Origin of the sequence: Sphingomonas hankookensis (genome assembly GCF_001619955.1) — a bacterium.
Taxonomy (GTDB): domain Bacteria; phylum Pseudomonadota; class Alphaproteobacteria; order Sphingomonadales; family Sphingomonadaceae; genus Sphingomonas; species Sphingomonas hankookensis_A.
Genome location: NZ_LQQO01000005.1, coordinates 1 through 115,343, shown reverse-complemented (window position 1 = coordinate 115,343; position 115,343 = coordinate 1). Strand labels below are relative to the sequence as shown.

Sequence of the window (115,343 nt, the reverse complement as noted above, 5' to 3'; positions counted from 1 at the left end):
GTGAATGGTTTCGAAGTTTCTGACGGCAATCGCCGCGACCACGCTGGCCGCTGCTCCGGTCGCCGCCAATGCCGCGCAGAACGCGTCGGCCCTGTCGGTCGCCAAGTCGGTCCGCGCGTCGGCTCCGGCCAAGGGTGGCCAGAAGCTCGCCGGCGGCGGCATCGTGTTCGCGCTGCTGGCAGCCGCGATCGTGGCCGGTGGCGTGATCATCGCCGTCGACGACAACGATTCGGACAGCAACTAAGTCCGATTGCGGGGCGGGGGCCGGTGTCGGTCCCCGCTTCCGTTTCAGGCCGACTCTTCGGTCTGTGCACGATCGCGGCGTTCCGCCCAGCGCGCGATACCGTCGTTGCCGAACACGCCGGAAAGCATGATCCACCATGCCGGGTTGCTGTCGAACCGCAGCTCGCCGGACCAACGCCACCATGTCATGATGGCCAGCGGATCAGTGCGGTAACCACGAATATCTGCCGCAGCCGCTGGGCGCCGGGATGGCGGGATGAGGCCGTTGCCGATCCCGATCAGTCCCGCTAGCGCCCGCATCACCGAGCGGCCCCGATCCGCTTCGAAAGCGGTTCAGCCCTTCCGCTGCTTCCACGCATTCCAAAGCATCATGCCGATCAGCGTGCCGCCGGCGACGGTGCCGCCGACCGCTACCGCGGTGACTACAGGCGACAGCGTGTTGTCGGCGCGGTGGAGATGGGGGCGGTGCTTCTTCAGCTTCTTGAGCAGCGGGGTGCGCGCCGACAGCGCCTCGAACATCTCGCCCGGCCCTTCCGGGTCGAGGATCTTGTTGTCGGCGAGCCATTCGGTCACCGCCCCCAGATCGGGAATTTCGTAGGGGCGTAGCGAGCGGCCTTCCCCACGCAGTTCCTCGATCGTCGCAATCAGCGAGTTGGTGCGCTCCAGCGTAGCCTCGATCGTCTCGCAATCCACCCCAAAATGCTCGGCGAGCAGCGAATCGCGGATGCCGGCGATGGTGCGGCGTTCGTCGGCATTGGCGTGGCGAGTGGCGTCGACCGTCACGTCGCATTCGGTGTCGAGCCTGAGCGAGCGGTTGTTGAAGTTGGACGATCCGACCCGCAGCAGCTGGTCGTCGATCACCGTCACCTTGGCATGGACATAGATCGGCGTGCCGCCGGCGGTGAAGGGATGGTAGAGCCGCAGCCGGTCGTGGCGGTCGCGTTCCTTCAAAGCCTGGAACAGGCGCGCGCGGGCCGAATCCATCGCGACGGGTTCCAGCCAGCCCTCGGCCGTGGTCGGGTTGACGATCACGATCTCCGGGCCGTCCGGCTCGTCGAGGCGTCTCGCGATCGCTTCCGCCACCTTGCGCGAGGCGAAATACTGGCTCTCGGCATAGAAGAAGCGTTCGGCACGCGCGATCAGGTCGAGGTACAGCGTCTCGATCTCGTGCACCGGTTCCTGGTCGGTCATCTCGGGCACGGTGCGGGCGATGGCGACGTCGATCTCGGTAAAGTCGGCGTCGAGCCCGGTCGGCCAGCAGCCGCCGACGCCGGTCGGCGCGGGCAGGGCGTCGCCGCCCGAGATTTCCCAGCGCTGCCGGCACATGTCGCCCAGCGCTGCCGCGACCGGCCCCTCCAGCGCGGTGGTGACGTCGTGCCAAGGCTGGTAGGGCGTGCCGTCCGGTTCGATCCGGCGGGGATCGTCGTCACGATGCTCGCGCGTGTCCCAGCGGTCGACGGTCATGTCGATCCCGCCGCAAAAGGCGACGTCGTCGTCGATCACCACGACCTTCTGGTGATGCGAACCGGCGACCGGGTGATGGGTGTCGAGCCGCATGTGCACCTGCGGGTCGGCGATCCATTTCGCGATGCGCACGAGGGTGCGGCCATGGAACAGCGTCTTGATCGCGCCGGTGTCCCAGCGCAGGATATGGACCTGCAGCCCCGGTGTCCGGCGGACCAGCCAGCTGATAAATTCGCCAACCTTTTCAGGGCCTTCGCTGGCAGGGTCGGTCTTGAAGCGGATGCGGGCGTCGAAGTCCCAGCCGATCAGCAGGATCTGCCTTTTCGCCTTCAGCATCGCGTCGCGGGCATGGGTGAAATAATTGTCGGCATCGACCAGCACGGTCGCGCGCGTGGCACGCTCGATCCGCCAGCAGTTGCGACCCGGTTCGAGTGGTGGGGTGTGACGGACCATGGGGACAGCCATGGCACCCTATCGTTGCAGTTCCAAGCGATTGCGGTCGGTCGGTTGGGTTTCGGCGGTCCAAAGTTCACTAAGTTCACACTCGTGCGCTGTTTGCGGCGTGGCGCGCGGGGTGGCGTTTGGGCGGGCGGGGGCGCGGACGATGGGAAAGAGCGGGGACGATGCTGGCAGGTTGGGTGCGTGTAGGAAAGGGGGGACATCGTCCCCGCGACGGGGACCGATAGACGTTGATGGTTCGGTCGGAGGTGCTGCTGCTGCGCGTGTGGATACCTGCCTTGGCGAGACCGTTGCGAACGTCTGCTTCACCGTATCCCCGCGAAGGCAGGGATCCAGGGTCGCATCCGCAAAGCTTTGTTTTGCTTGGCTCTGGACCCCCGCCTGCGCGGGGGTACGGCGAGTATGTGACTGAGCCCGAGACTTTCGGAGAGGCCTCGCCTTCGCGGGAATGACGACGGGGTGTTGTCGTGCCTCGCCATTGGCATCGGGCACCCAGATTACGTTCGGCGTGACGGTGGCAGGGTCAGAGGATGTCGTGGACGCGCTCGGGTGGGCGGGCGAGGACGACGCCCTTCGCCGTTTCGACGATCGGGCGTTCGATCAGGATCGGGTGCTCTGCCATCGCATCGAGGATCGTCGCATCGTCGGCGGTTTTGAGCGGTTTGGCTTCGGTCTCGCCGGTGCGCAGGGCTTCGCGCGGGGTCAGGTCGGCGCGGGTCAGCAGGGCGGCCAGTTCGTCGCGGGTCGGTGGGGTTTTCAGATATTCGACGATGGTTACGTCGGCGCCGGCTTGCGTGAGGAGCGCGAGGGCGGCGCGGGACTTCGAGCAGCGCGGGTTGTGGTAGATCGTGGCTTGCATGGTTCCTCCCCGGCACGGGGAGGAGGACCGCCGGCGCAGCCGGGTGTGGAGGGGGTTGGCCAGTTCCACCACGGTTGCGTCTGCGGAGGCCCCCCTCCACCATGCTACGCATGGTCCCCCTCCCCGCGAGCGGGGAGGATCTTGGGTGTTTGTTCGGGCCTGGTGCCCTCCCCGCGAGCGGGGAGAAGCTTCAGGTCAGTCGTTTTTCGCCAGCCATTCTTCCAGCCACTTGATCGTGTAGTCGCCCTGCTGGAACTGCGGGTCGTCGAGCAGCGCCTGGTGGAGCGGGATGGTGGTCTTCATCCCCTCGATCACGAACTCTTCCAAGGCGCGGCGCAGGCGCATCAGGCAGCGTTCGCGGCTGGTGCCGTAGACGATCAGCTTGGCGATCATGCTGTCGTAATAGGGCGGCACCTTATAGCCGGCGTAGAGCCCGCTATCGACGCGGACGTGCATGCCGCCGGGCGCATGGAAATGCTTCACCGTGCCGGGCGACGGCGCGAAGGTGCGCGGGTCCTCGGCATTGATGCGGCATTCGATGGCGTGGCCGGTGAAGCGGATCTGCTCCTGCTCGCATGACAGGCCATGGCCCTCGGCGACGCGGATCTGTTCGCGGACCAGGTCGATGCCGGTGATCATCTCCGTGACGGGATGTTCGACCTGCAAACGGGTGTTCATTTCGATGAAATAGAACTCGCCATCTTCCCACAGGAATTCGATCGTGCCCGCACCGCGATAGCCCATATCGGCCATCGCCTTGGCACAGATGCCGCCGATCCGTTCGCGATCGGCCTGGCTGAGCACGGGGGAGGGGGCTTCCTCCAGCACCTTCTGGTGGCGGCGCTGGAGCGAGCAGTCGCGCTCGCCCAGATGGACCGCCTTGCCATTGCCGTCGCCGAAGACCTGGATCTCGATGTGGCGCGGGTTGCCAAGATATTTTTCGAGATACACCGTGGCGTCGCCGAACGCGGCCTTTGCCTCGCTGCCGGCCTGCTGCATCAGCGTTTCGAGTTCGTCCTCGGAATGGCACACCTTCATGCCACGGCCGCCGCCGCCCGACGCTGCCTTGATGATGACCGGATAGCCGGCCTTGGCCGCGATCGCCTTCGCCTCGGCGATGTCGCTGATCGCGCCGTCGCTGCCGGGGACGAGCGGCAGGCCGAGCGCGCCGGCGGTGCGCTTCGCCTCGATCTTGTCGCCCATCGTGCGGATATGTTCGGGCTTCGGCCCGACGAAGATCAGGTTGTGCAGCTCGACGATCTCGGCGAACTTGGCGTTTTCCGACAGGAAGCCATAGCCCGGATGGATCGCGTCGGCGCCGCTGATCTCCGCCGCCGAAATGATATTGGGGATGTTGAGATAGCTGTCGGTCGCCGAGGGCGGGCCGATGCAGATCGCTTCGTCGGCAAGGCGGACGTGCATCGCGTCGGCGTCCGCAGTCGAATGGACCGCGACCGTCTTGATCCCCATTTCATGGCACGCGCGGTGGATGCGGAGCGCAATCTCACCCCGGTTGGCGATCAGCAGTTTCTTGATTTCGGGCATGTTATTCCACGACCACCAGCGGCTGGTCGAATTCGACCGGCTGGCCGTTCGACACCAGGATCTGCGTCACGGTGCCGGCGGCCGGGGCGACGATCGGGTTCATGACCTTCATCGCCTCGACGATCACCAGCGTGTCGCCGGCGGCGACCTTCTGCCCGACCGACACGAACGGCTTCGCTTCCGGGTTGGCGGCGAGATAGACGGTGCCGACCATCGGCGAGGTGACCGGGGGCACGCTGCTGACCGGCGCGACGGCGGCGCCGGCCTCGATCGTGGTGGTCGCTGCGCTGGCCAGCTGCGGTGCGGGCGCGGGGGCGTAGGCCGGGGCGGGGGCATAGCTTGCCGCCGCCTGTACCGGGGCGGGCTTGCGCACCACGCGGACCTTGCGCGCGCCGTCCTCCACCTCGACCTCGGTCAGGTCGGTTTCGTCCAGCACCTGCGCCAGCGCGCGGACGAGGTCGATGTCGACGCGCATCGCGTGGCTGGTGAACGGCGTTCCTTCGCCCTGATTGTCGTCTGCCATGGTAACCCCCAATGGTGTATTCTTAAAAAACCGCGCCCTTGTCAGATGCGGGCGGCCGCTTCAAGCGCGACCAGATAGGAAAGCGCGCCGAACCCCGCCACCGTGCCGCGCGCGGCGCGCCCGACATAGCTGACATGGCGAAACTCCTCGCGCTTGTGCGGATTGGACAGATGGACCTCGATCACCGGGGTCTTCACCGCCTTGATCGCGTCGTGGAGCGCGATCGACGTATGGGTATAGGCGCCGGCGTTGAGCAGGACGGCCTTCGCGCCTTCCGCCTGCGCCTCGTGCAGCCAGTCGACCAGATGGCCTTCATGGTTCGATTGGCGCAGGTCGATCTGAAGCCCCAGCTCGCGGGCGCGATCCTCCAGCATGCCGGCAATGTCGTCGAGCGTGTCCGACCCGTAGATTTCCGGCTCGCGCAGGCCGAGCAGGTTCAGGTTCGGGCCGTTGAGGACGAAGACGGTGGCGGTCAAGCGGGCAGGCTTTCGGTTGCGGGCGCGTGTGCGCGGTCCCTATATGCAGCGCACCATAGCCGGACCGGGCACCCCAAGTCGAGACGAGCAAGTCGAGACAGGGGGGCGCCCCGACAGGAGACGACATGCACAGCGACGGCACCATCACCATCACGGTCAACGGCGATCACATGCGGATTCGCGACGGGCTGACCATTGCCGAGCTGGCGGCACAGATCGGGCTGGTGCCGGAAAAGGTCGCGGTCGAACGCAATCTGGAGGTCGTGCCGCGCTCGACGCTGGCCGACGTCCGGGTCGAGGATGGCGACGAGCTGGAGATCGTGCATTTCGTCGGTGGCGGCGACCATCAAACGGTCGGGCAGGCGGCCGATACGTGGAGCGTGGCGGGCAAGACCTTTACCTCGCGGCTGATCGTCGGGACCGGCAAGTACAGGGATTTCGAACAGAATGCCGCGGCGGTGGCGGCATCGGGCGCGGAGATCGTGACCGTGGCGGTGCGCCGGGTGAATGTCAGCGATCCCAAGGCGCCGATGCTGACCGACTATATCGATCCGAAGAAGGTCACCTATCTGCCCAATACCGCCGGCTGTTTCGATGCCGACAGCGCGATCCGCACGCTGCGGCTGGCGCGCGAGGCTGGCGGCTGGGACCTCGTCAAGCTGGAGGTGCTGGGCGAGGCGCGGACGCTGTATCCCGACATGGTGGAAACGCTGCGGGCGACCGAGGTGCTGGCCAACGAAGGCTTCAAACCGATGGTGTACTGTGTCGACGATCCGATCGCGGCCAGGCGGCTGGAGGATGCCGGCGCGGTCGCGATCATGCCGCTGGGCGCACCGATCGGATCCGGCCTCGGCATCCAGAACCTCGTCACGATCCGGCTGATCGTCGAAGGCGCGAAGGTGCCGGTGCTGGTCGATGCCGGCGTCGGCCAGGCGAGCGATGCGGCGGTGGCGATGGAGTTGGGCTGCGACGGGGTGCTGATGAACACCGCGATTGCCGAGGCGAAGGACCCGGTGCTGATGGCGCGGGCGATGAAGTCGGCGGTCGAGGCGGGGCGGATGGGCTATCTGGCCGGGCGCATGCAGCGGCGGCGCTATGCCGACCCGTCGAGCCCGCTCGCCGGACTGATATGAATCAGATTCAATGGAACCCGCAGGTCGGGCTGCGCTTTGTATAATCGCAATCCAGCGAGGGCAACCTCGCCAACCTACAGGAGCCTTTCATGGGTGAATTCACCGACAAGCTCGCCGCCGCTGGCAACAAGGTCGCCGGCAACGTGAAGGAAGCCGTTGGCAAGGCGACCGACAACGAGCGCCTGGAAGCCGAAGGCCAGGCCCAGCAGGCCAAGGGCACCGGCCAGGACGTGAAGGGCAGCGTCAAGGGCGCGCTCGGCGACAAGATCTGAGCTGATCGGACACCGCGTACCGCCGGGTAGTTGGCGGATGGTGTCGAAGGGGCCGTTCCGGGAAACCGGGGCGACCCCTTTTTTGGTCAGAAGCGGTAGCCGAGGCCTGCGACGACATGATGGCGCTCGACGCCGTTTTCGAGAACGGTCTGGCCGATCGTCTCGCGGTCGGCGGCATAGTTGGCGTAGCGATATTCGAGCTTGCCATAGGCGCGGCTGGTCAGGCCGAATTCGCCGCCCGCGCCCAGGTGGAAGCCGTCCAGCCGGCGTCTGGCGCGGTAGCTGAACGCAGGGTCGGTCAGGTCGCGGACGTCGCGGCGGACTTCGCCGTTGCTGTAGCCGCTCTTGAGATAGACCAGCGAATTGGGGCCGGTGATGAAGCCGATGCGCGCGCCGACATCGATCTCGCGTCCGGTCGACAGGCAGTCACGCGCGACCACGGTCGCACCGAACGACAGGTCGTCGCACGTCTCCAGCGTCGATTTCGACAGGCCGGCATAGACGCCGAGCACCGAGGCGCGCGACAGCACCATGTCATAGCCGACTTCGCCGCCATAGGTGATGCCGCTGTCGCCGGCGCTGGTTTCGCTGCGCTCGGTGCCGTCGCGCACCTCGGTCACGACATCGACCCGGTCCCAGCCGACGCGCAGTTCGATGCGGGGGCCGAGCGGCGTGTCGACGATGTCCTGCGCGGCGGCGGGTGCGGCGATGGCGACGGCAAGCGTGGCGGCGGTGATGGTCGCGACGGTCTTCACGGAAATCCCCCGGAGATTGAATGTCTTGGCCGAGGGATAGGGTCGAATCGATACGATAGGCTTAACGCGCGCGCATCGCGGCGATGGTGGTGCCGTGGGTGATGACGTTCATGTCGGTGCGCAGGTGGAGCAGCCGCACGCCGTCCCGCGCCAATGCCCGGTCGAGCGCGGGGGCGAATTGCTCGGTCGTCTCGACCGTTTCGGCCCAGGCGCCATAGGCGCGGGCGAGCGCGGCGAAATCGGGGTTGGTGAGCGCGGTGCCGCTGACCCGTGCGGGATATTCACGCTCCTGATGCATGCGGATCGTGCCGTAACCGCCATTGTCGACCAGCAGGACCAGCAGGTTCGCCTGCGTCCGGATCGCGGTTGCCAATTCCTGTCCGTTCATCAGGAAATCGCCGTCGCCCGCAATTGCCACCGCCAGCTTGTCCGGGCAGCGCAAGGCGGCGGCAACGGCGGCGGGCGTGCCGTAGCCCATCGCGCCGCAGGTCGGGGCCAGCTGCGTGCCCGACCAGCCATAATGCCAGTAGCGATGCCACCAGCCGGAGAAATTGCCCGCGCCGTTGCAGATGATCGTGTCGTGCCCCGAAAGCCGCTCGCGCATCGCCGCGACGCACGGACCGAGGTCGAGGGTGACGTCGCGCGGTACGGGGGTGGACCATGCCAGCCATTCGCCATGCGCCTCGGCCATTGCCGGGCGAGGCTCGACGGGCGGTTCGGCGCGGGCGAGCATGGCGGCGAAGGCGTGAGGATCGGCAGCGATGGCGAGGTCGGCGCGGTACACCCGGTCGAGTTCGGCCGGGTCGGGATGGACGTGGATCAGCGTCTGCCCGGGATGGTCGGGGGTGACGAGGGTGTAGCCGTCGGTCGTCGCCTCCCCCAGCCGCGCGCCGATCACGAGCAGCAGGTCGGCGGCCTTGATCCGCTGGACCAGTTTGGGCGAGGGGCCGTAGCCGAGATTGCCGGCCCATGCCGCGCTGTCATTGGCGATGGCGTCCTGTCGCCGGAACGCGCCCGCGACGGGGATGCCCTAGCGCTCGGCGAAGGCACTGAACGCCGCGCCGGTCGCTTTGTCCCAGCCCGCGCCGCCGACGATCGCCACCGGCCGCTCGGCCCCGGCGATGCGATCGAGCAGGTCGGTGAAGTCGGCGGGATCGAGGGTGGTTGCCAAGGGGACGAGCGGCGGCCGGTCGGCGACTTCCGCGCGTTCGCACAGCATGTCCTCGGGCAGCGCGATCACGACCGGGCCCGGCCGCCCGGAGGTGGCGGTGCGCCATGCGCGGGCGACATATTCGGGAATGCGCGCCGGATCGTCGATGCGCAGCACCAGCTTGGCGAGCGGGGCGAACATGGCGAGGAAGTCGACTTCCTGAAAGCCTTCGCGGTCGCGCATCCCGCGGTCTACATCGCCGATGAACAGCAGCATCGGCACCGAATCCTGCCGCGCGACATGCACCCCGATCGACGCATTGGTCGCACCGGGGCCGCGCGTGACGAAGGCGACGCCCGGCCGGCCGGTCAGCACGCCATCGGCGCACGCCATGAAGCCGACCCCGCCCTCCTGCCGGCAGGTCACCAGATCGATCGTCGGCGTGTCGTGCAGCGCGTCTAGCACGGCGAGGAAACTTTCGCCCGGCACGTGGAAGATGCGGTCGCAGCCTTGCAGGGCAAGGGCGTCGACAAGGATACGGCCACCGGTGCGCGACTCTGTCATTTTTGCAGGCTAACGCGGGGTCGGGCCGGGCGCCAGTACCGGGTCTTTGTGGACTGGTTCCCGACGTTGGCCGGCTGGGGGTGACGGGTGGGGCAAGGGTGTCGCGCATCATCGGCGGGGTCGCGGACGATGTCGCCAAGTTGAAAGCTGGTTCAGGTTCTTGACCCGCCCCGGCGGCCATGCGTAATCCGCCTGAACGGAAGTTGGGAGAGTGGCGATGAAGAAGCTGTACCCGAATGCGGAGGCTGCGCTCGACGGGCTGCTGCACGACGGCATGACGCTGTGCGCCGGTGGGTTCGGCCTGTGCGGCATTCCCGAACGGCTGATCGATGCGATCGAGGCATCGGGGGTCAAGGATCTTACCATCGCCAGCAACAATGCCGGGATCGACGGGCAGGGGCTGGGCAAGCTGCTGCGCAGCCGGCAGGTGAAGAAGATGATTTCCAGCTATGTCGGCGAGAACAAGGAGTTCGAGCGGCAATATCTGAGCGGCGAGCTGGAGGTGGAATTCTGCCCGCAGGGGACTCTGGCAGAACGCTGCCGTGCGGGCGGGGCGGGGATTCCCGGCTTCTATACCAGGACCGGCGTCGGCACGCTGATCGCCGAGGGCAAGGAAGTGAAGCAGTTCGACGGGGAGGATTATATCCTCGAACGCGGCATCCGTGCCGACCTGTCGATCATCAAGGGGTGGAAGGCCGACGAGGCCGGCAACCTGATCTTCCGCAAGACCGCGCGCAACTTCAACCAGCCGATGGCGACCGCCGCCAACATCTGCGTCGCCGAGGTCGAGGAAGTGGTGCCGGTGGGGTCGCTCGACCCCGATGCGATCCACCTGCCGGGGATTTACGTGAAGCGGATGATCGTCGGTGCGCCCTATGACAAGCAGATCGAGTTCCGCACGGTGCGGGAGCGGGTTTGATGGTGGCTCGCAGAAGTCGTATTCCCGCGCAGGCGGGAATCCAGGGTTATGATACGCCGACGTCTGCGCCTGTGGCTCTGGATCCCCGCCTGCGCGGGGATACGGTCGGGGCGGTGGTCAAGGCCCTGACCCTCGCCACCGCCGCCTTCGCCCTGTCGGGCTGCGTCGTCGCGGTCGGCAACCAGTCGCCCGCCCCGGTTGCGCCGGCCACCGTGGCGGGCGTGCCGGCGGGGATGCAGTATCTCTACGGATCGGGCGAGGCCGTTGCCGCCAGCCGGCAGACCTATTCGGCGCTGGTCCGCTATGTGCAGCAATATCAGCGCGACCGCACGACGCTACGCCGCATGCCGCTACAGGCGGTGCTGGCGCCCGGCGCGACGCTGGCCCAGCCGACGCAGCTGACCTGTACCGGCAAAGCGGCCGTCGTGTTCGATGTCGATGAAACCGTGCTGCTCAACACCGGCTATGAATATTCCGACGCGCGCGGTGGGCTGAGCTATGACGCCAGCCGCTGGGAACGGTGGGAGCGGTCGGACGGGCGCGCGACGCGGGCCGTGCCGGGCGCGGTCGAGGGGCTGGCGGCGCTGCGCGCGGCGGGTGTGACCGTGGTGTTCAATTCGAACCGCAACGCCGCGACCGCATCCTATACCGAAGCGGTGCTGAACCGCGCCGGCCTCGGCCCCGCCAGGCATGGCGAGACATTGTTCCTGAAGGGCGATGCGCCGGGCGGGTCGGGCAAGGATGCCCGCCGGGCGCTGATCGCGGCGAAATATTGCGTCGTCGCGCTGGTCGGCGATCAGCTGGGCGACTTTACCGACCTGTTCAATGCGGGCCTCAAGCCCGCCGAGCGGCGCGCGGCAGCGGATTCGCCGGCGATCGCGCCGCTATGGGGCAATGGCTGGTTCCTGTTGCCCAACCCGGTCTATGGCACCGCGCTGGCCGGTGATTTCGACGACGTCTTCCCCAATGATCTGCGCTGGAGCGATCCCGGCGCGCCCAAGGAGTAATCGCATGGCCTGGACCCGCGACGAAATGGCGGCACGCGCCGCGCGCGAGCTGAAGGACGGTTTCTACGTCAACCTCGGCATCGGCATCCCGACGCTGGTGGCGAACCATATCCCGGACGGGGTCGAGGTGACGCTGCAGTCGGAAAACGGGATGCTGGGCATCGGCCCGTTCCCCTATGCCGGCGAAGAGGATGCCGACCTGATCAATGCCGGCAAGCAGACGATCAGCGAATTGCCGCAGTCGGTCTATTTCAGCAGCGCCGACAGCTTCGCCATGATCCGCGGCGGGCATATCGACCTGACCGTGCTCGGCGCGATGGAGGTGTCGGAAAAGGGCGACATCGCCAACTGGATGATCCCGGGCAAGATGGTGAAGGGCATGGGCGGCGCCATGGACCTGGTCGCCGGGGTCAAGAAGATCATCGTCGTTATGGAGCATACCTCCAAGAACGGCGACCCGAAGTTCATCCCGGAATGCACCCTGCCGCTGACCGGGCTGGGGGTGGTCGACATGATCATCACCGATCTCGCGGTGTTCGCCCGCGACGATCATGCCAGCCCGTTCCGGCTGATCGAAACTGCTCCGGGCGTGAGCGCGGAGGAAGTGCGGTCGAAGACGACGGCGGCGTACGAGGGATAAGGTCTAAGAATTGGTTCACGCGAAGGCGCGGAGGCGCGGAGAGAGAAGAAGGTAGTTTTCGCGAAGAGGCGCAGAGGACGCAGAGGGGCTGTGGGCGCGGCGGTTGCAGCCTGTCCGGCGCAGCCTCTCTTCCTGTTGCGACGAAAGCTGAAGGCCGCTGGTGCGGCGGGGCTTCACCGCGAACGCCACCCCTCTGCGTCCTCTGCGCCTCTGCGCGAACCAATTCTTCTACTTCTTCCTCCGCGTCTCCGCGCCTTCGCGTAAAAACAACCTTCTTTCACTGTCGCGAAGCCGTCTCCGGCATCTTCCACCAAAGCAACCCCAGCCCGACCGCCGCGATCCCCGCCAGCAGCAGGAACGCCGCGTCGTATCCGCCGCGCACGATCATCACGCCCGCCAGCGTGGTGCTGAGCGCGCCGCCCAGCCCCTGCACCGTCGCCACCGCGCCCTGCGCCGCGTTGAACCGGCCGGTGCCGCGCATGATCGCCGCGACGACCACCGGCAACAGCGCGCCGAAGATGCCCGCGCCGATCCCGTCGAGAAGCTGCACGCCCAGCAGCCAGGCCGGCGCATCGGCCACGCTATAGAGCACGCCGCGCGCCACCAGCACGCCCATGCCGACCAGCAGGATCGGGCGGTGGCCCCAGCGATCGGCGTTGCGCCCAACGACGATCGCGACCGGGACCATCACCAACTGCGCCCCGACGATGCAGGCGGCGACCAGCGACGTCGCCTGTCCCGCGCCGACCTCGCGCCCCAGCAACTGCCCGACGGCGGGCAGCATCGCGGCATTGGCGAGGTGGAACAGGAACGCCGCCCCGGCAAAGATCGCCAGCGCCGGATTGCCGGTCAGCGTGGCGAGCAGCGAGGGCGTGGGCGCGCAGGATTCGTCCGGCTTCCCCTCGCACCCGCGCGCGACGTCATGGTCGATCGCATCGCCATCGACCCACAGGATCGCGGCAATGCTGCACGCCGCCAGAATACCCATCAGGTAGAAGACGACCACGGGGCCGAACTTCCACGCGAGCAGCCCGGCCAACGCGGCGGCGACGGCGTTGCCGGCATGGTTGAACGCTTCGTTGCGCCCGACGCGGCGGGTGAATGCCTTCGGTCCGACGATCCCGAGCGAAATCGCGGCGATGCCCGGCGCGAACACCGCCCCCGCCACTGCCGCGACCGACTGGGTAGCGGCGACCGCAAAGAAGCCGGAAACGATCGGCAGCGAAATCGACGCCAGCGTCACCAGCAGCGCGGCGACGACCAGCAGCGCGCGCTTCGCCTTCACGCGGTCGACCAGCGCGCCCGCCGGGGTCGTCGCCAGCAGCCCGGCGATCCCGGCGATGGTCATCACCATCCCCGCCGTCGCCTCGTCCCAGCCATGGGTCGGCCCTCGGACCGACACGAGATAGATGGCGAGATACGGTCCCAACCCGTCGCGAACGTCGGCCAGAAACGCGTTCATCGCATCGAGGGCGCGGGCGTTGCGGCCATGGGCGGGATCGGGATGGGGCGGCATGGGGCGATCCCGTAAAGGAGGATCGCGCAGGAACGTCGATTGCCTGCGAAGGGTCCGCGGATCGAATACGAAATTTGCCAAGGCTGGTAATAAAATGTCGCCAGACCTTTCGTTCGCGGCTGTTTTCGGTTAACGCGCGGCCATGAGTAGCCGTCCGCAAACCCTGTACGAGAAAATCTGGAACGACCATGTCGTCGAGCGTCGCGCCGACGGCACCTGCCTGATCTATATCGACCGGCATCTCGTCCACGAAGTCACCAGCCCGCAGGCGTTCGCCGGGCTGCGCGCCAATGGCCGCACCGTGCGCCGGCCCGATCTGACGCTGGCGGTGCCTGACCACAACCTGCCGACAACGCCGCGGGTCGATGCGGCGGGCAACCGCCTGCCCACCGTCGATCCGGCCAGCGCCAGCCAGCTCGCCGCGCTGGAAAAGAACGCGCCCGATTTCGGCATCCGCTATATCGACGCGACGGCGGCGGAGCAGGGCATCGTCCATGTCGTCGGGCCGGAACAGGGTTTCACCCTGCCTGGCACGACCCTGGTGTGCGGGGACAGCCATACCAGCGCGCACGGCGCGCTGGGCGCGCTGGCGTTCGGCATCGGCACCAGCGAGGTCGAGCATGTGCTGGCGACCCAAACGCTGTTGCTGCAGCAATCGAAGACGATGGAAATCCGCGTCGACGGGACGCTCGGCTATGGCGTGTCGGCCAAGGACGTCGTGCTGGCGATCATCGGCAAGACCGGGGCGGCAGGCGGCACCGGCTATGTCGTCGAATATACCGGCGACGTCATTCGCAGCCTGTCGATCGAAGGGCGGCTGACCGTCAGCAACATGTCGATCGAGGGGGGCGCGCGTTCCGGCCTGATCGCACCGGACGAGACGACCTTCGCGTACCTCAAGGGCCGGCCGATGGCACCGAAGGGCGACGCGTGGACCCAAGCCGTCGAATACTGGCGGACGCTGCCGAGCGATGCGGGGGCGGTGTATGACAAGGTGGTACAGCTGCACGCCAGCGACATCGCCCCGTCGCTGACCTGGGGCACCAGCCCCGAGGATGTCGTGCCGATCACCGGCGTGGTGCCGTCGCCCGACAGCTTCGCCGATCCGAGCAAGCGCGTCGCGGCGCAGAAATCGCTCGACTATATGGGCCTGACGCCCGGCACGCGGATGCAGGACGTGCCGGTCAGCTACATCTTCATCGGCAGCTGCACCAACAGCCGGATCGAGGATCTGCGTGCGGCGGCCAGCGTCGTGAAGGGGCGCCATGTCGCGGGCGGGATCAAGCAGGCGCTGGTCGTGCCTGGATCGGGGCTGGTCAAGCGCCAGGCCGAGGCCGAGGGGCTGGACCGCATCTTTACCGAAGCCGGCTTCGAATGGCGCGAGCCGGGCTGTTCGATGTGCCTGGCGATGAACCCGGACAAGGTGCCGCCGGGCGAACGCTGTGCTTCCACCAGCAATCGCAATTTCGTAGGACGGCAGGGACCGGGCGCGCGGACGCACCTCGTCTCCCCGGCGATGGCGGCGGCGGCGGCGGTGACGGGGCGGCTGGCCGATGTACGCGATTTGGTGACGGAGTAAGGCGGATGAAGCGGGTTCTGATCGCGTTGATTGCGGGCGCGGTGCTGAGCGGCATGGCGGCCGCCTATGCCTCGGTCCGTCCGGCCAAGGCGGCGGCCCCGTCGCGGACGGACGCGCGGCAGTGATCGCACGCCTCGCGGCACTGGCCGCACTGGTGCTGACGATGGCGCAGGCACCGGCACCCAAGCCTGCCGCCGACGTCGAGCTGTGGCGGCTCGATTGCGGCGGTGTGCAGGTCAACGACCTCAACGCCTTTTCCGACACGCTGGCCTATAGCGGACAAAGCAAGCGGCTGGTCGCCAGCTGCTATCTCATCCGCCACGGCAGCGACTATATGCTGTGGGACACCGGCCTGCCCGAGGCGGTGATCGGCCAGCCGGTGAGCAACACCGACGCGATGTCGCCGATCCTGACGACGACGATCAAGCGGCAGCTGGCGCAGATCGGCGTGAAGCCCGAACAGATCGGCCGCGTCGGCATCAGCCATTATCATTTCGACCACACCGGACAGGCGGCGGGCTTTCCGGGCGCGACCTTGCTGATCGGCAAGGGCGATGCCGATGCGCTGAGTGCCGGCAAGCCCGGCACCAGTGCCGAACCGCTCAAACCCTGGTTCGGTGGCGGCGCGAAGATCGAGGCGATCGATGCCGACAAGGACGTGTTCGGCGACGGCAGCGTCACCCTGCTGAACCTGCCGGGCCATACGCCGGGGCATCACGCGCTGCTGGTCGTATTGAAGGGGAAGGGGCCGGTGCTGCTGTCCGGCGACCTTGCCCATTTCCGGGAAAATTACGACACGAACGGGGTGCCGCCGTTCAACACCGATCGCGCGGCTACGCTCGCCTCGCTCGACCGGTTCAAGAAGCTGGCGGGCAATGTGAAGGCGACCGTGATCCTGCAACATGAACCGGGCGATGTCGCCAAGCTGCCGGCCTTCCCGGCATCGGCGCGCTGATGGAACCGATCACCAAGGTCGAAGGGCGCGCCTATCCGTGGGGCGCCAAGAATATCGACACCGACATCATCATCCCGGCGCACTGGCTGAAGACCACCACCCGCGAAGGGCTGGGCAAGGGCGCGTTCGAAAGCGTGCGGGCGGAACCGGACAATATCTTCGACGATCCGCGCTATGCCGGCGCGCCGGTGCTGATCGCGGGCGAGAATTTCGGCTGCGGGTCGAGCCGCGAACATGCCGCCTGGGCGCTTACCGACATGGGGGTCAGGGCGGTGATCGCGCCGAGCTTTTCCGACATCTTCTCCGGCAACGCGATCAAGAACGGGATCGTCACCGTTGTCCTGCCACAGGACGCGATCGATCGCCTGGTCGAGGTCGCGAAGACCGACATGGTTGCCGTCGATCTGGAGACGATGACTGTCACCACCCCGTATCAGGATCGTTTTCCCTTCGAGCTCGACCCCTTTCGTCGCCAATGCCTGATGGAAGGGCTGGACGAGATCGGCATGACGCTGGCACAAGATACCGCGATTTCGAAATATGAGTCCGGCGTGGCCAGTGCCCGACCGTGGCTCCACCAGGAGAGCGGACATGCGGGCGTTGCTGTCGAAGGAAACGGGCGGACCTGACACGCTGACCATCGGCGACCTGCCGGACCCGGTCGCGGGCCGGGGTCAGGTCGTCATTGCGGTCAGGGCATGTGCGGTAAACTATCCCGACCTCCTGATTATCGAAGATAAATACCAGTTCCGCCCCGAACGCCCGTTCGCGCCGGGTGGCGAAGTGGCGGGCGTGATCGACAGCATCGGCGACGGCGTCACCGGCTGGGCGGTCGGCGACCGGGTCGTGGCGGTCACCGGCCATGGCGGCATGGTCGAGAAGCTGGCGGTGCCTGCCGCCGCGCTCCACCGCCTGCCACCAAACCGCAGTTTCGAAGATGGCGCGGCGCTGCTGCTGACCTATGCCACGTCGATCCATGCGCTGCTCGATCGCGGCCGACTGGGCGAGGGGCAGACGCTGCTGGTGCTGGGCGCGGCAGGCGGCGTCGGCCTTGCCTCGATCGAACTGGGCAAGGCGTTCGGCGCGCGGGTCGTCGCGGCGGTATCCTCGGAAGAAAAGGCGGCGGCTGCAAAGGACGCGGGCGCGGACGAGACGGTCGTCTACCCCCACGCCCCGCTCGACAAGGACGCATCGCGGGCGCTGGCCGAGGCGTTCAAGGCGGCGGTGGGGCCCAAGGGCGCGGACGTGGTGTTCGACCCGGTCGGTGGCGACTATGCCGAACCCGCGCTGCGCAGCGTCGGGTGGGAGGGGCGCTATCTGGTCGTCGGCTTCCCGGCGGGCATCCCGAAGCTGCCGCTCAACCTGACGCTGCTGAAAAGCTGCGACGTGTGCGGCGTGTTCTGGGGCGCGTTCGCGATGCGCGATCCGGCGGCGAATGCCGCGCACGTCGCGACCTTGTTCCGCCTGTGGGACGAGGGCCGGATCGCGCCGCGCGTGACGGGCACGTTCCCGCTGGAGCGTGGTGGCGAGGCAATTGCCGCGCTGGCCGCGCGCAAGGTCATCGGGAAGCTGGTGGTGGTGATCTAACCGTATCCCCGCGCAGGCGGGGATCCAGGGTTAGCGGGCGCCAGCGCCGGTTCTACCTGGCTCTGGACCCCCGCCTGCGCGGGGGTACACCGACTGTCGAGGTCCGCTCCGCCCGACACCTGTGCCGTTGCGCGTAACCCCGTCGCATCCTATCTCGCGAAGGAGGGATGAGTAGGGGAATGCGATGACGACGTTCGACGACCGGGAACGTGCCTTTGAAGCCAAATTCGCCCGCGATGGCGAAATGGCGTTTCGGGTGACGGCACGGCGCAACAAGCTGCTGGGCCAATGGGCGGCCGAGCGGATGGAGCTGACCCCGGCCGAGACCGATGCCTATGCGACCTCGGTCGTGCAGGCCGATTTCGAGGAAGTCGGCGACGACGACGTGATCCGCAAGCTGCTGTCCGACCTCGCCGCCGCGGGTGTCGATACCGACGAAGCGCAGATTCGCCAGGCGCTGGCCGATTGCGATGTCGAGGCGCGTCGCCAGCTGCTCGGAAGCATCTGACATGCCGATGGAAGCACAGGCGATCGAGGCATTGATCGTCGCCGCGATCCCCGATGCCGTGGTCGAGATCACCGATCTGGCGGGCGACGGCGACCATTATGCCGCGCGGGTCGTGTCGGGAAGTTTCCGGGGTAAGCCGCGCATCGCGCAGCAGCGCGCGGTCTATGCCGCGCTCGGCGGGCGGATGGGGGGCGAACTCCATGCGCTGCAACTGACCACTGCCGTTCCCCAGGATTGAATCGCCGACACGGCGCCAAAAGGAAATGACAATGACCGACGATACCCATGCCCGCATCGACGCGGTGGTGAAGAACAACCCGGTGGTGCTGTTCATGAAGGGCAGCCCGCTATTCCCGCAGTGCGGCTTTTCCAGCCGCGCGGTTGCAATCCTTAACCACCTGAACACCCAGTTCGAAAGCGTCGACGTGCTGCAGGACCAGGGCATCCGCCAGGGCATCAAGGCCTATTCGGACTGGCCGACCATTCCGCAACTCTATGTCAACGGCGAATTCGTCGGCGGGTCTGACATCATGATGGAAATGTACGAGAGCGGCGAGCTGGCCGAGCTGCTGGGCGGCAAGGCGGCGTAAAAGCCGCCTCTCCCGGAACCCTCCGTCACCCCGGGCTCGATCCGGGGTCCCGCTTCTTCTTCCTGACGGCACCCCAAACCGTCGCCCCAGCGAAGGCTGGGGCATCGAGCGGCTCCTGCCCCGTGCTGCAACGGGGAGATCCCGGCCTTCGCTGGGGTGACGTTCACGGCGAGGCTCAGCAAGCGGGACCTCGGGTCAAGCCCGGGGTGACGTTTGAGGCGGAAGGGTTCACGACCTAACCCGCCACCCCACGCCCCCTCCCCACATCGGGGAGCATTTGCTACGGCAACCCCATGGCCGAACCGACCACCCCCCGCATCACCCGTCGCCGCCTGCTGATCGGGGGCGGGGCCGGGGTCGGGTTGATTGTCGCCTGGGGGCTGTGGCCGCGGCGCTATGGCGTCAATCTCGCGGCGGCGGAGGGGGAGAGCATCTTCGGCCCATATCTCAAGATCGGCGCCGATGGGCAGGTCACCGTCGCCGTGCCACAGGCGGAGCATGGGCAGGGCGTCTATACCGCCCTGCCGCAGATCGTCGCCGACGAACTGGGCGCGGACTGGCGCACCGTCGCGGTGGAGGCGGCGCCGATCAACCCGCTCTACGCCAATCCGCTGGCCGCTGGCATCCTGTTTGGTGACGCGCTGGCGCTGCTGCCCGCCGCTACCCGCGCGGCCCATGCCGAACGCACCGCGTTGATGCTGACCGCCGGGTCGACCTCGATCCGCCGGTTCGAAGCGCCGCTCAGGGAAGCCGGCGCGGCGGCACGCGTGTTGCTGTGCAAGGCGGCGGCGCGGGCATGGGGTGGCGACTGGCGCAGTTGCGGGACGGCGGACGGCTTCGTGGTGATGGGCGAACGCCGCGAACGCTTCGGCGTGCTGGCGGCAGCGGCGGCGGGCGAAAGCCTGCCCGGCGGCGAACTGCCCTACCGCGTCGGCGACGAAAAGCGGCTGGTCGGCACGGCGCAGCCGCGACTGGACGCCCCGGCCAAGGTCGATGGCAGCGCGACCTTCGCCGCCGATGTGCGCAAACCCGGCATGGTCTTCGCCTCGATCCGGCAGGGGCCGATCGGCGACACGCGGCTGCTGAGCATCGACAAGCCGGCGGCGGATGCCGTGCCGGGTGTCGTCAGCGTGGTGGAAACCGACCGCTGGGTCGCCGCTGCGGCCACGACCTGGTGGGCGGCGAACCGCGCGGTCGATGCGATGGCGCCGCGTTTCGAAACGCACGGGCTGGTCGACAATGCGTCGATCGCCACCGCACTCGACACCGCCTTGTCGGGGGAGGGGGCGCGGGTGCACGAGGCGGGCGACATCGACGCCGCGTTCACCGGCGGGCGGACGCAGACCGCGACGTACCGCGTTGCCGCCGCGCTGCACGGCGCGATCGAGCCGACCAGCGCCACCGCCGACTGGAGCGACGGCACGCTGACCCTGTGGATGCCGACCCAGGCGCCGACGCTGGCGCGTGCCGCCGCCGCCCGCGCGATCGGCATCGCTGAGGATCGGGTCGTGCTGCACCCGACCATCGCCGGCGGATCGTTCGGCGCGAACCTCGACCATCGCGTCGCCGAACAGGCGGCGGTGCTGGCGCGCAAGCTGGAAAAGCCGGTGCAGCTGACCTGGTCGCGCGGCGAGGATTGCCTCGCCGATCGCTACCGCGCGCCCGCCGCCGCGCGGATGACCGCGCGGTTGGGACGGGGCGGCACGATCCTGGGCTGGCGGGCACAGGTCGCGGCGCCGCGCACCGGCCGCGACCTGGCGCGGCTGCTGCTCGGCGGCGATGTCGCGGCGTCGCTGGCGATGGCATTGCCCGGCGACCGCGGCGATGCGCTGGCGACCGATGGCGCGGTGCCGCCCTATGGCATCCCCAACCTTGCGGTCGACCACCACCCCGCCGACCTGGGATTGCCCGCCGGATGGTGGCGGTCGGGCGCGCATAGCTACACCGCGTTCTTCACCGAATGTTTCCTCGACGAACTGGCCGGGTTCGCGGGGATGGAGGCGCATTCGTTTCGCATCGCGATGCTGGGCGGCGACGTGGCGCTGGCCCGCTGCCTGTCGACCGTCGCCACGATGGGCGGCTGGCAGGGCGGGGTGCCGGGCAGCGCGCAGGGCATCGCCTGCCACCGGATGCGGGGATCGGCCATCGCCTGCATGGCGGAGGCGCATATCGGCGACAACCAGCGGGTGAAGGTCGACCGGCTGGTCGTCGCGGTCGATTGCGGGCGGGTCATCAATCCTGACCTTGTGCGCCAACAGATCGAGGGCGGGCTGTTGTTCGGCATGGCGATGGCGACCGGCGCTTCGACCGGCTTTGCGGCCAATCTGCCCGATGTGCGCGGGTTCGGCGGCATGAACCTGCCGCGGCTTGCCGACAGTCCGGAGATCATGATCGAGATCGTCGACTCCGACGCCGATCCGGGCGGGGTCAGCGAACTGGCGGTGCCGGTGGTCGCCCCCGCCATAGCCAACGCGCTCCACGCCGCTACGGGTCGGCGCTATCGGTCGCTGCCGTTGCTGGGGTGAGGGCGGCGTAACGAAGAAGGATTAGATTTCGTGCAGAGACGCGGAGGCGCAGAGAGGTTGCGTTTGCAGTGCCGTCTCGTGATCGGAAGACTATGGTGGCCGCTATGCCATGGTGCTGCATGCGCTTACGCGCGAAACGATGCCGCCGGCGCATCCCCTCTGCGCCTCCGCGTCTCTGCGCGAACCACTTCTTCTTTTGAAATTGGGCGCGTAGCCCGCCCCAAAATACAGCTTGCCCCGAACCCCGGCGTCGCGCGTTAAACCGGCGCATGGAACGCCCCTCGAATCACCCCGCCATCCCGAAGCGCCGCATCGGCGTGCTGCTGATGAACCTCGGCACGCCCGACGATCCGTCGCCGCGCTCGGTCAAGCGTTACCTGGCGGAGTTCCTGTCCGACCGGCGCGTCGTGGAAATCCCGCCGATCGCGTGGCAGCCGATCCTGCGCGGCATCATCCTGAACACCCGCCCGAAGAAATCGGCCCATGCCTATCAGCAGGTATGGAGCGAGCACGGCTCCCCGCTCGCGGCGATCACCCGCGCGCAGTCGGAAGCGATGCAGGGGGCGTTCGGCGACGGCGTCGTGATCGACTGGGCGATGCGCTACGGCAATCCGTCGATCGCCAGCCGGATCGAGCATCTGCGCGAACGGGGCTGCGACCGCATCCTGCTCGCCCCGCTCTACCCGCAATATTGCGCAGCAACGACCGCGACGGCGAACGACAAGGCGTTCGCGCATCTGGCGAAACTGCGCTGGCAGCCGGCGATCCGCACCCTGCCGCCCTATTATGACGACCCGCTCTATATTAACGCGCTGGCGACGACGCTGCGCGAGGATCTCGCGAAGCTGACCTTCGAACCCGATGCGATCGTCGCAAGTTTCCATGGCATGCCCAGGCGTACCCTTGAAATCGGCGATCCCTATCACTGCCATTGCCAGAAGACCGCGCGGCTGGTGTCGGAGGCGCTGGGCCGTCCGCTGACCGTCGCGTTCCAGTCGCGATTCGGCCCGGCCAAATGGCTGGGCCCGGCGACCGACGAGACGCTGGTCGAACTGGCCAAGGCCGGCAAGCGCCGCGTCGCGATCTTCGCGCCGGGCTTTTCGGCCGACTGTCTGGAGACGCTCGAGGAACTGGCGATCCGCGGCAAGGAAAGCTTCGAGGAAGCCGGCGGGACCGATTTCGCCTATCTTCCGTGCCTGAATGCCGAGCCGACCGGTAATAAAATGTTGCGCAACATTATCGCGCGCGAACTTGCGGGTTGGATCGACCCGGCCTAGCAGGGGGTCAAACTTTCGTAGGAGAGAATGCATGGCACGGGTAGCGATCGTCACCGGCGGCACGCGCGGGATCGGTGAGGCGATCAGCCTTGCGCTCAAGGACATGGGCGTCACCGTCGCCGCCAACTATGCCGGCAACGACGAAAAGGCGAAGGCGTTCACCGACCGCACCGGCATTGCTGCCTTCAAGTGGGACGTGGGCGATTTCGAAGCGACCCAGGCCGGCGTGAAGGCGGTCGAGGAAGCGATCGGCCCGGTCGACATCGTCGTCAACAATGCCGGCATCACCCGCGACGGCACGCTGCTGAAGATGACGTACGACATGTGGGACGATGTCATCCGCACGAACCTGGGCGGCTGCTTCAATCTTGCCAAGGCGACCTTCCCCGGCATGCGCGACCGCAAATGGGGCCGCATCGTCAACATCGGCTCGATCAACGGGCAGGCGGGCCAGTACGGCCAGGTGAACTACGCCGCCGCCAAGTCGGGCATCCACGGCTTCACCAAGGCGCTGGCACAGGAAGGCGCGCGCTTCGGGGTCACGGTGAACGCGATCGCGCCGGGCTATATCGATACCGACATGGTCGCGGCGGTCCCGGCCGACGTGCTCGAAAAGATCGTGGCGAAGATCCCGGTCGGTCGCCTGGGTCAGGCGAGCGAGATCGCGCGCGGCGTCGCGTTCCTGTGTTCGGAAGAGGGCGGCTTCGTCACCGGCTCGACGCTCAGCATCAACGGCGGCCAGCACATGTACTGACCGGGCGGCGCGGGGCGGCCATCGCCGTCCCGCTCTCCCCTTCAGCCGCGAAACACCACCGTCCGCGCGCCGTGCGGAAACACCCGGTCGTTCAGGTGCAGCCGCACCGCTTCGGCCAGTACGCGCCGTTCGATATCGCGGCCCTTGCGGATCAGGTCGTCGGGCGTGTCGGCATGGCTGATCGGCTCGACATCCTGATGGATGATCGGTCCCTCGTCCAAATCCGCCGTGACGTAATGCGCCGTCGCGCCGATCATCTTCACGCCCCGCGCATGCGCCTGATGATAGGGTTTCGCGCCCTTGAAACCGGGCAGGAAGCTGTGATGGATGTTGATGCAGCGCCCCGACAGGAACGCCGCCAGATCGTCCGACAGGATCTGCATATAGCGCGCGAGGACGACCAGTTCCGCGCCGCTATCCTCGACCAGCCGCTTGACCTGCGCCTCCTGCGCCGCCTTCGTCTCTCGCGTGACGGGCAGGTGGTGGAACGGAATGTCGCCGATCAGCGACCCGTGCAGCAATTCGCGCGGATGGTTGGACGCGACCGCGACGACCTCCATCGGCAATTCGCCCAGCCGCGCGCGATAGAGCAGATCGACGAGGCAATGGTCCCATTTGGACACCATCAGCAGCACCCGCTTGGGTGTCGCCTGATCGCGCAGCGACCACTCCATGCCCGACGCCTGCGCTATCGCCGCGAACTCGGTACGTAACTGGTCGATCGGCACGTCGGCGGTGAACGCGACCCGCATGAAGAACTGGCTGGAGAGCGCATCGTCGAACTGCTGCGCATCGACGATATTCGCGCCGCGCTCGGCGAGGAACCCGGCCACCTTCGCCACCAGCCCCGGCCGGTCCGGGCATTGCAGCCGAAGCGTGTAGATGCTGGTCAAGAAGCGTCCCCCCGTGTCGACCGGTGCTTGCGGTCGGTTGCGCCGCTGTGGCTGCATCGCGGTGGCGGGTAAAGATAGCGTTTGTATCGGGTGGGGTGGCGGGGTGTTGCCCTGCCTCGGTCCACGCGGGAAGGTGACGCCTCGGCCCCATGCCGTTCGGTTCGAGCAGCTTCGAGCTTGTCGAGAAGCGTCGGTCGAGAACCCGGTGCTTGGGGCAGCCCCTTCTCGACTTCGGTTCTCGACAGGCTCGAACCTGCGCTCGAAGCAAACGGATTGGGATGAGGGCAGCGTCAGGACGGCTGGCTCCATGGCCAGCCGGTTGTATATCGCGCGCGCCCGAACTCTGAGGATACGATGGAACCGTTCGTCCTGAGTAGCCGCTGAGCTTGTCGAAGCGGCGTATCGAAGGACCGCTGTGCGCAGATGCTTAGATACGGGTCTTCGACTTCGCTCAGCCCCTACTCAGCACGAACGGTCCTACTCAATGCTGCCCCCCTAGAACTTCACATCCGCCTGCACCGTAAACGCCCGGCCGCGCGGATCGGCGACGCGCGGTTCCCATGCGCCGCCCGACCCGGTGTTCGAATCATAGGTGATCGCAAATGGCGGATCGACGTCGAACAGGTTCTTCACCCCCAGCGTCAGGCGCGTCGCCTTGTTGCCGAGATTCAGGAAGCTGACCGCGAGGTTATAGGTCACATAGGGCTTCACATATTCGTTGAATCCCGGCCGCGTGACCGTGCCCGCCGCGATGCCCGGCAGCGCCTGGTTCTTGTATCCGTCGCGATACAGCTGGGTCAGCGCGATCGTCACCGCATCGTTGGTATAGCTGACGAACGCGTTGTGCTTCCACTTGAGGCTCAGGTCGCCGGCAAAGCTGAACACACCGATCAGGCTGGGACCATAGGGCGAATTCTCGGTCAGCTTTTCGCGCCGGCGCAGCATGTAGGTGCCGTCGATCCCGGCGAGGAAGCTGCCGCCCAGCCCGTCGACGCCGCCGCGCGCAGTCAGCTCGAGGCCCTGGGTGCGGCGCGCACCGGCATTGATCCAGCGCCGGTCGATCACGACCAGCTCGCCCGCCGGGTTGCGGAGGAAGCGATCGGCGAACAGTCCGGCATTGTCGATCAGCTCGCGTTCGGTCAGCAGCTGGATCGTGTCGTCGACATTGATCGCCCAGAAATCGACCGAGGCGCTGAACTTGGGCGCCGGCTGGATGACCACGCCCGCGCTGAACATCTTGGCGCTTTCCGGCCCCAGGTTCGGATTGCCGCCGGTATAGATGTTGGGCTGCACCGCCTGGCAGGCCGGGTTGGTCGTGTTGGGGATGCCGCCGGGGCAGCGCACCGGATCGGCGAGGTCGCGGCCCGAATAGGGCGAATCGGTCAGGCCGTTGAAGATCTGGTTGAAGGTCGGCACGCGGAACCCGGTGCTGAACGATCCGCGGAACATCAGCGGTTCCCACGGACGCCACTTCGCCGACACCTTGGGATTGGTGCTGGTGCCGAAATCGCCATAATCGTCGATGCGTGCCGCCGCGTTCAGTTCGAACCCGCGGAACAGCGGCAGCAGCAATTCGGCATAGGCGGCCTTCACCTGCCGGTTGCGCCGGCGCAGCGCGTTCACATTGTCGAATGCCGCGAGGAAGATGACCGGCGCGGCGGCGGCCGCCGCTTCCGATCCGTTGAAGCTGTAGGTTTCGCTGCGGAAATCGATGCCGGCGGCCAGCTGCGCCTTGCCGCCGGGCAGGCGGAACAGCGGGCCGGCGATCGAATAGTCGATCTGCTTCACCTCATAGCGCCCGCCGTACAGCGTCGCCCCTTCGGCCGACACGGCGGCAAGCCCCGCCAGCGCGGCGTCGCTCTGGTTGATCGAGAAGGGGTTGAGGATGCCGCTGTTGAGCAGCCCGGCAAGGCCCGGCCCGCTCGCCCCCGGCGCGGTCGGCGCCAGCGGGTCATAGGCGCCGCTGTTCAAAGTGCCGCGATAATAATAGCCGCTGCCCAGCGTCGAGCTGGCCTCGCTCTTGGCGTACGACCCGCCCGCGCGATAATCCCATCCGGCCCACAGCGGCCCTTCGGCGGCCAGCGTGACGCGAATCGTCTTGGTATCGGTTTCGTACTCGCGCGGGCCGCAGGCGATGCAGCGCCAGCGGAAGGCGATCGGCTTGCCGTAATTGGCGGCGACCGCCGGGAAGGTGCCGCGGATCGCATTATAGACCGCGTTATAGGTCGGCGCGGTCAGGCCGTTGAGCGGATACGCGACCTGGAAATTGGTCGTGTTGCTCGACACCTGCGCGTTGGAGAACAGCTTGGCCGAATTGGCGTTGGACCCGGTGACCTCGACCGAGAGCTGGTGATCCTCCGCCACGCGCGCGACGGCGCGGGCGAGGTAGGTCAGCGTCTTGATCGGCTGCTGGATCACCGCCGCGCGGCCCGTATCCCACGCGCAGGCATAGCGCGCCGACACGTTGTTCCACAGCGCGTCGTCATACGCCATGCCGCCGTCCATCGACTCGCATCCCGCCCCGCCGGGCAGGTCGAGGATGTTGATGCCGCCGGTCGCCGCCGTGGTGGTGCCGGGGATGACGAGGCCGTTCAGCAACTGCGCGGTTGCAGTCCCGCCCAGCAGCGTGCCGCCCGCCAGCGTGCTGCCTTGCAGGGTGGAGCGATTGAGCGGAAAGGCGGTGGCGATCGGCGTGCCGCGCGTGTCGACCGACAGGCCGCGCTCTGGCTGGTTGCCGTTCACGAAGTCGCGATTGGCGCCGAACAGGATGTTGTTCCAGCGATAGGCGACCGCGCCCATCACGTTGAACCCCTGATCGTCCAGATCGCCATAGCCGGCGATCGCCGACACGCGGTAGATCGCGCCATCGCCCTGTTCGGTGATGTCGCTCGCCCCCATCGCGCCGACGCCCTGGTAATCGGTGCGGGTGATGAAGTTGATGACGCCGCCGATCGCGTCGGTGCCATAGATTGCCGAGGCGCCGTCCTTCAGCACCTCGACCCGCTCGATCGCGGCGAACGGAATCTGGTTCACGTCGACCGCTGCGCCGGACAAGCCGTGCGCCGCGACGCGGCGGCTGTTGAGCAGGACGAGGGTCGCCGCCGACCCCTGACCGCGCAGGTTCGCCGCCGACAGCCCGTTGGTGCCGCGCTGCGCGCCTGTCGTCACATCGGCGTTGGAGGCGAGGTTGTCGGCGCCGGTGCCGTTGCTGGTCAGCAGGCCGATCAGCTGTTCCGGGCTGGCGATCGCGTTGCGTTCGATTTCGGCATTGCTGATGATCTGCAGCGGCAGCGAACTGTTATTGGGGTCGCGCTTGATCCGCGAACCGGTGACCAGGATTTCGCCGTCGTCCGCCTTCGACGCTTCCGAAGTTTGCACCGCGACACCGGTCGGCGTGGCCGCCTCCTGCGTCGTGACCCCCTCGCTGACCGTCTGTGCGCCAGCGCTTCCGGTCGCCATCATCGCGGCGAACAGCGATCCGCCCACCAGCATCATTGCCTTGCCAGCCCGCATAGTCTTGCCCCCAAGCCTGCGCCGCCATTCCCCGTGAGCGGCTGTCAGCAATAGTAAGCAACAAAAGCGTGGCGGTGCGGAAGGGGGCGTTCAGCGAGTTTTCATGGAACCGTAGCGTTACGGTAACACTCACCCAAATTTGATGGGAACGCCATAACGCCCGGCTATAGCGCGGCCGCCGCCGCCAGCAGCGCGGCGTCCATCGTCGGCGTGGCGGAGGTGCCGTCGGGATTGTCGTTGGCATAGAGCGCGAAGGTCAGCGTCTGCCCGCTCGCGGCCGTCATCGTGCCGGCCAGTGCCGACACGCCGCTCAGCGTGCCGGTCTTGGCGTGGATCTTCCCGGCGAGCGGCGTGTCGCGGAACCGGCGCGACAGCGTGCCGTCGACTCCGCCGACCGGCAGCGTCTCGATCCACCGCGCGCCCCAGGGTTGCGCCTGCGCCCAGGTCAGCAGCGTCACCATCGCGCGCGGGGTGACCCGGTTATAGGTCGACATGCCCGACCCGTCCGACAGGTCCCATGCGGACCGCGGTACGCCGGCCGATGCCATCATCGCCTCGACCCGCTTCAACCCGTCGCCGATCGACCCGCCGCCGCCGACGCGTCCGATCCGGCGCAGCAGCAGTTCGGCGTGCAGGTTCTGGCTGGCCTTGTTGGTGACCGTCACATCCTCGATCAGCGGTCCGGGCTGCAGGCGTGCCAACATCGGCGGCAAAGTGGCACCTTCGACGACCCCGCCATCCTCCTCCGCCCGGTGCGGCCGGTGGCGGACCGCCACGCTCCCGGTCACCCGGACACCCCGCTCGCGCAACAACTTCGCGAACATCCACGCCGCATGATGCGCCGCGTCCTCCACCCCGGTCCTGACCGTCACCCCCGGCCCCGGCGCGACCGTCCCCGACAGCCGCAACACGTCGCTCCCCGGCATCCGCTCGAACGCCACCGCATTGGTCGTGCCCACCCGTATCCGGTTGTCAATACGGTAATAATCCGACCCGCCGACTACCGCGCGGTCGCCCTTAGCGGTAACGGTCAGGACCAGTTCGTTGTCGTCCAGCGTCAGCGCGGAGGTGGCGGTGCCATAGCGCCCGGCCATGTTGTTCCACCCCATGCCGGGCGACCAGCGCTGGTCGGGAAAGCGGCTGTCGTCGCCGATCACATCGCCCACCACCCGGGTCTTCGCCGCCACCGCATCGGCCAGCGTCGCCAGGCAGTCGACCTGGCAATCCGCCGCGCTCGACAGCCGCGCATCGCCCGCCCCCACCAGCACGACGTCGCGTCCCTCCATCCGCACCCCCGCGCCGCCATCGTCGGCGGCGTCGAGCGGCAGGGTGGCAAAGCTCGCCAGCGTCGTGAAAATCTTGGTATTCGAAGCAGGTACGAAGCGCCGGTCCGGCTCGATCGCTACCTGTTCGACGCCCGCGGCATCGCGCACCACCATGCCGAAACGGGTGCCGGCCGGTGCCTTGGCCAGCGCCGCGCGCACCGCCGTCTCCACCGCCGGATCGGGCGCCGCCGCCGCCAGCATGGCGCCCGCCGCTCCGATGATGATCGCTTGTATCGTCTGCATGAGCGGCATCCTACGCCGCCCCCCGGTCCGCGCAACCGTTGGACGCGCGCGGTATAGCCGGTACACATGGAGCCATGCTCGTCCGTCTCCTGCTCGCGCTGCTGCCCCTGCTGCTGATCGCTGCCGACCGGCCGGCGGCCGGCGCGGAGGCGGTGCTGATCCGGGGTGCGCGGGTGTTTGACGGCACCGGAGCGCCGGCGGTGGCGGGGGATGTGCTGATCGTCGGCGACCGGATCGCTGCGGTCGGACCCCGGCTGAAGCGACCGCGCAGGGCGCGGGTGGTCGATGCGCGCGGGCTGACGCTGCTGCCCGGGCTGCACGACCTGCACACCCATTTGCGCGCGTCGGGCTATGGCAGTCCCGACGATCTGGGCAAGGCGTGGGGCTCGCATCTGGCGAACGGGATCACCAGCGCCAACGATTTTTCGCTGTCGGGTGAGATGCTTGCGCCGATCCGCGCCATTGCCGCTGACGGGACCATTCCCACGCCGCGGCTGAACCTCGCCATCCGGTTGGGTGTGCCGGGCGGGCATGGCACCGAATATGGCTGGGGCAGCTTCTTCACGCTGACCGCGACGACCCCGCGCGCGGCGCATGTCGCGATGAAGACCGCGCTGGCGTACCGGCCCGACGTCATCAAGGTGTTCGCCGATGGCTGGCGCTACGGCCGCTCGCCCGATCTGGCGAGCATGAACGTGCCGACACTGGCGGCGATCGTCGCGGATGCCCATGCGGCGGGGCTGCCGGTCATTACCCATACGGTGACGCTGGCGGGGGCGAAGGTCGCCGCCGCCGCCGGGGTCGATGCGCTGGGGCATGGCATCGGCGACGCGCCGGTCGATGCCGAGCTGATCGCGCTGATGAAGGCGAAGAACGTCGCCTATGTGCCGACCCTGGTGGTGTACGAACCGCAGCAGAACCGGACGTTCGTACCGCTGGAGTGGCGGCACCTCGCCGCGCCGGAACGGGCGGCGGAGGCGGCGCGGATGGCCCGCCCGGTCGAGGCGATCCCCGAACTGGAATCGAAGCGCTGGGCGATCATGGAGGCCAATGTCCGCGCGCTGCACGCGGCGGGTATCCGCATCGGCGTCGGCACCGATGCGGGGATCGGCGGGGTCTATCACGGGTCGAGCGCGGTGCGGGAGACGCGACTGCTGGCCGGACTAGGGCTGACGCCGGCCGAGGCGCTGGTCGCGGCGACCGGCGGGGCGGCGGACATCTTGCGCCAGCGCGACCATGGCCGGATCGCGGTCGGTCAGCGGGCCGACCTGATACTGGTTGGCGGGCGGCCGGACGTGTCGATCGACGACCTGCACGACGTCCGCAGGGTGTTCGTCGCCGGGCGAGAGATGCTCCTGACCGAAGTACGGCAGCGGATCGATTCGTCCGAGGCGACGCCGATGCCGGTGCACGCGATGGCCGGGTCGATCGATACCGGCGCGCGGGGCGACGGGCGGACCGATCTCGACACGCTGCCGGTCGAAAGCACCGAGCCGGGGACCGATCACAGCCGGCTCGACATCGTGCGTCCCGACCGTCCGCACGATCCGCACCTGTTCGCGGTGGCGCGGCTGGGCGCGGCGGACCGGCCGTTCGCCGCGTTGGTGCTGCCGTTGACGAAGGGGGCGATCGACGTTGCCGACGCACGCGGCTTTACCGGTATCGCGTTCGAGGCGCGCGGGGCCGGCCGCTACGGTGTCGCCTTCGACGTCTATGGCGCGCGCGGAGCGGGGCGGGCGTTCTTCGAAGCGAGCGGCGAGCGGCGGGAAATCCGGCTGCCGTTCAGCGCCTTTGCCAGTGGCGACGCGCCGCTCGACGTCACCCGGCTGCGCAGCGTCGCCTTTCGCCTGACCGGGGAGCCGGACGGGCGGGCGTGGTTGGAACTGGCGAAGGTCCGCTTCTACCGCTGAACGCTACGGGGCACGGTCAGCGCAAAGGCCAGCACCACCGCGAAGGACAGGCACGGCACCAGCATCGCGGTTTGGATCGAGACGATGCCATGGCTCAGCCAGCCCATCAGCGGTGGGAACACCGCCCCTCCGATCACCGCCATCACGATCAGCGGCGCGCCGAGCGGCGCGCGAGGTCCCAGGTCGCGGACGCCGAGCGAGAAGATGGTCGGGAACATGATCGACATGAAGAAGCTGCTGAGCGCCAGCGCATAGATGGCGGTCATGCCATGGGCGAGGGCCGCGACCAGCATCAGCGCGACATTGACGATGGCGAAGGCGGCCAGCAGCCGCGTGGCGGCGATGCGGTGCATCAGGATCGTGCCGATCAGCCGTCCGGCGAGGAACAGCGCGAGGCTGATCGACAGTAGATAGGCCGCCTGTCGTTCGGGCGTGGCCGGGCTGATCGTCTTCACCACGTCGATGAAGAAGCTCCACACCCCGACCTGCGCTCCGACATAGAAGAATTGCGCGACGACTGCCCAGCGCAGGGCGCGGACGCCCCATACCGACCGCAGCCCCTGCCAGGTGTTGCCGCCGGTCTCGCGCGGCACGTCGGGCAGGCGGACGATGGCGACGGCGAGCGCGATCAGTACGACGATGCCGGCGAGCACGAGATAGGGCAGCTGCACCATCTGCGCCTCGGCCGCGCGATAGGCGGCAAGGGCGGCGGGAGACATGGCGTCGAGGGTCGCGCTGTCATGCTCGACGCCCGAGAAGATGAAGCGGGCGCCGATGACCGGGGCGATCGCGCCGCCGAGGCCGTTGAACGCCTGCGCGAGGTTCAGCCGCTGTTCGGCACGCGCCGGATCGCCGAACGCGACGATATAGGGGTTGGCGGCGGTTTCGAGGAACGCCGCGCCCGAGGCGATGACGAACAGCGCGCCCAGGAACGCGGCATATTCGCGGACCTCCGCCGCCGGATAGAAAAGCAACGCGCCGACCGCGTAGAAGCCGAGCCCCGCGAGGATGCCCGCGCGATAGCCGAAGCGGCGCAGCACCAGCCCGGCGGGCAGCGCCATCACGAAATAGCCGATATAGAAGGCGAACTGGACGAGGCCCGCCTGCGCGCGATTGAGGTCCAATGCCTTCTGGAATTGGCGGATCAGCAGGTCGTTGAAATTATTGGCGACCGCCCAGAGGAAGAACAGGCTGACCACCACCGCGAAGCCGGCGGCATAGCCCGGCATCACGAAGCGCCGCCCGGTCCCGGTCCCGGTCCCGGTGTCGGCGGCGGCGGGCGGGGCGGCGGGGGGCATCATGGATGGTCGCTCAGGGCGAAGATCGGCGTCATCGGCGTCCAGCGGCTGCCGTCCGGCGCGGCTGGCAGCGCGCGTTGGAACCGGCCCATCCGCGCCTCCCATGCCGCGACCTCTGGATCGGCGGCGTCGGCATTCGCCTTGGCCGCGGGATCGAAATCGGGGGCGATGGTCATCGTCATTACGAGGCGCGTACCGGTGCGGAAAATCTCCATCTCCTGAACCCCCGAAGCGCGGATCGCGGCCAGCACGGGCGCGGGCACGTTGCCGGGCTGGTGCCAGCGTTCATACTCCGCGATTGCCGCCGCATCGTCGACCAGGTCGAGGGTCAGGACGCGGATCATGCGTTCGACCAGCCGCCGTCGATCACATGGACCGCGCCGGTGGTGTAGGACGATGCGTCGGAGGCGAGGTACAGCGCCAACTCGGCAATCTCCTCGGCACGGCCGAGCCGCCCCATCGGCTGGCGCGCGGTAAACGCGGCGCGGGCGGCCTCCGCATCGCCGGTCGCGGCCATGCGTTCTTCGAGCGAGGGCGACTGGACCGTGCCGGGGCAGATCGCGTTGCAGCGGATACCAGACCCCACGAAATCGAGCGCGACCGATTTGGTGAGGCCGATTACCGCCGCCTTCGACGCGGTATAGACGAAGCGGTTCGGCACCGCGATCACATGGCTGGCGACCGAGGACATGTTGACGATCGATCCGCCACCGTTCGCGATCATGGCCGGCAGCAGCGCGCGGATCAGGCGATATTGCGAGCGGACGTTCAGGTCGAAGCTGAAGTCCCAATCGACTTCCTCGGTCGTCAGGATCGTGCCGGCATGGACGAAGCCCGCGCAGTTGAACAGGACGTCGACCGCGCCGACCTGCTCGGCAAAGTCCTTGATCGCCTGGCCGTCCATCAGGTCGACGGCATGCGCCTCGCAGCCCTCCAGCGTCGCCAGCGCGTCGGCGTTGATGTCCAGTGCGAGGACGCGGGCGCCTTCGCGGACGAACAGTTCGGCGGCAGCGCGGCCGATGCCCTGCGCCGCGGCGGTGACGATGGCGGTCTTGCCAGACAGGCGGGTCATGCGGTCTCCGTAGGGATGGGGGCGTCGGCGCGGATCAGGCCGGCGTCGATCAGGTCGGTCCATAGCGCGGCCGGCAGCGGCATTGTCGCCAGCGTCGTCGCCTGCGCCACCTCGTCCGCGTCCGCCATGCCGGGGATCACCGCCGTCACGACCGGATGCGCCATCGGGAATTGCAGCGCGGCGGCGGCCATCGGGACCGCATGGCGCGCACAGATCGCGGCGATGGCGTCGACCCGGCGGGTGACGTCGGCGGGCGGCGCCTCGTAATTGTAGCGCGCATCCGGCCCGGCGCCCGAGGCGAGGATACCCGAATTATAGGGGCCGCCGACGATCACCTGCACGCCCTTGGCCGCACAGCGCGGCAGCAGCGTGTCGAGCGCGGCCTGTTCGAGCAGCGTGTAGCGTCCGGCGAGCAGGATGACGTCCAGTTCGATCCGGTCGAGCAGCTCCTCGCACACCGCGATCTCGTTCACCCCGATGCCGATCGCGCCGACTACGCCGGAATCGCGCAGGCTGCGCATCGCCGGATAGCCGCCGTCGAGGAAGGTCGCCATCTGCGCCGCCGCGTCGGCGCCATGGGTCAGCGCGCCCAGATCATGCGCCAGCAACAGGTCGATCCGGTCGCGGCGCAGCCGGTCGCGGCTGGCGTCGAACGAGGCGAGCACGCCGGCGCGCGAATAGTCGAACGCGCTTTCGACCGGTTCGGGGGAGACGAACCCCTGTCGCTCGGCGGACAGGTCGCGGTCGGGGGCCGGGCGCAGCACCCGGCCGACCTTGGTCGAAACGAATGCCTGCCCATCGGGGTCGAGCGCGGCCAGCGCATTGCCCAGCCGCCGTTCGGACAGGCCGAAGCCGTAATGCGGCGCGGTGTCGAAGCACCGAATGCCCCGATCCCATGCGGCGTCGATCGTGGCACGGGCGGCGTCATCACCGACCGGCCGATACAGGTTCCCGATCGCGGCCCCGCCAAAACCCAGCTTGGCGGGGACCAGCCCGTGCATCATCGCCTATCCTCTCTCCGCATATACTCGCGAAGAAATTTCACCTGTCAAAACGATTTGGATCAGTAGACGACGACCGAGCGGATGCTTTCCCCGGCATGCATCAGGTCGAAGCCCTTGTTGATTTCCTCTAACGACAGGACATGGGTGATCATCGGGTCGATCTCGATCTTGCCGTTCATGTACCAGTCGACGATCTTCGGCACGTCGGTGCGGCCCTTCGCCCCGCCGAACGCGGTGCCGCGCCAGTTGCGCCCCGTGACCAGCTGGAACGGGCGGGTGGCGATCTCCTTGCCCGCTTCGGCCACGCCGATGATGATGCTGGTGCCCCAGCCACGATGGCACGCCTCCAACGCCTGGCGCATGACGTCGGTATTGCCGGTGCAATCGAACGTATAGTCCGCCCCACCATCGGTCAGCGCGACGAGGTGCTGGACGAGGTCGCCGGATACGTCCTTCGGGTTCACGAAATGGGTCATGCCGAAGCGACGGCCCCATTCCTCGCGGTCGGGGTTGATGTCGACGCCGACGATCATGTTCGCGCCGGCCATCTTCGCGCCCTGCAGCACGTTCAGCCCGATACCGCCCAGGCCGAAGACGATGATATTGTCGCCCGGTGCGACCTTGGCGGTGTTGACCACCGCGCCGACGCCGGTGGTGACGCCGCAGCCGACATAGCAGCTGGTCTGGAACGGCGCGTCCTCGCGGATCTTCGCGACCGCGATCTCGGGCAGGACGGTGAAGTTCGAGAAGGTCGAGCAGCCCATATAATGGTAGATCGGCTGCCCCTTGTAGCTGAAGCGGGTCGTGCCGTCGGGCATCAGCCCCTTGCCCTGCGTCGCGCGGATTGCGGTGCACAGGTTGGTCTTGCCCGACAGGCACGACTTACACTGGCGGCATTCGGGGGTGTAGAGTGGAATGACGTGGTCGCCGACCGAGACACTGGTCACGCCGGCGCCGACTTCGCGAACGATGCCCGCGCCCTCATGGCCCAGCACGCTGGGGAAGATGCCTTCCGAATCCAGCCCGTCGAGCGTGTAGGCGTCGGTATGGCAAATGCCGGTCGCCATGATCTCGATCAGTACCTCGCCGGGCTTCGGGCCTTCGAGGTCGAGCTCGACGATTTCGAGGGGGCGCTTCGCTTCGAAAGCGACGGCGGCGCGGGTCTTCATGGGGCGTCTCCTTATCGCGTGCGGCGTAGCGGGCGGGGATGGGTATCGGCAAGGGGCCGCCGGGGCTATCGTTCGCACGATCGGGCGGAAGGGAGGACAGATGCGCAGGATTTTCACGATCGCCATGCTGGTGCTGGGCGGATGTGCGACGGGGGACGGCGGGGTGCCGATGACCGCGATCTATTCGCCGCCGGTCCGGCCGGGCGGTACGGGGCAGATGATGTTCCTGCCGACGGGCAAGCCGCTGGCGCTGCCGATCGAGGCGTTGCCGCACGCATCGGCATTCGTCGGTGGCAAGGGCGTGTTCGGCGGCGAACCCGTGCTGGCCGATGCCGCAACGTGCCGGGCGCGGCTGACCGCCATCGCGACGCGGGCGGCGCGGCGTTATCCGGCGGCGAGCGGGATCACGATGATGCGGGAGGATGAACTGACGATCCTTGGCCCCTGGACGCAGCCGATGCGGGTGTTGCGGTTCCGTTGCGAGGGTGAGCGGATGGTGCGCGAGGACGGCATGGTCGTGCCGCATGCCCAGATGCCGTCGCCGCCACCGGTCGCCATCCGGCGATGAAGCACGGCTGGGTTCTGCTGGCGGCGGCGCTCTCGGGGTGTGCCGGCGGCGACTATCGGCCGGTCAGCGATGCGGCGGTCAAGATCGGCGCGCCGTACCGGGTGCGGGGGACGACCTATGTCCCGGCGGTCGATCCGAGCTACGACATGCTGGGGCTGGCCAGCTGGTATGGCAGCGAGTCGGGCAGGCGGACGGCCAATGGCGAGCGGTTCCGGCCGGGCGGGGTGAGCGCGGCGCACACCACGCTGCCGCTGCCGAGCTATGTCGAGGTGACCGCGCTCGACACCGGGCGGCGGATATTGGTGCGAGTCAACGATCGCGGGCCGTTTGCCGGGCGGCGGCGAATCCTCGACCTGTCGAAGGGTGCCGCCGAGGCGCTGGGCGCGCGCGGGCAGGGTGTAGTCCCGGTTCGCGTGCGGGTGGTGTCGCCCAGCGAGCGCGACCGGGCACGGCTGCGCCGGGGCAAGGCGGCGCGCGAATTGCCGCCGGTGGACGAGGCGACGCGGGCCAATTTGCGGGCGCAGCTGCGGGCGAGCGGGCTGTAGCGGCGGTCCAAAGTTCACTAAGTTCACACTAGTGACGTAGTTGCGTGGCGTTCGGTTCGGGGGCGGGGTCTGCTGACCGGCAGGCCGCGGCGTGGGTCAAAGTTCACTAAGTTCACACTCGCCGCGTTTTCGTCGCGTGTTCGCATCAGGCGCGCCGGAGCGACAGGCGGGCGATGCTCCAGGTCGGGACGCGCACCGCGAACATCGTCGTCACCCCGGGCTCGATCCGGGGTCCCGCTGATCCCGCTGCCGTTGGAGAGAAGCGGGACCCCGGGTCGAGCCCAGGGTGACGGGAGGTAGTGCCGAATTGCCGACCGTATCGGCTTCGGTTGTATGGCGGCGATGTCAAAGAGCGTCGGGTAGACGAGCCCGGTGCGATCGTGTCGTGCCGGCGCGTTGTAGGAAAGTGGTTATTGGGCCTGCATGCCGGCCAGCCTTTTGTCCTGTTCGGCCTGTACCGGGACGCCGAGCGCGGTGCGCAGACGCAGAAAGGGCGGCCTCTTGCGGGGCCGCCCTTTTTTTCTGCCAGCGCCATGGGCGAAGCCGGCTTCGAGGTCGACCATGCCCCCGGCATGGTCTGCGGAATGCGGGGCATTCCGCACCTCGAAACCCGTCGGTCGGGGCCTCGGCCCCGCCGGCCGGTCGCGCTGAGGTGGTGCCTTGGTCCAGCTTTGCTGGACCTTGGCTCAGCGCGACGTCAGCGCGAGTAGAATTCCACCACCAGGTTCGGTTCCATCTTCACCGGATAGGGCACTTCGTCCAGCGTCGGAACGCGGGTGAAGGTGACCTTGGTGCCGTCGGTGCCGATGTACTCGGGCACGTCACGCTCGGCGAGGGTCTGCGCTTCGAGGACCAGCGCCATTTCCTGCGCCTTGGTGCCCAGCGAGATTTCGTCGCCGACATAGCAGCGGCGCGACGCGATGTTGCACTTCACGCCGTTGACGCGGACGTGGCCGTGGCTGACCAGCTGGCGCGCGGCGAACACGGTCGGCGCGAACTTCGCACGGTACACGATCATGTCGAGGCGCTGTTCGAGCAGGCCGATCAGGTTCTGACCGGTGTCGCCCTTCATGCGCGACGCTTCTTCATAGGTGCGCTTGAACTGCTTTTCGGTGACGTCGCCGTAATAGCCCTTCAGCTTCTGCTTCGCGCGCAGCTGGATGCCGAAGTCCGACATCTTGCCCTTGCGACGCTGACCGTGCTGGCCGGGGCCATATTCACGCTTGTTCACCGGGCTCTTGGGACGACCCCAGATATTCTCGCCAAGGCGGCGATCGAGCTTGTACTTGGCGCTGGAGCGCTTCGACATGGGTATTTCCAATGCAATCTGGTATGACGTTTGACCGTCCGGGGACGATCGCGGCTCCCGGTCTTCGCCTCCGACCTGGGTCGGGGCCACCGCTTCACCGGGAATGCGGGGCCGAATTGCGAAGCGGCGCGGTTAGCCGGGTGCGTGCAAGGAGTCAAGCTGGACAGGGCGGGCGTGGCACGCCACAGCATTCGGCCATGACGATCCTTCCCGGCCCCCAGTGCACCACCATGACCGAAGTCCGCGCCGGCGTGGACGCCCTCGACCGCGAACTGGTCGCGCTGCTGGCCCGGCGCTTTGCCTATATGGACGCGGCGGCGCGGATCAAGCCGGGGCGCGAGGCGGTGCGGGACGAGGGGCGCAAGGCTGAGGTCATTGCGAACGCGCGGGCGGCGGCGGTCGCGATGGGCGTGCCGGAGGATGTCGTGGCGGAGCTGTGGGAGCGGCTGGTCGAGGGGTCGATCGCGTATGAGTTGGCGCGGTTCGACGCTATGCGGGGGTAGGTCCTTTCCCATTCCCTACTCCGTTTGCTTCGAGCGCAGGTTCGAGCCTGTCGAGAACCGTAGTCGAGAAGGGGGTGCCCCAAGCGGCGCGTTCTCGACGGACGCTTCTCGACAAGCTCGAACCTGCTCGAACCGAACGGATTTCGAGTATTATCGCCGCCGTTTCGCCCCATCCAGCGCCGACAGCACCCCGCGCATCGTCCGCACTTCCTGCGACGTCCAGCCGGCCTTCGTCAGCAGCGTCCTGAGCGTCCGGCGCGAGGTCGCCGCGCGTTCGGGGGGATAGAAGAAGCGCGCGGCTTCCAGCATGTCGTCGAGCTGGCCGATCATGCCCTCCAACTCCTGGTGCGGGGCGGGGGCGCCCAGGTCGACGGTCGGCGGGCTGGCCAGCCCTTCGCCCTTCGACCATTCGTACGCGACGAGGATCACCGCCTGGGCGAGGTTGAGCGAGCCGAATTCGGGGTTGATCGGTACGGTCAGGATGGTGCGGGCCAGCGCGACGTCGTCGGTTTCGAGGCCGGAGCGTTCGGGGCCGAACAGGATCGCCGAGCGGCCCGGTTCGGCGCGGATCGCCTGCGCGGCGGCTTCTGGGGTGACGACCGGCTTGGTGATGCCGCGCTTGCGGACGGTGGTGGCGTAGACATGCGCGCAGTCGGCGACCGCTTCGGCGACGGTGTCGTAGACGGTGGCGTCACGCAGCACCTGGTCGGCGCCGCTGGCGGCGGGGCCGGCTTCGGGATTGGGCCAGCCGTCGCGCGGGGCGACGAGGCGCATTTCGACGAGGCCGAAGTTCAGCATGGCGCGCGCGGCCTTGCCGATATTCTGGCCGAGTTGCGGGCGGACGAGGACGATGACGGGTGGCTTCCCGACATCTTCGGCTTTCTCGCCGTTTGTCCTGAGTAGGGGCTGAGCCTGTCGAAGACCCGTATCGAAGGACTTGCGGGCAAGCGCGCTGACGGTAGCCCAATCGGCACCTATCAGCGCTTTTTTCTTCGCACGCGACCATCCCTTCAGGCGGGTTTCGGCGGCGACTGCTTCCTCGCGCGTGGGGAAGCTCTCGCTCCAGACCAGTTCGACGGGCAGCCGGCTGGCAGTAAAACCCGGAATTTCGCCGGACTGATGCTGTGCGATCCGCCGTTCCAGATCGTCCGTATGCCCGACATAATATTTTCCGTCGGCGCAATGGAGCATGTACGTGGCGAAACTCATGGCGGTCCTTCGATACGCGTCTTCGACTTCGCTCAGCCGCTACTCAGGACGAACGGTGGCGGGAAGGCTGATGTCCTACTGCCCGAACCGGATGGGGGGAAGGGGGTGCCCCAAGCGACCTACCCCTCTTCTCGACAGGCTCGAAGCTGCTCGAACTGAACGGAGTGGGCAGGGGCAGGGGCAGGGGCAGGGGCAGGGCAGGGGGGTTACCCCTTTGCCGCATCCCCGACCGTGCCCGCAAATTCCTCGAAATCCTTCGCCTCGCGGAAGTCCTTGTAGACGCTGGCGAAGCGGATGTACGCGACGGGATCGAGACCCTGCAGCCCTTCCATCACCAGTTCGCCAATCCGGCCCGAGGGGACTTCGCTGTCGCCGGTGGTCTCCAGTTGCCGCTGTATGCCTGACACCAGCCGTTCGACCTGTGCCGGGGTGATCGGCCGCTTGCGACAGGCGGTGGCGACCGAGCGGAGCAGCTTGTCGCGGTCGAAGGCCTGGCGGCGGTCGCCGGACTTCACGACGGTCAGGTCGCGCAGCTGGATGCGTTCGAAGGTGGTGAAGCGCGCGCCGCAGCCCGAACATTGTCGGCGGCGGCGGATGGCGGCGCCGTCGTCGCTGGGGCGGCTGTCTTTTACCTGACTGTCTTCATGGGCGCAGAAGGGACAGCGCATCGATCTTCCTGGAAAAACCGCCCGCGCCACCATTTGGCGGCGCGGGCGGGGTGCCGCGTCAGTAGCGCGGCTTCTTGTTCGCCTTGTAATAAGCATAGCCGGCGCCGGCGGCGGCGCCGATCAGCGGACCGACAAAGGGAACCGGAATCGCGATCACTGCGCCCAGAGCACCCCATTTCGCCATGCTCTTGCCGACCGACTTGTCCTGCATCTTTCGAACTCCTTACAGACCCGGATAGATCGGGAACCGCTCGCACAGCGCCCGAACCCGTGCCTTAACGTCCGCCTCGACGGCAGGGTCCCCGGCCTCGCCCTTGTTGCGCAGGCCGTCGAGCACGTCGGCGACCATGTGGCCGATCTCGGCGAATTCGGCCTTGCCGAAGCCGCGGGTGGTGCCGGCGGGCGACCCGACGCGGATGCCGCTGGTCTTGACCGGGGGGAGGGGATCGAACGGGATGCCGTTCTTGTTGCAAGTGATCGCCGCACGCTCCAGCGCTTCGTCGGCATCCTTGCCGGTGACGCCAAGCGGGGTGAGGTCGATCAGCGCGAGGTGGGTGTCGGTGCCGCCCGCGACGATGTTCGCACCGCGATCCTTGAGGGTGGCGGCCAGCACCTGCGCATTTTCGACGACGGCGCGGATATAGTCCTTGAACTCAGGCCGCAGCGCTTCGCCGAACGCGACCGCCTTGGCCGCGATCACGTGCATCAGCGGGCCACCCTGCAGCCCCGGGAACACCGCCGAGTTGATCTTCTTGGCGATGGCTTCGTCGTTGGTCAGCACCATGCCGCCGCGCGGGCCGCGCAGCGTCTTGTGCGTGGTGGTGGTGACAACATCGGCATGGCCGAACGGGGTCGGGTGCAGGCCCGCAGCGACGATGCCGGCGAAATGCGCCATGTCGACCATGAACTTGGCGCCGACTTCATCGGCGATCGCGCGGAACTTGGCGAAGTCGATATGGCGCGGATAGGCCGAACCGCCGGCGATGATGAGCGTCGGACGGTGTTCGCGGGCGAGCGCCGCGACCTGATCGTAATCGATCAGGTGCGTCTCGCGGTCGACGCCGTACTGGACCGCGTTGAACCACTTGCCCGACATCGCCGCCTTGGCACCATGCGTCAGGTGACCGCCGGCGTCGAGGCTCATGCCCATGATCGTGTCGCCGGGCTTGGTCAGCGCCAGCATCACCGCGCCGTTCGCCTGCGCACCCGAATGCGGTTGGACGTTGACGAAGCCGCAGCCGAACAGCTGCTTGGCGCGGTCGATCGCCAGCTGCTCGACCTCGTCCGAGGGGTGGCAGCCCTGATAGTAACGCTTGCCGGGATAGCCCTCGGCGTACTTGTTGGTGAAGACCGAGCCTTGCGCCTCAAGCACCGCCTTCGACACGATGTTTTCCGACGCGATCAGCTCGATCTGGTAGCGCTCGCGCTCCAGTTCGTGGGTGACGCCGGCGAACACGGCGGGGTCGGCATCGGCGAGGCTGGTTTCGAAGAAACCGTCGGGGCGGAACTGGTCGGTCATGGGGCGCGGCTCCCGCTGAGAAAGAGGTCGCGCGCGCTTTAGGGTCCAAACGTCATCAGAACAAGGTCGTGACGGAGCGGATTTTGCTGCCAGGCAAGGAGCAAGGAGCGGAGCGATGCTCCAGCATCGTGACCGACGCGCGACGCCGCTTGGCAGCAAAATCCGCCCGCCGCTCCGCGGTCGATCAAGGAAGGTCATCCACCGCGTCGCTTGCTTGCGCGTAGCGTCGGCTACGCGACTACGCTGCGCTTCTTGTAGATGACCTTCCTTGATCGATCACGATCCTTGTTCTGATGACGTTTGGACCCTTTGTCCGGGTGTCATCGAATTGCCACCCGGGGAATCGGGTTTCGGCGGTGTTCCGCGCTTCCCTATCCGTCGTCACCCCGGACTTGATCCGGGGTCCCGCTTTTTACTGCCGTCGAGAAGAAGCGGGACCCCGGGTCAAGCCCGGGGTGACGGTAAGAGGCGGTCGTCGACGCCCGATCAGGCCGGCGGATTGCCGAGCTTGTCGACGCGGCGCTGGTGGCGGTCGCCGCCGAACGGGGTGGCGAGGAAGGCGGTGAGGCAGGCCTTCGCCATCTCGGCGCCGATCAGCCGGGCGCCCATCGCGATGACGTTCGCATCGTTATGTTCGCGCGCCAGCGACGCCGACAGCGGTTCGGACACGAGCGCGCAGCGGCAGCCGGCCACGCGATTGACCGCGATCGAGATGCCGATACCCGATCCACACAAGGCGACGCCGAAATCGGCCTCGCCGCCGCTAACCGCTTGAGCGAGCTTGTAGCCATAGTCGGGATAATCGACGCTGGTCGTGTCGTGCGGCCCCAGATCGGCGACTTCGTGCCCCTGGTCGTGCAACCAAGTGGCGAGTTCTGCCTTGAGCGTCAGGGCGGCGTGGTCGGATGCGAGTGCGATGCGGGCCATGGCGCCGCTTCTAGCGGTCGGGATACGGCAGCGCTAGGCTGTGTCCAACGACAGGCAGGAAAGGATGAAGGGATGCGTGGAACGATCATCGTAGCGGCTTTGGCGTTGAGCGCGTGCGGCGCCGACGAGCGACGCAGCGAAGGGGCCGCGACCCAGGCCGAGATCGAGAACAGCGCCGCGACGCCGCTGCCCGCCCCGGTGCCGCCGCGCGCACCCAGCCCGACCCCGACCCCGACGCCGACCGCCACCGCCACCGCGACGCTGGGCGCCAACCATTATCTCGGCCGCTGGATCGGGGTGGAGGGTATGTACCTGAACGTCACCGAACCGGCGCAGGGCGAGGTCAAGCTGGAGATGCAGTACGACCTCGACAACAAGGGCACCTATACCGGCACGATCACGCCCGAAGGCATCCGGTTCCAGCGCGGCGGCGAAACGCTGCTGCTGCGGCCGAGCGACGGCGATGCCACCGGCCTTAAATGGCTGGCGGGCAAGAAGGACTGCCTGACCGTCAAGCCGAGCGAAGGCTATTGCCGTGACTGATCCCATGGCCGCATCGACCCCGATCCGGGCGCGGCCGCCGGTGGCGGCGCTGGCGCTGGGCTATGCCGGGTTGCTGCCGCCGGCCATCGGCATCGCCTGGCGGTTGCTCGACCCGGCCAAGGGCGGCGCGGCCAATGCGCTGGGGCTGTTCTACGCCGCGCTGATCCTGAGCTTCCTGGGCGGCATGTGGTGGGGCGCGGCGGCGGCGCGGCTGAGCGGGGCGGCGCTGACGCTGTGGCTGGCGATCGCGGTGGTGCCGTCGCTGGTCGCGCTGGCGGCGGGCGCGGTGCTGTTCACCTCGGTCCTGTCGGGCGCGGCGATCGTCGCCGCCGGGCTGCTCGGATCGCTGCTGGTCGATATGGCGCTGGTGCGCGCAGGCCATGTTCCGCCGTGGTGGATGCGGCTGCGCGTGCCGTTGTCGGTCGGTCTGGCGGCGCTGACGCTATGCGCGGGGCTGCTGGCTCAGTCATGAGTCGCGCGCATTAACGAACTTGCCGTATTTTGCGTGTAGTTCGCTGATTTAAGAGGCAAATAACCCCCGATATCGGTGTGTTCATGCGGATAGAATTCGATCAGGCACGCAATGCGCTGGCCTTTTTGCAATATCATCGACTTGAACCGAGCGCGGTCAATTATCAGACCGCGCTCGTTCATCTGTCCAGATCGTACCATCCGTTGTACGAAGAGGTCGTTGCCGCGGTCGATGACGCGCAACTGACCGATGCGAAGTTCGCCGAATTGGCGAAGGTCCATGCGTCCGGTATCGCCGATTGGGCGAGGAATGGCGGCGTGGCGGCGCCCGATCCGTCGGTCGCGGAGCGGTTGAGCACGACCGAGCAGGGCCTGGCCGCGCTGCGCGAACAGGTGGCGGCCCTGACGGCGCGGATCGAGGCGGGCGGCGTCGGCGTGGTCGATGCCGAGCATGACGAATTGACCAAGGCGCTGAACCAGACCGGCGCGCGGCGCGTGCTGGACCAGGTCGCGACGGGCGACCAGCGTTATGTCCTGCTGATGTTCGGGATCGACCGGCTGGTCGGGATCAACCGCGAATATGGCAATTCGGTCGGCGACAACATCCTGAACGCCTTTGCCAGCAAATTGGCCAATACCTTTCCCGAACATGAGGCGATCCGCTGGGCCGGTAACGAGTTCATCGTCGCCATTCCGGGGCAGACGATGACCGCGGTGCGCGCGCGGGCGGAGGAGGCGCTGCAATTGCTGGAGCGGCGCAAGTTCAAGCTGCGCGAGTCGGGCGAGGCGATCGGCACCGTCACCGCATCGGCGGCGATGGTGTCCGATCAGGGCAACGACATCGAATGGGTGATCGAGGAGGCCCGCGCGAAGCTGCAGGGGGCGATGCTGTCGGGGGGTAACCGGGTCGCGGTGTAGGGACGAATCCTCCCCGGTACGGGGAGGGGAACCGTCGCCGGAGGCGATGGTGGAGGGAGATGGCCCCGCAACGCAACCGCTACGTATGCCGACCGCCCCCGCCACCAGCTTCGCTGGCCCCCTCCCCGTGCCGGGGAGGATTGTTACGCGGCTTTCTTCAGTTCGAGGCGGCCCCAGATTTCGACCAGCGCGGCGGTGAGTTCACGCATCATCGCCTCGTCATGCGCCGGGCCGGGGGTGAAGCGCAACCGTTCGGTGCCGCGCGGGACGGTCGGGTAATTGATCGGCTGCACGTACACGCCATATTCGCGGAGCAATATGTCGCTGATCCGCTTGGCCTTGACCGGATCGCCGACCATCAGCGGCACGATATGGGTGGTGGTGTCCATCACCGGCAGCCCGGCTTCGGCGAACAGCACCTTCAGCATCGCGGCGGCGGCCTGTTGCCCGTCGCGCTCGGCGGGCGATGCCTTCAGGTGGCGGACGCTGGCCAAGGCGCCTGCGACCAGCACCGGCGACAGCGAGGTCGTGAAGATGAAGCCCGGCGCATAGGAGCGGATGACGTCGATGACGGTGCGGTCGGCGGCGATATAGCCGCCCATCACGCCGAACGCCTTGCCCAGCGTCCCTTCGATGATCGTCAGGCGCGATGCAGCTTCGTCGCGTTCGGAAATGCCGCCGCCGCGCGCCCCGTACATGCCGACGGCATGGACCTCGTCGAGATAGGTCAGCGCGTTGTATTTGTCGGCAAGGTCGCAGATCGCGTGGATCGGCGCGACGTCACCGTCCATCGAATAGACGCTTTCGAACGCGATCAGCTTGGGCACCGCCGGGTCTTCGGCGGCGAGCAGTTCCTCGAGATGCGCCAGGTCGTTGTGGCGGAACACCCGCTTTTCGCAGCCCGAATGGCGGATGCCGGCGATCATCGACGCGTGGTTCAGTTCGTCGGAAAAGACGATGCAGCCGGGCAGGATGCGCGCCAGCGTCGACAGCGTCGCTTCGTTCGAGACATAGCCCGACGTGAACAGCAGTGCCGCTTCCTTGTCGTGCAGGTCGGCCAGTTCGCCTTCGAGATCGATGTGATAGTGGGTGTTGCCGCCGATATTGCGGGTGCCGCCCGACCCTGCGCCGACATCGTGCAGCGCTTCCTCCATCGCGGCGATGACAGCGGGATGCTGGCCCATCGCCAGATAGTCGTTCGAGCACCATACGGTGATCGGCTTCGGCCCGTTATGCCCGGCGAAGCAGCGCGCATTGGGGAATTGCCCCTTGTTGCGCAGGATGTCGATGAAGACGCGGTAGCGCCCTTCCTCGTGCAGGCGGTCGATCGCCTGTGCGAAGACACGGTTGTAATCGACCGAGCGGGCCGGAACTGCGTCGATGCTCATGGGGCGGGGGTGTACCTGTTGGGGCGGCCCGTTTCCAGCGGATAAAAGCGGTTATGGTGATCGGCGGGGTTGGACATATTGTCCAAGGGGGGCGGTTTTTCTCCTTCGTCATCCCAGCGAAGGCTGGGATCTCCCGGCGACGAAGCGCGCGCCTCGCCGCAGAAGGCCCCAGCCTTCGCTGGGGCGACGGACCAGAACAGGTCTACAGCGCCTCGACCGAAGCGAAGCCCTGCGACTCCAGCCCCGCCGCGATGGTGCGTTCGCGCTCGCCAAGCCTGGTGAAGACGAGCCGGCCGGGAACCGGAGTCGCGGGGAACGCCTGTCCCTGCGTCAGCGCGACGATGCGCCGGGCGATGCCGGGGCCGCCATCGACGAACGCGATATGCGGCGCGACGGCCAGCATCGCGTCGGCCAGCAGGGGGAAATGGGTGCAGGCGTTGACGATGACGTCGATCCGGTCGCCGCCCGGTTGATCGAACAGCCCGGCCAGTTCGCGCGCGATGGCGTCGCGCGGGGGCGGGGTGCCGGCCAGCGCGCCCTCCGCCAGTTCGACCAGCGCCGCCGATCCGTGGCGCAGCACGGTGCAATCGGCGGCGAAGCGGGTGGCGAGGTCGTCGACATAGGGCTGGCGCACCGTGGCCTGCGTGCCCAGCACGCCGATCACTCGGGTGCCGCTCAACCCCGCCGCGACCTTGATCGCGGGCACGGTGCCGACGACCGGCACGTCGAGCGCGGCGCGCACCACCGGCAGCGCGATGGTCGAGGCGGTGTTGCAGGCGATGACGACGAGGCGCGGGCGATAGCGCTCGACCAGCCGGCCGAGCAGCGCGGGCACCCGCGCGGCGATTTCGCCCTCGGTCCGGGTGCCATAGGGGAAGCCCGCCGAGTCGGCGGCATAGACGATCGGCGCGGTCGGCAGCAGGGCACGGGTGGGCGCCACGACCGACAGGCCGCCGACGCCCGAATCGAAGAACAGGATCGGTTGCGCCGTTTCGGTCATGGATGGTCCCGTAGCCGCCGCTCGCCGCGTTGCAAGCCGCCGCCGAACCCCTTACCCTGCATGGCACAGACGGCAAGTTACACGGGGGCGATCCTGCCGAGCGAAATTCTCTGGTTCCCGCCGGTGGCGGCGTTGCTGATCGGCTATCTGCTCGGATCGATCCCGTGGGGCATTTTGCTCACGCGGATCGCCGGGGCGGGCGATCTGCGCTCCATCGGGTCGGGCAATATCGGCGCGACCAACGTGCTGCGTACCGGGCGCAAGGGGCTGGCGGCGGCGACGCTGCTGCTCGACCTGTTGAAGGGCGCGGCGGCGGTGTGGATCGTCGCGGCGTGGTTTCCGGGTGAGGAACTGGTCGCGGGTGCGGCGGCGTTCGTCGGCCATTGCTATCCGCTGTGGCTGCGGTTCCGGGGTGGCAAGGGCGTGGCGACGATGATGGGCGTCGTGGTGGCGCTCAGCCCGATGGCGGGGCTGGTCTATGCGGTCGTGTGGCTGGGGTTGCTGGCGACGATCCGCATTTCGTCGGTCGCGGGCATGGCGGCGGCGGTCGCCGCGCCGGTCGCGGCGGCGGCGCTCGGCCGGTTCGACCTGGTGGTGCTGTTCCTCGGCCTCGCGCTGATCGTGCTGTGGAAGCATCGCGAGAATATCGAGCGGCTGGTGGCGGGGACGGAGCCGAGGATCGGCCGCAAGCGTGGGTGAAGGGTCGGTAGGCGAGCGACCCGGCGCCGCCGACCAGAACGCCGCCCGGTTCGCGGCGCTGCGGCTGATCCGGTCGGCCAATATCGGCCCGGTCACGTTTCGCGCGCTGATCGAACGCTATGGCGATGCGGTGGCGGCGATCGAGGCGTTGCCGATGCTGGCGGCGCGGGGCGGTGGTCGGGCGCCGGCGCTCGCGGACGAGAGCGTCGTGCGGCGCGAGATCGCGACCGTTCGCGCCCTGGGTGGGCGATACCTGCTGCTCGGCGACCCGGACTATCCCGCGCTGCTGGCGGAGATCGATAGCGCGCCGCCCGCGCTGATCGTCCGGGGCGAGCTGTCGCTGCTGGCGCGGCCGGCGGTGGCGATGGTCGGGGCGCGCAACGCGTCGGCGGCGGCGTGCCGCTTCGCGCGCGGGCTGGCCGAGGAACTGGGCGCGGCGGGTTATGTCGTCGTGTCGGGACTGGCGCGCGGGATCGACACGGCGGTGCATCAGGGGGCGATCGGCCATGCCACGATCGGGGTGATCGCGAGCGGCATCGACGTGGTGTTCCCGCCGGAGAATGCCGCGTTGCAGGAGGACGTCGCCACGCGCGGGCTGCTGGTCGCCGAACAGCCGCCGGGGACGCAGCCGCTGGCCCGCCATTTCCCGTCGCGCAACCGGATCATCGCCGGCCTGTCGCTGGGGACGGTAGTGGTGGAGGCGGCACCCCGGTCCGGGTCGCTGATCACCGCCCGGCTGGCGGGGGAGGCGGGGCGCGAGGTGATGGCGGTGCCCGGATCGCCGCTCGACCCGCGGGCGCAGGGGTGCAACGCGCTGATCCGCGAGGGCGCGACCCTGGTCCAGAATGCGGCGGACGTGGCGGAGATGCTGCGGCCGATCGACGCGCGGGCGGTGCGCTCGCCGGGATCGGGCTATCGGCCCGAGCCGGTGGCGGCGGACGCGAGCGAGGCGGAGCGTGCGCGGATCGCCGGGCTGCTGGGACCGGTGCCAGTGGCGGTCGACGAACTGGTGCGGCAGTCGGGCTGTCCGACGATGGTGGTGCAGACGGTGCTGCTCGAACTGGAGCTGGCCGGGCGGCTGGAGCGGCACGCCGGGGGGCGGGTCGGCTTGGCGTAGCGTTTGATCGTTTGTTTGGGGCCCCGCCCTCATGCTGGCCGGAACGGTTGGAGAATAGCATGACGGTTGATTTGGCACGAGCGGAGGGTCGCAGGGCTCGGGCGTTCTGGCAGCGCGAGGGCGAGCGAATCCGCCGGACGATCGGCACGCCGCAATGTGTCCGGCTGCACGGTAACGATATTCGCAACATCGACGTCCGCCACATCCATAATCGATTTGGCTACCAGGCCGGCGGGGGTACGCTGTGCTCGGGTGCGCTGTATCGTACCGAAGACTTCATGGGGCTGCCCGAAGCTGAGCGATGCGGCACCAAGGCGCTAGGCCAGACGGTTCACATCGAACACACCGTGCCGGTCGCGACGTTGACTCGGAATATCATCGGTTCCGATCGGATCGATCCGCACGATACCGTACTGTGGGTACTGACCCATTCGGTCGCGACGGGTGTCACGGACGGTCCGACAGGGGAACGACATCGAATGGTTCGACGCGGTCAGGCCAGGCGATCCCATGCGTTCACGCCAGATCATGCCGATCATGACCGTCCTTTCCGACGCTATGATCCCGCCGGACACAGTCCGATCTGGGATGTGGTACGGGGCGAACGGATCGATCCGGAACGGTTCAGCTTTGCGGACCATCGGGAAAATATCGCAATGGCGTTGGGTTGGGCGGCGTTGGACGATTGGGCCGCACGCGTGGCGGCGTGATCGTCATACGGCATTAAAAACCTGCGGCTTGACGTAGCGGTGCCTGCCTCCCCACTCTCGCGTACGTACGCACAAGGACCGACCGCCACATCATGCAGCTCGTCATCGTCGAATCGCCCGCCAAGGCGAAGACCATCGAAAAATATCTGGGGTCCGATTACCGCGTCCTCGCCTCCTATGGCCATGTCCGCGACCTGCCGCCCAAGGACGGGTCGGTGAACCCGGACGACGGCTTCGCGATGGATTGGGAGACGTACGCCGACAAGACGAAGCAGCTGAAGGCGATCACCGACCTCGCCAAGACCGCCGACCGCCTGATCCTCGCCACCGACCCTGACCGTGAGGGAGAGGCGATCAGCTGGCATGTGCAGGAGGTGCTGAAGAAGCGTCGCGCGCTGCCCAAGGAAGTCGAGCGGGTCACGTTCAACGCGATCACCAAGCCGGCGATCCTGGCAGCGATGAAGGCTCCGCGCGACCTCGATACCGATCTGATCGATGCGTACCGGGCGCGGCGGGCGCTCGACTATCTGGTCGGGTTCACCCTGTCGCCGGTGCTGTGGCGCAAGCTGCCGGGTGCCAAGTCGGCGGGCCGGGTGCAGTCGGTGGCGCTCAGGCTGCTGGTCGAGCGCGAGCGCGAGATCGAAACCTTCATCGCGCAGGAATATTGGTCGGTCATTGCCAAGATGGAGGCCGACGGCACGCCGTTCGACGCGCGCCTCGTGAAACTCAAGGGCAAGAAGCTCGACAAGCTGTCGCTGGGCGATGCCGGGTCGGCCGAGGTCGCGAAGGCGGCGGTGGTCGATGGTCGCTTTACGGTCGTCAATGTCGAGACGAAGCCCGCGACGCGCAATCCACCGCCGCCCTTCACCACCTCGACCCTGCAGCAGGAAGCCGCGCGCAAGCTGGGCTTCTCGGCCAGCCACACGATGCGGGTGGCGCAGTCGCTCTATGAGGACGGTGCGATCACGTACATGCGGACCGACGGCGTGCAGATGGACGGGTCGGCGATCGATGCCGCGCGCGGGGCGATCGCCAACCGCTATGACGGCAGCTACGTCCCTGACAAACCGCGCCAGTACCAGACCAAGGCCAAGAATGCGCAGGAAGCGCACGAGGCGATCCGCCCGACCGATTTTTCGAAGGATCGCGCCGGGTCGGGCGATCATGCCCGCCTGTACGACCTGATCTGGAAGCGGGCGCTGGCCAGCCAGATGGCGTCGGCGCGGATGGAGCGGACCGCCGTCGAGCTGGAGGACCAGACCGGGCAGACGGCCTTACGCGCCACCGGCCAGGTCGTGCTCTTCCCCGGCTATCTCGCGCTGTACGAGGAAGGGCGCGACGACGCGGCGGACGAGGATTCGCGCCGCCTGCCGCTGCTGCGCTCGGGCGATGCGCCGGCCAAGAAGGACGTGGTCGCCGAACAGCATTTCACCCAGCCGCCGCCGCGTTTCTCGGAAGCGTCGCTGGTCAAGCGGCTGGAGGAACTGGGGATCGGTCGTCCGTCGACCTATGCCTCGATCATCCAGGTGCTGAAGGATCGCGGCTATGTCCGCGTCGAGAAGAACCGGTTTTTCGCGGAAGAGACCGGGCGGTTGCTGACCGCGTTCCTCGAACGCTTCTTCGAGAAATATGTCGGCTACGACTTCACGGCGGGGTTGGAAGAAGAGCTGGACGACGTGTCGGGCGGGCGGGCCGAATGGCAGGCGGTGCTCGAGGCCTTCTGGCGCGATTTCAAGCCGCGCACGTCGGAGGTGATGGAACAGCAGCCGAGCGCGATCACCGCCGAGCTCGATCAGTTTCTGGGATCGTACCTGTTCCCCGAAAAGGCGGACGGGACCGATCCGCGGCTGTGCCCGAATTGCGGCGAGGGACGCCTGGCACTGCGTGGCGGCAAGTTCGGCGCGTTCATCGCCTGCTCCAACTATCCCGAGTGCAAGTACACTCGCCGCTTCGCGCAGCCGGGCGGCGAGGATGGTGGCGATACCGGACCGGAATCGCTGGGCAAGGACCCGGAAACGGGGCTGGAGGTCGAGCGCAAGTCGGGGCGGTTCGGGCCGTACATCCAGCTGGGCGAGGGCAAGGACGCCAAGCGCGCGTCGATCCCCAAGGATATCGGCGAACTGAACCTCGAATGGGCGCTGAAGCTGCTGAGCCTGCCGCGCACCATCGGCAACCATCCGGAGACGGGCGAACCGATCGAGGCGGCGATCGGGCGCTATGGCCCGTATCTGAAGCACGCCGGCAAGTACGCGCGGTTGCAGTCGACGGCGGACGTGTTCGAAACCGGCATGAACGCGGCGGTGGTGAAGCTGGCCGAGGCGGCGGCGGGCGGCGGGCGACCGGCGCGCGGCGCGGCGAAGGAACCGCTCAAGGTGCTGGGCAACCATCCGCGCACCGAGCTTGAGATCAAGCTGATGGAGGGGCGCTATGGCCCCTATGTTACCGATGGCACGACCAATGCGACGATCCCGAAGTCGGTCGAGCCGAACGCGCTGACGCTGGAGGAAGCCGCGCAGCTGATCGACGACCGCGCGGCGGCGGCGCCGGCCAAGGGCAAGAAGAAGCCGGCGGCCAAGAAGGCCGCGCCGAAGAAGGCGGCGGCGAAGGATGCACCCGCCAAGAAGGCGCCTGCGAAGAAGGCTCCGGCGAAGAAGCCGGCGGCCAAGGCCTAATCGTCACTCCCGCGTAGGCGGGAGTCCATAGGCGCAAGCGTTGCGGATCGGGTCCGGGCGTCGGTGCTTATGGATTCCCGCCTTCGCGGGAATGACGGAAGGGAAGGGTAAGGTGACCCCGGCTCTGTGCTGGTCACGGGACTATTGTCGCAGACGCGACCCCAGCCATTCCCGTCACCCCGGGTCAAGCCCGGGGTGACGAACGGAAGAATGTCTCGCGCTTGTCGCCGACGAGTTGCCTGCCCCCGGCTCGGACGGCGTCAACCGTCGCAGCCGGACCCGTCAGCGGCGCCGATCAGTTCGGCCGCGCGCCCGCCTGCAAAAACGCCCGCGCCGCTTTCTGCGCATCGGCGATCTGGCGCGGAGTCATGTCGCAGGCGATTTCCGCGCGCCATGCCTGCGCTTCCTCGACGCCCGACATGGCGGCGAGGTTGAACCATTTATGTGCCTCGACCAGGTCGATCATCGCCCCGCCGGTACCGCTGGAATAGCAGATGCCGAGATCGAACCACGCCGTGCTGTTGTTTGCGCTTGCGTCTTCCACCCGGCTTTCCGAGAGGAAGCGGGCGCCTTTCTGACTAATGCCCATGTTCAGAACCCCCATTGGTACAGGCACGAAATTGCCGGCTGGGGGTTGCGATTTGGTTAACGCCAGAAACCGGAGCGGTTCAGTGCGTTAACGTACCGCCGATTAAGCATGTCGGAACGGATGCCGCTTATCCATGCAGGCGTTCCCCCGCGCTGGGCCGCGTCGTTGCCGGGGTATGGCAACGGGCCCAATGGCGGGGGACGTCTGTCGCGCCGTCAGCCCCGGGCGAGGGCGTCCAGCGTCGGGCGGATTCCCGACAGGTCGTAGCCGGCGGCACCGCCCGAGGCGACCAGATGGGCGGGGTCGCCACCCTGCTTGGCGCTGGCGAGCGCCCACAAATTGCACGACCGCGTGCCCGAGCGGCAATAGGCGAGGATCGGGCCGTCCGCCTGCTCGAGGATCTGCGCCATCGCGTCCAACTGCGGGTGGCTGAACCCGGCATGGGTGATCGGGATCGCGTGATAGGCCAGCCCCGCCGCTGCCGCCGCGTCCGCGATCGCGTCGCCGGCGGGCTGGCCCGCTTCCTCGTCATCGGGGCGGTTGTTGACGATGGTGGTGAAGCCTTGCGCCTTCAGCGTCGCGACATCGTCGGCGGTGATCTGCGGGCTGACCGAAATGCGGTCGTCGATACGGCGGATGTGCATGGGGGGAAGATAGCGGGGCGGGTCGTCCCAAGCAAATCCTCCCCACAACGTGGGGAGGGGGACCAGCCGCAGGCTGGTGGAGGGGCGAGGGCCAAAGAGGTTGCGCTTGCCGCTTCCCCCCTCCACCACTCGCTGCGCGAGCGGTCCCCCTCCTCACGTTGTGGGGAGGAATTTAGTGCTGCTTGATGACGCTCAGGAACGCGTCCCCGTACGCTTGCAGCTTCTTCTCGCCCACACCGGTGATCCGCCGCATGCCGCCGATCGTCTGCGGCCGGTCCGCCGCCATTTCGCGCAACACCGAATCGTGGAAGATGACATAGGGCGGCACCCCGGCCTCCTGCGCCAGTTCGCGGCGCTTGGCGCGCAGCGCCTCGAACAGCGGATCGCCGGTCGGGTTGGGGGTGGCGGAGCCGCCGCCGCGCCGGCGCCGTTCGCGCTTGGGCGGCACGATCATCGACAGCGTGTCGCCGCCCTTCAGCAGCCCGCGCGCAGCGGGGCCGAATTCCAGCCCGCCATGATCGTTGGCACGCAATGCGTCGCGCAGCTGCAGCGCGCGGCCGACCGGTTTGAGCAACGCGACGTCGTCGCCATCGACGATGTTCCACACCGACAGCTGTTCGTGCCCGTTCATCAGGCTGCGTTCGGTCGACTGACCGGTCAGCACCTGTTCGATATAGGTCGCGCCGAACATCATCCCGGTGCGGAACACGGCGGACAGATATTTCTGCGCCAGTTCGGTCGCGTCGACCGCGTTGGGCGGCGACAGGCAATTGTCGCAATTCCCGCAATAGTCGCCCGGCTGTTCGCCGAAATGGCGCAGCAGCATCGCGCGGCGGCACCCGGCGGTCTCGACCAGCGCGCCCAGGGCATTCAGCCGCTGGCGTTCGCCCGGCTGGCGCGCCGGTTCGACCTCGCCGATCCGCTGGCGGGCGCGGGCGAAGTCGTCGGCGCCCCAGAACAGATGCGCCACCGCCGGATCGCCGTCGCGGCCCGCACGGCCGGTTTCCTGATAATAGGCCTCGATCGATTTCGGCAGCCCGGCATGGGCGACGAAGCGCACGTCGGGCTTGTCGATGCCCATGCCGAAGGCGATGGTCGCGACCATCACCATGTCTTCGGACGCGACGAAATCATGCTGGTTGCGCTGGCGGACGGCGGGGTCGAGTCCGGCATGATAGACGCGGACCGGGCGGCCGGTCCTGGCCAGCGCCTCGGCCAGCTTTTCGGTGCCGGCGCGCGACTGGACATAGACGATGCCGGGGCCGGGGGTGGCGGCGATGACGTCGGCGATCTGGCGCGTGCCCTGATCGCGCGGGGTGATATGGTAGCGGATATTGGGCCGGTCGAACCCGGCGACGATCAGCCCGTCCTGCGGGATGCCCAGCTGTTCGAGGATGTCGGCGCGGGTATGCGCGTCGGCGGTCGCGGTGAGTGCGAGGCGCGGCACATCGGGAAACTGGTCGAACAGCGGGCGCAGCAGGCGGTAATCGGGGCGGAAGTCGTGGCCCCATTCGCTGACGCAATGCGCCTCGTCGATCGCGAACAACGACAGGTTGCCGCGCGACAGCAACTCGCGGAAATCGCTGCCCGATGCGCGTTCGGGCGCGACGTAGAGCAGGTCCAGCTCGCCATCGAGGAACCGGCCGCGCGTCTCGGCCCGGTTGTCGTCGGCGCTGGTCAGCGTCGCAGCGCGGATGCCGACGGCGGTCGCGGCGCGCAGCTGGTCGTGCATCAGCGCGATCAGCGGCGACACGACGACGCAAGTGCCCGGCAGCATCTGCGCCGGCAGCTGATAGGTCAGCGACTTGCCGGCACCGGTCGGCATCACCGCCAGCGTGCGCCGCCCGCCTAGCACCCGGTCGACCACCTGCCGCTGGACGCCGCGAAAGTCGGGAAAGCCGAAGGTCGATTGCAATACGGGGATCGGGTCGAGCGCCATCGGGCCTCACCTAGGGATGCGGGGCGGGCGCGTCGAGGGGTGGTCAGTCGACCCGCGTCGCGCGCCAGCCCTTGCCGGTGATGGCTGCCTCACCGACCGAGCCGGTGTAGCTGGCGCCGTCGATCACGACGTCCAGTTCGGTGCCGCGCAGCCGGCCGGCGACAAGCTTTCCGTCGAAGCTGCCCGTCACGAACTGGAACCGCTGGTCGAGGTGTAGCACTCCCGAACGCCCGTCGGGCAGGGTCATCCGCCAATTGCCGCCGGCGACGGCCGGCACGATGTAGAGGTAGATGGAGCGTTCGGCGACGAGGCCCCATTCGTCCGCCTGCCAGTCGCCCATATCGAACGCATGGGTGACGATGCGCGTGCCGGGGCGGAGTTCGGTCAACAGCTGCGGACGCAGCGCCATGTTGATGCGCGGCAGCAGGTACATCGTCACCACGCTGGCATCGCGCAGCGGCGTGTCGAACAGGTTGGCGGCGGAAAAGCGGGCGCGGTCCTGTAGCCCGTGGAGCGCAGCATTGCGGCGCGCACGCTCGACCAATGTCGTGTCGATCTCGACGCCACGCGCATTCGCACCCAGGCGGGCAGCGGCGATGGCGATGCGGCCGTCGCCCGAGCCGAGGTCGATCAACGTGTCGGTGGGGCCGACCTCCGCCAGGGCAAGCATCGCATCGACCACCGGTTCGGGGGTCGGGACATAGGGCACGTCATAGGTCGGCTCGCGCGCGGCGATGCCGGTGCCGCGCAGGATATCGCCCATCCCGTCGCCATAGGCGCTGCACCCGCCGAGCAGGACGGCGAGCAGCAGCGCCCGCCGCTTCACGCCGCTGCCGCCGTGCGCAGCCACGCGGCGGTTTCGGCCGGGTGGGTCACCGGGATCATGTGCCCGCCGCCGATCTTCGTCAGCACGGCGCCCGGAATTTCCCCGGCGGTAACGTCGCCTTGGCTGTGCGGGTCGAGCAGTTCGTCGTCGCGACCATAGAGGATGACGACCGGCAGTTTGATCGCACCGTAGCGCGGGATCATCGTCGACAGCGCGCGGTTGGCGTCGCGCAGCTCGACGGCGCCCGCCTCGAAGCTCGACGGGCGCAGCGCGGCGAGGCCCCCGCCGCGCGTGCCGAAATCCATCGGCACGGCATCGGGCGCGAACACCTGTTTCGACACCGCCGGCCCGGTCAGCGTGGTCAGCGGTACGCCGACCGTCCACGCGGCGAGGCCGCGCACGGCCGCGGGCGGGGCCTTGCCCCGGAACACGCCCGGCATTTCGGTCACCCGCTGGGTCAGCGGGGCGATTAGCGCGACGCCGCGGATCTTGGCCGGCTGGTTCACCGCCATCGCCAGCGCGACCGCGCCGCCCATCGAATGCCCGACCAGCAGCGGACGGTCGAGGCCGAGCGCATCGATCAGGTCGGCGACCATCCGCGCCTGCGTCTCGATCGTGGGATGCTCGCCCTCGACGGTCGAATGGCCCCAGCCGGGCCGGTCGACCACGATCAGTCGGTGGTCCTTCAGCTGATCGGTCAGCGCATAGGTGAAGTTGCGCAGCTGGCCGTAGATGCCGTGGAGCAGCAAGATCGCCGGGCCGTCGCCGCCGGTATCGACATAGTGCAGCCGCGCGCCGGGCACGTCGACGAAATCGCCATCCGCCGGGACCAGCATCTCCGACGCGCCGGCCGCCAGCGTGGTCCACAGCGCCAGCGCGCCGCCGACCCATGCGGTCGTGGTCGCCGCCTTCTTCAGGGTATCCTTCATGCGTCTTCCTCCCGCAATGCGTCGGGGATACGCGTCAGCGCGGTGGAGTGTCCATCGCATACGACAAAGCGGTTACGCCTCGGCCAGCGCGGCCTCGCGCTCCGCCGCCTGTCGCGCCCACATCTCGGCATAGGTGCCGCCCAGGCGCAGCAGGTCGGCATGCGATCCGCTTTCGACCACGCGTCCCCCCTCCAGCACGACGATGCGGTCGGCATGGACCACGGTCGACAGGCGGTGGGCGATGACGATGGTCGTGCGCCCGCGCTCGATCGCCTCCAGCGTGTCGAGGATGTCGGCCTCGGTCCGGCTGTCGAGCGCGCTGGTCGCTTCGTCGAGGATCAGGACCGGCGGGTTCTTGAGCAGGGTGCGGGCGATCGCCACGCGCTGCTTCTCACCGCCCGACAGTTTCAGGCCCCGTTCGCCGACCCGGGTGTCGTAGCGGTCGGGCAGGCTGGCGATGAACGGCGCGATCGATGCGCCGCGGGCTGCCTCGGCGATCTCGGCCGCCGTCGCATCGGCGCGGCCATAGGCGATGTTGTAGCCGATCGTGTCGTTGAACAGCACGGTATCCTGCGGCACGATGCCGATCGCGCTGCGCAGCGATGCCTGCGCCACCTGGGCGATATCCTGTCCGTCGATCGTGATCCGCCCGGCGGTGGGATCGTAGAAGCGGAACAGCAGCCGCGCGAGCGTCGACTTGCCCGCCCCCGACGGCCCGACCACCGCCAGCGTGGTGCCCGGCGGAATGTCGAGGTCGATACCGTTCAATATCTGCCGCCCATCACCATAGTCGAAGCCGACCCCTTCGAAGCGGACATGACCGCGCGTGACGGTCATTGGCGGAGCGTTGGCCACATCGACGATCTCGGCGGGCGCATCGATCAGGTCGAACATCGCGCCCATGTCGACCACCCCCTGCCGGACGGTGCGATAGACCATGCCGAGCAGGTCGAGCGGGCGGAACAACTGGGTGAGCAGCGTCGACACCAGCACCACGTCGCCTGGGGAAAAGCGCCCGCTCGACCACCCGAACACGATCAGCGCCATGCCGCCGCCGAGCATCAACGCGGTGATCAGCGCCTGCCCGATATTGAGCAGCGCCAGCGAGTTTTCGGACTTCACCGCCGCATCGGCATAGCCGGCGATGGCGCGGTCGTAGCGCTGCGCCTCACGCTCCTCCGCGCCGAAATATTTGACCGTCTCGAAATTCAGCAGCGAGTCGACCGCATGCGCCACGGCGCCGGTGTCGAGGTCGTTCATCCGTTCGCGAAGTGCCGAGCGCCAGTCGGTGACCCAGCGGGTGAAGACGATGTAGAATACCACCATCGCCACCGTGCCGCCGACCAGCCACCCGCCGAAGCGCGTGCCGAAGATCGACAGGACCAGCGTCAGTTCGAGAATGGTCGGCGCGATGTTGAACAGCAGGAAATACAGCATCGTGTCGATGCTCTTGGTCCCGCGCTCGACCACTTTCGTCACCGCGCCGGTGCGCCGTTCGAGGTGGAAGCGCAGCGACAGGGCATGGAGGTGGCGGAACACCGATGCCGCCAGCCGCCGCGTCGCGTCCTGTCCGACGCGTTCGAACACGACGTTGCGCAGATTGTCGAACAGCGTGCCGCCGAAGCGCGCCGCCGCATAGCCCGCGACCAGCGCCACCACCAGCCACAGCGCATCGCGCGATCCCGCCGCCATGGTGTCGATCGCCCCCTGCAATGCGAACGGCGCGCCATAGACCTGCACCAGCTTCGACGCGACGACCAGCAGCAGCGCGGCGATGATGCGCGCCTTCAGCCCCGGCGCCCCAGCGGGCCAGAGATAGGGAAGGAAACGGCGGAGCGTCGCCAGCATCGGTCGGGTCGGACCGGAGGCGGAAATGGTTTCGGGAGGCATGGCAAGCGCCATTTGGGGAGGCGGGCGCAGATAGGCAACGCTTCGTCGGAACAAGGTGCTTACCAATGTATTGAAACCATCGAGGAGACGGGACATGGCACCTCTTGTCTATGTGATGGCGATCCTGGGTTGCGGCGACGATGGCGCGACCTGCACCCGCGAGCGGGTGGCCCCGGCAAGCTACCAGTCGATCGCCGAATGTCAGGCGGCGATGCCGCTGATGCTGGCGCAGAATACCGACCTGTCCTTCCCGGTCATCAGCGCGTCGTGCGAACGCGGCGGGCGCTTCGTCGTGGACAATGGCAAGCCGACCAAGCCCAAGGCGGGGTAAGCGCACCGCGGCTTGACGACGATCGGGCGCCGCTATACTTACATCATTGTAAGTAACGGAGGCGGTCATGGCGGCGCATGGACTCGACACCATCCAACCATTGCGGCGCGACTGGGGCACGGCATGGGCCGCGCTCCGGCGACTGCTCGCCGATGGCAACGATACGGTGCAGGTGTTCCGCATCATGCGCGCGCTGAACGCCGATACCAGCCACCGCAACTATGCCCGGTTGTTACAGGAACCGGGCGGCGGGCGGATCGCCTATGACCATGTCGAACTGGCGAAGCGTTTCTCCGACCGGGCCTGGGTCGATGCATTGCCGGAGGGAAGCGTCGGCGCGCATTATCGCGCCTTCCTCGACCGCACCGGCTTTTCGGCACAGGGCCTTGCCGACATCAGCTATGCCGATGGCGAGGGCTGGCAGGACGCCGCCCATCCGGTCGCATGGTTCGGCCGGCGCGAGCGCGACGTCCACGACATCTGGCACATCCTGACCGGCTATACCGCTGAGGAACATCTGGGCGAGGCGTGCCTCGTCGCCTTCTCCTATGCCCAGACCGGCGGGTTGGGCTGGGCGGCGATCGGTCTGGGCGCGGCGCTCAAGTCGCTGCGGATCACCGGCGAGCGGGCCTTCGCCAAGGCGGTATGGGAAGGATATCGCCACGGCCGCAAGGCGCGCTGGCTGCATGCCGAGGATTATGAGGCGCTGCTGGCCGAGCCGCTCGACGCGGCGCGCAGGCGGCTGAATATCGCCGAGCCGGTGGCCTATCACGCGGCGCAGAAGCGGCTGCGCGAGCAGGGGCTGGCGGGGATTTAAGGGCGGAACGACACCCACCACGGCACCCCGGACTTGATCCGGGGTCTCGCTTCTTCTTCTATCCCGACCGCAGCAAAAAGCGGGACACCGGGTCGAGTCCGGGATGGCGAATGTGGGAGGGACGGCCTTACTTCGCCAGCGCCGCGCTCGCCTGCGCGTCGCCCCGGTCGCGAACCGCTTTCGCGCGCGCTTCGGCCTGCTTCTCGACCAGCTTGGCTTCCTCGCGGATCGCCTCGGCGCGGACCTTCAATCGTTCGGCGTCATAGCCACCGGCCTGTCCCGCCTGATTGACCAGCCCTTCCGCCTCGACCTTCATCTGCGCGGTCTGGTTTTCGGCGGCCGCCTCGATCGCATCGGCTTCGGCATCGGCCTGATCGCGCAGCTGGTCCGCGCGCTGCTGTTCGGGGCTTTGCGAGCCGCAGGCAGTCAGCGCGAAGGCGGCGGCGGCCATCAGGACGAAACGGGGCATCGGCGGTTCCTGTCGTAAGTCGAACCATCCAAATCCCCGAACCTGCGGAAAGTTGCGTTCGTATAACAAAGCGGCGGCCGCCCAAGGGTTTCGCGGCGGCCTTCGCACCGCTAACGATCACGGACCGATGCTGACCCGCCTGACCCTCACCGATTTTCGCAACCATGCGGACGGCACCATCGAACCGGGTGCGGGTTTCGTCGTGCTGAGCGGACCCAATGGCGCGGGCAAGACCAATGTGCTGGAGGCGGTGTCGCTGCTGGCGCCGGGTCGCGGGCTGCGCCGCGCCGCCCTGTCCGACATGGCGCGCGAGGGCGGGGCGGGCGGCTTCGGCGTCGCAGCCGATCTGGGCGACGATGTCCGGATCGGCACGGGGACGCAGGCGGGTGCGCCCGAACGGCGGATCGTGCGGATCAACGGCGCGGGCGCGGCGGCAACCGCGCTGGCCGAATGGCTGTCGGTACTGTGGCTGACCCCGGCGATGGACCGGCTGTTCGTCGAGCCGGCCGGGGAGCGCCGCCGCTTCCTCGACCGGATGACGCTAGCGCTGAACCCGGCCCATGCGACGCAGGCGACGCGCTACGATGCGGCGATGCGCCAGCGCAACCGGCTGCTGGCGGAGGAAGGGTCGCCCGATCCCGACTGGCTGGCGGCGCTGGAGGCGCGGATGGTCGAACATGGGCTGGCGCTGGGTGCGGCGCGGGCGGAGTGCGTTGCGATGCTGGGCGACCGGATCGCTGCCTTGCCGGCGACCGATTTCCCGCGCGCCGCGCTGGCGCTGGAGGGGTGGCATGGCGATGCGGCGCTGTTCGCGCGCGAACTGGCGGCGGGGCGTGCGCGCGACGCGGCGGCGGGGCGGGCGCTCAGCGGACCGCACCGCGCCGACCTGATCGTCACCGACCGCGACCGGGGGATGGCGGCGGCGCGCTGTTCGACCGGCGAGCAGAAGGCGCTGTTGCTGGGGCTCGTGCTGGCGCATGCCGAGCTGGTGGCAGAGCGTGCCGGGCGGCGGCCGATCCTGTTGCTGGACGAGGTTGCCGCGCATCTCGACCCCGGCCGGCGCGCGGCGCTGTTCGCACGGGCTTGCGGCGCGGGGCAGGTATGGCTGACCGGGACCGAGGCCGCTTTGTTCAGCGACATTCCGGGCGATGCCACCCGCTATCATGTCGCGGACGGGCGGATCGAGCGGGTGTAGCGCGTGCGGGGCATGCAGCGAACCGGTGCCCCGTCGTCACCCCGGACTCGATCCGGGGTCCCCCTTCTTCTTCTCCACCGCCGTAAAAAGCGGGACCCCGGGTCAAGCCCGGGGTGACGGAAATGACTGTTACGTCGACCGCGTCGATGCCGATCATCGACGGGCAAGTCGCAACTAGTAAAAGCGCAACTCGGCCGGCACGCGTTCCGGTTCGCCGCCGTGCAGCCGGATCAACGCAGCCTCGATCACCCGCCCCAACGCGGCGGTGTGGAACGGCTTGGCGACGCAGCCCAGGATCAGCGGATGGTCGGAGCTGTCGGGGCAATTGCCGCTCAGGAACAGGCAGGGAATGCCGCGTTCCGCCAGCGTCGTCGCCACGTCGCGACCGCAATCGCCGCGCGCCAGCCGCACGTCGCACAGCGCCAGGTCGGGACGATCGGCATCGGCCAGCGCCAGCGCATCGGCGCGGGTATCGGCGATGCCGGTGACGACATGGCCGTGCAGGACCAGCGCGTCCTCGACCAGCATCGCGACCAGCGCTTCGTCCTCGACCAGCAGGATGCGCAAGGGGTCAGCCATAATGCGGCACCGGCACGGCGATGGTCAGCCGGTCGCCGCCGTCGCGCGCCACCTCGGCCCGCAGCTGCCGTGCCAGCCCGCGGACCAGCCGCCCCTCGTCCAGTGCCGGGCGCGCCGCTCCCATGCCCGGCCCGGTCAGCGTGATGCGCAGCAGATCGGCCGCCATGTCGATCGCGACATGGGTCACGATATCGGGATCGGCGGCTAGGAAGGCGTGGGTCAGCAGCGCGACCGCCGCCGCCTGTTCGACCGGCAGGGTCGGGGTGCCGCTCACCGTGACCTCGACCACTTCGTCGTCGCTGCGATCGACGAGCGATTCGATCAGCGCGGCGATATCGATCCGGCTCGGGCTGTCGGTCGCATAAAGCGGGCGATGCGCGGCGGCGAGCACTTCGAGCCGTTCGGCCGCCCCTGCCAGCGCGGTGCGCGCGGCATCGTCGCTGCTGTCCGCCGCGCCCAGCCGGACGACCGCCACCGCCGCCTGCAACGCGTTGCGTACGCGGTGGTTGAGTTCGCCCAGCAGCCGTTCGCGCGACGCGATCCCCTCGCGCAGCTCCGCCTCGATCTTCAGCCGGTATTTGGCCAGCGCGACATAATGGCAGATGGTGTGGAGGAAGGTCAGTTCGTCGGCGTCGAACTGATCGGTCCAGCGCCGCCCGAAGCCCAGCGTGCCGAGCAGTTCGCTGCCATGCACCAGCGGGGTACAGGCATAGGCGTCGATGCCCAGCAGGCGCACGAAATCGGTCAGCGGGTCGTCGGACGACTGGATGCCGAACGCCTGGATCGGGCGGCGCTGGCGCGCGGCGCAACCGCAGACTGCCTGACCCACGGCCAGTTCCGCGCCCGATGCCGCTTCCGCCTCGGTCAGTCCGGCATGGGCGACCAGCGTCAGCACTTCGCCGTCGAGCCGATAGTTGAAGAATACGTCGAGCCGCAGTTCCTCGGCGATCAGCGCGAAGAGGTCGTCGACCATCCCCGCCGGGTCCTCCGCCGCGAGCAGCCGGTCGGCGGCCTCGCCCAGCAGACGCAGGTGACGGCGGGGCAATTCTTCGACGGGAATGTCGGCCGATACGGTTTCGGACATGCGGTGCTTCTAGGCGCGAGAATCCGCCGTTGCCAGCGCGAATTGGCGGTGGCGTACAGCATCTTCTTGACCTGCGTCAGGGTTTCGCCTATTTGCCGCAGCGCAGCGACGCTTTTTCAGGCAGCGTGATCGGACCTTATGGTCTCGGCTCCGCGTCGCTTAACCCGGCTTCCCTAGTCACGCGGGTCGCAATTTTTTGCCCCGCCATCCGTGCGCCATTGTCGTCGGCGTCCACGGCTGCCGGACCTATTTGCAGGAACTGTCATGTCCTTCCAGTCGCTTGGCCTGTCGAAGTCGATCCTCGACGCGCTCGCCGCCAAGAATTACGAAACCCCCACCCCGATCCAGCGCGATGCCATCCCGCTCGTGCTCGAAGGGCGCGACCTGCTGGGCATCGCCCAGACCGGCACCGGCAAGACCGCCGCGTTCGTGCTGCCCTCGATCGACCTGTTGGTGAAGGCCAATGTCCGCCGCCGCCCGATGCGCTGCCGCATGCTGGTGCTGGCCCCGACCCGCGAACTGGTCAGCCAGATCGCCGACAATGCCCGCGCCTATGCCAAGCACAGTAAGCTGACCGTCGCGACCGTGTTCGGCGGCGTGCCGGTGCCGCGCAACATCCGCGATGTGGCGGCAGGCGTCGACATCCTCGTCGCGACGCCGGGCCGGTTGCTCGACCTGATCGACCAGAAGTGCCTGGGGCTGGGCGAGCTCGAGATCCTCGTCCTCGACGAAGCCGACCAGATGCTCGACCTGGGCTTCATCCACGCGCTGCGCCGCATCGTGTCGATGGTGCCGAAATCGCGCCAGACGCTGTTCTTCTCGGCGACGATGCCCAAGGACATTCGCGAGCTGGCCGACAAGTATCTGACCGATCCGGCGACCGTGCAGGTGACGCCGGTATCGTCGACCGCCGAACGCGTCGAGCAGTACGTTACCTTCGTCCAGCAGGCGGAGAAGCAGACGCTGCTGACCATGTTCTTCCGCAATACAAAGATTGACCGAGCCCTGGTATTCACCCGCACCAAACACGGCGCCGACCGCGTCGTGAAGCTGCTGGCGGCCAACGGCATCGCGTCGAACGCGATCCACGGCAACAAGTCGCAGCCGCAGCGTGAGCGGGCGCTGGCGGCGTTCCGCGACGGCACGGTGCCGATCCTGGTCGCCACCGACATCGCCGCGCGCGGCATCGACGTGTCGGGCGTCAGCCATGTGGTGAACTTCGAACTGCCCAACGTCTCGGAGCAGTACGTCCACCGCATCGGGCGCACCGCACGCGCGGGTGCGTCGGGTGTGGCGTTCAGCTTCTGCGCGGACGACGAGCGGCCGTACCTCAAGGGCATCGAGCGGCTGACCAAGCAGAAGGTCGAGGTCGTGCCGCTGCCCGACGATTTCCTGCAGCAGAGCGCGCAGATCAAGGCGAGCCGCGCGCCCTATGCCCCGGATCGGCCCGAGCGCCTGCCCAGCGAGCGCGGGCCCGCGCGGCCGCGTGCGACCCATGCCCATGGCGCCAAGCCGGTCCATGGTCGCGGCGGTCCGGTCGGCAATCCGGCACGCGGCGGCGGTCAGCCGCAGCGCGGTGAGGGGCAGGGCGGTGGCGGTCGTCCGCCGCGTGAAGCCGGTGCCGGCGGTGGCGGGCGTCCCGGTGGCGGTGGCCGTCCGGGTGGCGGCGGCGGTCGCGGCCGTGGCGGCCGTGGTCGCGGCGGCGCTCCGCGCGCAACGGCGTAATCCCAGACCCTCCCCGCCGTGCGGGGAGGGGGACCGCCGCGAAGCGGTGGTGGAGGGGGGGTGTCGGCGAAACGCGATCGTGCCGTATGCGGACCCCCCCCTCCACCAGCCTGCGGCTGGTCCCCCTCCCCGTGCCGGGGAGGAGTTACAGCTCCCTGAGCGCCCGCGCCGGCCGCGCGCTCAGGATCGGCAGCGCCCCCAACAACCCGATCCCCACCGTTACCCCGACCCCGACCGCCAGCGTCGCGGCGATCGCGCCGTAGTCGGGCAGCCAGTCGAACGCGAACAGCTCGACCACGACATACCAGGCGCCCGCAATCCCGATCGCCGCCGCCAGCGCGGCGAGGATGACCGCCAGCAGCAGATATTCCAGCGCCTGCGCCGCCAATATCTGTCCGCGCGTCGCGCCGAGCGTCTTCAGGATCACCGAATCATAGGTCCGCGTCTCGCGCGCGGCGGCGATCGCGCCGACCAGAACGGCGATGCCGGCAAGGATCGCGATGCCCGCTGCCGCTGCGATGGCGGTCGCCATCTGCGAGACGATGGTGCGGACCTGCCCGATCACCTCGCGCACCTCCACGACCGAGGTCGAGGGGAAGCCGGCGGACAGCGCGCGGACGACGTCGCGCTCGCGGCCCGGAGGCATGGTAATCGTCGCCGCGAGATTGTGCGGCACGTCGGACAGCGCGTTGGGGCTGAACACCATCACGAAATTGAAGCCCATCGTGTCCCACGCGATCTTGCGCAGCGAGGCGATGCGCGCGGTGCGTTCCTGTCCGGCGACGCTGATCGTGAGCGGATCGCCCAGCTTCAGGTCCAGCGCCTGCGCCATGCGTTCGTCGACCGAGACGAGCGGCGGGCCGGTATAGTCGGCCGGCCACCATGTGCCCGCGACCAGTTCGCTGCCCGGCGGGAGGGTGGCGGCGAAGGTCAGGCCGCGTTCGCCGCGCAGTGCCCAGGCGCCTTCGGGAATGGTCTTCAGGTCGGCGACGCGGGTGGTGCCATAGGCGGTGATGGTGCCGCGCATCAGGGGCACGGTCTGGACGTCGCCGTCGGGCTGGATGTTGGCGATGGTGTCGCGAAACGATGATTCGCGGGTCGGGGGCACGTCGAGGGCAAAAAGCGCGGGTGCGCGCGCCGGAACGGTCCGTTGGATGTTGGCGTCCAGGCTGGTGCGGATGGCGGCCAGCAGCACGAACAGGGTGAGGCCGAGGCCCAGCGCCACGACCAGCGCGCCGGTGCGGGCGCCGGGGCGGTGGAGCGCGGCCACGGCGAGGCGCCATAGTGGCCTGCGCGAGCGGGGCAGGCGGGCGGCCAGCCTGCGGATCAGCCAGCCAAGTGCCGACAATAGCAGGAGAAGTCCGCCCGCCGCGCCGAGGAATGCCGCGCCGAACCAAGGGCGTTCGCTAGTCGCGAGCACCAGCGCGACGATGCCGGCAAAGGCCGCGCCCATCCACGCCGCCGCCTTCCACCGGGGGGCGGAGCGCCCGTCATGGACCCCGCGCAGCAGCCCGGCGGCGGGCACCGCGCCTGCCGCCAACAACGGCGGGGCGGCAAAGGCCAGCGCGATCAGCAGGCCATAGGCGGCGGCCTGAACCAGCGGCAGCGGATGGATCGCGAAGGCCGGCGCGACCGGCAGGACATCGCCCGCCAGCGCCACGATCAGCGGCACGGCCGCGATTCCGATCGCCAGCCCGATCGCGATGCCGATGGCGGAAACGGCAACGATCTGAAGCAGATAGACCCGCGCGATCAGGCCGGAGGTGGCGCCCAGCACCTTTAGCGTGGCGATGCTGGAGCGACGGGTGGCGAGGTAGCTCGACACGCCGTTGCCGACCCCGATGCCGGCGATGACCAGCGCGGTCAGCCCGACCAGCACGAGGAATTCCCCCATCCGCGTCAGGAAGCGTTCGGCACCGGGCGAGGCGCGGTCGCGGGTGCGGCTGTCCCAGCCCTGCGCGGGATAACGCTTTGTAAATGCAGCGATAGCCTGCGCCGGATCGTAGCGGCTGGCGATGCGGTATTTGCTCTCGTACAGGCTGCCCGGCGCGATCAGGCCGGTGCGTTGTAGCCCGTCGAGCGACACCAATGCCACCGCGCCCAGCGTGAAGCCTTCGCTCAGCCGGTCGGGTTCGTCGGCGATGATCCCGGCGACGGTGAAGCACGCCGTGCCGTAGCGGACGGAACCGCCGACGCGCAGTTTCAGCCGTTCGACCAGTGCCGGTCCGACATAGGTCTCGGTCGGCGACAGCGGACGGGCGGCGCCGTTTTGCAGGGTGAGCGTGCCGTAGAGCGGATAGGCGGTGTCGACCGCCTTCAGCTCGATCGGGGCGGTCTGGCCGTCGAAGTTGACACCCATCGACTGCATGCGCAGCGTTTCGGACACGCGGCCGAGCTTCGCCATCGCCCGGCGCTCGGCGGGATCGGCGGGTCGCTGCGACACGGAGAGTTCGAGATCGCCGCCCAGCAGGCTCTGCCCGCGTGCGGCGAGTTCGCCGGTGATGGAGCGGGTAAGGCTGCCGATCGCCGCCAGCGCGCCGACGCCGAGGATCAGGCAGACGAGGAGGAGGCGCAGGCCGCGGAAGCGCGCGTCGAGTTCGCGGCGGGCGAACGTCCATGCGAGGCGCCAGTCGGTCATGCGGCGGCTTCACAAGGGTCTGCTTCACCGTATCCCCGCGCAGGCGGGAATCCAGAGCCGCCTAGACCACCGGTTGTTTTGCTTGGCTCTGGACCCCCGCCTACGCGGGGGTACGGGTTCGTTTTGAAACAGGTCGGAGCCTTTAGCACCGCGCCCGTCATACCCCGCTATCCCGCGCGATGCGGCCGTCGGCCAGTTCGACCACCCGGTCGCAGCGTTCGGCGAGCGCCGGGTCGTGGGTGATGACCAGCAGGGTCGCCTTGGTCGCGGCGCGGCGTTCGAACAGCAGGTCCATGATCGCATGGCCGGTCGCGCGGTCGAGATTGCCGGTCGGTTCGTCGGCGAAGACCAGCGCCGGCCGCCCGGCGAGCGCGCGGGCGATGGCCACGCGCTGCTGCTCGCCGCCCGACAGCTGCGTCGGATAATGGTGGAGGCGGTGGCCAAGGCCGACCGACGCCAGTTCGGCCTCGGCCCGCGCAAAGGCGTCGGCGACGCCGGCCAACTCCATCGGCACCGCGACATTTTCGAGCGCGGTCATGGTGGGGAGGAGGTGGAACGCCTGCAACACGATGCCGATCCGCCCCCGCCGGGCACGCGCCAGATCATCCTCGCCCATCGTGCCGAAATCGGCCCCGGCGACCCGCACCTGCCCGCCGCTCGCACGTTCGAGGCCGGAAAGGACCGCCATCAGCGACGACTTGCCCGAACCGGAGGCTCCCAAGAGTGCGACGCTGGTCCCTGAGGGGACGGCCAGGTCGATGCCGTGGAGAATGCGGGTGGCAGCGTCGCCGGTGCCCAGCGTCAGGGTGACACCGCGCGCGTCGATGACCATATCGTTCGAAACGGATTGCATGAAAGGTTGTCGCCGGTGACGAAGCAGGGACCCATATATGCTGGCGGCATCGCGCTTCTCCAAGGCGCTTTGCTGCTGTCGGGCTGTGGCGGGCCGGATTTGTCGGAAACGAACGACGCGACGGCGGTGAACGTCGCCACCGACGCGACTCCGATACCGGCCGGATCGCAGGCGCCGGTCGCGGGGCCGGAGCGGCTGGTGCTGGCGTTCGGCGACAGCCTGTATGCCGGCTACGGCCTCGGGCGCGGCGACAGCCTGCCCGACGACCTGCAGGACGCCTTGCGTGCCGACGGGATCAATGCGCGGGTGGTGAATGCCGGGATTTCGGGCGACACGAGTGCGGCGGGGCGGCAGCGGCTGGCCTTCACGCTCGACAAGCTCGACCGCAAGCCCGACCTCGTCCTGCTGGGGCTGGGCGGCAACGACCTGCTCAGGCAGATTCCGCCGGCCGAGACCCGGGCGAATTTCGTCTCTATGCTGGACGAACTCAAGAAGCGCGACATTCCGGTGGTGCTGACCGGCATGATGGTGCCGCCCAATCTGGGGCCGGACTATGCCGCGCAGTTCAACCGCATCTGGCCGGACCTGGCAAAGCAATATGACGCGACGCTCGATCCGTTCATCCTGGCCGGGGTCATCGGCAACCGGGCGCTGATGCTGCCCGACGGCATCCACCCGAATGCGCAAGGGGTCGACCGGATCGTGGCGCGGCTGGGCCCGGTGGTGGCGGGGCGGTTGCGGGGGTAGGGCTTCCCGTTTTGCCGTGCGGACCGGCGGTTGCGGGAATTTGGAAGCGAGAACAGGTTTTGGGAAATAACAACCCGCAGGCGGCCGTGAGCGCGACCGGCGCGGCCGGATTCTCGTTGTTGGTTCCCAATCGGGAATGAAGGGTGGGGCTTCAATGCTTGCCGAGGCGGGGGTATCTCCGGACTATGACAGATGTTGCGAGGGTCGATCTTGAGTTGAATGATTGCCGGGCGGTCGCGGGGTATGCGGCGCTGTGCGCTCATTCTGTCCTTTCGGTTTTCGAGCAACTGCACCCAAACGATCAGCGGCTGCACGATGCCATTGACGCCGCGCAACTGTTCGCGGGAGGCGCAAAACGAACCAAGGTCCTCCGGGACAGGGCTTGGTCTGCGTTACGGGCTGCGGGCGAAGCGGCCGAAAACGGCGAGATTGCTGCTAGCGAGGCAGCGCGGGCCGCCGTTGCGGCCGCCGGCGCTGCCTACCTGCATCCGCTGGCTAAGGCGACTCAGGTAAAGCACATTCTTGGATCGGCGGCTCATGCAGTGCGGGCAATCGAACTTATACGCCCGAGCAATGCGGAATTGCATTTAACGATGTTGGTTGGCCTCGCCACGTCGCAGGTGTCGGAGGTTCTCCGCCGCTATCCAGCCGCCCCTTCGAAAGGCGGTCGCATTGGCGAACTGGTTCGCGAGATCGACGCGGCGCTTCGTTGATCGGTATGTGACCAGCAGACGCAGATTTCCCGAAAATCGATCCTTTGCGGGAAACCCGCCCCTACCCGAACGGCCGGTCGATCGATGGCTGCGGCTGGGTGAACCACTGCGCGCCGGTGTCGGTGACGTGGAAATGATCCTCCAGCCGGATGCCGAATCGGTCGGGGACGACGATCATCGGTTCGTTGGAAAAGCACATGCCGGGCTGGAGCGGGGTCGTGTCGCCGCGCACCAGATAGGCGGGTTCGTGGATCGACAGGCCGATGCCATGGCCCGTGCGGTGCGGCAGGCCGGGCAGGCGGTAGTCGGGGCCGAGCCCTTCGCGTACCAGCACCGCGCGCGCGGCGGCGTCGACCGCTTGCGCCGGCACGCCGGGGGCGGCGGCGGCGAAGGCGGCGGCCTGTGCGGCATGTTCGATGTCCCAGATAGCGCGGATGTCGTCATCGACCGCACCGAAGGCATAGGTGCGGGTGATGTCGCTGTGATAGCCCTCCACCCGGCAACCGGTGTCGATCAGCACCAGTTCGCCTTCGTTCAGCGCGCGGTCGCCGGGCAGGCCGTGAGGAAAGGCGGTGGCGCGGCCGAACTGGACGATGCAGAAGGTGGAGCCCCCGCCGCCGATCGCGCGGTGCGCGTCGTCGATGAAGCGGACGACCTCGCTGGCGAGGATGCCGGGGCGCAGGATGCGGGCGGCGGCGGCGTGGACCGCCAGCGTCATGTCCTTGGCCTGTTGCAGCAGGGCGAGTTCGGCAGGCGACTTGATCCGGCGGCAGCCATCGATCGCGGGCGCGCCATCGGTCAGGGTCAGGCCATGGGCGGCCAGCTTCTGCCCCCAGGCGAAGGGCAGCAGCGGATCGACAGCCAGCGTCGCGCCGGCGGGAAGCGCATCGCGGACCAGCGCGGTCGGGTCCTCATCCTCCTCCCACAGCAGCAGGTCGGCGGCGATGGTCAGGTCCGCCTCCAGCGTGCCGCGCTCGAACGCCGGGCAGAGGATGCGCGGGCGACCGGTAACGGGCAGCAGCAGCGCGACCATCCGTTCGCTCGCCCCCCACGGAATCCCGGTGAAATAGCGCAGCGAATCGCCGGTATGGACCAGCAGCGCCTGCGCACTCGACGCTTCGGTCAGCGCGCGGGCACGCTCGATCCGGGCGAGGCGTTCGGCGGGGGTGATGGCGGGGGCGGGCGTGGCCCATGGGGCTATCGCCGCCAGTTGCTGCGCCGCGTTCGATCCGCCGATGGTCATGGTCCGCCCTTTCGATCCCGTTCCGCCTCGCTGTAGCGGCGCGCGCGCGGCATTGCCACGCCGGGTGCGCGTATCCTAGCTGGGCGCGACGCTATCGGAGACCGAATGCATGCTGACCGACCGCCGTACGATGATGATGCAGGGCGCGCTGCTGGGGGTCGGGCTGGCGAGCGGAGGGCTGGCCGGGGCGCAGAGCAAGGCCGCGTTTCCGAGCAGGCGCCCGGCGTCCGCCGACCGCCGCTTCGTCAGCAAGGCGGTCGAGCAGGAGATTGCGCGCGTCAGCCGTATGATCGCCGATCCGGAACTGGCGTGGCTGTTCGCCAACGCCTATCCCAACACGCTCGACACCACGGTGCGGATGGGGACGGTCGGCGGCAAGCCCGACAGCTTCGTCATCACCGGCGACATTCCCTGCCTGTGGCTGCGCGATTCGGCGGCGCAGGTGAAGTCGTACCTGCATCTGGCACCGCGCGACGCGAAGCTGCGCGAGCTGTTCCGCGGGCTGATCGCGCGGCATGCGCACAGCGTGCTGATCGACCCCTATGCCAACGCCTTCATGGAGGACCCGACCGCGCGGACGTCGCTGTCGTGGGCGAAGGAGGATGTGACCGAGATGAAGCCCGGCGTGGCCGAGCGGAAATGGGAGATCGATTCGCTGTGCTATTCGATGCGGCTGAGCCACGGATATTGGACGACGACGCGCGATGCGACGCCGTTCGATGCCGAGTGGTCGCAGGCGATGCGCGCGATCGTCCGCACCTTCCGCGAACAGCAGCGCAAGGACGGACCGGGCCCCTACAAGTTCCAGCGCGCCAGCCGCCAGCCGACCGAGACGCTGCTGGCCGGTTATGGCGCGCCGACGCGCAAGAACGGGATGATCCATTCGGGTTTCCGCCCGTCGGACGATGCCTGCCAGTATCTGCTGTTCGTGCCGGCCAATCTGTTCGCGGTGACGACGCTGCGCGAGATGGCACAGGTCGCGAACGAAGCGCGCAACGATGCGGCGCTGGCCAACGATGCGACCGCGCTGGCGAACGAGGTCGCGGCCGCCGTGGCGCAGCACGGGACGATGCGGCTGGCCGATGGCAGCGACGTATGGGCCTATGAAGTCGACGGCTATGGCAATGCGATCTTCATGGACGACGCCAATGTTCCGTCGCTGTCCAGCCTGGCATGGCTCGGCTGCGTGCCCGCGAGCGATGCGCGGTGGCAGCGGACCGCGAAGGCGGCGTGGAGCGAGGCGAACCCGTGGTTCTTCAAGGGGCGCGCGGGCGAGGGGATCGGCGGGCCGCATCAGGGGATGGACTATATCTGGCCGATGTCGCTGATCGTGCGGGGATTGAGCGCGACCGACGATGCGACGATCCTGCAATGCCTCGCCACGTTGAAGCGCACCCATGCGGGTACGGGCTTCATCCACGAGGCGTTCGAGAAGGACGATCCGGCGAAGTTCAGCCGCGACTGGTTCGCCTGGGCCAATGGCCTGTTCGGCGAGTTCATCCTGCATCTGGCGGCGACGAGGCCGAAGCTGTTGCAGGCGCCGCTGGAGAATGTCCGGGTCTGAGGGGGCACCATCATCGACTGCCGATCGGCATGCATGAAACCGTCGCCCCAGCGAAGGCTGGGGCCTCTTGCGGTTCCTGCTGCGCGCTACAACCGAGAGATCCCAGCCTTCGCTGGGATGACGCTCGGGTGAGGTCGATCAGGCTCCAAGAAGCGCGCACCCCCCCCCGATCACGGCCGTAGGCCCACACCCTGCGCGTTGTAGGCGTCGCGAAATTCCTTGGCGAACATGTCGAGGAACGCTTCGTCCGAGCCCTGCGCCACGCCGCCGAACTCGCGTTCATAGGCCTGCCACAGCGCGGCGTCGCGCGCCGAGGGGAGGACGCGTTCGAGCACGCCGCCGTCCTTGGCCCGCGCGCGGATCGCCGACGGCGCGAAGCGTTCGAGCGTGGTGCGCAGCGCCCCCTGCATCGCGCGCAGCGTCGCGACCTGATGCGATTGCAGGTCGCGAAACGCATCCTCGACCGCGCGGTCGGGGGGCATGAAACCGGGCTGTTCGGTGCCCAGCAGCATCGCCAGCGCATCGTCGGGGCTGCGCGCGAATTTCAGCGGGTTGTGGCCTTCGGGACTATAGGCGGTGGCCTCGGCCCCCAGTTGCGCCTTCGCCCGTGCGCGGGCCTCCAGCATCACCACCAGCCCTGCCACCAGCTTGCGGAACAGCAATGCGCCGCGTTCGGCGGCGTCGGGCGACAGCTTCGCCGGATCAAGCCCGAGCGCGGCGAGGAAGGCATCGCCGGCGCCGGTCGCAGGCGGCGGCGGGGGCGCGGCCGGCGTTGGAGTAGCCTGCGGGGCCGGTGGCGGCGGGTTGAGGCCCAACGGATCGCGTGGCGGTTCGACCGGCTGGCCGAAGCCCCCACGCGCCCAATCGACGACATTGCCCTCCGCGATGCGGCCCCACAGATCGTCGGGGGAGGGCGCGGGCGGGCGGTCGGGTGCGGCGCTGGACCAGGCGGAGGCCGGATCGGGCGCGGGCATCGCGCTGTCCCAGGTCGATACCACCGGCGCGGCGGGGGTGGCAGGGGCGGGCGCCGGCCAGCCCGATGCGCGCTCGGGCGGCGGACCCCAGCCGGTCGCCGGGGCGCGATGTGCTTCGGGGCGGGCGAGCGACGGGCCGGTCTGCGGTTGCCAGCCGGCATTGCCGCCGCTGCGGGTCGCGGCGGGGAGCGGGCCCCAGCCGGCGCTGGCCCCGCCGCCGGTGTCGGCGGGTGCCCAGCCGTCATGGGGCGAGGATGGAGCGGGCGGCGCGGTGTCGTTCCACCCGCTCCACCCGGTCGCCGCGCCGCCGGAATCGATCCGGGCGAGGATGGTGAACGGGCCGGCGGTGAAGCGGTCGCCGTCGCGGATCAGATGGTCGGGCGACACGCGCTGGCCGCTATCGGCCAGGAAGGTGCCGTTGGTACTGCGATCGGTCAGGCGATAGTCGCTGCCGTCGAAGCGGATGTCGAAATGGCGCGACGACAGATGCCGGGTCGGATCGGCCAGCATCCAGTCGCATCCCTCCGCCCGGCCGATCGTGGCGGAGCGACGGTCGATGGCGAGCGGCGCGGCGGTGGCGGGGCCGGCGACGACCGACAGGGTCAGCGTCATCGGCTGCCATCACCCGCCGCCGGGCCGAGCGCTTCGGGCGCGCCGAACGAACCGCCGCCATCGGGATTGATGTCGGTCCGCCCGCCATTCAGCAGCAGCGTGGCCGAACCATTGATCCGCGTGTCGGGCGCGTTGACGACCGCCTGATCGTTCGCCTGCACGTTGATCGTCGGCGACTGGATGGTGATGCTGTCGGGACCGATGGTGATCTTCGAATTCTTCACGCGGATGGTGATCGCCGTCTTGGATTCGATCGACAGCGCGCCATCGACCAGCAGGCCGTCGGTGCCGATGACATGCGTCTCGCGCTTGCCCTGCACCTCGGTCTTGCTGTCGCCGACGACGGTGCGGGTTTCGTTGCGACCGATGGTGCTGGTATCGTCGCGACCGATATTGGTGGTGCGGTCCAGCCCGACGCGACGGTCCTGGTTGTGGCCGACATGGCGCGATTCATCGAAGCGGACGCGGCTGTTCATGTCGCGCTCTGCATGGATGAACAGTTCCTCCTGCCCACCCTTGTCCTCGAACCGGATTTCGTTCGACGTGCGCGTCTGCCCGCTGTCGAGCGCCTCGGTCTCCGGATAGTCGCCCGATGCGCCATAGGTCAGCGTGCGCCACACCGCGCGCGTCTTGTTGGCGGGCAGGTCGTAGACCGGCATGTGCGACCGGTTGAACACGCGGCCCATCACGATCGGCCGGTCGGGATCGCCGTCGAGGAAATCTACCAGCACCTCGTGCCCGACGCGCGGCAGGATGACGTTGCCCAGCCCCCCGGTCTGCGACACGCGGATCCAGCAGGTCGATCGTTCGCCCGGCGTGTCGGCACGGTCCCAGGGGAAGCGGACCTTCACCCGGCCATATTCGTCGGTGTAGATCGTCTCGCCGGTCGGCCCGGTAACCATCGCGGTTTCGAGACCGGTGGTGCGGGGGCGCGGCGTCTGCGGCGGCGACTGGTACACGGTGTCGGCCGGGATCGCCTCGAACCGGACGTTGTACGGCTCCTCATCCTCCTGCTCGCCCGAGCGATAGGCTTCCGCGGCGATCGAATGGGTCGCGGCGATCACCATGTACGATCCGTTCAGCCGGTCGGCGGGATGATCGGCCACGTCGAGCCGCTGTCCGGTGGTGATGCCCGATGCCTGGCTGGTGCCGGTGAACACGCGACGGTTGGCGCGCTGTGCATCGAGCAGCGTCTGCCCACGCTCGCGCCCGACCTGTTCCTGGTCGCCGCGCCCGGTCTTTTCGCGGACATGGCGGCCGGGATAGACGAAGATTTCGCGGTCGTCGCGCGGGTGGCCGCCCTGTCCGGCGGACTCGCTGGCGAGCGGCTGGTCGGGCGATTCGAAGTCGTAGTCGCGCACCGTCACCCGTGCCTGCCCACTCGATGCGACGCGTTCGACCCAGCTCTGCAATATGTCGCGCGGGGCGTCGAAGCGGCTCTTCGAATTGGCGGTGAACACCGACATCGCGTTGGCATTGAAGCGCAGCTGCGGCGGGTTGCCCGGCTGGTGCGACGCCGGCCCCTCGCACAGCACCATCACGTGCCGGTCGGCATCGTGGCGGAAGAAATAGTAGATGCCTTCCTCTTCCATCAGCCGCGACACGAAGTCGAAATCGCTCTCGCGATACTGGACGGTATAGCCCCGCGTGATGCGCGGCTTGGCGAGGCGGGTATAGTCGACGTCCTGGATGCCGGCGCCCTCGATCACCTCCTGGATGATCTCGACCGCGGTCTTGTCCTGAAAGATCGCCATCTGGCGGTTCTGCGCCAGATAGTAGGTCCAGGGTTCGATGCGGAGCCGGTAATGATGGCCGTCGGGCTTTTCCTCGACATATTCGCCCGCCGTCACCAGGCCGTGGAAGCGGCGGAGCAGTTCGCCATCCTCCAGCACGGCGAGGCCGGCGGGCTTGCCGAGATGGGGATAGAGGTCGAGTTCGAGCGGCGAAATGATCGTCGCCTGTACCAGAAAGGGACGGCCGAGCCGTTCCTCGCTTTCGATCCGTTGCAGCACGACCTGTTCGTCGCCCACGTCGATCGACATCTGGGTAAGCCGTTGCCCTGCGTCCGCCACCGGTTACTCCTGTGTGCGACAGCCTGCGATCCGCGGCTGTGAACTGCTTGGTTCTCCACCGCAAACCTATCGGTCTGGCCGTCGCCGTACAATGCCTTGCCAAATCAAACGGTCGTTTCGGGATTGTGATCCATCGCGAATCGCGGCTAGAATATGGCAACAGGGCGGGGGCCTAATCGTATCGGAACCGATAAGGGGACGAGACTATGACGCTACGTATCGCACTGGTTTCCATGGCAGCGCTGATCGCGACTCCGGCACTGGCCGGACAGGCGCCGGCCGCGCGGACACCGACGGTAGAGGGCTATTTGTGCACCTTTGCCGGCAAATGCGACGGGGCGACGCCCGACCGGGTCACCCGCGACGCACCGGACACGCGCGGCTTCCGCCTCGCCCGGCCAGGCGAGGGGTCGGAGGCGTCGTCGGCGACCCCCGCACCGGTCGCGCGGACCCAGCGCCGGCCGGCGCGCGGCGCGGTCGCCGAACGCTCGGGGCGTAGTGGCCGCAGCGTCGGCACGCGCGCCTATGCCGCCGCCGCCGCGCCGACCGCCAACCCCGGTTCGGGCCGCCGGGCCGACCTGATGATCGGGTTCGAACTCAATTCCGACCGGCTGACCCCGCAGGGCGAGGCGGCGGCGCAGGTCTTCGCCCGGTCGCTGCTGATGCCCGAACTGCAGGGCCGCCGCTTCCGGATCGAGGGGCATACCGACGAGCGCGGCGGGCGCGGCATCAACGTGCCGCTGTCGGTCCGCCGGGCGCAGCGGGTCGCCGACTATCTGATCGCGCGCGGCGTCGCACCGTCGCGGCTGGAGACGCGCGGATTCGGATCGTCGCAGCCGCTGCCCGGACGCAGCGCCACCAGTCCCGCCAACCGCCGGGTCGAAGCCGAGCTGATCTCCTGATCGCGCCGGCGGCGGCCGTGACCATGATCGACCGGGAAACCCTGTTGCAGCCGGTGTCGGACGACGCGCCGGCCGGCCCCGACCTGTCCTACGACCCCGCGCGGGAAGTGATCGAACAGGCGTTCGCATCGCCACCGGACGAGGTCGACTGGGACGCGACGATCCGCGCGATTGTCGCGCAGATGGGCGAGACCCGCGACCTGTGGCTGGCGGTGTATCTGGCGCGGGCCGGCGCGCGCGCCGGGCGGCTGGCGGTGGTCGGCGACGCGCTCGACCTGCTGGCGGGCTATGTCGAGCGCTTCTGGGACAGCGTGCATCCGAGCGTCGAGGAATATGGCGTCGAGGGGCGGCGCGGGGCATGCGAATCGCTGGTGCGGATCGGCGAGTTTCTCGCCCCGCTGCGCCGGGTGCCGCTGATCGACCATCCGCGGCTCGGCAGCTTTTCCGGCGGCGATTTCGAACGCTTTGCCGCGGAGGGCGCGGCGGCCGACGGCTATGGCCCGTTCCGCGCGGCGCTGGCCGATACGCCGGTCGACCGCATCGTCGAGGAACGCGAACAACTGGAAGCGCTCCGTGCCGCGATCCTGCGCACCGACCGGGTGTTGTCCGAACGGTCGGAAGCGGTCGGGCAGACCGGCACCAACTTCGCCGCGACCTATGACACGATCGATTCGATCCTCGACGCGATGCGCAGCTTCGGCGCCGCCGAACCGGCCGAACCCGCGGCAGGGGACGCGGGCGATTCGCCCGCAATTGCAATCACATCACCTGCATCGGCGCCAGGGCGGATCGCGTCGCGCGACGATGTGGCAAGGGCAATCGATTCCATCATCGACTATTACGGACGTGCCGAACCATCCAGCCCGATTCCGATAGCACTCGTCCGAATCAAGGGGTGGATCACAATGGACTTCGTTTCGATCCTAGATGACATTGCACCAGGGAGCCGAAACGAGGCCTTGAGCGTATTACGTTCCAGAAACGAAACGGACGGGGGATCCGACCTCATGTGATTCCGGTGCGACAGCAGGGCGCCGGGTCAGAGTTCTGGTCCGGCCGAAACGTCAGAAGGGATGCGGATACATGGCGATCAAGAGCGGGCAGCGTTTCATCAGGGAAAATCGCAAGCCCCGGGTGCATATCGAATACGAAGTGGAAACTTACGGCGCGCGCCAGAAAGTCGAACTTCCTTTCGTCATGGGCGTGATGTCCGACCTGTCGGGCAAGAGCCTGAAGGACAAGAAGGCCGCCGAATCCCGCGAATTCGTCGATTTCGACATGGACAATTTCGACCAGCGGATGGAGGCGATCGCTCCGCGCGTCGCCTTTGCCGTCGACAACACGCTGACCGGCGAGGGCAAGCTGGCGGTCGACCTGACGCTCAATTCGATGAATGACTTTTCGCCCGGACAGATCGCCAAACGTATCGAACCGCTCGCCAAGCTGCTGGAGGCCCGCACCCAGCTGGAGGACCTGCTGTCGTACATGGACGGCAAGCACGGGGCGCAGGACCTGCTCGACAAGGTGCTGAACGACCCGGCGCTGCTGAAGGCGCTGCTCGCCGAACGCGCGGCGGCCCGGAGCGAGGCTGACGGCGCCCCGTCGGCACCCCAGGCCTGAACCCCGGTAGCGAACAGGAGCGGACCATGGCCCAGGAAGCCTTCAGCCAGAGCAACGACACCGCGCCCGCCACTTCGGAAGAAGTGAGCGATTTCCAGGCGCTGCTGCAAAAGGAATTCAAGCCCGCGACCGAGGAACGCCGGTCGCGCATCGAACAGGCGGTGCAGACGCTGGCCGAACAGGCGCTGTCGAACGCGCAGATCGTCGGCGGCGACGTGTTCGCGACGGTCGACGCGATGCGCGCGGCGATCGACCGCAAGCTGACCGAACAGATCAACCAGATCATCCACCATCCCGAATTCCAGGCGATGGAATCGGCATGGCGCGGCCTCAACTACCTCGTCATGAACACCTCGACCGGCAAAGACATGAAAATCCGCGTGATGAACATGTCGAAGGAAGAGGCGCGGCGGATGTTCCGCCAGTATCGCGACGCGGCGTGGGATCAGAGCCCGCTGTTCAAGAAGATCTACGAGAACGAGTTCGGCCAGCTGGGCGGACAGCCCTATGGCGCGTTCGTCTGCGACTACAGCTTCGACCATAGCGCCCCCGATCTGGAGGTCATGCGCGGGCTGTCGCGGATCGGGGCCGCGGCCCATGCGCCGTTCATCGCCGCCGCCGCGCCGTCGCTGCTGGGCATGGACAGCTGGACCGAGCTGTCGAACCCGCGTGATCTGGGCAAGCTGTTCGACGCGACCGATTACGGCGCATGGCGTTCGTTCCGCGCGTCGGAGGACAGCCGCTATCTGGCGCTGACCCTGCCGCGCTTCCTCGGGCGTCCGCTATACGGTGCCAAGACCGAACCGGTCGAGGAATTCGATTTCGAGGAGGATGCCGGCGGCGCGCACGACCATCATCTGTGGTTGAACGCCGCCTATGCGATGGGCACGCGCATTACCGAAGCGTTCAACACCTATGGCTGGACCACCCGCATCCGCGGCGTGGAATCGGGCGGCACCGTGGAGGAGCTGCCGACGGCGGCCTTCCCGACCGACGAGGGCGGCATCGATTACAAATGCCCGACCGAAATCGCCATTTCCGACCGGCGCGAGGCGGAGCTGTCCGCCGCCGGGCTGATGGCGCTGGTCCATCGCAAGAATACCGACCAGGCGACGTTCATCGGCGCGCAGACCGTCCACCGGCCCGCCGCCTATGACAAGAAGGAAGCGACCGCCAACGCCAATCTGTCGGCGCGCCTGCCCTATATCTTCGCCAGCTGCCGCTTTGCACATTATCTGAAGTGCATGGTGCGCGACTGGGTCGGCGGATCGCGGGAAGCCGAACAGCTTCAGCGCGATCTCAACAATTGGGTCCTCCAATATGTCGACGGTTCGCCGACGACGTCGAACGAGGAGACCAAGGCCCGCCTGCCATTGAAGCAGGCCAAGATCGAGGTGATCCCAGACGAGGAGAACCCGGGATATTACAAGGGGAAGTTCATGTTCGTGCCGCACTACCAGCTCGAAGGGATGGATGTGGCGCTAAGCATGGTTTCACGCTTGCCCAAGTCCTGACGTAACCTTTTTCCGTCCGGGCTTTCACGGTTTGTAACGGGAGTAAGTCAATGGCAGTCGATCTGTTTCTCAAAATTGACGGTGTCCAGGGTGAATCGTCCAAGAAGAACCACCAGGGCGAAATCGATATCATCTCGTTCGATTTCGGCGCGGTGCAGCATGGTTCGTTCCACAGCGGCGGCGCCGGCGGTGGTTCGGGCAAGGCCGAAATCTCCGACATCCGCATCCAGAAGGAAGTCGACAAGTCGTCGCCGCTGCTGTTCAAGCATTGCGCTTCGGGCAAGCACATCAAGGAAGCGATCATCTATTCGCAGAAGGCGGGCGACGGCAACAACCCGCTGACCTATTACAAGATCAAGCTCGAAGACATCATCGTGTCCGACATCCATAACAACGGGGCGTCGGGCGGCGATGCGATCATGGAATCGGTCACGTTCAACTGTGCGAAGGTGACGTTCGACTATCAGGCGCAGAACGCGCAGGGTGGCAAGGACGGCGGCGTCGTCACCGCCTATTACGACATCCGCCAGAACGAGGCGGGCTGACGCGATGGCGGCGGTCGTCGATACTGGTTCGCAGGCCGACGACCTGCTGCGTGCCGGCGACTTCGACGGGGCGCGCCGCGTCCTGGTCGAAGTCGTCAAGGCCGATCCGGGCCATGTCCCGACCCGGCTGTTCCTGTGGCAGTTGCTGGCGGTGCAGGGCGACTGGGCCAAGGCCAAGACCCATCTCGCCGCGCTGGCGCAATTGTCGCCCGAGGCGCAGATGCTGTCGGTCGTTTATGGACAGGCGATCGATGCGGAGGCGACGCGCGCGGCGGTGATGGCCGGTCGCGAACGCGCAATCATTCATGGCGGATCGGACTGGGCCGATGGGGTGGCAGAGGCGCTGCAATTGGCGGCGACCGGTGCCGCCGAACAGGCCGACGACGTCCGCGCGGCGGCGTTCGACGACGCGCCGAACACGCCGGGCACGCTGGACGGCGTGGCGGTCGACTGGATCGCCGATGCCGACCCGCGCTTCGGCCCGGTGATCGAGGCGATCATCGGCGGGCGGTATGGATTGCTGCCGTTCGATGCGGTGGCGAAGATCACGTCGGAAGGGCCGAAGGACCTGCGCGACATCGTGTGGTATCCGGTCGAGCTGACGCTGAAGGCCGGACCGCGCATCGCCGCGCTGCTGCCCGCGCGCTATCCCGACCTGTCCGCCGATCCGGCTGAGCTGGCGGCCAGGGCGACCGGATGGCGCGATGACGGGCATGGCGTGGGTCAGCGGCTGTGGACCGCGTCGGATGGCGAGGATCGCGGGCTGTTGTCGGTCCGCTCGGTCGAGCTCGGCTGACCCCGTGGCGGTGCAGCAACGGCTGACGCCGACGCTTTACGACAAGCTGGTCGCCGATCTCGATATCTCGGGAATGCGCGACGATGACGAGGCGGTGCCGGCGGTCGCGCGCGAGAAATTCCGCTATTATTCGGTGCCCAAGCTGGAACGGTTCAACGAAACCGCGCTACGCGCCACGATTCGGCGCGATCTGGCGTGGCTGTTCAACACCACCAGTCTCGAATCGCTGGTCGACCTCGAACCCTATCCGCACGTTCGGGAATCCGTGCTCAACTATGGGCTGAGCGACCTTGCCGGCCGCACGCTCGACCGGCGCGCGGTGCTGGCGCGCGCGCGGGAGATCCGGCGCGCGATCCGGCTGTTCGAACCGCGCCTGTCGCGCGAGGGGCTGACGGTCGATCCGGTCGAGGACCCGAGCGATCCGCACGCGCTGACCTATTTGATCCAGGGCGATATCACCGCGGCGGCGCAGACGATGCCGGTCAAGTTCCGTACCGAGGTCGAGGCGGAAACCGCGTCGGTCAATGTCCGCGAATGAGCGCATGACCACCGGCATCGATCCGCGCCTGCTGCGCTATTACAACGACGAACTCGCCTATCTGCGCGAAGAGGCGCGGGCGTTCGGGATCGAACATGAGGCGGTGGCCGGGCGGCTGGGGCTGAAGACGCCGACCGATCCCGACCCCTATGTCGAACGTCTGCTGGAGGGGGTCGCCTATCTGGGTGCCCGCGTACAGCTGAAGATCGCGGACCAGTATCCCGAATTCACCCATCACCTGCTGCATGCGGTCCAGCCGCATTATCTGGCGCCGACGCCGTCGATGTGCATCGCCGGGTTCGAGCCGAAGGACGGCGATCCCATCCTGACCAAGGGCTATGTCGTCCCGCGCGGCACGCCGCTGACCGCGACCGCGACCGAACAGAATGGTGTGGCGGTCGAATTCCGCACCGCGCATGACGTGACGCTGTGGCCGCTGAAGATCACCCAGGCCGAATATCTCCCCAGCCGTGCGGCGGTCGCGCCCTTTGCCACCGCCGCCGATGTGCGGGCGGAGGCGGGGCTGCGGCTGCGGTTCGAGGCGACCGGCGGCGCGGCATTGCCGCAGGTTCTGCCCGATACGCTGCCGCTCTATCTGGCGGGGTCGGAGGCGGTGCCGGCCGAACTCTATCGCCAGATCGTCGGCGAAACGGTGGCGACCATCGCCCGGTCGGCCGATGCGGCGGCGGGGCCGGACGGGTGGATGCGGTTGCCCGAACCGGGCCAGGTCGGGTTCGACGACGATCAGGCGCTGTTGCCACCCGAATTGCGCTCGTTCCGCGGCTATCGGTTGCTGACCGAATATTTCGCCTGTCCCGAACGTTTCCTGTTCGTCGACCTGAAGGGGCTGGGCCGGGCGTTCCGGGTCAGCCCGACCGCGTGCGACGTGGTGCTGCTGTTCTCGCGATCGGCGCAGATCCTGTACAATGCGCTCGACCCGTCGAACTTCCGCCTGTTCGCGACGCCGGCGATCAACCTGTTCGAAAAACAGCTGGGCCGGGTGCGGGTGTCGCGTTTCGAACATGAACATCATGTCGTGCCCGACCGCGCCCGCCCGCTGGATTACGAGGTGTTCCGCATCCTCGATGTGCAGGCCTATGCCGCGAACAATGTCGATGCACGCACCGTCGCTCCGCTCTATGCGCCGGGCGCGTTGCTGTACGACTGGAACGAGGCGCTGTTCTACACCACGCAGTTGCGGCCGCGCCGGCTGTCGACCCGCGAACGGCGGCTGCGGCGGCGCGGGGAATATACCGGGACGGAGACATGGATCGCGCTGACCTCGCCGGGCGATGCCGCGCGGCTGGACGGGGTGGACGAACTGGCGGTGCGGGCGCTGGTGACGAACCGCGAGCTGCCCGAACTGCTGACCTTTCGCGGCGACCATCATTTCACCGTGTCGGGCGTGCCGGCGCGCACCGTCAGCGTGCTGCGCGCGCCGACCCGGCCGCAGCCGCCGATGGGGCTGGGCGATGCGGCGTGGCGGCTGATCGGCCATCTGACGCCCAACTACACGACCCTGGCGCCGCAGGACGGCAGCGATCCGGGCGTGCTGCGCGATCATTTGGCGCTTTATGGGCGGCAGGACGATGCCGCGTCGCGGCGGCAGGTCGACGGGGTGACCGCGATCCGATCCGAACGGGTCGCGCGGCGGGTCCCGGGGATGGACCGCATGTCGATCGCGCGCGGGCATCGCATCCATGTGACGCTGGACGACGCGGCGTTCGACAAGGGGCGGATGTTCCTGTTCTCCGCCGTCCTCGAACGCTTCCTGGCGGAATTCAGCAGCATCAACAGCTTCACCGAAACCTGGGTCACGAGCGCCAATGAAGGGGAGTTTCAGCGATGGCCGCTGAGGATCGGTCGCCGACCGACCATCTGACCTTCCTGGGCGAGGCGGCGGCCGAAACCAAGCGGTTCGGCCTGTTCCCGATCGTCCGGGGGGCCGAGGCGCGGGCGCGGCACCTGCCGCGGGTCGGGCGGGCGCGGCGGCCGGCGCAGAGCGTTGCCGACCTGACGCAGGTGCCTTCGCTCGCCTTCCCCGATTCGACGCTGGCCGAGGTCGAAATCCGCGACGGGCGGGCGCGGGTCGGTGGATATTGGCTGGGACTGACCGGGCCGATGGGGCCGTTGCCGCAGCATATCACCGAGTTCGCGACGTTCGAGCGGCGCTACGCCCGGTCGCGGCCGTTCGGTCGCTGGCTCGACCTGCTGGCCGGGCGCATGCTGCAATTCTTCTTTCGCGCGTGGAGCGATTCACAGCCCGCCGCGCAGGCCGACCGGCCGGAGGATGACCGCTTCGCCCAAGGGCTGGCGCGGCTGACCGGGGCCGGCGACGGCGTGCGGCCGGATGCTGCGTTCCCGGCGGCGGGGCGGGTGCATTATGCCGCGTTGTTCGCCGGACGGCGCAGCGCCGGGGCGATCGAGGACGCGCTGACGCATCTGCTGGGGCAGGCGGTGCGGATCGAGGAATATCAGCCGCGCTGGCGCGACATCGATGCCGACGACCGCACCCGGCTGGGTCGGCAGTTCGCGCGGCTGGGTGACGAGGTGATGCTGGGCGGGCGGGCCAAGGTGGTGAGCGATGCGTTCCGTGTCGTCATCCGGGCAAGGTCGCCGGCCGATTATGCCGCGCTGCTCCCCTCGGGCAGCCGCTTCGCGATCCTGTCGGAGGCGCTCGACGCCTTCGCGCCCAGCCATCTGGAGAAGGACGTCGCGCTGGAGATCGACGCGGCACATGCGACGCCGGCACGGCTGGACGGCGCGACGCGGCTCGGGTGGAGCGGCTGGCTGGGCGGCGGTGGTGCAGGGGTGCGCCGTGACGCGCATCTCAGGCGGGGTGGGGGCGTGGCAACGGGGGCGACACGAAAGGAAGCGGAACGATGATGATCGCAACGCCGGTTGGTCCACGGCGACCCAATCGCACGGCCGATGTCCGCACGATCCAGAGCCTGTTGAACCGCGCGCGCGGGCGTGTTGCCGGACAGGAAGTCCTGCGCGAGGATGGCATTTTCGGCCCGCGCACCGCCGCCGCGATCGCGCGGTACCAGGCGCAGGTGCTGCGCTTCGGCAAGCCCGATGGCGTGGTCGATCCCGGCGGCCCGACCTTGACCGCGCTCAGCCGCGCGCCGGCGGGGCCACGTCCGGCCGCCCCGCCACCCGCACCACGACCGGCAGGTGGCGCGCCCGCGACCCCCGCACCGCGGCCGGCCGCTGGCGGAAAGGCAGGGCCGGGCGGGATCAGCGAGGCGACCTATGTCGACATCGCCGCGCGGCTGGGATGCGAAACGGCAGCGGTGAAGGCGGTGGTGGAGACCGAGGTCGCCATTCGCGGTCCGTATGACTCGCAGGGCCGCCCGACGATCCTGTTCGAACGCCACAAATTCCACAAACACACCAATGGCCGCTTTGCCGCCGCCCATCCCGATATCTGCAACGCAACGCCGGGTGGCTATGGCCGCGATTCCGAACAATATCCCAAGCTCGAGCGGGCGATGGCGCTCGACCGTGCCGCCGCGCTGAAATCGGCGAGCTGGGGCGCGTTCCAGATACTGGGCGAAAACCATGTCCAGGCGGGCCATTCGTCGGTCGAAGCGTTCGTCGCCGCGATGAAGAAGTCGCTGCTGCTGCAGGTCGAGGCGTTCATCGCCTTCGTTCGCGCCGACCGGCGGCTGTTGTCGGCGATCCGCAACCGCAGCTGGTCGGAGTTCGCGCGCATCTACAACGGGCCGAGCTACCGGAAATACAAATACGACGAAAAGATGCGGACCAATTACCAGAAATATGCCGCGCAGTGAGGAGGCCGATCATGCCCAAATTCATGCTGTATCTGGCCGGGCTGTCGCTGGCCGCCTGTGGCGCCGCGCCGGAGGGCCAGTCGGCCGAAGGGGTCGCCGACAATGCCGCGTCGCCTGCGGTCGTCGACGAAACGCCAGCGCCGGCACCCGCCCCGACACAGGCGGCGACGACGGTCAAGCTGTCCGGCGCGGCAAGCGCGGCCAGCCTCGCCGCGGCCGAAGCGGGCGCCAGGCGCAATGGATGGAGCGAGGTAGAGGTGAGCCGGTCCCAGTCGTTCCGGTTGGTAGCGGGTGAGCGCGAGGTCGCGACGCTGGTGACGGGCGAGGCGACGCTGGCGCCCGATGTGCCGGGATGCTTTGCGGGCGTGATACAGGGCGACCGCGTCACGCTGGTCCCGACGATCGGGCAGGGCGATTATGAAGCCACCGCCTGCGGCGGGCCGGTCGCGGCGGGCATATTGTCGCCCGGCGAACCGACCAGCATCGGCGTGGTGTTCAAGGCCTATTCGCCGAATGCCGAGGTGCTCGAACCGATCGCCTTTACCTGGGACGCCGCGACCAACCGCTTCGCGATCGATGCCGCGCGGTCGGAACAGGCGTCGCTGGCCGGCGCACAGTCGATCGCCGACATGAAACGCACCGTGCGATAACCCGTCCGACCCGCGTCCCGCCCATCGACCGACAAGGATCCGCATGACCGATATCAGCCGTACCGCCCTGTTCGGCCGCCTCGACGCCAGCGCGCTGCAGGCGATCGAATCCGCCACCGGCTTCGCCCGGATGCGTGGCAACCCCTATGTCGAGCTGGTCCATTGGCTGCATCTGCTGGTCCAGGATTCGACCGGCGACATTGCCGCGATCCGGGCGGCGTTCGGCATCGACGATGCGGTGCTGGCGCGCGATATCGTCGGTGCGCTCGACATATTGCCGCGCGGGGCGTCGGCGATCTCGGACTTCGCGCCGCAGGTCGAGGAGGCGATCGAGAAGGGCTGGCTCTATGCCTCGCTGCAATTCGGTGCGGGCAAGGTGCGCACCGGGCATCTGCTCTACGGGATGCTGCGCACGCCGACGCTGCGCAACGCGCTGTTCGCGACGAGTGGCGAGTGGCGCAAGATCGCCGCCGACCGGCTGGGCGCGGAGTTCGATGCGATCGTGAAGCCATCGGCCGAGACGACGTCGGTCGCGTCGATCGAACCGGGCGCTCCGGCGGCGGCGAGCGGTCCGGCCCCGGCGGGCGAGGCGCTGGCGCGCTACTCCAGCGACCTGACCGCCAAGGCGCGTGCCGCCGAAATCGACGCGGTCGTCGGGCGCGACGGCGAAATCCGCCAGCTGATCGACGTGCTGCTGCGGCGGCGGCAGAACAACCCGATCCTGATCGGTGAGGCAGGCGTCGGCAAGACCGCGGTGGTAGAAGGGTTCGCGCGGCGCATCGCCGATGGCGACGTCCCGCCCGCGTTGAAAGGAGTGACGCTGCGCGCACTCGATGTGACACTTATGCAGGCCGGCGCGGGCGTGAAGGGCGAGTTCGAGAAGCGGCTGCGCCAGGTGATCGACGAGGTCGAGGGCGCGGCCAGCCCGGTGATCCTGTTCATCGACGAAGCGCATACGCTGGTCGGCGCGGGCGGGCAGGCGGGGACGGGCGACGCCGCCAATTTGCTGAAACCGGCGCTGGCGCGCGGGCGGCTGCGCACCATCGCCGCCACGACCTATGCCGAATATCGCCAGTATTTTGAAAAGGACCCGGCGCTCACCCGCCGGTTCCAGCCGGTCGACGTGGCCGAGCCGGAGACGGATGTCGCGGTCGACATGCTGCGGTCGGTGGTCGGGGCGATGGAGCAGCATCACGGCGTCGTCGTGCTCGACGAAGCGGTGAGCGCGGCGGTCACCCTGTCGCAGCGTTACGTGCCCGCGCGGCAACTGCCCGACAAGGCGGTCAGCCTGCTCGACACCGCCGCCGCGCGCGTCGCGGTGTCGCAGCACGCCACCCCGGCGGCGGTCGAGGACCGGCGGCGGCGGCTGGAACTGCTGGAGGCGGAACGCGGCGTCGTCGAGCGCGAGACGCAGCAACGTTATCGCCGCGACGACCGGCTGGCTGAACTGGACGAGGCGATCGAAGAGGCGCGGGCTGCGGTCGAGGCGGTCGAGACGAAATGGACCGCCGAGCGCGAGGCACTGGACGCGGTACGTGCCGCGCGGGAGGGCGATGACGGCGATGCGCTGGATGCTGCGCTGACAGCTGCGCGTGAGGCGGCGGGCGACGATCCGATGGTCTTCGGCGTGGTCGATGGCGATGCGATCGCGGCGGTCGTCGGCGACTGGACCGGCATCCCGGTCGGGCGGATGGTCAAGGACGAGATCGAAAGCGTGCTGACGATCGGCACCGCGCTGAAGGCACGGGTGATCGGCCAGGATCATGCGATGGACGCCATCGCCAAGCGCATCCAGACCAGCCGCGCGAAACTGGACAATCCGGCCAAGCCGGTCGGCGTGTTCATGCTGTGCGGCCCGTCGGGCGTCGGCAAGACCGAGACCGCGCACGCGTTGTCCGAGCTGCTGTTTTCCGGCGACGATTCAATGATCGTCATCAACATGAGCGAGTTTCAGGAGGCGCATACCGTCTCGACGCTGAAGGGCGCTCCTGCCGGCTATGTCGGGTATGGGCAGGGCGGGGTGCTGACCGAAGCGGTGCGGCGGCGGCCCTATTCGGTGGTGCTGCTCGATGAGGTCGAGAAGGCGCACCCCGACGTCCATGAGATGTTCTTCCAGGTGTTCGACAAGGGGTTCATGAACGATGCCGAGGGGCGGCATATCGATTTCCGCAACACGGTGATCCTGCTGACCTCCAATGTCGGGACCGACCTGATCGCGACACTGACCGAGGATGAGGAAACGGCGCCGACGCCCGATGCGCTGGCGACGGCGCTGCGCCCCGAATTGCTCAAGGTGTTTCCGCCGGCGTTGCTGGGGCGGCTGTCGGTGCTGCCCTATTATCCGCTGAGCAAGGACATGCTTGCGGGGATCGTCCGGCTGCATCTCGGCCGGATCGAGCGGCGCATCCGCGACAATCACGGCATCGCGCTCACCATCGATCCGGCGGTGGTCGACCATATCGTCGAACGCTGCACCGAAGCGGCGTCGGGCGGACGGATGATCGATGCGATCCTGACCAATTCGATGCTGCCCGACATGTCGGTCGCGCTGCTCGAACGGCGGATGCGCGGGGACGAGGTGCGCTCGATCGCGGTCGCGGTGGATGGCGACGCGCTGACCTATCGGTTCGATGGTGCTTCCGGCGCGGCGGATGGGGCGGTCGCGTGATTGCAGCGAGTTACGGTCGCGACCTATCCTCGGGGGGATCGAGAGGAGCGTTATATGCCTCAAGACCGATATGCGCATGAGCGCGGCGATCCGGCGGTGCCGCAATGCGGCCGGTCCCCGGTGCATATCCTGTTCGACGGGCGCACGCTGACCCTGCGTGGACCCAGGCTTCAATATTCATGGTCCGCGGTATCGGGAAGGCCCGATGCGCGCGGCAATTTCGACTACTCGGCCGAACGACAGCGTCTGGGCGGCGAGGGACCGATCCCCGCCGGTGAATATTGGATCAACCCGGCCGAACTGTGGGAACGGTCCTGGTATCGCTACGATCAGGCCGCGCCTTGGGGCGATTACCGCGTCACGTTGCACGTCATGCCGGCGACCGTGACGCACAGGCGCGGCGGCTTCTTCATCCATGGTGGTTCGACGCCGGGCAGCGCCGGCTGCATCGACCTGACCAACGACATGAGACGTTTCGTGGCGCGATTGCGGGAGATGGTCGGGCCGTCGCCCGATTGCTTCGTGACGGTCACGGTGCGTTACTGATGCGCGTGCTGCGCTGGATATTGGCGGCGCTCATGGTCGCCGGGGCGGTCTGGATCAGCGCAGACATGCTGAACGAGGCCTATGGCGCCGGGCCACCCTATTACGGGCGGACGGTCAACATGGACAAATGGACCAGCCCTTGGCTGGCGCTGGTCGCCATCGACTCGCTGGTGCTGCTGATCGCGCTGACTCTGTTGCGGGGGCGGACCGACAAAAGACGGTAAATGATGCATCCATTGCGAAGGCGGAACGTTCAACGTTGCGCCTATTGAAAGGCGGAGACGGAATCGTGCGATTTGGAGAGATCGATCGAGGCGCCCGGGGCCAGCAGGTCCAGATGTTGCAGCATCTGTTGAACACGACGGCACGTCCCCGCCCACCGTTGGACCTCGACGGCGTGTTCGGCACGGCGACCGAGCGTGCAGTTCGCAGTTTTCAGCAGAGCCGCGGGCTGGAGGTCGACGGCGTGGTCGGTGCGAAGACGTGGTCCAGCCTGGGCATTACCGGTGCCGCGCTGCCCCGCACGCCGTCCGCCGCGCGATCCTCTACCGGCACGCCGACCCGTGCGGTGACGGCGCCGTCGATCCGCAACCTGCCGATCGGCGATGCACCTTTGGGGCGCGGGATGGGCGGTACAGCGACCGCGACCCGGCGTGCACAGGCGCGTCCCGCAGCCGCTGCACGTCCGGCACCGCATCGCAGCGCGCAGCTGGAGCCGCCCGGATCGACCATCGGTGCACCGTGGATGCGGGTGGCGTTGGCCGAGAAGGGCGTGTCCGAAGTCGCCGGGCGCAGCCATAATCCGCGCATCGTCGAATATCACGCCACCACCACGCTGGCCGCCAAGACCGACGAGGTTGCGTGGTGCGCGTCGTTCGTGAACTGGTGCCTCGAACAGGCCGGCATTCGCGGCATCCGCAGCGCGCGGGCGGCGGATTGGGGCAAGTTCGGCACGGCGCTGCGCGAACCGCGCTATGGCTGCATCGTCCATATCTATCGCACGCCGCGCGGTGTCGACGGCGCGACCGGATCGTCGTCGGGAAATCACGTGGCGTTCTTCGTCGGGCAGACCGCGACGCATATCCAGTTGCTGGGCGGCAATCAGGGGAACCAGGTAAAGGTCTCCAGCTACCCGCTCAACAAATATACGGTGAAGGCCATGCGCTGGCCGGAGGGACGATGAAGGGACCGGGAACGATGACGATCGGGCTGGGCGCGCTGCTGTTGCTGTCAGCTTGTGGCGGCGCAGAAACGGCGGTCGAGGCGAACGCGACGGACGCCGCGGTGCCAGTGGAGGCGCCGGCCGAGGCCCCGGTCGCGCCGGTTACGCCGCCGGTGGAGGCGAGTGCGACCCCGTCCGCTGCGGCGACGGGCCAGTCGTTGGACGAGTTCTGGGCCAGGTTCCGCACGGCGGCGCTGGCGAACGATGCAGCGGGGATTGCTGCGCTCAGCGCACCGACGGTGATGCAGCATGGCGATCTGGACGACAGCCCCAAGCATCGCCTGACGCCTGCTCAGGTCGGGCCGGTGCTGAAGAAGCTGCTCGACAACCCGAACAACGTCGATGGTGAGGGCCAGACCCAGCGCCAGCTGCTTGAAGCCACGCGCACGGTAAAGGTGGATCCGACCTGGGCGAAGGACCGCATTCGCATCGGCGACATGGAGTTCGCGCTGGGCAGGAACGGGTGGCAGCTCGATCAGATATATTACGAAGACTACGATTAATCGGGCAAAGATCGTCGGCGACACGGGGTCAACCGGCGCCGGCAACAAGGGGGAAGATAGTGTTGCGGAAGCCGGGTTCGGGACGTTGGAAGCTGCTGGCGGGGGCGGTCGCGTTGGCCGTTCCCGCGACCGCATGGGCGCAGGTGGCACCACTGCCCAGCCGGCAGGAGGTGACCCCGCCCGTGCCGGAAACGGACCGGGCGCCGCGCGCCGATGTGGATTCGCGCGGTGCGTTCGCGATCGGCAACTGCCCGTTCGCGGACTCGCCGCTGCGCGTGTCGCTGAACCGGGTGGCATTCAGCCGGGCCGATGGCGCACCGTTGCAGCCGGAAATCGCCCAGGCGCTGACCAAGGTGCAGGCACCGACTGGTGACCAGTCGATCGCCACGGTGTGCGAGATCCGCGACCGCGCCAACGCCGCGCTGCGGTCCGAAGGCTGGATCGCGTCGGTCCAGATTCCGGCGCAGGAGATTACGGGCGGCGTGCTGCGGCTGGAGGTGGTGACCGCGCGCATCGTCGAACTGCGTGTGCGCGGCGATGCCGGACGTTATGAACCGTTGCTGCGGCGCAGGCTGGCGCAGATCCAGGCGATGGACCCGCTGAACGAGCGTGAGGCGGAGAGGCTGCTGCTGCTGGCCGGTGACGTGCCGGGGCTCGACGTGGCGCTGTCGCTGCGCGCGTCGGGCGGCAAACAGGGCGATGTGATCGGCGACCTGACGGTCAGCTCGCGCCGCTTTGCCCTGTTCGCCAATGTCCAGAATTACAATTCGGCGTTGCTCGGTCGCGAAACGGTCTATGCGCGCGGTGAGCTGTACGGGCTGACCGGGTTGGGCGACATCACCTATCTGGGCGCGTCGGCGGCGGTCGATTTCCCCGAACAGTTCATCGTGCAGGGCGGCCATATCTTCGAGGTCGACAGCGCCGGCACCAGCTTCGGCGCGCGGGCAACCTATGCATGGTCGCGGCCCGATCTGGGGGCGCTCGACCTGCGCACCAATACGCTGATCGCCGGGTTCGACGTCGCGCGGCCCTTGGCGCGGTCGATCCGGTCGAATGCGCGGGTGCGCGGCGGGCTGGACTATATCGACCAGATTTCGCGCGTCGGCGGTGGCAGCGATGCGGTGACGCTGACCCGCGACAAGCTGCGCGTGGTGTTTGTCGGGCTGGATGGCGACAAGCAGTTCGTCGATGCGAACGGCAATGTCTGGCTGTCGATCGCGGCGAGTGGCGAGCTGCGCAAGGGGCTGGGCATCCTCGACGCCAGCGAGCGTGGCTTCGCCGACGGTGTGCTGACGTCGCGGCTGAACGGCAACCCGCAGGCGCTGGTGTTCCGCAGCGCGGTCGACGCGACCGTCAGCGTGGGGCCGATTTTCAGCATCGCGGCGCAGGGGCAGTTCCAATGGTCGAACGACCCGCTGCTCAATTACGAGGAGTTTGCGCTGGGCAGCCTGACGATCGGGCGCGGTTATGATCCCGGTTCGAACAGCGGCGACCATGCGGTCGGCGGCCGGTTCGAGGCGCGGGCCGATGTGCCGCTCTGGTCGCCGGTCCAGGCACAGTTCTTCGGCTTTTACGACCATCTGTACCTGCGCAATCTCGACCGTACCGCGATCGAGGGGCCGCGCAATTTCAAGAGTGTCGGTGGCGGCGTCCGGCTGTCGCTGCCCGGCAGCGTCGTGCTCGACGTCGCCTATGCCAAGCCGCTCGACAAGGCGCTGCTGCTCGACGAACGTCGTCCGCCAGCGCGTGTGCTCGTTTCGTTGACCGCGCAGCTGCGCGATCGCGCCCGATAGGAAATGCCGATGCCCGTCGTCGCCACCGCCCGCCGCCTTCGCGCCGCTCTCGTGCTCACCACCGCCTGCGGGGCGCTGTTCCCGGCATTGGCGGTGGCGCAGAGCGCGCAGGTGCGGTTGCCGACCGAAAGCGACGTGCGCGACGTACGGACCGACGGGCTGCGGCCGGATTTCAAGGACAGCAGCAACCGGTTGCGCGTCGACCTGCGCGGGCGGAACACCGTCATCGACTGGAACGGGTTCAACATCCCTGAAAGCAAGGAGGTCAACTTCACCGACGGCCGGCTGCTCGGCGGGCTGCGCGGGGATATTGCGGTGCTGAACCGTGACGTGTCGGGCAACCCATCGCAACTGCTCGGCAAGCTGACCAGCGATGCCAATGTCGCGGTGTGGGTGCACAATGCGAACGGCATCCTGGTCGGGTCGAAGGCGGCGTTCAACACCGGGTCGCTGGTGCTGACCACGCTGGACATATCGCCTGAGGATTTCGTGCGGGCAGGCGACAGCTATCGGTTGCAGGCCAGCGCAGGCAGCCAGTCGGCGATCACCGTCGAACAGGGCGCGAAGCTGCGCGTCGACGGCAGCACGCGCGGGCTGGTGATGCTGGCCCCCAAGATCGACGCGCATGGCGAGTTCGTGGCGGAGGGACAGGATGTCGCCTTCGTCACCGCCAGCGACGTGACGCTCGACTATCGTTCGGGCAGCCCGTTGTCGGTGACGATCAACCGGGGCAGCGCGGTCGCGGGCACCAGCCAATATGTGCGCGGCACGGTGGCGGGCAACAACGCCATCTTCGCGCTGGCATCGCAGGATACGCTGACCGATTCGCTGCTGCAGGTGTCGGCGGCGGTGACCACCGCCAGCGCCGGGTCGCGCGGGATCGTCCTGTCGGCGGGCAAGCCGGCGGCGGCGGTCAACGGCGTGACGGTCGCGGGCGATGCGGCGGCGACCGGCGGCGTCGCCCGGCTGCTGGTCGACGGCGCGCTGCGCGCCGACAATCGCGACGCGGACATCGTCGCCGGCGCCAGCGGTTCGGCGAGCTTTGGCGGCGCGGTGCAGACCCGCGACGACTTTTCGGTCGCATCGGGCGGGGCGCTGAGCATCGCCGGCAACGTCACCGCCGGTGGCGACGTGCTGCTGTCGGGACGCGGCGTGACGCTGGGCGCGACGGACCCGGTGACGCAGCGCGCGGGTGGCCAGTTCCGCGTCAGTTCGACCGATGGCGATATCGTCGGGATCGGTACGGTGACGCTGCGGTCGGGTGATACCGGTGATGACGGCCTGCTGCTCGAAACGCTGGGTAGCAGCGCGGGGAATATTCGGCTGGGAAGCCGCAGCCGGTTGATCGCGGGCGACGACCGGCGTGGCGGGCTGACGCTGGCGCGGCGGGACGGTGCCACTGCGATCGATATCGGATCGGTCGAGGCGCGGGCACTGCGCGGCGCGGTGGGCAGCGGTGCAATCGGCACCGGCGATGTGAACCTGCGCGAGGCACTGTCGATCGGCGGGTCGACCATCGTCACGGGCGATCTGGCATCCGACCGCGCGATCGACGTTCGCGGCAGCGGCGCGGTGACGACCGGCGGGATCGATAGCGGTGCGGGTGCGACCGTGGTCGCGGGCACTGCGCTGACTGTCGGCGGCGATGTTGCGGCATCCGACGGCGTCAGCCTGCGCGGCGGTTCGGTCACGCTGGGTGGCAGCGCGTTGCGCAGCGGCGGCGGGATCGACGTCACCGCGTTGACCGGGGGTATTACTGGCTCGCGCGCGCTGGCGATCGCGTCGGGCAGCAGCCGGCGCAGCGACGTCATCAAGCTGCAGGCGGCGGGTGCGGACGGTATCGTGCTGGCCGATGGCAGCACGATCACCGGCGGCACCAACCGCGCGCTGGACGTCCGGGTCTTTACCGCCAGCGAAGCGCCGCTGAAGCTCGGCGACGTGACCGCACGGTCGCTGGGCACCATCGCGACGCTCGACGGCGATACGGGGCCGGGCGGTGCGTTCCGGTCGGCGGGATCGCTGACCTTCGGGCGGCTCGATCTGGTCGACGGCTTCGCGGCGGAAAGCACCGGCGGCAATCTGACGGTCGGCCGGATCGCGGTCAGCGGCGCGTTGCAGGGAATCGATCTGCGCGCGGCGGGCACGCTGTCGGTACAGAGCGATATCAGCACCAGCGGCGCGGTGACGCTGGCGAGCGGGACGGCGCTGACGCTCGGCACGATCGAGAGCCGCGACCGGGCGGTGACGCTGACCAGCGGTGGCACGTTGCGTGCGGGGCGCGTGTCCGGCGCGACCGGCGTGACCGCCAGCGGGACGGCGGTGACGCTGGGCGATGTGCGCGGTGGGACCGGGGCGGTGACGCTGGGTGCGACATCGGGCGACTTGTCGGTGGCGAGTGCGGCCGGACGCCGGGTCGCGCTGGATGCCGGGGGTGGCATCGGCGTGACCGGCACCCTGACAGCCGATGCCGGCGCGGTAGAATTGAACGCGGGCGGTGCGATTGCGGTCGCGGGGACGATCCGCAGCACGGGCGGCAATGTCCGCGTCGTGTCGACCGGCGGTAGCGTGGGAGTGACCGGCGGGCTGACGTCGGACGGGGCGGCAACGCTGTCGGGAACGGCCATCACGCTCGGCGGCACGCAGACGGCACGCGGCGCCTATAGCGCGACCGCGTCGGCCGGGGGGATTACGCGCAGCGGCAATGCGCTGTCGATCCGCGCCGACAGCGATGCGACCGGTGGCGAAGGCGTCACGCTGGGCGCGACCGGTGGTGCAATCGACTTGGGCGACAGTCGGATCGATGCCGGCGGCACGGTGCGGCTGACCACCGATGGGCAGGGGATCACGATCGGCGGCGTGCAGGCCGCCGGACTGGTGGCGACCGGAGCGACCACGACCGGGGCAGCGATCCGCACCGGCGACCTGCGTCTCGGCGGACCGGCAACGCTGCGCGCGGCGGGCGACGTGACGACCGGCGCGATCAACACCGATGGCGCAGTGACGCTCGGCGGCAATGCGGTGCGGTTCGGCAATGCGCGCGCGGCGAGCCTGTCGGCGATCGCCGCCGGGGGGGTGGTCACCGGCGGCAATATCGACACGAGCGGCGATGTGCAGGTGCAGGCGGCGAATGGCGTGCTGACCCTGGGGCGGATCGCGACGACCGGTGGCGACGTCGCGCTGGGCGCGCTCGGCCCGGTGTTCGTGCAGGGCGTTGCGTCGGCTGGAACCGCGTCGGTGATCGGGACGGGTGCCGGCAACGACGTGTCGGTGGCCGATGGCGTCGCCGCCAACGGCGCGGTCACGGTGCGATCGGGCCGCGACATCCGCACCCCGTTCGTGCGCAGCGCTACGGGTGCGCTGACGGTGGCGGCGCCCAATGGACGACTGGCAGGGTTCGTCACGGGCACCGGGACCAGCCTGTCGGCAGGCGCCGGCCAGCCCTTCTCGCTGACGGTCGGCACCGATGCGGTGCTGGGCGATGTGGTCGGCGGCAATATATCGATCACCGCGACCGCGATCACCGCCAACCGGATCGATGGCGGCAGCTTGCCGGTCGCGCTGCGGGCGACGGTGGGCGACCTGACGGTTTCCGGGCCGGTGACGGGCAGCACGGTATCGCTGACGGCGGCGGGACGGGCGCTGCTGGGATCGGTCGATGCGTCGGGCGCGGTGACGTTGGGCGGGGCGCAGGGGCTGTCGTTTGGGCGCGTGTCGGGTGCGTCGATCGACGCGAGCGGCGGTGCAATCCGCGGCGATGCGCTGTCGTCGACTGGTGCGATCACGCTGAGCGGCGCCGACGTGACGCTCGACCGGATCGACGCGGGGACACTGACTGCCGATGCGACGGGTACGCTGGCGATCGGTACGATCGAGGCCACGGGCGACGCGGTACTGACCGGCGCTTCGGGCAATTTCGGCGACGTTACCGCCGGGGGAGCGCTCGGCATCACGACGAGCGGCGCGACGCGCTTCGGCCGGTTGACCGGACAGAGCATAGCCGCCACGGCGCGGGGTGGCGCGCTCATCGGAACGGCGGTGGTCGCGCGCGGCAACGCGACGCTGACCGGGCAGTCGATCGATCTGGGTTTGGCCGAGAGTGGTGGATCGCTGTCGGCGAAGAGCGACGCCGCGCTGGCGATCGGCACGGTCCGGGCGACCGGGGATGCGACCCTGACCGGCGCGACCGGCACTTTCGGTACCGTCACTGCCGGCGGAGCACTCGGCCTTTCGACGACGGGTGCCACGCGCTTCGACCAGCTGACCGGGCAGACGGTCACGGCGACCGCGCAGGGCGGGGCGCTCAATGGAACGGCGGTGGTCGCGCGCGGCAATGCGACGCTGGCGGGCCAGTCGATCGATATCGGGTCGGTCGATAGCGGCGGGGCGCTGTCGGCCACGACCGGCGGAGCATTGACGCTCGGTACCGGCAAGGCGGTCGGCGACGCGGTGTTGTCCGCCGGTACGACCGGCAATTTGGGTACGGTGACGGCCGGAGGCGCATTGCGAGCGACGTCGGCCGGCGCGTTACGGTTCGACCGGTTGGCGGGACGGGCGGTCACGGCGGCGTCGCAGGGCGGTGCGCTGAGCGGCGGCACGGTGAGCGCGACCGGCGATGTTACGCTGGGCGGCCAGTCGATCGCGGTCGGGCCGGTCGCCGGAGCCGGCTCGCTGGCTGCCGATTCGACAGCGGGCGCGTTGCAGCTTGGCGCGGTGGCGATGGGCGGGAACGTCACCGTCCGGGCGAGCGGCGCGGCGACACTGGCGAACGGCGTGACCGCTGGCGGTGCGTATCGGGTGACCGCAGGATCGATCGCGCTGGGCGGTGAGCAGCAGGCGGGCGGCGAGGTTCGGCTGAGCGCGACGAACGGCGCGATCGGCGGGGCGTCGGGGCTGACGCTGGTGAGCGGTACGGCAGGCGGTACGGCACCGATCATACTCGACGCTACCGCCGGCATCGACCTGTCGGGCGCGAGCTTGCGCACCGGGGCGGGCTCCGCGCTGGCGCTGCGGGCAGGGCGCGGGCAGGCGATCCGGCTGGGATCGGTCGAGGCAGGGTCGCTCGGCGGCTTCGACGGGAGCGCGCCGGTCGACCGGCTGACCCATGATGGCAGCGTGACGACCGGTGACCTGACGGTCGGGCGCATGGCGGTGACGCTGAGCAGCGGCGACCTGACGACCGGACGGATCAGCGCGACGGGGCCGGTGTCGTTGATCGCGAGCAGCGGTTCGGTTCGGGGCGGCGACCTGACGGCGGGCACGCTGGAGGCGAAGGCCGGATCGACATTGGCGCTCGGTACGGCGACGGTCGGTGGCACGGCAACGCTGGAAGCGGGCAATATCGACCTGCGCGCGCTGACCGCGCAGGCGCTGACGATCAAGACCGCCGGGACGCTGGGTGCCGGGAATGGCGGCGCGACGGCGCTGCGCACGACCGGCGGCGATCTGACGGTGGAAGCGGGAACGGCGCGGCTGGCCAGCGTCGAGTCCGCCGGGTCGGCGACGTTGCGCGGAACCTCGGTCGAGGTGCGGGACAGATTGTCGGCGGCACGGGCGCTGCTGGTCGAGGCGCGTTCGGCGCTGACGCTGCAGAATGCGGCGGCAGGCGGTGATGTGTCGCTCGCATCGACAGGTGCGGTGAATGCGGGTGAAGTGTCGGCGGGTGGCGCGCTGTCGGTCGATGGCGCCGGCGTTACGTTGGGCGCGGTGCGGGCCGGCGGGGCGTTGAAGGCGACCAGCAGCGGCGGACTGTCGCTGGCGTCGGGTAGCGGCAACGGCATCACGCTGGATGCGGTCGGGTTGGTGCGCGCGGGTGCGCTGAGCGGCGGGCCGTCGATCGCGATCCGCGGTGCCGATGCCGAACTGTCCGGCGCGATCCGGGGGAGCAGTGTCCGCTTCGCCACGCGCGATCCGGCGACGACCGCGCTGCGCATCGGTGACGGGACGCAGGCCAACGGCTTTCGCCTGTCGGCGGCGGAGGTCGCGCAGGTCGCGGCCGACAGCGTCGCGTTCGACGGCGGCGCGGGCGCGATGGAGATCGGCAGCGTCGCGCTTGCCCCCTCCGTTGGGCGATCGGTCGAGATGCTGTCGACCGGCGATGTCCGCGTGACCGGACAGGTAAGCGCGACCGGGGCCGGCCGCAGCATCCGCATCGGCGGCGATGGCGCGAACGGCAATGCCGCGACGATCCACCTGATCGCGACCAGCGATGCGGGCGGTCGGCTGTTGGTCGGCGACAACGACCTCGACCTGCGCGGCAACCGGATCGCGGCGGGGCTGTCGACCGGGTTCCTCGATACGTTGCAGCCGGGCGATGCCGGACGCGCGCAGGCGCAGGCGCTGATCGGCAACCCCAATTCGGCGCTGTACAATACGCAGCTGGGCGGCGGCTTCTTCGCGCCCGATGCGACGACGATGATCGCCGCGCGGTCGCTGACCGTCCGGTTCGGCGATTATGCGCTGTTCCAGAATACGGCGGTGCCGGGGCGGTCGTCGGGCGTCTCCGTGGGATCGCTGACCGCGCCGGTCACGCCCGCGCTGCGCATCGCGACCTATGGCACGCCAGCGGCGGCCAGCTTCGCGTTCTTCGGCGACATCAACGGCATCACCGGGGCGGGCGCGGCGCTGCTCGGAAATCCAGTGATCGATATCCAGCCGCAATTGTTGCCCAACAGCCGGATCAACGGCTGTCTGGCCGGGTCGGGTGCCGGGTGTCTGACGACGATCGTCATCCAGCCGACCTTGCAGGTGTTCGATTGGGACAGCCAGGCGGTGTTCGGCATTTTGCAGGACGTGTCGCTGCCCTTCACCCCGATCATCGGCGGCAATAACGAAGCGTTGCTGAGCGGGCTGCCGGCACTAGTACCCGAAACGCCCGCCGATGCCGCCGCGCCCGCCCCGACCGTCGTGCCGTCGCAGGAGCCGAAGCCTTGATCCGTCGCCCCATCGTCCCGTTGCTGTCGGGTGCTGCCGCCGCCGTGCTGGCAGGATGCACCGCCACGCCGCCCGCGCGGCTCGACAGTTTCAACCTGGGCAGCAATGCCGCGGGCGAGCGGTGCGCGGCGGCGCGCAACTGGAGCGACGCGGCGACACCCGATCCCTTCTCGCGCGCCTATGCCATCACCTGTTCGAGCGTCGCGGCGAGCCGGCCGCTGGGCACCGTCCGGATCGTGCCGGCCGAAGCAGCGGCGATCGAGGCGGTCGATGCGCAGTTCGATTGCGGCGACCGCCGCGACCTGACCATCAGCGGCAATCCCGCCACCGCGGCGCGGTGTTTCGACAAGCAGACCGGGCTGGAATCGATCCGGCTCGACCTGACGCGCGGACAGCGGCGCTATGTCGCGGCGGGCACCCCGGCGATCCTGCCGCAGGTCGAGGAGGCGCTGGCCATCGCTGCCGGGCTGCGCCAGCCGGCGGTCGCCGCGACCTATGTCGCGACCGCGAGCGTCGATGCCGCCAGCCTGCCCGTGCGGGCAGGGGCGCTGGCGGCCGATGCCGCGCCCGCCCAACAGGCGACCGCCAGCGCCGCGCTGACGCAGGGCATCGCGCTCAACCACAAGGGGCTGCATGTCGAGGCATCGCGCGTGCTGAACGATGCGCTCGCCCGGCTGACCCCCGACGCACCGCCTGCGCTGAAAGCCGAATTGCTGCTGGAAGCGGGCCTTGCCGACTCCAACATCCGCTTCCCCGACGCCGCCGCCCAGCATTTCGAGGGGGCGCGCGCAATCTTCGTCGCGGTGCCGGCGACGCGCACGCCGTTCCTGCTGCGCAAGCTCGACACCTATCGCGCGCTCGATGCGATCAACCGCGCCGCGTTCAACGAGGCGCTGGCGACGCTCGACCGCAGCGGCGGGACGCCCGGCGCGACCGACCGGCCGCTGGAGGATGCGGCGACGCTGGTCGCGCTCAACCAGCCGGCGGCGGGCGATCGGGGGATGCCGGCGCTGGCCGATACCGCGCAGCTGTCGCGGCTCGTGCTCGATGCGCAGTCGCATTATGCGCGCAGCATCGCATTGCTGGGGACCGGTGATCGTCCGGGAGCGCTCAGGGAAATCGATGCTGCCGCCGCCATCTATCGGCCGCTGACCAACCAGCGGCTCGACCAGACGCAGCTCTATTGGCTGGGTGCTCGGATCGCGCGGCAGCAGGGGCGGTTGCGCGCGCAGGCGGGGGATTATCGCGGCGCGCTCGACCATTATACGACGACGGTCGAGTTGCTGCGGCGCGGGTCGATCGCCAATGCCGGGACGGGCAGCGAGCCGGCGATTGCCGAGGCGGAACTGGAACGCGCGGCGGTCTATGCCCGGGCGGGTGCATCGCGGGCCGAAGCGCGCAGCGCGTTCCGCGATGCGGTCGATGCGGTGATCGCGTCGGGTGGGACCGCGCCCAGCGGCGCGATCGGCATGGAGGATTATCTCGACCTGCTGGTCGCCGAATCCGCCAGGCCGGCGGCGGACACCTATGACCTGTTCTTCCGCGCGGTGCAGGCGGCGGGCGAGCCGGCGGTCGCGCGGCAGATCACCGAACTCCGCGACGTCGTCACCGCCGATCCGGCGGTGGGCGCGGCGGTGCGCGAGCGGGCCGATCTGGAGCGTGAACTCACCCGGTTGCGCTTTGCGCTGTCGAGCGGGGGCGAGGGGGCGCCGGGTAGCTCGACCGCCGAACTGAACCGCGCGCGGGAGGCGGCGGAGAACCGGCTGCTCGCGGTCGATGCGCAGCTGGCCGCCGATCCGCGCTACCGCACGCTCGACGAAAGCCCGGCGACGTTGGCCGAACTGCGCGCCGCGCTGCGCCCGGGCGAGACGTTCCTGAAACTCACCACGCTCAACCGCCGCATCTACGGCATGGTCGTCACCGCCGACCGGACCTATCTGTATCAGGTCGCCGAGAGCGAGGCGGCGCGCGGTGCGGTGCTCGAACTGGCCGGGCAGTTGCGGCAGTCGATCGATGGCGATCTCGGCTTGGGCAAGCTGGTGCCGTTCGATGAAGCCCGCGCCTATACGCTGTACCGGCTGGTCAGCGGGCCGGCGGCACCGGTACTGGCGGCGTCGCGCGCGATCGTGGTCGATCCGTCGGGACCGTTGCAGCAATTGCCGGTCGGGGTGCTGGTGACGCGCTATGCGGCTGATGCGTCGAAGAGCGATCCGTTCGACTTCTCGCGCACCGCGTTCCTGGCGGCCAATGCCTCGATCTCGACCGCGTTGTCGCCACGATCCTTCCTCGTGTCGCGTGCGCTGCCGGCGTCGCGGGCGCAGCGGGCGTTTCTGGGCTTCGGGCAGAACCAGCCCGGATCGCCGGTGCCGGCACCCGGCTCGAACGGCCAGATTCGCGTCGGCTTCGGCTGCATGGTCGCCGCCGACCGGTTGAACAGCATCGCCCGCTCGCTAAAACCAATCGACGCCCGCGAACTTAACATTGCCGCCGGGGCGCTGGGCGCGCGCGATGCGCAGTTCGTCACCGGTCGGGCGTTCAGCGATACCGGTGTGGAGGGACGCCAGGACCTCGACCAATATGAGGTCGTCCATTTCGCGACGCATGGCATCGAGGAAGGGCTGTGGGGCTGTTCCAAGTCGCCGCCGGCGCTGGTCACGTCGTTCGGGCAACCGGGGTCGGACGGGCTGCTCGACTTTTCCGAGATCGCAAAGCTGAAGTTCGACGCGAATCTCGTCGTGCTGTCGGCATGCGACACGGCGGCAGGCGTGCGGGGCGAGGCGCTGCGCCGCGCGGTCGGGCAGGAGGAGCCGGGATCGACGCTGGAAGGACTGGTCCGCGCGTTCCTGACCGCCAATGCCCGGTCGGTGCTGGCAACCTATTGGCAGGTGTCGGCCGAGCAGGAGAGCAAGGAGTTCATGCGCAGCTTCTATAGCGAGGCGCGGACCCACAGCATCGGCGAAGCGCTGCAACGCGCGCAGCGGACGTTGATCGCGCAGCCGCAATATTCGCATCCCTTTTACTGGGGGCCGTATTTCCTGGTCGGCGACAGCGCGAAGTCGATGCTGAGTGGCGGGGCGGGCGCACGGATCGCGGCGCGCTGATCATGCGCGCGATCGCGCTGGCCGGGGCCGGGGTGCTGGCGACCTGGATCTGCCTGTGGGGGGCGGCACCGTTCGCCGACCATCTGGTGCAGGGCCTCTCGCCGGTCGCGGCGGACGCGGGGTTCGGCGTGATCGTGTTCGGGGCGATCCTGATCCTCGCGCTGGGTCTTGCGAGGGTGGCTGGCGTGCCGTTGCGGCCGGTGGCGCTCAAAGGATTTGGCGGCGGTTTCGCCATTGGTCTGGCCGGGTTGCTGCTTGCGATCGGCTATTGCGCGCTGGCAGGGACGCTGGGGCGGGGTATCGGACCTGCGGCACGGATCGCGCTGCCGCTGGGCGTGCTGCTGGTGCTGCTCCAGGTGACGGCGGAAGAGGTCATGTTCCGGGGCTATGTCCAACCGCTGCTGATCCGCGGGGTCGGGGCGGGCGTGGCGGTGCCGCTGACGGCGCTCGCGTTCGCTGCGTTGCATGCGCTGTCCGGCGGCGTCGAGCCGGTGATGCTGACGAACATGCTGCTGGGCGGCGTGCTGTTCGGGTTGCTGGCGCTGGTTCGCGGGCTGGGTGCGGCGATCGGCGCGCATTTCGCGTGGAATGTCGTCGAACAGCTGGGCGTGGGGCTGGACCCCAATCCCGGCACCGGCGCGTTCGGATCGGTGATCGACCTCGACCTGGTCGGCGCTTTGCGGTGGGGCGGATCGGCGGCGGGGTTGAACGGCAGTTTCGCCATGGGGATCGCGCTGCTGGCCGTAATCCTGCTCGTCGTCGGGCGGCGACCGGTATGAGGCTACATCGTCTCCGCCCGTTTCGCGTCGATCGCGTCGCGAATCTTGCGGAACCCGACCATCGCAGCGGTGGGAATCGACCGGCCGCCGCCGGTTTCGATCGACATCGGGTCGACCGCCTGCCCGTCGATATGCACTTCGTAATGGAGGTGCGGGCCGGTCGAGCGGCCGGTGGTGCCGACCTCGCCGATCTGCATCCCCTGCGCCACCCGGCTGCCCGGGATGATCGCGGGCGCGATGCGGTTCATGTGCAGGTAGAGTGTTTCCCAGCCATTGTCGTGGCGCAGCCGGACGAAATTGCCATTGGCGCCCTTCATGCCGGCAAAGCTGACCGTCGCGTCGCCCGCCGCGAAGATCGGCGTGCCGGTGGGGGCGGCGAAGTCGGTGCCGCGGTGCATCTTGCGAAAGCCCAGAATGGGGTGACCGCGCATCCCGAAGCCCGAACTGATCCGCGCCGCATCGACCGGGGTGCGCATCAGCGCGCGGCGGCTGCTGCGTCCGCTGCTGTCGAACCATTCCGCCTCTGCATCGCCGGGCAGCTGGTACAGGTAGAGCGCGCGCGTCTTGGCGGCGGTGGCGAGCGAGGCATAGACGAGGCGCGGCGCGCCGACCGGTTCGCCATCGGCGTTGACGCGCTCCTCGAACCCCGCTTCGAAGATGTCGCCCGGCGCGACCTCACGCTGGATGTCGAAATCGTAGCGAAAGGCGTTGGCGAACGGGCCGACCAGCACATCGCTGACCCCCGCCGCCACGGCCGAGCTGTAGAAGCTTTCGCCATCCAGCTCGCCGCGCACGAAGCGCAGGCGACGGGTGAGTTTCGCCGACAGCGGCTTGGCGGCGAGCGTCCCGTCGCCGGCCCGCTCGATCGCGACGCCGCCGCCATCGGCATGGGTGAGCGTGGCGGCGTGCAGATTGCGGCCTGCCAGCGTGACGTCGAGCCGGAGCAGGCCCGGTGTGTCGCCCAGTGCAGCCTGCCCCAGTTCGGCAGCGCGGGTGGCGTCGGCTTCGGCTACGCCCAGCGAGCGGAGGGTCGGGGCGATGGCGGCAGGGCCGGCGATGTTGAGCACGCGCTGGTCGTAGGATGCGCCAGGCGTGGCGGTGGCGGCGGGGCTGGCGAGGTCGTCGCCTGCCGGTCTTGCCGTGTAGGCGAGGATCGCTCCGCCCAGGGTTACCACGACGCTGGCGATCAGCGGCGTCCGGCTTCGCCCGCGCGCGACCGGTATCGGCGGTGGTGGCGGGACCGGCGCGGGACGCGGGCTACCCCAGGAGCGCGGGTCGTAGGACGGGTCGGAATCGTCGCGATGCTGCATGGCCTGCCCTTGGAACCAATAGCAGCGTCGGGCGTCACCTTGGCAGCTATTGCTGTGGCGAAACGATCTGGCATGCACTTGGCTCCGGCGCGCTGTTTCCGGCCAGAAGGGGGGAGAGGTTGGTGAAGAACCGGGTGGCGTGGTCCGAGGGTATGTTCCTGCGACCGCAGCATTTTCAGGCGCAGGACCGCCATGCCGAAGCGCAGCTGAACGCCCGCATCGCCTCGATCCGCCCTTGGCCCTGGGGGCTGACCGAACTGGTCATCGACGAGGATGTGGCGACGCTCGGCAAGTTCGCGGTGACGCGCGCGACCGGCATCCTGCCCGACGGCACGCCCTTCGCCATTCCCGACGATATCCCGCCGCCTCCGCCGCTCGATATCCCCGCCGATGCGCGCGACGCGCTGATCTCGTTGACCCTGCCGGTCGCGCAGCCGGGTGCCGTGCAGTTTCGCGAGGCGGACAGCGACAGCCTCGATGCGCGCTTCCTGGTCGACGATGCCGAGGTCGCCGACAGCTTTTCCAGCGACCGGACGAGCGAGCCCGTCGGCCTTGCCCGCCCGAACCTGCGCTTCGGCGTAACCCGCGACCAGACCTATGGCCGGGTGACCCTCGGCCTCGCCAAGGTCCGCGAGGTGCAGAACAAGCGGGTGATGCTCGACGACCGCTATATTCCGGCGACGCTGGACATTGCGGCGGCGGCGCGGTTGCGCGGCGGGCTGTCGGACATTGCCGGGCGCGCCGGACAGCGCGCCGGCGAACTGGCGCTGCGTGCGGTCGAGGCGACCGATGGCGGGTCGGACACCTTTGCCGGGTTCCTGCTGCTGCAGGCGCTCAACCGCTGGCTGCCGGTGCTCGACCATCTCCAGCATCTGCCGATGGTGCATCCCGAACGGCTGTTCGAGGCGCTGGTGTCGATGGCGGGCGAGCTGGCGACGCTGATCCGCCCCGAACGCCGCGCGCCGCCGCTGCCGCGCTACGACCATGTCGATCCGCAGCAATGTTTCGATCCGGTGTTCGACCTGCTCCAGTCGATGCTGTCGGCGGTGTTCGAACGCTCCGCCGTGCAGCTGCCGCTCGATCAGGCGGGGCCGGGGGCCTATGTCTCGCGGATCACCGACCACGCGCTGTACCAGACCGGCTATTTCTACCTCGCGGTATCGGCCGCCGCGCCGGTCGAGGAAATTCGCGGGCTGTTCCCCTCGGTCGCGAAGATCGGCGCGGTACAGCGGATGCGGCAGATCGTCGATTCGGCGCTGCCCGGCGTGCCGCTGCGCCATACCCCGACGCCCCCCCCACAGCTGCGGGTGTTGCCGGGCTTCGTCTATTTCGAGCTGGATCGCGGCGTGCCGGACTGGGCCGAGTTCCAGCAGGCGACGGCGCTGGGCCTGCATGTCGCGGGTGACTGGCCGGGGCTGAAGCTCGAACTATGGTGCGTGAAGCGGAGCGCGCGGTGACCGAAGACGGCGACGAGGGCGACAAGACGGTCTTCCGACCGTCGCCATTGCAGGGGCTGCGACAGAATGCGGCGTCGGGCGCGGGCTATGGCGCGCCGCCGCCTTTGTCGCGGACCGGCCATGCACCGGGCAGCGCCCCGCTCGCGCCATCGCGGCTGGCCGATGACGACGTGCCGCTGCCCGCGACACCGCCAAAGGTCCGCAACATCATGCTGGCCGAGGCCGAGCCGGTACTCGCGCTGCTGGCGGCGGTGCGCGCCGGGCGGGTGCGGATGCCGATGCCCGAATTCCACCGCGAATGCGCCAAGGCGATTGCGACGTTCGAGCGCGCTATCGCGCCGCACTATCCGGAGGAAAAGCGCCAGCGCGCCAAGTATGCGGTCTGCGCCACCGCCGACGACATCGCGCAGAACCTGCCCGGCATCGGCACCGATGGCGCCGAATGGGCGCGGCGGTCGATGGTCGTGCAATTCTTCCATGAGAATATCGGCGGCGACCGGTTCTGGCAGCTGGTCGACGACATGCTGCGCACGCCGAACGACAATCTCGACCTGATCGAGCTGTTCCATGCGTGCCTTGCGGCCGGGTTCGAGGGACGGTTCCGCGTCATGCCCGACGGGCGGCGGCGGTTGCAGGAGATCATGACGCGGCTGTACGGCGCGCTGCCGCATGTCCGCGCGCTGTCGCAGGTCGAACTGGTCCCGAACTGGCGCGGGGAAAAGGCCCCGCCCGCGCGGATCGGGATGAATATCCTGGCACTGGCGGCGGCGGGCGCGCTGGCGCTGCTGGTGCTGGCCTATGCCGTGTTGCGGCTGATGCTGGCGTCGAGCGGCGACTTGCCGACCGATCGGCTGGCCGCGCTCAACCCCGACAGCCGACTGACCCTGTCGCGTCCGGCCGAGGCGATGGCGGCGGCGCGCAGCGAACAGGCATCGCGCCTCGCCAAATTCCTCGAACCCGAAATCCGCGAAGGGCTGGTGACGGTCGAGGAGGATGCGCAGACGGTGCGGGTGCGCACCACCGTCGGGCAGCTGTTCGAATCCGGATCGGACGAACTGGAGGCCGGCCGCGAGACGCTGTTCCATCGCATCGGTCGCGCGATCGAGGGAGAGCGGGGGTCGGTGCTGATCGAGGGCCATGCTGATAACGACCGCGTCGCGACGGTCCGCTTCCCCGACAATATGGCGCTGTCGGAGGCGCGGGCGGAGACGGTAGGGCGGCTGATCCGCGACGACCTGTCCGATCCGTCGCGCGTGACGACCAAGGGGCTGGGGGAAAGCGTGCCGATCGCGTCCAACGATACGCCGGAGGGCAAGTCGCAGAACCGCCGGGTCGAGATCATCGTGCCGAGGCGTTCATGATGCGGCGGTTCTTCACCAACTGGTATGCGGTGACGCTGCTATCGGCGCTGGTGCTGGCGCTGATCATTGTCTTCGCACTGCCGCTGTTCTTCGCCTTCTTCCGGCCGTGGAGCGTCCGGATCGCGTTCGTCATCGGCATCGCGCTGCTCTGGGGCGCATGGTGGGGTTGGCGGCGGTGGCGCGCGAAGAAGCGGTCCGACGCGATCGCCAAGGAACTGGCCGGACCGGACGCGGCCGAGGAAGAGGGCAAGGCGCTGGGCAGCCGGATGGGCGATGCGCTGGCCAAGCTGCGCAACGCGTCGGGCAATCGCCGCGACTATCTCTACAGCCGCCCCTGGTATGTCATCATCGGCCCGCCGGGTGCGGGCAAGACGACGGCATTGCTCCATTCGGGCCTGCGCTTCCCGTTCGTCGAACAGGCGGCGAAGGGCGTTGGCGGCACCCGCAACCTCGATTTCTGGTTCGCCGACGAAGCGGTGCTGGTCGACACCGCCGGCCGCTATACGACGCAGGATTCGGACGCGACCGTCGATGCGGCGGGGTGGAGCGCGTTCCTGAACCTGCTCAAGCGCCATCGTCCGGCACAACCGATCAACGGCATCATCGTCGCGATCGGCGTCGATACGCTGGTCGGCAGCGACTGCGCCGCGATCGACGCGCATGCGAGTGCCGTGCGGCGGCGGCTGGTCGAGCTGCGCCGCACGCTGGAAACGGCGGTCCCGGTCTATCTGATCGTGACCAAGGCCGATCTGCTCGCCGGGTTCGGCACCTATTTCGACGATCTGGATGTCGAGGGTCGACGCGCGGTGTTCGGTGCGACGCTTCCCTACGCCGATGGTCGCCCGAGCGCCGAGGCGCTGGCGCAGGCATTCGACATATCGGCACAGGCGATCGCCGACCGGCAGGCGCGGCGATTGTTCGAGGAAGTCGACCAGCGCCGCCGCGGCATGATGCTGGGCTTCCCGGCGCAGTTGCGTAGTCTGCGCGCGCGGTTGATGCGCTTTGCCGAGGGCGCGTTCGTCGCTGGGGACGATGCCCCGGCGCAGTTGCGCGGTTTCTATTTGACCAGTGGCGTGCAGGAAGGGGCGCCGCTCGACCGTATCCTCGCCGCGATGGGCGATGTGTACGAAACGCCTGCCGGGGGGATGGAGACGCGCAGCCGCGCCTATTTCCTCAACCGGCTGTTGACCGAGGTGATGTTCCCCGAAGCCGGGTTGGGGGCGACCGACCTGCGCGCGCGCACCCGGCACCGCGCGCGGCTGATCGCGGCGTTGGCGGCGATCGGGATCGTCACCGCGCTGGTGCTGACCGCATGGGGCATCAGCTATGCCCGCAACCGGGCGTTTCAGAACGAATTGGCGGCACGCGCGCAGCTGGCCGAGAACCAACTGCGCGAGGCAGGGGTCGATCTGGTGCAGGTGCGCGAGGATGATGCCGATCTGCGCGCGGCGCTGCCCGCGCTCGACACGCTGCGCAACCTGCCGCGCGGCTATGCCGAACGGCGTGCGGGCGGACCGCCGCTGATGATGACCTTCGGGCTGTACCAGTCGAGTCTGAGCCAACAGGCCGAGGAAAGCTATCGCGTGGCGCTGCGCCGGATCCTGCTGCCGCGCCTGTTGCTGCGGCTGGAGGCGGTGATGCGTGCCGATGGGCGCGATCCGATGCGGCTGTACGAACCGCTCAAAGTCTATCTGATGCTGGGCCAGCAGGGGCCGATGGATGCGAAGGCGGTCAAGGCATGGGTCACCGCCGACTGGGCGGGCGAACTCTATCCCGGGGCCGACAGCCAGGCCGAGCGCACCGCGCTGACCAAGCATCTCGACGCGCTGCTGGAGGATCGCGACATTGCGTCGGTGTGGCCCAACCGTCGCCCGCCGCTCGACGCCGGGCTGGTCGCGTCCGCCCGCGCGGCGGTACAGACGCTGAGCCTTGCCGACCGCGCCTATGCGGTGATGCGGCAGAAGGCGGCATCGGCGGGTCCGGCGTGGGAGGCGGCGAACATATTGTCGCAGGGCGATGTGCTGGCCTTTGCCAATCCGGACGCGGTCGCGGCCTATCGCATCCCCTATTTCTTCACGCGCGCGGGTTATGAGAAGGCGTATCTGCCGGGATTGGCGACGGTGCAGCAGGATCTGAAGCGCGACCTGTGGGTGCTGGGCGGTGCCGGGGAAGCCGGGGTCGGCGAGGAATTGTCGAACGTCCGGCCGGGCGTCGCCGGCCTCTATGCCAAGGACTATATCGCGGCGTGGGACGGCATCATCGCCGCAATGAAGCCCGGCGCCTATTTCCGCGATCCCGCCGCGTTCGGGGCGCTGACCAAGAGTCCGTCGCCGCTGAAGCGCGTGCTGCTCGAACTGCGCAAGAACACGATCTTTACCGGCGGGGTGCAGGCCGGGCTGGCGCGGGCCGGGCGCTATGGCATGAATCGCTCGCGGCTGGGCCGGGTCGCCAACGAGATCGGCCGCGATCGCGCCAGCGGGATCGATGCGGGCGACGAGATCACCGCCTATTTCGCCACCCTCCACGAATATGTCGGCGACGGGCGCGGTTCGGCCCCGGTCGACGAGTTCATCGGCGGGATCAAGGCGGCGGGACAGGCAGTGATCGCGGCGCAGTCGGTCGGCGGCGGCGGCGGATCGGATGCGACTCAGGCGGCGATGGCCACCGCACTCGCCACGGTCAAGGCATCGGCGGCGCAGGCTCCGCCGCAGTTGCAATCCTTCGTCAATGCGGCGGCAGGTGGCGGGGCGGCGGCGCAGATCGGCGCGGCGAGCGGCGCGGTGACCGATGCCTATGCCCAGAGCGTCCTTCCAGCCTGTCAGGGGGTTGCCCAGGAGCACTACCCTTTCTTCGCAAATGCCCCGGACGCGCCGATGGCTGAAACGCTGCGCGTGTTCGGGATGGGCGGGGTGATCGATTCCTTCGTGCAGCAGCGGCTGGCGAAGATGATCGACACCGGCGGGCCGGTGTGGCGCTGGCGTGAGGGTGATCCGGTGGCGGCGGCGCTCAACCCCGCGACGCCGGAAGCCTTTGCGCGAAGTGCCGAGCTGCGCGACCTGCTGGCCGGCGGGCTGCCGATCAAGGTCGCGGTGGCGCGGTTCGGGCAGGGGGTCGGCACGGTCGAACTGTCGAGCGGCGGCACCCGCTATCGCTTTACGCCTACAGCCAACCAGCCACGTCCGCTGCTGTGGTCGGCCAATGGTGGCCTGCCCGAGGCGTCGCTGATCCTCTACGGCCCCGCGACGCCGGGTGCCGCGCCGGCTGGGGGCGATGCGCCGCCGGGACCGGAGATCGCGCGGATCGAGGCGGAAGGGCCGTGGGCGCTGTTCCGGTTGATGGACCGTGCCGAGAAGCGCAATGCCGGCGAGCAGCGGATCGAGGCCGGGTTCGGCGACGGCGCGGCGCGCAGCACGCTGGCCATCGCGCTGCCGACGAAGCGTAACCCGTTCAGCCGCGCCGGGCTGTGGTCGTTCCGTTGCCCGAGGGCGCTATGATGGCATGGGTTTTCGGCAAGCTGCCCGCGCATGGCGATTTCGTGGCGCGCGGCATGGATGCGGCGACCCGCGGGATGCTGGACGACTGGCTGGCGGCGGCGATGGAGGCGGCGCGGGTGCGGTATCCGGATTTTGCGGACCGGTTTGACGCGGCGCAGCCGTGGCGTGCGGAGGGTAATGGCGTAGCCGGGGCGATCGCCGCGTCCCAGGATGCGGTGGGTCGGCGCTTTCCATTGCTGCTGCTGACCGATGGCGACCGCCATGATCCGGCGGCGTGCGAGGAACTGCTCTACGCCGCGATCACCGAAGGCTGGGACGTGGACCGGCTGGCGGCGGTGGGGGCACCCCCTCGCCGCCCGGTGGCACGCTGGATCGGCGAGGACCGTTCGCTGAATGGTGCTCGCCCGGTCGACCTGATCGGCGAGATGCTGGCATGAGCGGCGCGGTCCGTGCGCGCGGGGTCGCCGCGACCCATCCGGGGCTGAAGCGCCGCATCAACGAGGACCGCTTCTGCGCCCGCCCCGATCTGGGGCTGTGGGCGGTGGCCGATGGCATGGGCGGCCATGCCCATGGCGACTGGGCCTCGAACGCGGTGGTCCAGGCTTTGGAAGGGGTGGCGCTGCCCGCCGATTTCCACGACGCCACGCGCACGGTTGCCGATGCGGTGCACAGCGCCAACCGCCGTATCTGGGCCGAGGCGCAGCGGCGGACGCAGCAAATGGGGTCGACCGTCGTCGCGCTGCTGGTGCAGCAGGGCTGTTTCTCGGCGATCTGGGTCGGCGACAGCCGCGCCTATGTCCTGCGCGACGGTGTGCTGCACCCGCTGACCCGCGATCACAGCCAAGTGCAGGAAATGGTCGATCGCGGGCTGATCTCGCCCGAACAGGCGCGCGACCATCCGCGCGGCCATGTGCTCGCGCGCGCCGTCGGCGTGGGCGCGCGGCTGGAGGTCGATGTCGTGACCGACGATGCGCTGCCGGGCGACCTGTTCCTGCTGTGCAGCGACGGGCTGACTGCGACCACCGACGAGGCGACGATTGCCGCCGTGATGGCGATGCCCGACCGGCAGGCCGCGCTCGACCGGTTGATCGAAGGTGCGTTGGCAGGCGGGGCGCCGGACAATGTGACGATCGTGCTGGTCGCGGTCGAGGAAGCGACGACGCTGTCGCTCGGGCGAGGCGTCGCATGATCGGCGAGGATGACCACGACCGCACCGTGTTTCAGCCGGGCGACGGCGATGGCGATCGCACCGTGTTCGAACCCGTAGGCGGCACGGTGTCGCAGCGCAGCGCCCATATCCAGCCCGGCGACGTCCTGAACCACATGTTCGTCGTGCGCCGTTTCCTGGCACGTGGCGGCATGGGCGAGGTGTTCGAGGGCGCGAACCTTGCCACCGACGAACGCGTCGCGATCAAGGTGATGCTGCCCGCGCTGGCCGCCGATCCGAACGTCATCACCCTGTTCAAGCGCGAGGCGCAGACGCTCACCCGGCTGCATCACGAGGCGGTGGTGCAGTACCGCGTACTGGCGATGGAGCCGGAACTGGGCGTCCTCTACATCGTCACCGAATATATCGACGGGACCAGCCTGTCGGACATGCTCGCGACGCTGAACCCCGATCCGGCGGCGCTGGGCGCGCTGTTGCGGCGGCTGGCATCCGGCCTTGCGGCGGCGCATCGGCTGGGGGCGATCCACCGTGACGTGGCACCCGATAATGTGCTGCTGGGCGGCGGCGACCTGAAGCGGGCAAAGCTGATCGATTTCGGCATCGCCAAGGACCTCGACCCCGGTACGGCGACGATCGTCGGCGACGGGTTCGCCGGCAAGCTGGGCTATGTCGCGCCCGAGCAACTGGGCGATTTCGACCGGGCGCTGGGGCCGTGGACCGATGTCTATAGTCTCGGGCTGCTGATCCTCGCGGTCGCGCGCGGCGCGGATCTGGGGCTGGGTGGCACGCTGGTCGATGCGGTCGACAAGCGACGCGCGGGGCTGGACCTGTCCGCCGTCCCGCTGCCCTTGCGCGGCGTCGTCGAGCGGATGGTGCGACCCGACCCGGCGCAGCGGCTGCGCGATATGGATGCGGTGCTGGCGGCACTCGACGCGGCGGAAGTGCCGGGGGCCGCGCCGAGCGGTCTGCCGCGGCGCTGGCTGTGGCTGGCGGGGGCGGCGCTGCTCGCCATCGTCGTAGCGGTCGCGCTGTTCCTGTCGGGGCGGGGGGGCGACGATCCTGCCGAGGGCGGCACGCCGGTCATGGTGCCGGGCGACCCGGTGCAGAACGCGCGCTCCGCGATCGATTCCGCGCTGCCGTCGGTCGGCTGTACGTGGCTGAGCATTACCGACATCGCGGCGGCGGGCGGTGGGGTCGATGTCGCGTTGACGGGCGTGGCGGGCGACCCGGCACAGGCGCAGCGCGAGATTGCCGAGACGCTGCGCGATCGGGGCATCGCCGCGCGCAAGATGGATTTCGCCGACGTCGCCGTCATCACCCCGGCGGGATGCGCCGCACTGGACGCCTATCGTCAGATCCGCGCGAACGGTCGCAACCGGCTGAGCGTGCCGCAGCGCCGGTTCGAGATGCGGGCGCAGGACGACGGGTCGGCCTATGCCGGGCGGCAGGCGGCGAGCGCGATCGTCGGGATCGATATCGGCGATCCGACGCTCGACTTCGCGCTGCTCGGGATCGAACCGTCGGGGCGGATCGCGATGCTGATCGAGAATCGCCGTGCCTTTGCGGAGGCGCTGCGGGCGTCGCGCAACGAGGTGCCGATCAAGGACCTGGGCAACGATCGCTACCGGTTGCAGATCGACCTGGATCATGCCGGATGGTCGGGGCTGCTGCTGGTCACCGGCAAGGGGCCGTTCGAACCGGCGGTGCTCGCCCCGCCGCTCGG

Annotated in this window: 100 protein-coding genes and 1 pseudogene; 60 read left to right on the top strand and 41 right to left on the bottom strand. The window is 68.5% G+C overall.

Annotated elements, in window-relative coordinates:
* The first annotated feature begins 4 nt into the window (after positions 1-4).
* A complete protein-coding gene (locus tag AVT10_RS04695) occupies positions 5-244 on the top strand; it encodes a hypothetical protein (RefSeq protein ID WP_066688857.1) in 240 nt (79 codons plus the stop codon).
* A gap of 44 nt (positions 245-288) precedes the next feature.
* Here AVT10_RS04695 and AVT10_RS18095 read toward each other — a convergent pair whose 3' ends face one another.
* From AVT10_RS18095 to aroQ, 6 genes are all read right to left on the bottom strand, one after another.
* Complete coding sequence (locus AVT10_RS18095) at positions 289-432, bottom strand: hypothetical protein (RefSeq protein WP_157092688.1); 144 nt, start codon at positions 430-432, stop codon at positions 289-291.
* Positions 433-576: 144 nt separating this feature from the next.
* Positions 577-2,172 (bottom strand): phospholipase D-like domain-containing protein, encoded by a 1,596-nt coding sequence (locus tag AVT10_RS04685; protein ID WP_066688853.1) that lies wholly within the window; start codon positions 2,170-2,172, stop codon positions 577-579.
* Between the two features lie 517 nt (positions 2,173-2,689).
* Positions 2,690-3,025, bottom strand: coding sequence for an arsenate reductase (glutaredoxin) (gene arsC / locus AVT10_RS04680; RefSeq protein ID WP_066688849.1), 336 nt, complete (start codon positions 3,023-3,025; stop codon positions 2,690-2,692).
* Between the two features lie 195 nt (positions 3,026-3,220).
* Positions 3,221-4,570, bottom strand: coding sequence for an acetyl-CoA carboxylase biotin carboxylase subunit (gene accC, locus AVT10_RS04675; RefSeq protein ID WP_066688847.1), 1,350 nt, complete (start codon positions 4,568-4,570; stop codon positions 3,221-3,223).
* A gap of 1 nt (position 4,571) precedes the next feature.
* Positions 4,572-5,093 (bottom strand): acetyl-CoA carboxylase biotin carboxyl carrier protein, encoded by a 522-nt coding sequence (gene accB, locus AVT10_RS04670; protein ID WP_066688845.1) that lies wholly within the window; start codon positions 5,091-5,093, stop codon positions 4,572-4,574.
* A 41-nt stretch (positions 5,094-5,134) separates the two neighbouring features.
* Positions 5,135-5,569 carry a type II 3-dehydroquinate dehydratase gene (aroQ, locus tag AVT10_RS04665; protein WP_066688843.1) on the bottom strand — a complete coding sequence of 145 codons (435 nt, stop codon included), beginning with the start codon at positions 5,567-5,569 and terminating at the stop codon, positions 5,135-5,137.
* 125 nt (positions 5,570-5,694) lie between these two features.
* On the opposite strand from aroQ, the gene thiS reads away from it, so the two are divergent.
* Positions 5,695-6,702, top strand: a complete 1,008-nt coding sequence (gene thiS, locus AVT10_RS04660; protein ID WP_084401354.1) for a sulfur carrier protein ThiS — start codon at positions 5,695-5,697, stop codon at positions 6,700-6,702.
* 89 nt (positions 6,703-6,791) lie between these two features.
* Positions 6,792-6,974: a CsbD family protein gene (locus AVT10_RS04655; protein ID WP_066688841.1), complete on the top strand. Its 183-nt coding sequence runs from the start codon at positions 6,792-6,794 to the stop codon at positions 6,972-6,974.
* An 86-nt stretch (positions 6,975-7,060) separates the two neighbouring features.
* On the opposite strand, the gene AVT10_RS04650 is transcribed toward AVT10_RS04655, so the two are convergent.
* Together AVT10_RS04650 and AVT10_RS04645 are read right to left on the bottom strand one after the other, a co-directional pair.
* Positions 7,061-7,729, bottom strand: a complete 669-nt coding sequence (locus AVT10_RS04650) for an outer membrane protein (RefSeq protein WP_066688840.1) — start codon at positions 7,727-7,729, stop codon at positions 7,061-7,063.
* A 61-nt stretch (positions 7,730-7,790) separates the two neighbouring features.
* A pseudogene (locus AVT10_RS04645) lies at positions 7,791-9,443 on the bottom strand (thiamine pyrophosphate-binding protein).
* Positions 9,444-9,660: 217 nt separating this feature from the next.
* Here AVT10_RS04645 and AVT10_RS04640 point away from each other — a divergent pair.
* The 3 genes from AVT10_RS04640 to AVT10_RS04630 all read left to right on the top strand — a co-directional run bounded on the left by AVT10_RS04640 (position 9,661) and on the right by AVT10_RS04630 (position 12,009).
* Positions 9,661-10,362 (top strand): CoA transferase subunit A, encoded by a 702-nt coding sequence (locus tag AVT10_RS04640; protein WP_066688837.1) that lies wholly within the window; start codon positions 9,661-9,663, stop codon positions 10,360-10,362.
* Between the two features lie 71 nt (positions 10,363-10,433).
* Positions 10,434-11,369: a 5'-nucleotidase, lipoprotein e(P4) family gene (locus AVT10_RS04635; protein ID WP_332307266.1), complete on the top strand. Its 936-nt coding sequence runs from the start codon at positions 10,434-10,436 to the stop codon at positions 11,367-11,369.
* A 4-nt stretch (positions 11,370-11,373) separates the two neighbouring features.
* A complete protein-coding gene (locus AVT10_RS04630) occupies positions 11,374-12,009 on the top strand; it encodes a CoA transferase subunit B (RefSeq protein ID WP_066688835.1) in 636 nt (211 codons plus the stop codon).
* Between the two features lie 277 nt (positions 12,010-12,286).
* Here the strand turns inward: AVT10_RS04630 and AVT10_RS04625 are convergent, their stop codons facing one another.
* Positions 12,287-13,525: an MFS transporter gene (locus AVT10_RS04625; RefSeq protein WP_084401348.1), complete on the bottom strand. Its 1,239-nt coding sequence runs from the start codon at positions 13,523-13,525 to the stop codon at positions 12,287-12,289.
* A gap of 142 nt (positions 13,526-13,667) precedes the next feature.
* Here AVT10_RS04625 and leuC point away from each other — a divergent pair, with 142 nt between their 5' ends.
* The 10 genes from leuC (at position 13,668) to phbB (ending at position 23,300) form a co-directional block, all read left to right on the top strand.
* The gene (gene leuC, locus AVT10_RS04620) at positions 13,668-15,104 is read left to right on the top strand and encodes a 3-isopropylmalate dehydratase large subunit (RefSeq protein WP_066688834.1); all 1,437 of its coding nucleotides are present in this window, start codon (positions 13,668-13,670) and stop codon (positions 15,102-15,104) included.
* 163 nt (positions 15,105-15,267) lie between these two features.
* Positions 15,268-16,059 carry an N-acyl homoserine lactonase family protein gene (locus AVT10_RS04615; protein ID WP_198158501.1) on the top strand — a complete coding sequence of 264 codons (792 nt, stop codon included), beginning with the start codon at positions 15,268-15,270 and terminating at the stop codon, positions 16,057-16,059.
* Positions 16,059-16,688, top strand: a complete 630-nt coding sequence (gene leuD / locus AVT10_RS04610) for a 3-isopropylmalate dehydratase small subunit (RefSeq protein WP_066688833.1) — start codon at positions 16,059-16,061, stop codon at positions 16,686-16,688. Before AVT10_RS04615 ends, leuD begins: the two co-directional genes overlap by 1 nt.
* Positions 16,651-17,646, top strand: coding sequence for an NADPH:quinone oxidoreductase family protein (locus AVT10_RS04605; RefSeq protein ID WP_198158498.1), 996 nt, complete (start codon positions 16,651-16,653; stop codon positions 17,644-17,646). The genes leuD and AVT10_RS04605 overlap by 38 nt, the downstream gene beginning before the upstream one ends.
* A gap of 184 nt (positions 17,647-17,830) precedes the next feature.
* Entirely contained in the window at positions 17,831-18,154 is a 324-nt protein-coding gene (locus AVT10_RS04600; RefSeq protein WP_066688830.1) for a DUF1476 domain-containing protein, read from the top strand.
* Position 18,155: 1 nt separating this feature from the next.
* Positions 18,156-18,392: a BolA/IbaG family iron-sulfur metabolism protein gene (locus tag AVT10_RS04595; protein WP_066688828.1), complete on the top strand. Its 237-nt coding sequence runs from the start codon at positions 18,156-18,158 to the stop codon at positions 18,390-18,392.
* A 31-nt stretch (positions 18,393-18,423) separates the two neighbouring features.
* Positions 18,424-18,744 (top strand): Grx4 family monothiol glutaredoxin, encoded by a 321-nt coding sequence (gene grxD, locus AVT10_RS04590; protein ID WP_066688826.1) that lies wholly within the window; start codon positions 18,424-18,426, stop codon positions 18,742-18,744.
* Positions 18,745-19,037: 293 nt separating this feature from the next.
* Positions 19,038-21,269, top strand: a complete 2,232-nt coding sequence (locus AVT10_RS04585) for a xanthine dehydrogenase family protein molybdopterin-binding subunit (RefSeq protein ID WP_066688824.1) — start codon at positions 19,038-19,040, stop codon at positions 21,267-21,269.
* Positions 21,270-21,538: 269 nt separating this feature from the next.
* Positions 21,539-22,546 carry a ferrochelatase gene (gene hemH / locus AVT10_RS04580; protein WP_066688822.1) on the top strand — a complete coding sequence of 336 codons (1,008 nt, stop codon included), beginning with the start codon at positions 21,539-21,541 and terminating at the stop codon, positions 22,544-22,546.
* A gap of 31 nt (positions 22,547-22,577) precedes the next feature.
* The gene (gene phbB, locus AVT10_RS04575) at positions 22,578-23,300 is read left to right on the top strand and encodes an acetoacetyl-CoA reductase (protein WP_066688820.1); all 723 of its coding nucleotides are present in this window, start codon (positions 22,578-22,580) and stop codon (positions 23,298-23,300) included.
* Between the two features lie 41 nt (positions 23,301-23,341).
* On the opposite strand, the gene purU is transcribed toward phbB, so the two are convergent.
* The 3 genes from purU to dacB form a co-directional block, all read right to left on the bottom strand.
* Positions 23,342-24,193, bottom strand: coding sequence for a formyltetrahydrofolate deformylase (gene purU, locus AVT10_RS04570; RefSeq protein WP_066688996.1), 852 nt, complete (start codon positions 24,191-24,193; stop codon positions 23,342-23,344).
* A 495-nt stretch (positions 24,194-24,688) separates the two neighbouring features.
* Positions 24,689-27,706: a TonB-dependent receptor plug domain-containing protein gene (locus AVT10_RS04565; protein ID WP_126014280.1), complete on the bottom strand. Its 3,018-nt coding sequence runs from the start codon at positions 27,704-27,706 to the stop codon at positions 24,689-24,691.
* A gap of 164 nt (positions 27,707-27,870) precedes the next feature.
* On the bottom strand, positions 27,871-29,274 hold the full coding sequence (gene dacB / locus AVT10_RS04560) for a D-alanyl-D-alanine carboxypeptidase/D-alanyl-D-alanine endopeptidase (protein ID WP_066688813.1): 1,404 nt from the start codon (positions 29,272-29,274) through the stop codon (positions 27,871-27,873).
* A 74-nt stretch (positions 29,275-29,348) separates the two neighbouring features.
* Here dacB and AVT10_RS04555 point away from each other — a divergent pair, with 74 nt between their 5' ends.
* Entirely contained in the window at positions 29,349-31,184 is a 1,836-nt protein-coding gene (locus AVT10_RS04555; protein ID WP_066688811.1) for an amidohydrolase family protein, read from the top strand.
* Here AVT10_RS04555 and fucP read toward each other — a convergent pair.
* From fucP to AVT10_RS04530, 5 genes are read right to left on the bottom strand one after another with little or no spacing between them, the layout of a single operon-like run.
* Complete coding sequence (fucP, locus tag AVT10_RS04550; protein ID WP_232307872.1) at positions 31,175-32,485, bottom strand: L-fucose:H+ symporter permease; 1,311 nt, start codon at positions 32,483-32,485, stop codon at positions 31,175-31,177. The genes AVT10_RS04555 and fucP overlap by 10 nt on opposite strands.
* A complete protein-coding gene (locus AVT10_RS04545) occupies positions 32,482-32,826 on the bottom strand; it encodes an L-rhamnose mutarotase (protein WP_066688809.1) in 345 nt (114 codons plus the stop codon). Before AVT10_RS04545 ends, fucP begins: the two co-directional genes overlap by 4 nt.
* A complete protein-coding gene (locus AVT10_RS04540; RefSeq protein ID WP_066688807.1) occupies positions 32,823-33,554 on the bottom strand; it encodes an SDR family oxidoreductase in 732 nt (243 codons plus the stop codon). The genes AVT10_RS04545 and AVT10_RS04540 overlap by 4 nt, the downstream gene beginning before the upstream one ends.
* Positions 33,551-34,558, bottom strand: a complete 1,008-nt coding sequence (locus AVT10_RS04535) for an aldo/keto reductase (RefSeq protein WP_084401343.1) — start codon at positions 34,556-34,558, stop codon at positions 33,551-33,553. Before AVT10_RS04535 ends, AVT10_RS04540 begins: the two co-directional genes overlap by 4 nt.
* Positions 34,559-34,617: 59 nt before the next feature.
* Positions 34,618-35,727, bottom strand: a complete 1,110-nt coding sequence (locus tag AVT10_RS04530; protein ID WP_066688805.1) for an S-(hydroxymethyl)glutathione dehydrogenase/class III alcohol dehydrogenase — start codon at positions 35,725-35,727, stop codon at positions 34,618-34,620.
* 100 nt (positions 35,728-35,827) lie between these two features.
* On the opposite strand from AVT10_RS04530, the gene AVT10_RS04525 reads away from it, so the two are divergent.
* Together AVT10_RS04525 and AVT10_RS04520 are read left to right on the top strand one after the other, a co-directional pair.
* Positions 35,828-36,295 carry a hypothetical protein gene (locus tag AVT10_RS04525; protein ID WP_066688804.1) on the top strand — a complete coding sequence of 156 codons (468 nt, stop codon included), beginning with the start codon at positions 35,828-35,830 and terminating at the stop codon, positions 36,293-36,295.
* On the top strand, positions 36,292-36,840 hold the full coding sequence (locus tag AVT10_RS04520) for a septal ring lytic transglycosylase RlpA family protein (RefSeq protein ID WP_066688802.1): 549 nt from the start codon (positions 36,292-36,294) through the stop codon (positions 36,838-36,840). The genes AVT10_RS04525 and AVT10_RS04520 overlap by 4 nt, the downstream gene beginning before the upstream one ends.
* Before the next feature lie 410 nt (positions 36,841-37,250).
* Here AVT10_RS04520 and AVT10_RS18090 read toward each other — a convergent pair whose 3' ends face one another.
* Together AVT10_RS18090 and rpsD are read right to left on the bottom strand one after the other, a co-directional pair.
* Positions 37,251-37,403: a hypothetical protein gene (locus AVT10_RS18090; RefSeq protein WP_157092687.1), complete on the bottom strand. Its 153-nt coding sequence runs from the start codon at positions 37,401-37,403 to the stop codon at positions 37,251-37,253.
* Between the two features lie 134 nt (positions 37,404-37,537).
* Positions 37,538-38,149 (bottom strand): 30S ribosomal protein S4, encoded by a 612-nt coding sequence (gene rpsD / locus AVT10_RS04515; RefSeq protein WP_066688799.1) that lies wholly within the window; start codon positions 38,147-38,149, stop codon positions 37,538-37,540.
* Positions 38,150-38,346: 197 nt separating this feature from the next.
* On the opposite strand from rpsD, the gene AVT10_RS04510 reads away from it, so the two are divergent.
* Entirely contained in the window at positions 38,347-38,652 is a 306-nt protein-coding gene (locus tag AVT10_RS04510) for a chorismate mutase (RefSeq protein WP_066688797.1), read from the top strand.
* Between the two features lie 150 nt (positions 38,653-38,802).
* Here the strand turns inward: AVT10_RS04510 and AVT10_RS04505 are convergent, their stop codons facing one another.
* From AVT10_RS04505 to rpiB, 5 genes are all read right to left on the bottom strand, one after another.
* Positions 38,803-39,861, bottom strand: a complete 1,059-nt coding sequence (locus tag AVT10_RS04505; protein WP_084401341.1) for a TrmH family RNA methyltransferase — start codon at positions 39,859-39,861, stop codon at positions 38,803-38,805.
* 206 nt (positions 39,862-40,067) lie between these two features.
* A complete protein-coding gene (gene nrdR / locus AVT10_RS04500) occupies positions 40,068-40,529 on the bottom strand; it encodes a transcriptional regulator NrdR (RefSeq protein WP_066688793.1) in 462 nt (153 codons plus the stop codon).
* 58 nt (positions 40,530-40,587) lie between these two features.
* Positions 40,588-40,740 (bottom strand): hypothetical protein, encoded by a 153-nt coding sequence (locus AVT10_RS18495; protein ID WP_164523862.1) that lies wholly within the window; start codon positions 40,738-40,740, stop codon positions 40,588-40,590.
* 12 nt (positions 40,741-40,752) lie between these two features.
* Positions 40,753-42,048 (bottom strand): serine hydroxymethyltransferase, encoded by a 1,296-nt coding sequence (gene glyA, locus AVT10_RS04495; RefSeq protein ID WP_066688792.1) that lies wholly within the window; start codon positions 42,046-42,048, stop codon positions 40,753-40,755.
* Between the two features lie 486 nt (positions 42,049-42,534).
* On the bottom strand, positions 42,535-42,975 hold the full coding sequence (rpiB, locus tag AVT10_RS04490) for a ribose 5-phosphate isomerase B (protein ID WP_066688791.1): 441 nt from the start codon (positions 42,973-42,975) through the stop codon (positions 42,535-42,537).
* 72 nt (positions 42,976-43,047) lie between these two features.
* Here rpiB and AVT10_RS04485 point away from each other — a divergent pair, with 72 nt between their 5' ends.
* The 3 genes from AVT10_RS04485 to AVT10_RS04475 all read left to right on the top strand — a co-directional run bounded on the left by AVT10_RS04485 (position 43,048) and on the right by AVT10_RS04475 (position 44,907).
* Positions 43,048-43,518 carry a hypothetical protein gene (locus tag AVT10_RS04485; protein WP_126014000.1) on the top strand — a complete coding sequence of 157 codons (471 nt, stop codon included), beginning with the start codon at positions 43,048-43,050 and terminating at the stop codon, positions 43,516-43,518.
* A gap of 4 nt (positions 43,519-43,522) precedes the next feature.
* Positions 43,523-43,990, top strand: coding sequence for a DUF3429 domain-containing protein (locus AVT10_RS04480; protein WP_066688787.1), 468 nt, complete (start codon positions 43,523-43,525; stop codon positions 43,988-43,990).
* Positions 43,991-44,073: 83 nt separating this feature from the next.
* Entirely contained in the window at positions 44,074-44,907 is an 834-nt protein-coding gene (locus tag AVT10_RS04475; RefSeq protein WP_066688785.1) for a GGDEF domain-containing protein, read from the top strand.
* Positions 44,908-45,050: 143 nt separating this feature from the next.
* On the opposite strand, the gene hemA is transcribed toward AVT10_RS04475, so the two are convergent.
* Both hemA and murI read right to left on the bottom strand, forming a co-directional pair.
* Positions 45,051-46,295: a 5-aminolevulinate synthase gene (gene hemA, locus AVT10_RS04470; protein WP_066688783.1), complete on the bottom strand. Its 1,245-nt coding sequence runs from the start codon at positions 46,293-46,295 to the stop codon at positions 45,051-45,053.
* A gap of 202 nt (positions 46,296-46,497) precedes the next feature.
* A complete protein-coding gene (gene murI, locus AVT10_RS04465; protein ID WP_066688779.1) occupies positions 46,498-47,295 on the bottom strand; it encodes a glutamate racemase in 798 nt (265 codons plus the stop codon).
* Positions 47,296-47,355: 60 nt separating this feature from the next.
* Between murI and plsY the strand changes: the two genes are divergently transcribed.
* The 4 genes from plsY to topA all read left to right on the top strand — a co-directional run bounded on the left by plsY (position 47,356) and on the right by topA (position 52,493).
* Positions 47,356-47,994: a glycerol-3-phosphate 1-O-acyltransferase PlsY gene (gene plsY / locus AVT10_RS04460; RefSeq protein ID WP_084401340.1), complete on the top strand. Its 639-nt coding sequence runs from the start codon at positions 47,356-47,358 to the stop codon at positions 47,992-47,994.
* The gene (dprA, locus tag AVT10_RS04455) at positions 47,987-49,111 is read left to right on the top strand and encodes a DNA-processing protein DprA (protein ID WP_066688776.1); all 1,125 of its coding nucleotides are present in this window, start codon (positions 47,987-47,989) and stop codon (positions 49,109-49,111) included. Before plsY ends, dprA begins: the two co-directional genes overlap by 8 nt.
* A gap of 59 nt (positions 49,112-49,170) precedes the next feature.
* Positions 49,171-49,821: a hypothetical protein gene (locus tag AVT10_RS04450; RefSeq protein ID WP_066688773.1), complete on the top strand. Its 651-nt coding sequence runs from the start codon at positions 49,171-49,173 to the stop codon at positions 49,819-49,821.
* Between the two features lie 92 nt (positions 49,822-49,913).
* Positions 49,914-52,493 carry a type I DNA topoisomerase gene (gene topA, locus AVT10_RS04445; protein WP_066688772.1) on the top strand — a complete coding sequence of 860 codons (2,580 nt, stop codon included), beginning with the start codon at positions 49,914-49,916 and terminating at the stop codon, positions 52,491-52,493.
* A 295-nt stretch (positions 52,494-52,788) separates the two neighbouring features.
* On the opposite strand, the gene AVT10_RS04440 is transcribed toward topA, so the two are convergent.
* The 6 genes from AVT10_RS04440 to AVT10_RS04415 form a co-directional block, all read right to left on the bottom strand.
* Complete coding sequence (locus tag AVT10_RS04440; RefSeq protein WP_066688985.1) at positions 52,789-53,082, bottom strand: SEL1-like repeat protein; 294 nt, start codon at positions 53,080-53,082, stop codon at positions 52,789-52,791.
* A gap of 215 nt (positions 53,083-53,297) precedes the next feature.
* Positions 53,298-53,726 carry a TIGR01244 family sulfur transferase gene (locus tag AVT10_RS04435; RefSeq protein WP_066688771.1) on the bottom strand — a complete coding sequence of 143 codons (429 nt, stop codon included), beginning with the start codon at positions 53,724-53,726 and terminating at the stop codon, positions 53,298-53,300.
* Between the two features lie 172 nt (positions 53,727-53,898).
* A complete protein-coding gene (recQ, locus tag AVT10_RS04430; protein ID WP_066688770.1) occupies positions 53,899-55,665 on the bottom strand; it encodes a DNA helicase RecQ in 1,767 nt (588 codons plus the stop codon).
* Positions 55,666-55,708: 43 nt separating this feature from the next.
* Positions 55,709-56,515 carry a class I SAM-dependent methyltransferase gene (locus tag AVT10_RS04425; protein WP_066688768.1) on the bottom strand — a complete coding sequence of 269 codons (807 nt, stop codon included), beginning with the start codon at positions 56,513-56,515 and terminating at the stop codon, positions 55,709-55,711.
* Complete coding sequence (locus tag AVT10_RS04420; RefSeq protein WP_066688766.1) at positions 56,488-57,420, bottom strand: alpha/beta fold hydrolase; 933 nt, start codon at positions 57,418-57,420, stop codon at positions 56,488-56,490. The genes AVT10_RS04425 and AVT10_RS04420 overlap by 28 nt, the downstream gene beginning before the upstream one ends.
* Positions 57,421-57,492: 72 nt before the next feature.
* Positions 57,493-59,310: an ABCB family ABC transporter ATP-binding protein/permease gene (locus tag AVT10_RS04415; RefSeq protein ID WP_198158497.1), complete on the bottom strand. Its 1,818-nt coding sequence runs from the start codon at positions 59,308-59,310 to the stop codon at positions 57,493-57,495.
* Positions 59,311-59,404: 94 nt separating this feature from the next.
* On the opposite strand from AVT10_RS04415, the gene AVT10_RS04410 reads away from it, so the two are divergent.
* Both AVT10_RS04410 and AVT10_RS04405 read left to right on the top strand, forming a co-directional pair.
* Positions 59,405-59,641, top strand: a complete 237-nt coding sequence (locus AVT10_RS04410; RefSeq protein ID WP_066688762.1) for a hypothetical protein — start codon at positions 59,405-59,407, stop codon at positions 59,639-59,641.
* A gap of 67 nt (positions 59,642-59,708) precedes the next feature.
* Positions 59,709-60,458 (top strand): Coq4 family protein, encoded by a 750-nt coding sequence (locus tag AVT10_RS04405; RefSeq protein ID WP_066688761.1) that lies wholly within the window; start codon positions 59,709-59,711, stop codon positions 60,456-60,458.
* Positions 60,459-60,585: 127 nt separating this feature from the next.
* Here the strand turns inward: AVT10_RS04405 and AVT10_RS04400 are convergent, their stop codons facing one another.
* Positions 60,586-60,927, bottom strand: coding sequence for a hypothetical protein (locus AVT10_RS04400; RefSeq protein ID WP_066688760.1), 342 nt, complete (start codon positions 60,925-60,927; stop codon positions 60,586-60,588).
* A gap of 127 nt (positions 60,928-61,054) precedes the next feature.
* Here AVT10_RS04400 and recF point away from each other — a divergent pair, with 127 nt between their 5' ends.
* The gene (gene recF / locus AVT10_RS04395) at positions 61,055-62,122 is read left to right on the top strand and encodes a DNA replication/repair protein RecF (RefSeq protein ID WP_066688759.1); all 1,068 of its coding nucleotides are present in this window, start codon (positions 61,055-61,057) and stop codon (positions 62,120-62,122) included.
* Between the two features lie 174 nt (positions 62,123-62,296).
* On the opposite strand, the gene AVT10_RS04390 is transcribed toward recF, so the two are convergent.
* Positions 62,297-62,701, bottom strand: a complete 405-nt coding sequence (locus AVT10_RS04390) for a response regulator (protein WP_066688757.1) — start codon at positions 62,699-62,701, stop codon at positions 62,297-62,299.
* Positions 62,694-63,785 carry a GAF domain-containing protein gene (locus AVT10_RS04385; protein ID WP_066688755.1) on the bottom strand — a complete coding sequence of 364 codons (1,092 nt, stop codon included), beginning with the start codon at positions 63,783-63,785 and terminating at the stop codon, positions 62,694-62,696. The genes AVT10_RS04390 and AVT10_RS04385 overlap by 8 nt, the downstream gene beginning before the upstream one ends.
* Before the next feature lie 264 nt (positions 63,786-64,049).
* Between AVT10_RS04385 and AVT10_RS04380 the strand changes: the two genes are divergently transcribed.
* Entirely contained in the window at positions 64,050-65,510 is a 1,461-nt protein-coding gene (locus AVT10_RS04380) for a DEAD/DEAH box helicase (RefSeq protein ID WP_066688751.1), read from the top strand.
* Positions 65,511-65,655: 145 nt separating this feature from the next.
* Here AVT10_RS04380 and AVT10_RS04375 read toward each other — a convergent pair whose 3' ends face one another.
* Together AVT10_RS04375 and AVT10_RS04370 are read right to left on the bottom strand one after the other, a co-directional pair.
* Entirely contained in the window at positions 65,656-68,148 is a 2,493-nt protein-coding gene (locus AVT10_RS04375) for an ABC transporter permease (RefSeq protein WP_066688749.1), read from the bottom strand.
* 157 nt (positions 68,149-68,305) lie between these two features.
* Positions 68,306-69,001: an ABC transporter ATP-binding protein gene (locus AVT10_RS04370; protein WP_066688745.1), complete on the bottom strand. Its 696-nt coding sequence runs from the start codon at positions 68,999-69,001 to the stop codon at positions 68,306-68,308.
* A gap of 15 nt (positions 69,002-69,016) precedes the next feature.
* Between AVT10_RS04370 and AVT10_RS04365 the strand changes: the two genes are divergently transcribed.
* On the top strand, positions 69,017-69,748 hold the full coding sequence (locus tag AVT10_RS04365) for an arylesterase (RefSeq protein WP_066688983.1): 732 nt from the start codon (positions 69,017-69,019) through the stop codon (positions 69,746-69,748).
* 185 nt (positions 69,749-69,933) lie between these two features.
* Positions 69,934-70,461 carry a putative immunity protein gene (locus AVT10_RS04360; RefSeq protein ID WP_066688743.1) on the top strand — a complete coding sequence of 176 codons (528 nt, stop codon included), beginning with the start codon at positions 69,934-69,936 and terminating at the stop codon, positions 70,459-70,461.
* A 61-nt stretch (positions 70,462-70,522) separates the two neighbouring features.
* Here the strand turns inward: AVT10_RS04360 and AVT10_RS04355 are convergent, their stop codons facing one another.
* Complete coding sequence (locus AVT10_RS04355) at positions 70,523-71,704, bottom strand: M24 family metallopeptidase (RefSeq protein WP_066688741.1); 1,182 nt, start codon at positions 71,702-71,704, stop codon at positions 70,523-70,525.
* A 109-nt stretch (positions 71,705-71,813) separates the two neighbouring features.
* Here AVT10_RS04355 and AVT10_RS04350 point away from each other — a divergent pair, with 109 nt between their 5' ends.
* Positions 71,814-73,268, top strand: a complete 1,455-nt coding sequence (locus tag AVT10_RS04350) for a glycoside hydrolase family 125 protein (protein WP_198158496.1) — start codon at positions 71,814-71,816, stop codon at positions 73,266-73,268.
* 170 nt (positions 73,269-73,438) lie between these two features.
* Here the strand turns inward: AVT10_RS04350 and tagH are convergent, their stop codons facing one another.
* Both tagH and AVT10_RS04340 read right to left on the bottom strand, forming a co-directional pair.
* The gene (gene tagH / locus AVT10_RS04345) at positions 73,439-74,854 is read right to left on the bottom strand and encodes a type VI secretion system-associated FHA domain protein TagH (protein WP_066688739.1); all 1,416 of its coding nucleotides are present in this window, start codon (positions 74,852-74,854) and stop codon (positions 73,439-73,441) included.
* Positions 74,851-76,896: a type VI secretion system Vgr family protein gene (locus tag AVT10_RS04340; protein WP_066688734.1), complete on the bottom strand. Its 2,046-nt coding sequence runs from the start codon at positions 76,894-76,896 to the stop codon at positions 74,851-74,853. Before AVT10_RS04340 ends, tagH begins: the two co-directional genes overlap by 4 nt.
* Before the next feature lie 263 nt (positions 76,897-77,159).
* On the opposite strand from AVT10_RS04340, the gene AVT10_RS18840 reads away from it, so the two are divergent.
* The 20 genes from AVT10_RS18840 to AVT10_RS04240 all read left to right on the top strand — a co-directional run bounded on the left by AVT10_RS18840 (position 77,160) and on the right by AVT10_RS04240 (position 104,830).
* Positions 77,160-77,828 carry an OmpA family protein gene (locus AVT10_RS18840; protein ID WP_066688732.1) on the top strand — a complete coding sequence of 223 codons (669 nt, stop codon included), beginning with the start codon at positions 77,160-77,162 and terminating at the stop codon, positions 77,826-77,828.
* Between the two features lie 23 nt (positions 77,829-77,851).
* Positions 77,852-78,841, top strand: a complete 990-nt coding sequence (locus AVT10_RS04330; RefSeq protein WP_066688731.1) for a type VI secretion system protein TssA — start codon at positions 77,852-77,854, stop codon at positions 78,839-78,841.
* 70 nt (positions 78,842-78,911) lie between these two features.
* Positions 78,912-79,448 carry a type VI secretion system contractile sheath small subunit gene (tssB, locus tag AVT10_RS04325; protein ID WP_066688729.1) on the top strand — a complete coding sequence of 179 codons (537 nt, stop codon included), beginning with the start codon at positions 78,912-78,914 and terminating at the stop codon, positions 79,446-79,448.
* Between the two features lie 26 nt (positions 79,449-79,474).
* Positions 79,475-80,962, top strand: a complete 1,488-nt coding sequence (tssC, locus tag AVT10_RS04320) for a type VI secretion system contractile sheath large subunit (RefSeq protein WP_066688728.1) — start codon at positions 79,475-79,477, stop codon at positions 80,960-80,962.
* Between the two features lie 50 nt (positions 80,963-81,012).
* Positions 81,013-81,507: an Hcp family type VI secretion system effector gene (locus AVT10_RS04315; protein ID WP_066688726.1), complete on the top strand. Its 495-nt coding sequence runs from the start codon at positions 81,013-81,015 to the stop codon at positions 81,505-81,507.
* Between the two features lie 4 nt (positions 81,508-81,511).
* Positions 81,512-82,303 carry a type VI secretion system accessory protein TagJ gene (locus tag AVT10_RS04310; RefSeq protein WP_066688724.1) on the top strand — a complete coding sequence of 264 codons (792 nt, stop codon included), beginning with the start codon at positions 81,512-81,514 and terminating at the stop codon, positions 82,301-82,303.
* 4 nt (positions 82,304-82,307) lie between these two features.
* Complete coding sequence (gene tssE, locus AVT10_RS04305; RefSeq protein WP_066688722.1) at positions 82,308-82,841, top strand: type VI secretion system baseplate subunit TssE; 534 nt, start codon at positions 82,308-82,310, stop codon at positions 82,839-82,841.
* A gap of 4 nt (positions 82,842-82,845) precedes the next feature.
* Positions 82,846-84,723: a type VI secretion system baseplate subunit TssF gene (gene tssF / locus AVT10_RS04300; RefSeq protein ID WP_232307871.1), complete on the top strand. Its 1,878-nt coding sequence runs from the start codon at positions 82,846-82,848 to the stop codon at positions 84,721-84,723.
* Entirely contained in the window at positions 84,687-85,727 is a 1,041-nt protein-coding gene (gene tssG / locus AVT10_RS04295) for a type VI secretion system baseplate subunit TssG (RefSeq protein WP_084401334.1), read from the top strand. Before tssF ends, tssG begins: the two co-directional genes overlap by 37 nt.
* Positions 85,724-86,638: an N-acetylmuramidase domain-containing protein gene (locus AVT10_RS04290; protein WP_066688720.1), complete on the top strand. Its 915-nt coding sequence runs from the start codon at positions 85,724-85,726 to the stop codon at positions 86,636-86,638. The genes tssG and AVT10_RS04290 overlap by 4 nt, the downstream gene beginning before the upstream one ends.
* 11 nt (positions 86,639-86,649) lie before the next feature.
* Entirely contained in the window at positions 86,650-87,288 is a 639-nt protein-coding gene (locus tag AVT10_RS04285) for a hypothetical protein (protein ID WP_066688719.1), read from the top strand.
* 43 nt (positions 87,289-87,331) lie between these two features.
* Complete coding sequence (tssH, locus tag AVT10_RS04280) at positions 87,332-89,956, top strand: type VI secretion system ATPase TssH (RefSeq protein ID WP_066688718.1); 2,625 nt, start codon at positions 87,332-87,334, stop codon at positions 89,954-89,956.
* 54 nt (positions 89,957-90,010) lie between these two features.
* A complete protein-coding gene (locus AVT10_RS04275; protein WP_066688715.1) occupies positions 90,011-90,502 on the top strand; it encodes a tlde1 domain-containing protein in 492 nt (163 codons plus the stop codon).
* Entirely contained in the window at positions 90,502-90,726 is a 225-nt protein-coding gene (locus tag AVT10_RS04270; RefSeq protein WP_066688713.1) for a hypothetical protein, read from the top strand. The genes AVT10_RS04275 and AVT10_RS04270 overlap by 1 nt, the downstream gene beginning before the upstream one ends.
* Complete coding sequence (locus AVT10_RS04265; RefSeq protein ID WP_084401332.1) at positions 90,630-91,685, top strand: NlpC/P60 family protein; 1,056 nt, start codon at positions 90,630-90,632, stop codon at positions 91,683-91,685. The genes AVT10_RS04270 and AVT10_RS04265 overlap by 97 nt, the downstream gene beginning before the upstream one ends.
* Positions 91,682-92,227, top strand: a complete 546-nt coding sequence (locus AVT10_RS04260) for a hypothetical protein (RefSeq protein ID WP_157092685.1) — start codon at positions 91,682-91,684, stop codon at positions 92,225-92,227. Before AVT10_RS04265 ends, AVT10_RS04260 begins: the two co-directional genes overlap by 4 nt.
* A gap of 59 nt (positions 92,228-92,286) precedes the next feature.
* On the top strand, positions 92,287-94,020 hold the full coding sequence (locus tag AVT10_RS04255) for a ShlB/FhaC/HecB family hemolysin secretion/activation protein (RefSeq protein WP_157092684.1): 1,734 nt from the start codon (positions 92,287-92,289) through the stop codon (positions 94,018-94,020).
* Between the two features lie 9 nt (positions 94,021-94,029).
* A complete protein-coding gene (locus tag AVT10_RS04250; RefSeq protein ID WP_198158495.1) occupies positions 94,030-100,950 on the top strand; it encodes a two-partner secretion domain-containing protein in 6,921 nt (2,306 codons plus the stop codon).
* Positions 100,947-104,051 carry a CHAT domain-containing protein gene (locus tag AVT10_RS04245; protein WP_157092683.1) on the top strand — a complete coding sequence of 1,035 codons (3,105 nt, stop codon included), beginning with the start codon at positions 100,947-100,949 and terminating at the stop codon, positions 104,049-104,051. The genes AVT10_RS04250 and AVT10_RS04245 overlap by 4 nt, the downstream gene beginning before the upstream one ends.
* Before the next feature lie 2 nt (positions 104,052-104,053).
* A complete protein-coding gene (locus tag AVT10_RS04240) occupies positions 104,054-104,830 on the top strand; it encodes a CPBP family glutamic-type intramembrane protease (RefSeq protein ID WP_084401330.1) in 777 nt (258 codons plus the stop codon).
* A gap of 2 nt (positions 104,831-104,832) precedes the next feature.
* Here the strand turns inward: AVT10_RS04240 and AVT10_RS04235 are convergent, their stop codons facing one another.
* Complete coding sequence (locus tag AVT10_RS04235; protein ID WP_066688699.1) at positions 104,833-106,140, bottom strand: M23 family metallopeptidase; 1,308 nt, start codon at positions 106,138-106,140, stop codon at positions 104,833-104,835.
* A 122-nt stretch (positions 106,141-106,262) separates the two neighbouring features.
* Here AVT10_RS04235 and tssK point away from each other — a divergent pair, with 122 nt between their 5' ends.
* The 6 genes from tssK to AVT10_RS04205 all read left to right on the top strand — a co-directional run.
* Positions 106,263-107,597 (top strand): type VI secretion system baseplate subunit TssK, encoded by a 1,335-nt coding sequence (gene tssK / locus AVT10_RS04230; protein WP_232307870.1) that lies wholly within the window; start codon positions 106,263-106,265, stop codon positions 107,595-107,597.
* Positions 107,594-108,958: a type IVB secretion system protein IcmH/DotU gene (icmH, locus tag AVT10_RS04225; protein WP_066688975.1), complete on the top strand. Its 1,365-nt coding sequence runs from the start codon at positions 107,594-107,596 to the stop codon at positions 108,956-108,958. The genes tssK and icmH overlap by 4 nt, the downstream gene beginning before the upstream one ends.
* Positions 108,955-112,452: a type VI secretion system membrane subunit TssM gene (gene tssM / locus AVT10_RS04220; protein WP_232307869.1), complete on the top strand. Its 3,498-nt coding sequence runs from the start codon at positions 108,955-108,957 to the stop codon at positions 112,450-112,452. The genes icmH and tssM overlap by 4 nt, the downstream gene beginning before the upstream one ends.
* Positions 112,452-112,889 carry a type VI secretion system-associated protein TagF gene (tagF, locus tag AVT10_RS04215; protein WP_066688696.1) on the top strand — a complete coding sequence of 146 codons (438 nt, stop codon included), beginning with the start codon at positions 112,452-112,454 and terminating at the stop codon, positions 112,887-112,889. The genes tssM and tagF overlap by 1 nt, the downstream gene beginning before the upstream one ends.
* Complete coding sequence (locus tag AVT10_RS04210) at positions 112,886-113,641, top strand: PP2C family protein-serine/threonine phosphatase (RefSeq protein WP_066688694.1); 756 nt, start codon at positions 112,886-112,888, stop codon at positions 113,639-113,641. The genes tagF and AVT10_RS04210 overlap by 4 nt, the downstream gene beginning before the upstream one ends.
* Positions 113,638-115,343, top strand: a 1,706-nt coding sequence (locus AVT10_RS04205; protein WP_157092682.1) for a serine/threonine-protein kinase, incomplete at its 3' end; no start/stop codon positions are given. The genes AVT10_RS04210 and AVT10_RS04205, both read left to right, overlap by 4 nt.

Coding starts and splice junctions, on each gene's coding strand:
- rpsD (WP_066688799.1), bottom strand. CDS start 38,149: ATGTCGAAGCGCTCCAGCGCCAAGTACAAGCTCGATCGCCGCCTTGGC.
- AVT10_RS04475 (WP_066688785.1), top strand. CDS start 44,074: ATGCGGATAGAATTCGATCAGGCACGCAATGCGCTGGCCTTTTTGCAA.
- AVT10_RS04615 (WP_198158501.1), top strand. CDS start 15,268: ATGGCGCAGGCACCGGCACCCAAGCCTGCCGCCGACGTCGAGCTGTGG.
- accC (WP_066688847.1), bottom strand. CDS start 4,570: ATGCCCGAAATCAAGAAACTGCTGATCGCCAACCGGGGTGAGATTGCG.
- AVT10_RS04380 (WP_066688751.1), top strand. CDS start 64,050: ATGTCCTTCCAGTCGCTTGGCCTGTCGAAGTCGATCCTCGACGCGCTC.
- AVT10_RS04290 (WP_066688720.1), top strand. CDS start 85,724: ATGATGATCGCAACGCCGGTTGGTCCACGGCGACCCAATCGCACGGCC.
- tssH (WP_066688718.1), top strand. CDS start 87,332: ATGACCGATATCAGCCGTACCGCCCTGTTCGGCCGCCTCGACGCCAGC.
- AVT10_RS04510 (WP_066688797.1), top strand. CDS start 38,347: ATGACGATCCTTCCCGGCCCCCAGTGCACCACCATGACCGAAGTCCGC.
- arsC (WP_066688849.1), bottom strand. CDS start 3,025: ATGCAAGCCACGATCTACCACAACCCGCGCTGCTCGAAGTCCCGCGCC.
- rpiB (WP_066688791.1), bottom strand. CDS start 42,975: ATGGCCCGCATCGCACTCGCATCCGACCACGCCGCCCTGACGCTCAAG.
- AVT10_RS04350 (WP_198158496.1), top strand. CDS start 71,814: ATGCTGACCGACCGCCGTACGATGATGATGCAGGGCGCGCTGCTGGGG.
- AVT10_RS04340 (WP_066688734.1), bottom strand. CDS start 76,896: ATGTCGATCGACGTGGGCGACGAACAGGTCGTGCTGCAACGGATCGAA.
- AVT10_RS04265 (WP_084401332.1), top strand. CDS start 90,630: ATGGACCAGCCCTTGGCTGGCGCTGGTCGCCATCGACTCGCTGGTGCT.
- dacB (WP_066688813.1), bottom strand. CDS start 29,274: ATGCAGACGATACAAGCGATCATCATCGGAGCGGCGGGCGCCATGCTG.
- AVT10_RS04390 (WP_066688757.1), bottom strand. CDS start 62,701: ATGGCTGACCCCTTGCGCATCCTGCTGGTCGAGGACGAAGCGCTGGTC.
- leuD (WP_066688833.1), top strand. CDS start 16,059: ATGGAACCGATCACCAAGGTCGAAGGGCGCGCCTATCCGTGGGGCGCC.
- AVT10_RS18095 (WP_157092688.1), bottom strand. CDS start 432: ATGACATGGTGGCGTTGGTCCGGCGAGCTGCGGTTCGACAGCAACCCG.
- AVT10_RS04535 (WP_084401343.1), bottom strand. CDS start 34,558: ATGATGCACGGGCTGGTCCCCGCCAAGCTGGGTTTTGGCGGGGCCGCG.
- hemH (WP_066688822.1), top strand. CDS start 21,539: ATGGAACGCCCCTCGAATCACCCCGCCATCCCGAAGCGCCGCATCGGC.
- hemA (WP_066688783.1), bottom strand. CDS start 46,295: ATGAGCATCGACGCAGTTCCGGCCCGCTCGGTCGATTACAACCGTGTC.
- AVT10_RS04655 (WP_066688841.1), top strand. CDS start 6,792: ATGGGTGAATTCACCGACAAGCTCGCCGCCGCTGGCAACAAGGTCGCC.
- recQ (WP_066688770.1), bottom strand. CDS start 55,665: ATGGCGCTCGACCCGATCCCCGTATTGCAATCGACCTTCGGCTTTCCC.
- AVT10_RS04565 (WP_126014280.1), bottom strand. CDS start 27,706: ATGCGGGCTGGCAAGGCAATGATGCTGGTGGGCGGATCGCTGTTCGCC.
- AVT10_RS04520 (WP_066688802.1), top strand. CDS start 36,292: ATGAAGCACGGCTGGGTTCTGCTGGCGGCGGCGCTCTCGGGGTGTGCC.
- AVT10_RS18090 (WP_157092687.1), bottom strand. CDS start 37,403: ATGGTCGACCTCGAAGCCGGCTTCGCCCATGGCGCTGGCAGAAAAAAA.
- AVT10_RS04685 (WP_066688853.1), bottom strand. CDS start 2,172: ATGGCTGTCCCCATGGTCCGTCACACCCCACCACTCGAACCGGGTCGC.
- AVT10_RS04420 (WP_066688766.1), bottom strand. CDS start 57,420: ATGAAGGATACCCTGAAGAAGGCGGCGACCACGACCGCATGGGTCGGC.
- AVT10_RS18495 (WP_164523862.1), bottom strand. CDS start 40,740: ATGCAGGACAAGTCGGTCGGCAAGAGCATGGCGAAATGGGGTGCTCTG.
- AVT10_RS04555 (WP_066688811.1), top strand. CDS start 29,349: ATGCTCGTCCGTCTCCTGCTCGCGCTGCTGCCCCTGCTGCTGATCGCT.
- tagH (WP_066688739.1), bottom strand. CDS start 74,854: ATGACGCTGACCCTGTCGGTCGTCGCCGGCCCCGCCACCGCCGCGCCG.
- AVT10_RS04540 (WP_066688807.1), bottom strand. CDS start 33,554: ATGACCCGCCTGTCTGGCAAGACCGCCATCGTCACCGCCGCGGCGCAG.
- AVT10_RS04630 (WP_066688835.1), top strand. CDS start 11,374: ATGGCCTGGACCCGCGACGAAATGGCGGCACGCGCCGCGCGCGAGCTG.
- AVT10_RS04370 (WP_066688745.1), bottom strand. CDS start 69,001: ATGCAATCCGTTTCGAACGATATGGTCATCGACGCGCGCGGTGTCACC.
- AVT10_RS04585 (WP_066688824.1), top strand. CDS start 19,038: ATGGCCGAACCGACCACCCCCCGCATCACCCGTCGCCGCCTGCTGATC.
- AVT10_RS04695 (WP_066688857.1), top strand. CDS start 5: ATGGTTTCGAAGTTTCTGACGGCAATCGCCGCGACCACGCTGGCCGCT.
- AVT10_RS04210 (WP_066688694.1), top strand. CDS start 112,886: ATGAGCGGCGCGGTCCGTGCGCGCGGGGTCGCCGCGACCCATCCGGGG.
- AVT10_RS04285 (WP_066688719.1), top strand. CDS start 86,650: ATGCCCAAATTCATGCTGTATCTGGCCGGGCTGTCGCTGGCCGCCTGT.
- glyA (WP_066688792.1), bottom strand. CDS start 42,048: ATGACCGACCAGTTCCGCCCCGACGGTTTCTTCGAAACCAGCCTCGCC.
- AVT10_RS04355 (WP_066688741.1), bottom strand. CDS start 71,704: ATGACCATCGGCGGATCGAACGCGGCGCAGCAACTGGCGGCGATAGCC.
- tssM (WP_232307869.1), top strand. CDS start 108,955: ATGATGCGGCGGTTCTTCACCAACTGGTATGCGGTGACGCTGCTATCG.
- fucP (WP_232307872.1), bottom strand. CDS start 32,485: ATGATGCCCCCCGCCGCCCCGCCCGCCGCCGCCGACACCGGGACCGGG.
- AVT10_RS04360 (WP_066688743.1), top strand. CDS start 69,934: ATGACAGATGTTGCGAGGGTCGATCTTGAGTTGAATGATTGCCGGGCG.
- AVT10_RS04405 (WP_066688761.1), top strand. CDS start 59,709: ATGGCGGCGCATGGACTCGACACCATCCAACCATTGCGGCGCGACTGG.
- AVT10_RS04505 (WP_084401341.1), bottom strand. CDS start 39,861: ATGAGTTTCGCCACGTACATGCTCCATTGCGCCGACGGAAAATATTAT.
- AVT10_RS04595 (WP_066688828.1), top strand. CDS start 18,156: ATGCCGATGGAAGCACAGGCGATCGAGGCATTGATCGTCGCCGCGATC.
- AVT10_RS04605 (WP_198158498.1), top strand. CDS start 16,651: ATGCGGGCGTTGCTGTCGAAGGAAACGGGCGGACCTGACACGCTGACC.
- AVT10_RS04530 (WP_066688805.1), bottom strand. CDS start 35,727: ATGAAGACCCGCGCCGCCGTCGCTTTCGAAGCGAAGCGCCCCCTCGAA.
- AVT10_RS04600 (WP_066688830.1), top strand. CDS start 17,831: ATGACGACGTTCGACGACCGGGAACGTGCCTTTGAAGCCAAATTCGCC.
- AVT10_RS04310 (WP_066688724.1), top strand. CDS start 81,512: ATGGCGGCGGTCGTCGATACTGGTTCGCAGGCCGACGACCTGCTGCGT.
- topA (WP_066688772.1), top strand. CDS start 49,914: ATGCAGCTCGTCATCGTCGAATCGCCCGCCAAGGCGAAGACCATCGAA.
- AVT10_RS04450 (WP_066688773.1), top strand. CDS start 49,171: ATGACGGTTGATTTGGCACGAGCGGAGGGTCGCAGGGCTCGGGCGTTC.
- tagF (WP_066688696.1), top strand. CDS start 112,452: ATGGCATGGGTTTTCGGCAAGCTGCCCGCGCATGGCGATTTCGTGGCG.
- AVT10_RS04235 (WP_066688699.1), bottom strand. CDS start 106,140: ATGCAGCATCGCGACGATTCCGACCCGTCCTACGACCCGCGCTCCTGG.
- leuC (WP_066688834.1), top strand. CDS start 13,668: ATGAGTAGCCGTCCGCAAACCCTGTACGAGAAAATCTGGAACGACCAT.
- AVT10_RS04625 (WP_084401348.1), bottom strand. CDS start 13,525: ATGCCGCCCCATCCCGATCCCGCCCATGGCCGCAACGCCCGCGCCCTC.
- AVT10_RS04525 (WP_066688804.1), top strand. CDS start 35,828: ATGCGCAGGATTTTCACGATCGCCATGCTGGTGCTGGGCGGATGTGCG.
- tssG (WP_084401334.1), top strand. CDS start 84,687: ATGGCCGCTGAGGATCGGTCGCCGACCGACCATCTGACCTTCCTGGGC.
- AVT10_RS04415 (WP_198158497.1), bottom strand. CDS start 59,310: ATGCCTCCCGAAACCATTTCCGCCTCCGGTCCGACCCGACCGATGCTG.
- AVT10_RS04485 (WP_126014000.1), top strand. CDS start 43,048: ATGCGTGGAACGATCATCGTAGCGGCTTTGGCGTTGAGCGCGTGCGGC.
- AVT10_RS04400 (WP_066688760.1), bottom strand. CDS start 60,927: ATGCCCCGTTTCGTCCTGATGGCCGCCGCCGCCTTCGCGCTGACTGCC.
- AVT10_RS04240 (WP_084401330.1), top strand. CDS start 104,054: ATGCGCGCGATCGCGCTGGCCGGGGCCGGGGTGCTGGCGACCTGGATC.
- AVT10_RS04545 (WP_066688809.1), bottom strand. CDS start 32,826: ATGATCCGCGTCCTGACCCTCGACCTGGTCGACGATGCGGCGGCAATC.
- AVT10_RS04375 (WP_066688749.1), bottom strand. CDS start 68,148: ATGACCGACTGGCGCCTCGCATGGACGTTCGCCCGCCGCGAACTCGAC.
- AVT10_RS04640 (WP_066688837.1), top strand. CDS start 9,661: ATGAAGAAGCTGTACCCGAATGCGGAGGCTGCGCTCGACGGGCTGCTG.
- AVT10_RS04480 (WP_066688787.1), top strand. CDS start 43,523: ATGGCCGCATCGACCCCGATCCGGGCGCGGCCGCCGGTGGCGGCGCTG.
- AVT10_RS04315 (WP_066688726.1), top strand. CDS start 81,013: ATGGCAGTCGATCTGTTTCTCAAAATTGACGGTGTCCAGGGTGAATCG.
- AVT10_RS04270 (WP_066688713.1), top strand. CDS start 90,502: ATGCGCGTGCTGCGCTGGATATTGGCGGCGCTCATGGTCGCCGGGGCG.
- grxD (WP_066688826.1), top strand. CDS start 18,424: ATGACCGACGATACCCATGCCCGCATCGACGCGGTGGTGAAGAACAAC.
- tssC (WP_066688728.1), top strand. CDS start 79,475: ATGGCCCAGGAAGCCTTCAGCCAGAGCAACGACACCGCGCCCGCCACT.
- AVT10_RS04385 (WP_066688755.1), bottom strand. CDS start 63,785: ATGTCCGAAACCGTATCGGCCGACATTCCCGTCGAAGAATTGCCCCGC.
- AVT10_RS04440 (WP_066688985.1), bottom strand. CDS start 53,082: ATGGGCATTAGTCAGAAAGGCGCCCGCTTCCTCTCGGAAAGCCGGGTG.
- AVT10_RS04275 (WP_066688715.1), top strand. CDS start 90,011: ATGCCTCAAGACCGATATGCGCATGAGCGCGGCGATCCGGCGGTGCCG.
- AVT10_RS04330 (WP_066688731.1), top strand. CDS start 77,852: ATGATCGACCGGGAAACCCTGTTGCAGCCGGTGTCGGACGACGCGCCG.
- tssB (WP_066688729.1), top strand. CDS start 78,912: ATGGCGATCAAGAGCGGGCAGCGTTTCATCAGGGAAAATCGCAAGCCC.
- plsY (WP_084401340.1), top strand. CDS start 47,356: ATGGCACAGACGGCAAGTTACACGGGGGCGATCCTGCCGAGCGAAATT.
- AVT10_RS04260 (WP_157092685.1), top strand. CDS start 91,682: ATGAAGGGACCGGGAACGATGACGATCGGGCTGGGCGCGCTGCTGTTG.
- murI (WP_066688779.1), bottom strand. CDS start 47,295: ATGACCGAAACGGCGCAACCGATCCTGTTCTTCGATTCGGGCGTCGGC.
- thiS (WP_084401354.1), top strand. CDS start 5,695: ATGCACAGCGACGGCACCATCACCATCACGGTCAACGGCGATCACATG.
- accB (WP_066688845.1), bottom strand. CDS start 5,093: ATGGCAGACGACAATCAGGGCGAAGGAACGCCGTTCACCAGCCACGCG.
- AVT10_RS18840 (WP_066688732.1), top strand. CDS start 77,160: ATGGCAGCGCTGATCGCGACTCCGGCACTGGCCGGACAGGCGCCGGCC.
- nrdR (WP_066688793.1), bottom strand. CDS start 40,529: ATGCGCTGTCCCTTCTGCGCCCATGAAGACAGTCAGGTAAAAGACAGC.
- AVT10_RS04410 (WP_066688762.1), top strand. CDS start 59,405: ATGGCACCTCTTGTCTATGTGATGGCGATCCTGGGTTGCGGCGACGAT.
- phbB (WP_066688820.1), top strand. CDS start 22,578: ATGGCACGGGTAGCGATCGTCACCGGCGGCACGCGCGGGATCGGTGAG.
- recF (WP_066688759.1), top strand. CDS start 61,055: ATGCTGACCCGCCTGACCCTCACCGATTTTCGCAACCATGCGGACGGC.
- AVT10_RS04435 (WP_066688771.1), bottom strand. CDS start 53,726: ATGCACATCCGCCGTATCGACGACCGCATTTCGGTCAGCCCGCAGATC.
- tssF (WP_232307871.1), top strand. CDS start 82,846: ATGACCACCGGCATCGATCCGCGCCTGCTGCGCTATTACAACGACGAA.
- AVT10_RS04250 (WP_198158495.1), top strand. CDS start 94,030: ATGCCCGTCGTCGCCACCGCCCGCCGCCTTCGCGCCGCTCTCGTGCTC.